Genomic DNA, 112,029 nt, shown 5'->3' with positions numbered 1-112,029 from the left:
GCCCTCACCGCGCTGGCGGCCGTCCCCGAGCGCGGGGGCCGGCTGGCGGTGGGCTTCATGACCGGCGTCCTCGACCGCGACCTGCGGGTGCCGGCCGAGGGCTACCTCGGGTCGCTCGCGGGCGTCCTCGGCGTACGGGTCGAGGAGTTCGCGCCCGTGGCGCCGGCCCCCGGCGGGCCGGCGCCCGTGCTGCGGCTGTCGGGCGCCCTGGGCGAGCTGACCGCCGGCACCTGGGCCGAGTTCACCCATGCCGTCGACGCCGAGGTGCGGGCCTCCTTCGACGACGGCGTCGTCCGCTCGTGGCCCGCCGTGACTCGGCGCGGCACCGGCTCGGGGGACGCCTGGTACGTGGCGACCCGGCTGGACGCGCCCTCCATGGACCGGCTCGTGGGCGTGCTCCTCGACGGTGTCGGGGCCCAGGCGCCCACGGCGGAGCCGAACGAGCAGGTGGAGGTCGTGCGCAGGGGCGACACCGTCTTCGTGATCAACCACTCCGCCGAGGAGCAGTCCGTCACGGTGCACGGCCACGGGCGGCGCACCCTCGCCCCCCACGGGACCGAGGTGCTGCCCGGCTGAGCGGGGGCCGGTGCAGGGGCCGCCGGTCCGGGGTAGGCCTCCAGGATGTGGCGTCCGCGCGACGCCTCATGCCCGACGCTTCACGAACGGCGGGCGCCGGCCGGCGGCGAGACCGTGCCGCCGGCCGGCGCCCGCCGGCAGGCCCCGTCACCGCCGGAGTAGACATGCCGCATGACCGCCCGTCCGCCCGCCCCCGCGTCGCCGTCGTACTCCGGCCCGATGCGCGCGAGCAGTTGTTCGGCCCGGAGCAGTGGGAGACGCTGTGCCGCACCGGCGACGTCGTCGCCGAGTGCGCGGATGCCGGGGAGCTGCTCGCCCATCCCCGCCGGGCGGAGGCGGAGGTGCTGCTCGCCTCGTGGGGCGCACCGCTCCTGACCGCCGGGGTGCTGGCGCACCTTCCCGCGCTGCGCACCGTGCTGTACGGGGCCGGTTCCATCCGCCTGCTGGTCACCGACGCCTGCTGGGAGCGCGGTCTGACGGTGGTCTCCGCGGCGGAGGCCAACAACGGGCCGGTCGCCGAGTACGTGTACGCGCAGACCGTGCTGGCCCTCAAGGACGTCCACCGGCGGTCCCGCCGGATGGCGGCCGAGCGGGTGCTCCCCGGCCTGGACGGCGTGCCCGGGATCCACGGCCAGACCGTGGGGCTGGTGTCGTTCGGCTCGATCGCGCGGATGGTCGCCGGGCACCTGCGGCGGCTCGGCACCCGGGTGCTGGCCTGGGACCCGTACGCCGACGACGCCCTCTTCCGCGAGGCCGGGGCGGAGCGGGTGGCCGGCCTGCCCGAACTGGTGGCGCGGTCACGGGTGCTGAGCATCCACACCCCGCTCGTCCCCGGCCGTACCGAGGGCCTGGTCACCGGCGAGCTGCTGCGCGGGCTGCCCCACGGGGCCACCCTCATCAACACCGCGCGCGGCGCCGTGGTCGACGAGGAGGCCCTGATCCGCGTTCTCGGCGAGCGGCCCGACCTCCAGGCCGTCCTCGACGTCACCGCCGAGGAGCCGCCGTCGCCCGGGTCCGCGCTCTACACCCTGGAGAACGTGATGCTCACCGGCCACGTCGCCGGCACGGTGGGCTCGGAGCGGCGGGCGATCGGGGCGCTGCTCGTCGAGGAGCTGGCCCGGGTGGCGGCGGGTGAGCAGCCGCTGCACGCCGTGTCGCCGGAGGCGAGCCTGCTGCGCGCCTGAGGCGCGGGGCCGGTGGCGGCGGACCGGCGGCGGGGTGCCCGCGGTGTCCGCACAGACGCCCGAAGGCCCGCAGAAGCGGGCTACGATCGATCACCGGACGGATGGCACTCCGCAGAACGCGTCCACACCGCCGATCCGTGAGAGTTGGGGAGAGACCGTGTTCTACTACGTGCTCAAGTACGTCCTCCTGGGGCCGCTGCTGAGGGTGCTGTTCCGCCCGCGGATCGAGGGACTCGAGCACGTGCCCGACGAGGGCGCGGCGATCGTCGCCGGGAATCACCTGTCGTTCTCCGACCACTTCCTGATGCCCGCCATCCTCAAGCGCCGCATCACCTTCCTCGCCAAGGCCGAGTACTTCACCGGGCCGGGCATCAAGGGGCGGCTGACGGCCGCGTTCTTCCACAGCGCGGGGCAGATCCCGGTCGACCGCTCCGGGAAGGACGCCGGGCAGGCCGCCATCCGCGAGGGCCTCGGGGTGCTGGACAAGGGCGAGTTGCTGGGTATCTACCCGGAGGGCACCCGCTCGCACGACGGCCGGCTCTACAAGGGCAAGGTCGGCGTCGCCGTCATGGCGCTCCGGGCGGGTGTGCCCGTGGTGCCGTGCGCGATGGTAGGGACCTTCGAGATCCAGCCGCCCGGGCAGAAGCTGCCGAAGATCAAGCGGGTCACCGTGCGGTTCGGCGAGCCGCTGGACTTCTCGCGCTACGCCGGGATGGAGAACGAGAAGGCGGCCATCCGCGCCGTCACGGACGAGATCATGTACGCCATCCTCGGGCTCTCCGGGCAGGAGTACGTCGACCGGTACGCGGCCGAGGTCAAGGCGGAGCAGCAGGCCGAGGCGCAGGCCCAGAACCCGAAGCGCTTCCCGCCCCGGCGCGGGCGCTAGCGGGCGCGGGCGGCGCGGACCGCTCGCGGACGCCGGGCCGGACCGCACGGGCGGGGCGGCCCGGGCTCGCGGGCGAGGGCGGGGTCGCGGGCGAGGGCGGGGTCGCGGGCGAGGGCGCAGTCGCAGTCGCAGTCGCAGTCGCAGTCGGGGACGCACGAGGGGCGGCCGGGAGATCCCGGCCGCCCCTCGCCCGTCGGGCCCCGGCCTACGGCTTCGGGGTGGCGTGCGGCGCGCACTCCACGTCGCGGCGGTCGAGCCGTCCGCTGAGCAGGTACGCGTCGACGCGGTCGTTGACGCAGCTGTTGACCAGGCCGGTCACGCCGTGCGAACCGGCGTTCTTCTCCACGATCAGGCGCGAGCCCTCCAGACGCTCGTGGAGCTCCACCGCGCCCTCGAACGGGGTGGCCGCGTCCCGCTCGGACTGCACGATCAGCACCGGGGGCAGGCCCTTGCCGGTGCGCACCTGGACGGGGGTGTGCTGCTTGGTGGACCAGGTGGCGCAGGGGAGGTTCATCCAGGCGTTGGACCAGGTGAGGAACGGGTGGTCGCGGTGCAGCCGGGTGTTGTCCCGGTCCCAGGTCCGCCAATTCCTGGGCCACTTGGCGTCCGCGCACTCGACCGCCGTGTACACGGCGTTGCCGTTCTCCGCCGCCGCGTTGCCTGCGGTGTCGGTGAGGTCGGGCGCCGCGGCGTCGACGAGCGCCTGGGTGTCACCGGCGAGGTAGGCGCTCCAGGTCCGGGCGACGGGCACCCAGGCGGAGTCGTAGTAGGGCGCGCTCTGGAAGAAGGCGAGCAGTTCGGCCGGACCGACGACCCCGCCGAGCGGGCTGCGCTTGGCGGTCGCCCGCAGCTTCACCCACTGGGCCTCGACCTTCGCGGGGGTGTCGCCGATGTGGAAGACGGCGTCGTTCTTCGCGACCCACGCCTTCCAGTCGTCCCAGCGCATCTGGAAGGCGACGTCCTGGTCCAGGTTGGCCTGGTACCAGATCTTCTCCCGCGAGGGGTTGACCACGCTGTCGACGATCATCCGGCGGACGTGCCCGGGGAAGAGGGTCGCGTAGACCGCCCCCAGGTAGGTGCCGTAGGAGACGCCGAGGTAGTTGAGCTTCTCCTCGCCGAGCGCCGCGCGGACGACGTCCAGGTCGCGCGCGGTGTTCGGGGTGGTCATGTGCGGCAGCATCCAGCCGCTGCGCTCGGCGCAGCCGTCCGCGTACTCGGCGGCGAGCTTGCGCTGGGCGCGCTTGTCGGCCTCGCTGTCGGGCACCGGGTCGGCCTTCGGCGCCTTGACGAACTCCTGCGGGTCCACACAGGAGATGGGCGTCGAGTGGCCGACGCCGCGGGGGTCGAAGCCGACGAAGTCGTACGCCTGGGCCATCTTGGCGTAGACCGGGTTCTTGTTGGTGACGCGGGTCGGGAAGCGCATGCCCGAGCCGCCGGGGCCGCCGGGGTTGTAGACGAGCGCGCCTTGGCGCTGCTCGGCGGTGCCGGTGTGGCCGATGCGGTCGACGGCGATCCTGATCTGCTTGCCGTTCGGCTTCGCGTAGTCGAGGGGCACGCTCACCCAGCCGCACTGGATGGGCTTCACCAGCCCCCAGTCCTCGGGGCAGTCGGCCCAGTCGACGCCCTGCCGGGCGGCCCGCTCGGCGGCGACGCGCACACCGCGCGCCTCGGAGCCGGTGGGGGCGCCGCTGTCGGCGGTCGCCGCCGGGGCGGCGACCGCTCCCGCGACGAGTGCGCCCGCTATCAGCGTGCCGCCGAGGCCGAGTCCTGTTGCACGTCTCACGACGTCTCTCCCCCTGCTGTGGTCCGTGGTTCCGTGGTCGGCGCCCGGTGTGCACCGGAACGCTCCGGGGATCCTTCCGTGGCCGGACCGTCCGGCGACAGACCGCACAGACGTTCTTTACCGAACCCATACCGGTGCCCCCCGTCCCGCTCAGCGGTACAGACCTGCCGGGGAGTTCAGCCGTCGCGGACGCCGGGGACCAGCTCGTCGAGGGCGGCGTCGAGGGCGGCGCGCAGCCGCCGCGCGTCGGGGGCCACCGCGGTGACCAGCGCCGCGGGGCCCGCAAGCGGCGTCACCGCCGTGTTCGGCCCGCGCACACCCCGGCCGGGCGGCTTCTCCGCGAAGTCCGGTTCGACGACGAGGAGCTGGCCGACCGCACGGTGCCCGCCCAGGACCGCGGGCCCGTCCCAGCCGCCGGGGGCGCCGGGGCCGAAGGCGAGTTCGCCGTCGAGCAGCGGCGCTCCGGCGCGGTGCACGGTGAGCCGGGTGAGGAGGGTGCCGGGATCCTCGCCGTGGCGGCCGAGGATCTGCTCCTCGCGCAGCACCAGGCGTGCGGTGGGGGCCAGTTCGACCCGGGTGCGCATCCGCAGGGTGCTGCCGCGGGCGGCGACGAGCTGTTCGGGCAGCCAGTGCAGCACCGCGTCGTCCGCGACGCGGAGGGCGACGTCGTAGTGGGCGGTCGCGCCGTCGCCGCCGGGGAGGGAGATCGTCGCGGCGGCGGAGTCGACGGTGAGCCGGGTGCCCGCGCGCACCTCGGCGTCGATCGCGAGCCGGTCGCCGCCGAGCGGCGCGCTCATCGCGCCGACGACGGTGACCCGCAGTCCGGCGCCCCGGGGCCGGGTGCGGCGCAGGGCGAGCGGGCCGTCACCGGTCAGCACGGGCAGGGCGGTGCCGTCGGCGACGAGACGGGCGGTGGCCTGGACGCTCACGCGGGGCGCTCAGGCGTTCCAGGCGGCGAGCCGGGCACGCACCCAGGAGGCCACCGGGCCGACGCCGTCGGGGCCGCGCAGCGAGGTGAACACGACGGGGAGTTCGCCGCGCTGCTCCCGGGCGTCGCGGGCCATCCGGTCGAGGTCGGAGCCCACGTACGGCGCCAGGTCGGTCTTGTTGACGACGAGCAGGTCGGCGGTGGTGACACCGGGGCCGCCCTTGCGGGGGATGTCGTCGCCGCCGGCCACGTCGATCACGAAGATCTGGGCGTCGACCAGGCCCTTGGAGAAGGTGGCGGTGAGGTTGTCGCCGCCGGACTCCACCAGGACGAGGTCCAGCGGCCCGACGCCGTCCTCCAGGTCCTCGACGGCCTCCAGGTTGGCGGAGATGTCGTCCCTGATCGCGGTGTGCGGGCAGGCCCCCGTCTCGACGGCCTGGATGCGCTCCGGCGGCAGGACGGCGTTGCGCAGCAGGAACTCCGCGTCCTCGCGGGTGTAGATGTCGTTGGTGACGACGGCGATGGAGACGCTGTCGCGCAGGGCGGCGCAGAGCGCGGCGACGGTGGCGGTTTTCCCGGAGCCGACGGGCCCGCCGAGTCCGATCCGCAGGGCGCGCCGCCGTCCGTCGGGGCGCAGGGCGTCCGCGCTGACGGCGGTCGCGGTGTCGTGGGAGTGGTCGAGATGCAAGACGTGCTCCTCGGGTGCGGGGTACGGGGTGCGGGTGGGGTGAGCGGTTCGGCGGGCGGCGGTGCGGGGTCCCGGCGGGTACGGGCGGGTGCGTCCGGCGCGCTCCTGCCGGGTGCGCGGGCGGGGGTCAGGAGGCGAAGAGGCGTACGGGCCAGGCCGCGTGGTCCTCGGCGGTGATGTCGAGCAGCGGGGCGGACGCGGCCGGCAGGGCGGCCGGCCCCCCGGCCGCGGCGTCCTGGGCCGCGGCGGCCACCTCGTCCATCTCGGCCGCGAGACGGGCGAGGACGGCGGTCGCCCGGAACGGGTCGAGGCTCAGCAGCCGGACCGCCGCCGTGGCGGGGCCGCTGACCGACTCGTAGACGGCGCAGTGGGCCGCGTCCGCCGCGCCGAGCCCGGCGGCCCGGGCGGCCGTGCCGAGCACCAGGGGCTGGTGTGCCCCCCGGGGGAACGCGGCGGCGAGCGCGTCGAGCCCGGGGTCGGGCCAGACGGTGCGGGCGGCGCGCATCAGCTGGCGGCCGAGTCTGCGGGAGGCGGTGCGCAGCGCGGCCGAGGGCGTCCGGGCGTCGGCGGCGGCGTCCAGGGCCGCCGGGTCGTGGCCGAGCGCGGCGCAGGCGGCGAGCGCGGCGGAGGTCAGGCCGGTGGTGTGGAGCCGTCCGCGGCAGAACGCGGCCAGGTCCGCCGGGCCGGTGACGCGGCCGGCCCGGACGGCCGCCTCCACGCCGCCGGAGTGCGCGTGGCCCCCGGCGGGGAAGCGGCCGTCGGCGAGGACGAGCAGGGCGGAACGGCTCACCGGACGGCCTCCCCCGGGCGCCCGGCCCGGTCGGTGTGTGAGGTGACGGGGCGCATCAGAAGAGGAAGTACCGCTGGGCCATGGGCAGTTCCGCGGCCGGGGCGGGCTCGACCGGATCACCGTCGATGGTGACGGTGAAGGTGTCGGCGTCGACCTCCACCCGCGGCATGGCGTCGTTCTCCCGCATGTCCGCCTTGGTGACCCGGCGGGTGCTGCGGATCGGCACGAACCGCTTCCCCACGCCCAGGCGCTCCGGCAGGTCGTCCTCGACGGCCGCGCCCGAGACGAAGTTGAGGGATCCGTGCGCCGCGGCCCGCCCCAGCGCGCCGAACATCGGGCGGGGCAGCACGGGCTGCGGGGTGGGGATGGACGCGTTGGCGTCGCCCATCTGCGCGTAGGCGATCTGGCCGCCCTTGACCACCAGTTGGGGCTTCACCCCGAAGAACGCCGGTTCCCACAGCACGAGATCGGCGAGCTTGCCGGTCTCGACGGAGCCGATCTCGCCGTCGAGGCCCTGCGCGACGGCCGGGTTGATGGTGTATTTGGCGACATAGCGACGGGCGCGGTGGTTGTCGGCGCGACCGTCCCCGGCGAGGGCGCCGCGGCGCCTCTTCATCACATGGGCGGTCTGCCAGGTCCGCATGACCACCTCGCCGACCCGTCCCATGGCCTGGGAGTCGGAGGAGATGATCGAGATGGCGCCGAGGTCGTGGAGGATGTCCTCGGCCGCGATGGTGGACGGCCGGATCCGGGACTCGGCGAACGCGAGGTCCTCGGGGACGGCCGGGTTGAGGTGGTGGCAGACCATCAGCATGTCGAGGTGCTCCTCGACGGTGTTCACGGTGTGCGGCCGGGTCGGGTTGGTCGAACTGGGCAGCACGTAGGGCTCGGCGACGACGGTGATGATGTCGGGAGCGTGCCCGCCGCCCGCGCCCTCGGTGTGGTAGGCGTGGATGGTCCGGCCGGCGATGGCGGCGAGGGTGTCGCCGACGAAGCCCGCCTCGTTCAGCGTGTCGGTGTGGATGGCGAGCTGCACCCCGGTCTCGTCGCAGACGCCGAGGCAGGCGTCGATGACGGCGGGGGTGGCGCCCCAGTCCTCGTGGATCTTGAACCCGAGTGCTCCGCCGCGCAGTTGGGCGTGCATGGCCTCGCGCGACATGGTGTTGCCCTTGCCGAGCAGGCCGATGTTGACGGGGTAGGTGTCCAGGGCCTCGAACATCCGGGCGAGGTGCCAGGAGCCGGGGGTCACCGTCGTCGCCTTGGTGCCCTCGGCCGGTCCGGTGCCGCCGCCGACGAGGGTGGTGACGCCGGTGGCCAGCGCCTGCTCGACGACGGTGGGCGAGATGAAGTGGATGTGGGCGTCGACGGCTCCGGCGGTGACGATCCGCCCGTTCCCGGCGATGATCTCCGTCTCCGGGCCGATGACGAGGTCGGGGTGGACGCCGTCCATGGTGTCCGGGTTGCCGGCCTTGCCGATACCGGTGATCCGTCCGTCGCGGATGCCGATGTCGGCCTTGACGATGCCCCAGTGGTCCAGGATCACCGCTCCGGTGATCACCGTGTCCGGCGCGCCGTCGGCCCGCGTCGCCCGGGACTGGCCCATGGACTCGCGGATCACCTTGCCGCCGCCGAACACGGCCTCGTCGCCCGCGCGTCCGGGGCCGCCGGAGAGGTCCTCCTCGATCTCGACGAGCAGATCGGTGTCGGCGAGACGGATCCGGTCGCCCGTGGTGGGCCCGAACAGGTCCGCGTAGACGGCACGGGAGATCTCAGTCATCGAGCGCGCCTCCGGTCTCGCCGCGCAGGCCGGGGACGATCCGCCGGCCGGCCAGGGGGACGAGCTCGACGTCGACGGGGACGCCGGGCTCGAAGCGGACGGCGGTGCCTGCGGCGACGGCGAGCCGCTTGCCGCGGGCGGCGGCCCGGTCGAAGTCGAGACCGGGGTTGGCCTCGGCGAAGTGGTAGTGGGAGCCGACCTGGACGGGCCGGTCGGCGGTGTTGACCACGGTGACGCGGGTGACCGCGCGGCCCTCGTTGAGGACGACGGGCTCGGGGGCGAGGAGGAACTCTCCGGGGATCATCGGCGCCGCCCTCAGACGATGGGGTCGTGGACGGTGACGAGCTTGGTGCCGTCCGGGAAGGTGGCCTCGACCTGGACGTCGTGGATCATCTCCGGGATGCCCTCCATCACGTCGGCCCGGGTGAGCACCGCGCGTCCCGACGCCATGAGTTCCGCGACCGTGCGCCCGTCGCGGGCGCCCTCCAGGATGTGCGAGGTGATCAGCGCGACGGACTCGGGGTGGTTCAGCCTCACCCCGCGCGCCCTGCGCTTCTCGGCCACGTCCGCGGCCACATGGATGAGCAGTCGTTCCTGCTCGTGCGGGGAGAGTTGCACGCGTCCACCTCATCGTCGTCCGGCCCCGGGCGTCCGGAGCATCTGGACCCTAGCCCCGTTCAACGTTTTGTTGACCGGGACACGGTCATCTCTCGACCAGGGGTTGAACGTTAGGACGCAAGTTTTTCCTGCGCGTTAACTGATCTTGGAATTCCGCATCGACATCAGTCCGCGCAGCCCGTCCTCCAGGATCTCCACCCGCACGTCCCCGAAGAGCGCCTGCTGCGCGATGAAGCCCTGGGCGGTGGCGATCAGCGTGCGGGCCACGTGGTCGGCGTCCACCTGGGACTCCATCAGACCGGCGTCGCGGTAGGCGTGCACGAGCGTGGCCCAGGCCACGCGCATGCTGGCGTAGCCCTCGCCGAGCGCGGCGGCCAGACGCTCGTTGCGCAGCGTCTCCGTCCACACCTGGACGACCAGCCGGGCGAACGCCTGCCGGTCGCCGCCCGGCACCTCGTCCACCAGCATGCGGCGCATGACCCGGCCGATGAGGACGTCCGGGGTGGGCGGCGGCGTGGTGCGGGCCGCGTCCTCGAAGGCGGCCCGGATCCCGGTGAACGCCTCGACGGCGATGGACTCGACCAGCTCCTCCTTGCTCGGGAAGTAGCGGTAGACGGCGCCGGCCGACAGCTCGGACTCCCGCAGGATGTCCTGCATCGACGTGGCGTGGAAGCCGTTGCGGGCGAAGCAGCGGGCGGCGGCGTCGACGATCTGCCGGCGCCGGGCGTCGAGGTGCGCCTGGGATACACGAGCCATGCCCCCAACTTAAAACGAACGTTCATTCTTGACAAGGCACGCCCCCGGGAGGACAGTGGCGACACGGTAAAACGAACGATCCTTCTCTTTACCGCCCACCCCCCGCTCCCCCGCACCACCCCTCTGAACTGGAGTTCCTCATGTCCCCTGCACCGGCACGCCGCATGATCGCGGTGATGGTCCTGATACCGGTGGTGGTGGCCCTGGCCCTGTGGGCGTTCGCCTGGCCGGCGGCGCGCACCGCGCCCCGGGACCTGCCGGTCGGCGTCGCCGGCCCGGCCGCCGCGGCGGCCGCCGTCGAGGACGGCCTGACCCGCCACGCCGGCGCCTTCGACGTGCACCGCTTCGACGACGGGGCCGCCGCGCGGGACGCGATCGAGGACCGGGTCGTATACGGAGCCGTGGTCGTCGGCGCCCAGGGCACCGAGCTGCTCGTCGCCCCGGCCGCGAGCCCCGTGGTCGCCCAGCTCCTCCGGGAGGCGGTGACCGCGGGAGCGCCCGCGGACGCCCCGGTACGGGTCACGGAGGTCGTCTCGCTGCCCGAGGGCGACCCGCGGGGCAGCGCCCTCGCGGCGAGCGTGCTGCCGATCGCCCTGGCCGGGGTCGCGGCGGGCGCCCTGGTCACGCTGAGCGGGCTGCGCGGGGCGAGGGCCGCCGTCACCCTGCTGGGCGCCGCCGCACTGGTCGGGCTCACCGCGACCGCGCTGGCCCACAGCTGGCTCGGGGTGCTGGACGGCGACTGGTGGGCGGAGGCGGGCGCGCTGGGCCTGACCGTGCTCGCCGTCGGCTCGGCGGTGGCGGGCCTCGCCGCACTGCTCGGGACCCCGGGCGTGGGCCTCGGCGCCCTGCTCATGGTGCTGATCGGCAACCCGTTCTCGGCCGCGACGAGCGCACCGGAGCTGCTCCCCGAGCCGGCGGGCGCCCTCGGCCAGCTGCTGCCGCCGGGCGCGGGGACCTCGCTGCTGCGCTCGGTCGCCTACTTCGACGGCCGGGCGTCGGGCGGCGCAGCCCTGACCCTGACGCTCTGGGTGGTGCTGGGGTTCACCGCGGTCCTGGCGGGCGCCCGCCTCCGCGCCCGCACCGGGACGACCCCGCCGCAGCCGGAACACCCGGCCCCGGCACCGGCGTCCGCACCGGCGGCATAGCCCTCCGGTACCTCTGACGGCCGCGTACCCCCCTGTAGCGGAGGGGGTACGCGGCCTTTCGCCGTACGGGGGCCCCGCGGGGGCGCGGGGGTGTCCGGGGCGGGGCACGCACGGGCCCGGGCGTGGCCGTCCCGGCCTTCGCCACGCGAGGGCCGTTCGCGCGCAGGGCGGCACGGGGGCGCGCCCGCGCGGCGGGCCGGGCGAGTGCGGGGCCCGGGCGGCGGCCGCCCGGGCGGGGTCAGGCGCGGCGGTCGTCCGGGGGGCGGTGTTCGGCGGCGAGGCCGAAGCGTCCGCGTTCGCCCCCGGCGGACGCGGCGGACCCGTAGGAGGAGACCGAGCTGATCACCTGCTCCTCGTCCGCCTGCCGCATGGCCTCGAGTCGTTCCAGGTCAGCGGCGGACACCAGCGCCACGAGGGGCTTGCCGTGGCGGGTGACGACGACACGCTCCCCGCCGTAGACGACGCGGTTGATCAGTTCGGCGAGCTCTGCGCGGGCTTGCGTCACCGGAATCTCGTAGGCCATGCTCCCCATCATAACGGCCTGTACGTCCTGTACATTTTTTACAGAAGGCTGCATCCCCCGGCCCACGGAAGAGGTATGCCATGCACCGCCCCGCCGCCCGCTACGTCCTGCCGGAGTTCACCGAGCGCACCGGCACCGGGACCCGCACCCTCGATCCGTACTCCAAGCTGCTCGACGAGCGGATCGTCATGCTGGGCACCCCCGTCGACGACACCGCCGCCAACGACGTCGTCGCGCAGCTGCTGCACCTCGAATACGCGGCCCCCGACCAGGACATCTGCCTGTACATCAACTCCCCCGGCGGCCCCATCAGCGCCATGACCGCCATCTACGACACCCTCCAGGTGATCACCTGCGACATCGCGACCACCTGCATCGGCCAGGCCGGCTCCACCGCCGCCGTCCTGCTCGCCGCCGGCGCGCCCGGCAAGCGGTCGGCCCTGCCCGGCGCGCGGATCACCGTCCGGCAGCCCGCCGCCGACGAGCCGCTGCGCGGACAGCCGTCCGACCTGGAGATCCACGCCGCGGAACTGCTGCGCCTGCGGGAGCAGATGGCCTCGATGCTCGTGCGCCACACCGGCCAGGACGCCGCCCGCGTCGCCGCCGACCTGGAGCGGGACAAGATCTTCGACGCCGCCTCGGCCGTGGAGTACGGGCTCGTCGACCATGTCGTCGCCGGCCGCCGGGCCGCCGCCACCCGGAGCCGGTGATCCGGGTGCTGCCTCCGGAGCTCCCGCCACTGCCCGCGCTGACCCGTGCCGAGGCGGAGTTCGTCGACCGCTACCTCGAAGTGGTCGACCTGCTGGGCCGGATCAACCCCACCCGGGCGACCCACACCTACGGGGCACTGCGCGCCGCCCAGGCGCTGCCCGGCCGGGCGACGGCGCTGCGGGACGCGCTGACGCTGATGCATCTGCACGGCGAGAGCGAGGTGCACGCCGGCACGCTCGCCCGCGCGCTGCGGGTCCTGGACAGCGAACGCCGCGCGAACCGGGTGACGCTGCCGCCCCCTTCGACGAGCTGACGGTCAATCGGCTGCCGAAACCCGCCGAAGGGGTAACACCGCGGCTACCCCGTTCGGTGGAGCCGGGGCGAAGTTGTCACCCCTCGCAGGACTTGCGGGACGGGACCACCGATTCGGACGAATCAGCCCGCTTCGTCGCTGGTACGACCATGATTCCCCAGCGGCCCTCCGTGGCCCGAACACCCCTGGCCACTCGAACAGATCAGTCGTGATCGGCTTCACAAAAGCCGTTTCAGCTCGGAAATCGGACACGCGTGGGCAAGGATCCGTGGCACGACAAGCCCCCGCCACCGCGGCGGGGCGGTCCGGGCGGACGCCGAGTCCTGCCGCCGTACCGGATGTCTGGTCGACAGAAGTGCATCGGCAGGAGTGGAGGGCCCAGCAGTACGGGGCGATCCGGTGATCCGGACCGTCCCTCGGGGTGAAGCCGCTTCGGCGGCCGGGCGTCTTCGCCGGTCCGAACCCGACAGGTCACTCTTCACAGGCGGTATGACGAAGGGTTGCGCATGTCCGCGCAGTTGCACACTCCGTCCCTCCTGTCCCGCACCGGCCTCGTCTCGGCGCTCACCATCGCGGCGGTCGGCGGCACACTCCTCGCTCCGGGCGCCGCCCCCGAGGCCCACGCGATGACCAGCCACGCGAGCAAGGCACTCGAGGTGGCGAAGTCGAAGAAGGGCGCGCCGTACCGCTACGGCGCCACCGGGCCCCACCGTTTCGACTGCTCAGGTCTGACCCTCTACTCGTACAAACGGGCGGGGAAGAAGCTGCCACGCACCGCGCAGCAGCAGTACAACCGCACGCGTCATGTCGCAGCCTCCCAGAGACTGCGCGGAGACCTGGTGTTCTTCCATTCCGGCGGGTCGGTCTACCACGTGGGCATCTACGCGGGCAGCGGCCGGATCTGGCACTCCCCGAAGACAGGCGACGTGGTGCGGCTGGCCAAGATCTGGTCGAAGCGGGTCTCCTACGGACGCGTGCGCTGACGCCGGCCCGGCCCGGGTGCGGCACTCGCGGCACTGACGGCGCTCACGGCACCGACGGCACCGACGGCCGCTGCCCTCCGCCCGTGTGCGGCGGCGCGGCCGGGGGCCGTCACCCTCCCGCGTGCGGCGGCGCGGCCGGCGCCGTCACAGGGGCACGCCGCTCACGGCCGACCAGGGCAGGGTGATCCACACCGTCTTGCCGCCCTCCTCGGTCGCGGTGACGCTGAACCGGCCGCCGTGCTGCGTGGTGAGGGCGCGGACGATGTCCATGCCCCGGCCGTTGTCCTGGCGGACCGCGGCCGGCAGCCGGCGCGGCCAGCGCGGGTGGCTGTCCGTGACGCCGACGCGCAGGATCTCGTCCCGCTCCAGGGCGAGGTCCAGCCGGAAGGTCGGCGACAGCCCGAAGGTGTGCTGCACCGCGTTGGTGGCCAGTTCGGAGACGATCAGCCGCACGGTGTCCGTGGTGTCGCTGTCGTCGGGCAGCCCCCAGGAGACGACGGCATCGGTCGCGAATCTGCGGGCGGACGACACGGAGGCCGCGTCGCTCGGCAGGGTGACGGATGCTTCCTGACGGTCTGCCATGACGGCGCTGCCCCTTCCCACCGGGCCGGATCGCGGCGCACGGCGGACGAACGCGGCGACGCACGAGGACGGCCCCGGACTGTGCTTCGCCGCCAGCCTGCCATCTGTCGTGGAAACGGGGAACCGATCCGGCGAGATATCTGCGGATCTGTCGCTCAAAACGGTGAACTCTGCTACGAGGGAGCGTATTTGGGGTCAGTTCGGGCCGCGCTGCGGGGGCGGCGGGCACGCGCCGGGCCCGAGCCACGGTCCGGGCGCGGTGCCGCCGGGCGCTCCTGGCCTGCTCGTTCGCGTTCGCGGGCGGGACGCTGCGGGGCGGTACGCGCCCGGTCCCGTCCCCGGGCGGTTCGCACCCGGTCCGGGTCAGGCCGAGGCGGGCGCGGTGTCCAGGAGCGTCGTGACGGCCGAGGCGATCTGGGCGTCCGTCAGGTCGGCACGGGCCGTCAGCCGGATCCGCGAGATCCCGTCCGGCACCGACGGGGGCCGGAAGCAGCCGACGACCAGCCCGGCCGCCCGGCAGTCCGCCGCCCAGCGCAGTGCCGCGTCCGGCGAGGGCGCCCGCACGGAGACCACCGCCGCGTCGGGGCGCGCGGAGACCAGGCCCGCGTCCGTCAGCCGCCGGTGCAGCTCGGCGGCGACCTCCCGGGCGCGCACCGCGAGCCCGGGCTCGCGCTCGACGACGCGCAGGGCCGCGAGTGCCGCGCCGGCCGCCGCGGGGGCGAGCCCGGTGTCGAAGATGAAGGTCCTCGCGGTGTTGACCAGGTGCTCGATCACCCGGGCGGGCCCGAGGACGGCGCCGCCCTGGCTGCCCAGGGACTTGGAGAGGGTGAGGGTGGCCACCACGCCGGGCGCGCCCGCGAGTCCGGCGGCCGCCGGGGCGCCGCGGCCCCCGTCGCCGAGGACGCCCAGCCCGTGGGCGTCGTCCACGAGCAGCGCCGCGCCCGCCTCCCGGCAGACGCCGGCCAGCGCGGCCAGCGGGGCCGCGTCGCCGTCCACGGAGAACACCGAGTCGGTGACGACCAGGGCCCGGCGGCCGGGGTGGGCGTCGAGCGTCTTGCGGACCGCGTCCGGATCGGCGTGCGGAACGACGGCGGTCTCGGCGCGCGCCAGGCGGCAGCCGTCGACGATGGAGGCGTGGTTGGCCGCGTCGGAGACCACCAGCGCGTCGCGCGTCCCGAGGGCGGTGACGGCGGCGAGGTTCGCCGCGTAGCCGGAGGAGAGGACGAGGGCCGCCTCGAAGCCGCAGAAGGCGGCCAGTTCGCGTTCCAGTTCGGTGTGGAGCCCGGTGGTCCCGGTGACCAGGCGGGAGCCGGTGGCCCCCGCGCCCCAGCGCCGCGCCGCGTCGGCGGCGGCCTCGGTGACCTCGGGGCGGCGGGTCAGGCCGAGGTAGTCGTTGCTCGCCAGGTCCAGCGCCGTCGATCCGGCGCTGCGGGGCCGCAGGGTGCGGACGAGTCCGAGGCGCTCACGGCGGCGCGCCTCCTCGTCGATCCAGTCGAAGGGATCCTGCGCGGCGTGCGGCATACGTGGTCCGGTCCTTTTGTAGGCAGCGGACAGACCCTAGCCCGGGACGGACCGGATGGGGATGTGGTCATCCACACACCTGTTTCGGGTGCCGTTGTCGAGTTCCTCCTTGGCCCCGCCCTGTGCCGTACGTCAGGATCAGCGCCATGGACCTGCTGAACACGCTGGTGGAGAAGGGGCTGCGGCGCGAGCTGCCGACCCGTGAAGAAGCGCTCGCCGTACTGGCGACCTCCGACGACGACCTGCTCGATGTGGTGGCCGCGGCCGGCAAGGTGCGCCGCCAGTGGTTCGGCCGCAGAGTCAAGCTCAACTACCTGGTCAACCTGAAGTCCGGCCTGTGCCCGGAGGACTGCTCCTACTGCTCGCAGCGCCTCGGCTCGAAGGCGGAGATCCTCAAGTACACCTGGCTGAAGCCGGACGAGGCGTCCCAGGCGGCCGCCGCCGGTGTCGCGGGCGGCGCGAAGCGGGTGTGCCTGGTGGCGAGCGGGCGCGGCCCGACGGACCGCGACGTGGACCGCGTCTCGAAGACCATCGAGGCGATCAAGGAGCAGAACGAGGACGTCGAGGTGTGCGCCTGTCTCGGGCTGCTCTCCGACGGCCAGGCGGAGCGGCTGCGCGACGCCGGCGCGGACGCGTACAACCACAACCTCAACACCTCGGAGTCCACCTACGGGGAGATCACCACCACGCACACCTACGCGGACCGCGTGGACACGGTGAACAAGGCGCACGCGGCCGGTCTGTCGGCCTGCTCGGGTCTGATCGCCGGCATGGGCGAGAGCGACGAGGACCTGGTGGACGTGGTCTTCTCGCTGCGCGAGCTCGACCCGGACTCGGTGCCGGTCAACTTCCTGATCCCGTTCGAGGGCACGCCGCTCGCCAAGGAGTGGAACCTGACCCCGCAGCGCGCGCTGCGGATCCTCGCGATGGTCCGCTTCGTCTGCCCGGACGTCGAGGTGCGGCTGGCCGGCGGCCGCGAGGTGCATCTGCGCTCCATGCAGCCCCTGGCGCTGCACCTGGCCAACTCCATCTTCCTCGGCGACTACCTGACCAGCGAGGGCCAGGCCGGCAAGGCCGACCTGGAGATGATCGCGGACGCCGGGTTCGAGGTCGAGGGCAGCGACACCACGACGCTGCCCGAGCACCGGGTGGCGGGCGGCGGCTGCGGCTCGGTGTGCGGTGACGGCGGGGGCGGCTGCTCCGACGGGGCCGACGCCGGTGCCGACACGACGGCGTCCGTCGCCGCCGCCGGGGAGAAGGCGGCGGAGCCCGCGCCCGCCGGCGCCGCCCGTACCGACCTGGTCGCGGTGCGCCGCCGCGGCGCGGGCACGGACCTCGCCCCCAATGCCTGAGTACTCCGCGGGCGAACTGCTGGCGCTGGACCGGGCGCACGTCTGGCATCCGTACGGCCCGATGCCGGGCCGTACGGACCCGCTGGTCGTGCGGTCCGCCTCCGGCGTCCGGCTGCGGCTGGCCGAGGAGACCGAGGGCAGGACCGAGCTGATCGACGGCATGTCGTCCTGGTGGTCGGCCGTACACGGCTACAACCACCCGGTGCTCAACGAGGCGGCGACCGCGCAGCTCGGCCGGATGAGCCATGTGATGTTCGGCGGGCTCACCCACGAGCCGGCGGTGCGGCTGGCCGCGCGGCTCGTCGAGATCACCCCGGAGCCGCTGCGCCATGTGTTCCTGTGCGACTCGGGCTCGGTGTCGGTCGAGGTCGCGGTCAAGATGTGCCTGCAGTACTGGCGTTCGCTCGGCCGGCCGGCCAAGCGGCGGATGCTGACCTGGCGCGGCGGGTACCACGGCGACACGTGGCAGCCGATGTCGGTGTGCGACCCGGAGGGCGGGATGCACGGGCTGTGGCAGGGCGTGCTGCCCGAGCAGATCTTCGCCCCCGCGCCGCCCGCCGCCTTCGAGGAGTCCTACGCCGAGGGGCTGCGCGAGCTGATCGGGCGGCACGCGGACGAACTGGCCGCCGTGATCGTGGAGCCGGTCGTGCAGGGCGCGGGCGGCATGCGCTTCCACTCCCCCGAGTACCTGCGGGTGCTGCGCGAGGCGTGCGACGAGCACGACGTGCTGCTGGTCCTCGACGAGATCGCCACGGGCTTCGGCCGGACGGGTGAGCTGTTCGCGGCGGAGCACGCCGGTGTCGCGCCCGACGTGATGTGCCTGGGCAAGGCGCTGACCGGCGGCTATCTGACGATGGCGGCGACCCTGTGCACGCCACGGGTGGCGGACGGCATCTCCCGGGGCGAGGTGCCGGTGCTGGCCCACGGCCCGACCTTCATGGGCAACCCGCTGGCCGCCGCCGTGGCCTGCGCCTCCGTGGACCTCCTGCTGGAACGGGACTGGCGGCAGGAGGTCAAGCGGCTGGAGACCGGCCTGCGCGAGGGGCTGGCCCCGGCCGGTGACCTGCCCGGGGTGCGGGAGGTCCGCGTCCTCGGCGGCATCGGCGTCGTCCAGCTCGACCACCGGGCCGACATGGCGGCGGCGACGCGCGCGGCCGTGCGCGAGGGGGTGTGGCTGCGGCCCTTCCGCGACCTGGTGTACGTGATGCCGCCCTACGTCACCGGCGAGGAGGACCTGGCGACGGTGTGCCACGGAGTGATCGCGGCCGCGGCCGCGGGGTGAGGCTTCGCCTCTCGGCGGGGTGCCGGGGGCGGGGGTCTCACGCCGGGGCCTCGGCCCGGGGGTCTTGCCATGGTGCGCGGGCTCGCCCCGGTGCGGGCCGTGGCTCGGCACCGCGCTGCGCGCGGTGCCCTCAATCGCCGGACGGGCTGGAACTGCCCGGAGCGGCCCGTTTCCGCAGGACGACGAACGAGGGAGTGGCGTACGGCATGGCAGTGATCGTGGTGACCGGTACGGGGACCGAGATCGGCAAGACGGTGGTGACGGCGGCCGTCGCCGCGCTGGCCGTCGCGGGCGGACGGTCCGTCGCCGTGCTGAAGCCGGCCCAGACCGGTGTCGCACCGGGTGAGCCGGGGGACGCCGCCGAGGTGGTACGGCTCGCGGGCGCGGTCACGGCCGCCGAACTGGCCCGGTTCCCGGAGCCGTTGGCACCCGCCACGGCCGCCCGGCGCGCCGGGCTCGCCCCGGTGGGGCCGGAGCGGATCGCGGCGGCGGCGCGTGACCTGGAGGCCGAGCACGACCTGGTGCTGATCGAGGGCGCGGGCGGGCTGCTGGTGCGGTTCGACGACGACGGGTCCACGCTCGCCGACGTCGCGGTGCTGCTCGGCGCGCCCGTCCTCGTCGTCGTGCCCGCCGGTCTGGGCACCCTGAACACGACCGCGCTGACGGCCGAGGCCCTGCGCGCCCGGGGGCTCGCCCCGTTGGGCGTGGTGATCGGAAGCTGGCCGGCCGCCCCGGACCTCGCCGCCCTGTGCAACCGCTCGGACCTGCCCCTCTCCGCCGGCGCCCCCCTCCTGGGCGCCGTCCCCGAGGGCACGGGCGCCCTCACCCCCGAGGCGTTCCGTGCCGCGGCGGCGGACTGGCTCGCCCCTTCGCTCGGCGGCCGGCTGGACACGGCGGCATGGGCTGCGGCGGACGCCTGAGCGGCCCTAGGCTGAACCCATGCGCGCACGGATCGACGAGATCGTCTTCGACTGCCACGACCCGGCACTGCTCGTGCGGTTCTGGGCGGCGCTGCTCGGTGGCGAGGCGGTGGACCGGGGTGGCGACTGGTCGTACGTGGATCCGCCGGACTCGGTGCGGGTCGCCTTCCAGAAGGTGCCCGAGAAGAAGGCGGCCAAGAACCGGCTGCACCTCGATCTGCACGCGGGTGACGTGGACGCGGCGGCCGACGAGGCCGTGCGGCTCGGGGCCTCGCGCATCGGGGCGCTGGTCACCGACGACCACGGCAGGTTCCAGGTGCTCGCCGACCCGGAGGGGAACGAGTTCTGCTTCGTGGCGGGTACGTCCGCCGCCTGAGCCGGTCGTACCGGAGCCGTCGAGGAGGTCCTGAGCATGGCGCGTGCGCCGAAGGCGTCCGGGGACGCCGTCCACCATCCTCTCTTCGCCCGTTTCTACGCGCGGATGAGTGTCGCCGCCGATCACCGCGCCGGTGTCGCGGCGCACCGTGAGGAGCTGCTGGCGGGGCTCTCCGGGGAGGTCGTCGAGATCGGTGCGGGCAACGGGCTGAACTTCGCCCGCTACCCGGCCGCCGTCTCCCGGGTGCTGGCCGTCGAACCGGAGCGGACGCTGCGCGAGGCCGCGCACGGGGCGGCGGCGCGGGCCGGGGTCGCGGTCGAGGTGGTGCCGGGGACGGCGGAGGCGCTGCCGGCCGGGGACGGCGAGTTCGACGCGGCGGTGGCCTCGCTGGTGCTGTGCACCGTGCGGGACCTGCCGCGGTCCCTGGCGGAGATCCGCCGGGTGCTGCGGCCCGGCGGTGAGCTGCGGTTCTTCGAGCACGGCCTGGCGCCCACGCCGGGCGCGGCACGGGTGCAGCGGATCGTGGACGCCACGGTGTGGCCCCGGCTGTTCGGCGGGTGCCACACGGCGCGGGACACGCTCGCGGCGATCGGGGCGGCCGGGTTCGAGCTCGGGGCGTACCGGCGGCTGCGGGTGCCGGAGGGCGGCGTGCCGCTGCCGAGTTCGCCGTGTGTCATCGGTGTGGCGCGGCGGCCGGCCGGCGGCTGACGCCGCTCAGCCGCACCACTGCCGCAGTTCGCCGGCGACGGCGTGCACGTCGGCCTTGCCCTCCTTGACCAGGCGGGCGAGGTCGCGGACCTGCTCCGGGGAGGTGTCGACCTTCTCGCCGGAGGCGACGAGGTAGCCGTAGGCGACGGCGGAGGCGAACATCGCGTTCGAGTGCTCCAGCGCCGGTACGTGCAGCAGCAGTTGGAGCAGGGCGGCCGCCCGGGTGTGCGGGTCCTGGTAGACGGGCGTGCCGAAGATCTCGGCGTCGTGGCGGCCGACGGCGGCGACGAGCGCGCCCCAGTCGGTCACCTGCGGGTCGCCGGGGGTGTGGTGCTCGGCGACCATCAGCAGCCAGGCGAGGTCGATGGAGAGGGTCAACGCCGCTCGCCGAACTCCTCGGCGAAGACCGCCTCGTACTCCTTCATGAAGTCGGCCGCCGCGTCGACGAAGGTGCGGCCGGCCTCCCCCGCGTCCTGCTTGACGAGCTCCTCGATGTAGCGGTTCACGCTCATGCCGCGGGCGAGCGCCCGCCGGCGGGCGGCTTCCGCGGTGGTCTCGTCGACCCGTACGTTCAGCTGTGTCTTGGCCACCCCTCCACGCTAGCGCCGGACCGCTAGCACCCGCAAGGCGCCGGGACGCGGCGGCCGTCCTGGGGAGTGGAATCCGGTGGCGGACGGCTCGGCGGCCGTGCTTGGCTCGTGATCATGACCGAGCTGCTCATACGCCCCGCCACGGCCGCCGACGCGGAGGCCGTCCTGGCCTTCTGGACCCTCGCCGCCGAGGGGACGAGCATCACGGACGACGTCGACGGCGTGACCCGGCTCATCGGACGGGATCCGGAGGCGCTGATCCTGGCCGAGCGGGACGGGCTGCTGGTCGGTTCGGTGATCGCCGGGTACGACGGGTGGCGCTGCTCGCTCTACCGGCTGGCCGTCCTCCCCTCGCACCGGCGCCGCGGCATCTCCACCGCCCTGCTGGAGGCCGCCGAGCGCCGTTTCGCCGCGGTGGGCGGGCGGCGCGCCGACGCGATGGTGCTGGAGGCGAACGAACGGGCCCACCACGCCTGGTCGGCGGCCGGCTACCACCGGCAGAACCGCTGGCGGCGCTGGGTCAAGCCGTTCGCCTGACCGTCGCGCGTCCTTGTTTTGCGGCTCCTTTACGATGGGGGGATTGTCGACCCCCCGTACGAAAGGTGTGAGCGTCCGCCCATGGGCGAGCCTCCCAGTAGCAGACATCGCGCGATCAGCCTCCCCCTGCCCGATCATGGGACGGAGGTGAACCGATGACCGAAGTGCTCCTGCTCGCCGTGGCGGTGCTGCTCTCGCTGGCCTGCGGTGTCTTCGTCGCGGCGGAGTTCTCTCTGACCACCGTCGAGCGCGGCGAGCTCGAACGCGCCGCCGAGCGGGGCGAGCGCGGCGCGGCCGGCGCCCTGAAGGCCGTCCGCAGCCTCACGTTCCAGCTCTCCGGCGCCCAGCTCGGCATCACCGTGACGAACCTCGTCGTCGGCATGCTCTCCGAGCCCTCGATCGCCGCCCTCATCCGCGGGCCGGTGGAGGACCTCGGTCTCTCCCCCTCCGTCGCCTCCTCGGTGGCGCTGGTCATCGGCACTGCCCTGTCCACCGTCGTGCTGATGGTGGTGGGCGAGCTGGTGCCCAAGAACTGGGCCATCTCCTCGCCGCTGGCCGTGGCGAAGGTGGTCGCCCCGCCGCAGCGGTTCTTCACCGCCGCCTTCCGGCCGCTGATCGGGCACCTCAACAGCACCGCCAACCGGATCGTGACCCGGCTCGGCATGGAGCCCACCGAGGAGCTGGCGTCCGCGCGCAGCCCCAAGGAGCTGGTGGCCCTCGCCCGGCACTCGGCGAAGGCCGGGGCCCTGGAGGCGGACACGGCCGAGCTGTTCGTCCGGACGCTGAACCTGGCGGAGCTGACCGCGGAGAACGTGATGACGCCCCGGGTCCAGGTGATGGCCCTCGACGTGTCGGCGACCGCCGAGGACGTCGCGAACGCGACCCGGGCGACCGGCCTGTCCCGCTTCCCCGTGTACCGGGGCAGCCTGGACACCGTCGTCGGCGTCGCGCACATCAAGGACGTGCTGACGGTCCCCGCGGACGAGCGGCCGCGCCACCGGGTGTCGGATCTGCTGCGCGAGCCGGTGCTCGTGCCGGAGACCCTGACGGTGGACCGGCTGCTCGACCGGCTCTCGGGCCGGTCGACGATGGCCGTGGTGATCGACGAGTACGGCGGCACCGCCGGGGTCGTCACCCTGGAGGACATCGTCGAGGAGGTCGTCGGCGAGGTGCGGGACGAGCACGACCCGCACGAGACGCCCGACCTGGCGCGGGCCGGCGAGGACGCCGACGGGCGCAGGCTCTGGTCCGCCGACGGCGCCGCCCGCACCGACCAGCTCGCCACCATCGGCCTGGACGTCCCCGACGGACCGTACGAGACGCTCGCCGGGGTCGTCGCCACCGAGCTGGGGCGCATCCCCGCCGAGGGCGACCGCATCGACATCGCGGGATGGCGTCTGGACGTGGTCGACGCCGCCGGGCGGCGCGCCGCCCGGGTACTCATGCACGCACCGCTCGCCGGTGACGGCGCCGAGGACGGCGGTCTGACCGAGGAGGCCGGGCGATGACCGGGATCCAGCTCTTCATCGGCCTGCTGACCCTGGTCGTCAACGCCTTCTTCGTCGGCGCGGAGTTCGCGCTGATCTCCGTGCGCCGCAGCCAGATCGAGCCGGAGGCACAGGCCGGCAACCGCCGTGCCCGCAGCGTGCTGTGGGCCCTGGAGCACGTGTCGGCGCTGCTGGCCGCCGCCCAGCTCGGCATCACGCTGTGCACCCTGGTGCTCGGCATCGTGGCCGAACCGGCCATCGCCCACCTGCTGGAGCCGGTGTTCGACGCGATCGGCGTGCCGCACGGCGCGGTGCACCCGATCTCGTTCGTGATCGCCCTGGCGCTCGCCACCTACCTCCACATGCTGCTGGGCGAGATGGTCCCGAAGAACATCGCGCTCGCGGAGCCGGTGCGCTCGGCGCTGCTGCTCGGCCCGCCGCTGGTGGCGCTGGCCCGGGCCCTGCGTCCGGTGATCTTCACCGTCAACGCGCTGGCGAACGCCCTGCTGAAGCTGTTGCGGGTGGAGCCCAAGGACGAGGTCTCGGCCACGTTCTCGGACGACGAACTCGCCTCGCTCGTCCAGGACTCCGGTGAGGCCGGGCTCCTCGACGACCGCTCGGCGGAGCGGCTGCGGGACGCGCTGGAGCTGGGCCGCCGTCCGGTGCGCGACGTGGTGATGCCGGTCGAGCAGGTCGTGTACGCGAAGGCCGGGACGACGCCGGAGCAGCTGGAGCAGCTCTCCGTCGAGTCCGGGTTCTCGCGTTTCCCGGTGATCGACACCGGGCGGCGCATCCTCGGCTACCTGCATGTGAAGGACGCCCTGGACGCCACCCCGCGTGACCTGCCGTTCCCCGTGCAGGCGATGCGCCCGATCGCCCGGGTGCGGGCGACGACCCCGCTGGACGACGTGCTGACCGCGATGCAGCGCAGCCGCACGCATCTGGCCGCCGTCCTCGACGAGGAGGGCAGGCCGGAGGGTCTGGTGACGATGGAGGACATCCTCCGGGAGCTGGTGGGGCGCCCCTCGCGCTGAGCCGCTCCCCCGGAGGCACGGCCCCGGTGCTCCGCCCGTCGCGGCGGAGCCCCGGGGCCGTGCGCGTCCCGGCGGCCGCCGGGAGTGCCGGGAGGCGCCGGAAGCCCGTCGCCTCAGAAGACCGTCGCCGCGAGCCAGCCCGACAGCACGGCCGCGTCGCCGCTCACCGTCAGCCGGCGGTCACCGGGGGCGCGGCGCCCGTACACGAGGAGCAGCAGGTCGGCGGCGGTGCCGGTGACCGCGGCCGAGGGCGACGGCGCACCGGTCCGGGTCCAGGAGAAGCCGGCCGGCCCGAAGGCGGCGGTCCAGGCGGCTCCGGTGTCCAGGGCCCGGAGGGCGACGGTGCCCGCGGGCAGGGCGGCGACCGGGTCGGCGAGCCGCGGCAGGTGCGGCAGGTTCTCCAGGAACTCCTCGATTCCGTCGGCCGCCGTACGCGGGGCGATGTCCGGTTCCCGCCCCAGGGAGAGCTCCGCGTCGGCGAGGTGGACGACCCCTTCGAACAGCAGCCGCCGCGCGTAGCCGGCGACCCGCTGGTCGGCCCCGTACGACCAGATCGGGGTGTCCGGGTCCACCTTGCGCAGGACCGCGAGGGCCTCCTCGGCCGCGTCGGCCGCCCAGCGGGGGAGGCCGGCCGGGTCCTCGGGGAGGCCGAGCGGCACGTCCCTCCCCCACACGGCCTCCGACGCCCGCACCCGCACCACATGGGCCGCCCACCGGTGGGTGGTGCCGTGGTGCCGCACCAGGTCGGCGAAGGTCCACCCGGGGCAGGTCGTCACCGGGGTGGCCGGATCCACGTCGGTGACCACCGCGGTGAACCGGCGCATCAGGTGCTCGATGTCCGTGCAGTACAGCTCGTGCTGGTCGTCGTCGAGTCCGAAGCCCTCCGGCAGCCGCTGCAGTTCGTCGCGCCAGGGCCCGGCCGGATGCCGGTCGGCGGCCCGCCGCAGCAGCCGCCCGAGGTCCTGGCGGTCGGCCGGGGAGAGCCGGTCGAGCACGGCGCCGGTGGCCTCCAGCCACTTCACGGCGGTGTCCGGGTCGAGTGTCTCGTCGTCGCAGGTGTCGATCGTGGCCACCACGTCCGCCAGCGCCTCCGCCAGCGTGTTCAGCAGGGCATCGCTCACTGATTGCTCCCCTCCCGGTACGGAACCGAGGGACCTTACCGCGCGGTACGATCGCTGCGCCATGGAGATGAATGCCAACTACACCAGTTTTGTCGCGGTCGGTGACTCGTTCACCGAGGGCATGTCGGACGTTCTCCCCGACGGGAGCTACCGCGGCTGGGCCGACCTGCTCGCCGCCCGGCTGGCCGCCCGCACCCCCGGCTTCGCCTACGCCAACCTCGCCGTGCGCGGCAAGCTCATCGGCCAGATCGTCGAGGAGCAGGTCGGCGCGGCCGCGGCCATGCGCGCCGACGTGGTCACCCTGGTCGGCGGCCTCAACGACACCCTGCGCCCGAAGTGCGACATGGGCCGGGTCCGCGGGCTGCTCGACCAGGCGGTGGAGACGCTCGCCCCCTCCTGCGGGACGCTGGTGCTGATGCGCTCCCCCGGCCGCAGCGGCCCCGTGCAGCAGCGCTTCCGGCCGCGGATGGAGGAGCTGTTCGCGCACATCGACACCCTGGCCGCCCGCCACGGCGCGCTCGTCGTCGACCTGTACGGCGCCGAGGTGCTCGCCGACCAGCGGATGTGGGACGTCGACCGGCTCCACCTCACGGCCGAGGGGCACCGCCGGGTGGCCGAGGCCGTCTGGCAGACCCTCGGCCTCGAAGCCGAGGACGACTGGCGGGCGGGACTGCCCCCGGCCGTCCTGCCCGGGTGGGGCGTGCGCCGGATCGCGGACCTGCGCTTCGCCCGTCAGCACCTCGGGCCGTGGATCGGCCGCCGGCTCACCGGCCGGTCCTCCGGCGACGGCCGCCCGGCCAAGCGTCCCGAGCTGGCTCCCTACGAGGCGGCAGCGGCGGCGGCCGAGCGGGACGGGAGCCGGCCGGGCCCCGGAGCGGCGCCCTCGGACCGTTCGTAGCAACGCACAACCGGGGCCATGGCGCTGGCCTGCAGAAACCACCAGTAGAATCCGGACACGTGACTGCTGTGTCTGCGAAGCCTCGCATCCCCAATGTCCTGGCCGGCCGCTACGCCTCCGCGGAGCTCGCCGTCCTCTGGTCCCCCGAGGAGAAGGTCCGCCTCGAGCGCCGGCTCTGGCTCGCGGTGCTGCGCGCCCAGAAGGACCTCGGGATCGACGTCCCGGACGCGGCGCTCGACGACTACGAGCGGGTGCTGGAGACGGTCGACCTGGCGTCGATCGCCGAGCGCGAGAAGGTCACCCGCCACGACGTGAAGGCCCGGATCGAGGAGTTCAACGCCCTCGCCGGACACGAGCACGTCCACAAGGGCATGACCTCCCGTGACCTGACCGAGAACGTCGAGCAGCTCCAGATCCGGCTCTCGCTGGAGCTGGTGCGCGACCGCACGGTGGCCGTGCTGGCCCGCCTGGGCAGGCTGTCGGGCGAGTACGCCGAGCTGGTCATGGCCGGCCGCTCGCACAACGTCGCCGCGCAGGCCACCACCCTCGGCAAGCGTTTCGCCACCGCCGCCGACGAGCTGCTGGTCGCCCACGCCCGCCTGGAGGACCTGCTCGGCCGGTACCCGCTGCGCGGGATCAAGGGCCCGGTCGGCACCGCGCAGGACATGCTCGACCTGCTCGGCGGCGACGCCGCGAAGCTGGCCGACCTGGAGCGGCGGATCGCGGGCCACCTCGGCTTCGCGCAGGCCTTCACCTCGGTGGGCCAGGTCTACCCGCGCTCGCTCGACTACGACGTCGTCTCCGCGCTGGTGCAGCTCGCCGCCGCGCCGTCGTCGGTCGCGAAGACGATCCGGCTGATGGCCGGCCACGAGCTGGTGACCGAGGGCTTCAAGCCGGGCCAGGTCGGCTCGTCCGCGATGCCCCACAAGATGAACACCCGCTCCTGCGAGCGGGTCAACGGCCTGATGGTCATCCTGCGCGGCTACGCCTCGATGACCGGCGAGCTGGCGGGCGACCAGTGGAACGAGGGCGACGTCTCCTGCTCGGTGGTGCGGCGCGTGGCGCTCCCCGACGCGTTCTTCGCGCTGGACGGCCTGCTGGAGACCTTCCTGACCGTGCTCGACGAGTTCGGCGCGTTCCCGGCGGTCGTCGCCCGGGAGCTCGACCGCTACCTGCCCTTCCTCGCGACCACCAAGGTGCTGATGGGCGCGGTGCGCGCCGGTGTCGGCCGCGAGGTCGCGCACGAGGCCATCAAGGAGCACGCGGTCGCGTCCGCGCTGGCGATGCGCGAGCAGGGCGCGGAGCGCAACGAGCTGCTCGGCAAGCTGGCCGCCGACGAGCGGATCCCGCTGGACCGGGCGCAGCTCGACGAGCTGATGGCCGACAAGCTGTCCTTCACCGGCGCCGCCGCCGGGCAGGTCGCCGCGGTGCTCTCCCGCGTCGAGGAGATCGTGAAGGAGCACCCCGAGGCCGCGCGGTACACGCCGGGAGCGATCCTCTGACGAGGTTCACCCCGGCCGAGCTGGAGGCCGCCCGCGACCGTCTGGTGCCGGACGTGGTCGCGGACGGCCTGCGGGTGCTGTTCTGCGGGATCAACCCCGGTCTGACGACGGCGGCGACCGGTCACCACTTCGCCCGCCCCGGCAACCGGTTCTGGCCCGTGCTGCATCGGTCCGGCTTCACCCCCCGGCTGCTGACGCCCGCGGAGCAGGGCCTGCTGCCCCCGCTCGGGCTCGGCATCACCAACGTGGTGGCCCGGGCGACGGCACGCGCCGACGAACTGACCCCCGAGGAGTACCGGGAGGGCGGCCGGCTGCTCACCGCGAAGGTGGAGCGGCTGCGGCCCCGCTGGCTGGCGGTCGTCGGCATCACCGCCTACCGCACGGCCTTCGGCGAGCGGGGCGCGGCGACCGGTCCGCAGGAACGGCGCATCGGCGGCACCCGGATCTGGGTGCTGCCCAATCCGAGCGGGCTGAACGCGCACTGGACGGTGGCGACGATGGCCGAGGCCTACGCGGAACTGCGCGTGGCCGCCGCCGAGGAGCCCGGCCGGCGGTGACGCCCGGGGGCGGGCGGCTGCGGGGGCGAGGCGCCCCGTCGAGGGCGGTCCCCCGCGAGGGCGGTCCGCCTGGTGGGCGGTCCCTCGCGGGGACGCCCGGGCCCGGTCCGCGCCCGGGCGGGCCGGCCGCCAGTACAGGCCCTCACGCTCAGGCCGGAACAGCGCTCGGGCCGGAACGGCGCACAGGCCGGACGGTGCCCGGGCCGGAACAGCGCTCAGCACATGGCGGCGCCCAGAGCGGACCGGGCCTGCGGTCCTGCGGTCAGGGCGGGTCGGTCCCGGTGACGGCCACCAGCAGTTCCCAGGCGCCCTCCCCGGCGGGGGCGGCGCCGACGGCTATCCAGTGGCCGGCCACACGCCACAGCCGGACGTCCCCGGCCCGGTGGCTCAGCTCCTCCCACGGCGGCGCCACCGGCAGGCCCGCGGCCCCGGCCGCCGACACCGACCAGAGGCCGAGGTGCTCCGGCTCGCCCCAGCGCACCGTGAGCGCCGCCACCAGCGCCTCGCACTCCGCTCTGCACTGCGCCTCGCCCCCGCCGGGCGCCGGGCACCGCGCGGTGTCCCCGTCGCCGCCGGCCGGGAGCCGGGCGAGGTGGTACCCGGGGCCCGCGGTCCCGGACCGCGACGGGCCGGGCACGTCCGGGAAGGCCCGGCCGCGCAGCAGGTCGATCTCGGCGAGGTGCCGTGCGGTGGTCATGACCCCAGTAAACCGGCCGGGTACGACAGTTGGCGCTCCGTCAGGCACCGCACGGCCACCGTGCGGGGCGGGCGGCGCGGCGCCGGGCGCGGGGGCGGCCCGGGGCGGCTGCGCGCACCCCCCGCGCACCGAGTACGATCCGGCCAAGACGCGCTCGAACTGGGAGGACACACAGTGGGGCGGCTGACCGGCGGAGATCCTTCCCTGTTGCGGCGTATCAACTCCGCGGTGGTGCTCCATTCCCTGCGGGGCGCCAACTCCCCCACCCTGACCGATCTGACCCGGATCACGGGCCTGTCGCGCCCCACGGTCGAGGGCGTGGTCGAGGGACTCGTCGAGGCCGGACTGGTCGTGGAGAGCGTCCCCGAGGAGGGCGAGGCACGCCGTCAGGGCCGCCCCGCGCGCCGCTACCGCTTCCGTGCGGAGGCCGGTCATCTGCTGGGCATCGAGATCGGCGCCCACCGTGTCGCGGTCCTGATCTCCGGGCTGGACGGCCGGATCATCGGCGCGGGCTCCCGGGAGGTGTCGGAGACGGCGAGCGCCGACGACCGGCTGGAGCGGGTGCGGTCCGTGGTCGCCGACGTGCTGCGCCGGACCGGGGTGGCCCGCAGCAGTCTGCGGGCGGTCGGCGTCGGATCGCCGGGGATCGTGGAGGCCGACGGCACCGTGCGGCTGTCGACGGCCCTGCCGGGATGGACCGGGCTGCCGCTCGGGGAGCGGCTGAGCCGCTCGTTCCGCTGCCCGGTGCTGGTCGAGAACGACGCGAACGCGGCGGCCGTCGCCGAGCACTGGAAGGGCGCCGCGCGGGAATCGGACGACATCGTGTTCGTCCTCGCCGGGCTCAGCCCCGGAGCGGGCTCGCTCATCGGCGGCCGGCTGCACCGCGGGTTCGGGGGCGCGGCCGGGGAGATCGGTGCGCTGCACCTGCTGGGCCGCGAGGTCACCCCCGAGACGCTGCTGTCGACGACGGACGAGCCGCTGCCCCCGCTCGACGAGCAGGCGGTGGCCGAGGTGTTCGCCCTGGCCAAGAGCGGCGACGAGCAGGCCCGCGAGGCGGTGGACCGGTACAACCAGCGGCTGGTCCACGATGTGGCGGCCCTGGTGCTGGCGCTCGATCCCGAGCTGGTGGTCATCGGCGGCTGGGCGGCCGGCCTCGACGGCGTACTGGAGCCGCTGCGCACCGAGTTGTCGCGCTACTGTCTGCGGCCGCCGCAGGTGACCCTGTCGATGCTGGGCGAGGCCGCGGTGGCCACGGGGGCGCTGCGGGTGGCCCTGGACCACGTGGAGGAGCAGTTGTTCGCGGTGGAGGGCACGGCCACGGCCCGCCGCTGAGCGGTGCCGCACACGCGCCGAGGGCCCGCCCCGGGCGGGGCGGGCCCTCGGAGGAAGCCCGGTGGGTCGGTCCGCGTCCGGTCAGGAGGCGCGGCGGCGGTCGTCGTCGTGGCTGATCTCCAGGTCGCCGTGGGCGCCGAAGGTCAGCCGGCAAGTGTCGGCACGGTAGGTCGCCGCCGAGACGGCGGCGGTGCGTCCGCCGGAGAAGTAGCGGGTGGTGACGACGAGGACGGGCGCCCCGGGCAGCCGGTCCAGTTCCTTGGCGTCGACGGCGCCGGCCGAGCCGAGTTCGACGGCACGGTCCTGGCCCTCCAGGTCGAGCCGTGCGAGTTCGCGCAGCACGCTGCGGGCGAGCGCGGGGCCGGAGGGCGCGTCTATCCCGGAGAGGTCGGGCACCGAGGACGCCGGCACGTAGAGCAGTTCGGCGGCGACGGACTGGCCGTGGCCCATCCGCACCCGGCGCACGACGTGGGTCTCCTCGCCGGCCTCGCTGTCGAGGAGGCGGGCGACGGCCGCGGGCGGCACGGCGCGGGTGCACTCGGTGGCCTGCCAGGCGTCGGAGGCGATGCCCGGCCAGTCGTAGGGCGAGGCGGAGACGTCCACGCCGACGCGCGGGGGCGCGACGGTGGTGCCGACACCGCGGCGGCGCTGGAGGCGGCCTTCGAGTTCGAGCTGCTCCAGTGCCTGGCGCAGCGTGGCGCGGGCCACACCGAAACGGGCGGCCAGCTCGCGTTCGTTGGGCAGGATCTCGCCGACCGTGAACTCGGAGTCGAGTGCCTCGGCCAGGACGTTCTTGAGGTGCCAGTACTTAGGCTCCGGCACCGTGTCGAGCTGCGTGGTCCCCACCCTGTCCTCCGCAATCGCCGTGTCCCCGGCGGCTTTCCGCGCCCTTGTTTATTAAAGGTTCCTGCACTAACCCTGCGACCATAGAACCGGGCTCCCACTTGGTCAAGACCAATCATGCGGTCGTCACGCTGCGAAGCCGTCCGGCGTCGCGGTGCGTTCATGAGGTTGTCGCACCGGTGCCACCGGTGCGTCGGAACGCGGCGGACCCCGCGCCGGGCGGGCGGCGCGGGGTCTCGCGGCGGGGCGGGCGGGGCGGCCGGGACCGAACCGGCGGGGCGTCAGGGCCCCGTGGGCACGGACAGGGCCCCGAGCTTGTCCGGGTTGCGGACGATGTAGACGCAGGCGATGCGCCCGTCCACGGCCGCCACCTGGAAGAGGCTGTCCGGGCGTCCGTCCACGAGGACGAGCAGCGCGGGCGCGCCGTTGGTCTCGACGAGACGCGCCTCCATCCCGTCGAGCGGCTCCCGGCTCACCGCGAGGAGGAAGCGGCCCACCTTGTCGGCGGTGTGCAGGACGCGCAGCGGCGCCTTGGACTTGCCGCCGCTGTCGCCGACCAGGGTGACGTCGGGCGCCAGGAGGGAGAGCAGCTGTGCCAGGTCGCCGCCCGCGGCCGCGGCCAGGAAGCGTTCGGTCAGGTCGCGGCACTGGGCCGGGTCGGCGTCGTAGCGGTGCCTGCGCTCGTCGACGTGCCGGCGCGCGCGGCCGGCGAGCTGGCGCACCGCCGCCTCGGACCTCTCCAGGGTGGCCGCGATCTCGGCGTACGGGAAGCCGAAGGCCTCGCGGAGCACGAAGACGGCCCGCTCCAGCGGGGAGAGCGTCTCCAGGACGACGAGCACGGCGAGGGACACCGAGTCGGCGAGCACGGCGCGTTCGGCGGTGTCGGGGACCTCGGGGCCGAAGTCGGTGACGATCGGCTCGGGGAGCCAGGGGCCGACGTAGGACTCGCGGCGCGAGCCGATGTGGCGGAGCCGGTCGACGGCGAGCCGGGTGGTGACGCGGACGAGCCAGCCGCGCGGTTCGCGGACGTCCCCGTGGTCGGCGGCGGCCCAGCGCAGCCACGCCTCCTGCACCACGTCCTCGGCGTCGGCGACCCGGCCGAGCATGCGGTAGGCGACACCCGTCAGGACGGGCCGGTGCGCTTCGAAGACGTCGGTCACGGTGTCGGTCGCCACCCGGCCATCCCAGCCGACACGGCGCCCGGTGTCCAGCGGACGGGGGTGCGGCGCGCGGCACATCCGACGGACCGTGCCGGGCTCTTGAACAGCGGGCTACCGGCGGGTAATTGTTACGGAGGACCGCCCGGCGACCAGGAAGCAGCAGGCACATGGCCGAAGAGATCTCGTTCTCCGTCAGCACGGCCCGGGGCAGCGGGCCGCTGACCCTCGGCTACGAGCGCGCCGGCGGCGGCGAGCCGCTGCTCCTGCTGCACGGCATCGGCCACCACTGGCAGGCATGGCGGCCGGTGCTGGAGATCCTCGCCGCCGAACGCGACGTGATAGCCGTCGACCTGCCCGGCTTCGGCTCCTCGCGCCCGCTGCCGGACGGGCTGCCGTACGACCTGCCCACCATCTCGGCGGCGCTCGACGCGTTCTGCCGGGAGCTCGGGGTGGAACGCCCCCATGTCGCGGGCAACTCGCTCGGCGGGCTGCTCGCGCTGGAGCTCGGGCGCCTGGGGCTCGTCCGCTCCGTCACCGCGCTGTCGCCCGCGGGCTTCTGGTCGCAGGGCGAGCGGAGGTACGCGTTCACCACGCTGCGCGCGATGCGGCTGGGGGCCCGTTCGGTGCCGCCGCCGGTGATCGAGCGGCTGTCGCGGACGACGGCGGGCCGGGCGGTGCTGGTGAGCTCCATCTACGCCCGGCCCGGGCGGCTTTCGCCCGAGGACGCGGTCGCCGGGACCCGCGCGCTGCGCGAGGCCACCGGCTTCCACCGCACCCTCGCAGCGGGCGGGAGCGTGCTGTTCACCGAGGACGTCCCGGAGGTGCCCGTCACCATCGCCTGGGGCGAGCGGGACAGGCTGCTGCTGCGGCGCCAGGGGGTGCGGGCCAAGCGGACGATCCCCGGGGCGCGTCTGGTGCGGCTGCCGGGGTGCGGTCATGTGCCGATGAACGACGATCCGGCGCTGGTGGCCCGGGTGGTGCTGGACGGGAGCCGCTGAGCGCGGGCACGATCCCGCTCTCCGTGTTCATCCGGGGTTCGCGTGCCCGCCTCCGCCGCGGACCAGGCTGACGGGGCTCCCCCGTCGGCACCCCGCATGGAGGCACCACGATGTCCCACGTCCCCGGCCCGGCCCCGGCCCGGCGCTCCGTCCTGCTCGGCACGGCGGCCGCGTCCGCCGCGCTCGCCCTGCCCGCCGCGGCGGCGGCCCCGGCGCTCGCGCTCTCCGGCCGCCCGCGGGCGGGGTGGGGCGTGCAGACGGGCGACGTGACCACGACGTCCGGGCTGGTCTGGGTCCGCTCCGACCGGCCGGCCCGGATGATCGTGGAGACCTCGGCCACCGGCTCGTTCCGCCGTCCCCGCACCTGGCGGGGACCGCTCCTCGGGCCGGACACGGACTTCACCGGCACCACAGCGCTGCGCGGGCTGCCGCCGGGCGAGCAGGTGCACTACCGGGTCACCCTCGCCGACCCGGACGACCCCCGCCGCACCGGTGAGCCGGTGACGGGCACCTTCCGCACGGCACCCGCGCGGCGGCGCCAGGGGGTGCGCTTCGTATGGTCGGGCGACATCGCCGGCCAGGGGTGGGGCATCAACCCGGACATCGGCGGCTACCGCGCGTACGAGGAGATGCGCCGTCTCGACCCGGACTTCTTCCTGTGCAGCGGCGACAGCGTGTACGCGGACGGCCCGCTCCAGCCGAGCGTGACCCTGCCCGACGGCCGGGTGTGGCGCAATCTGATGACCGAGGAGAAGTCCAAGGTCGCCGAGACGCTGGCCGAGTACCGCGGGAACTTCCGCTACAACCTGCTGGACGAGAACGTGCGCCGGTTCAACGCCCAGGTGCCGGCGATCGTGCAGTGGGACGACCACGAGGTGCGCAACAACTGGTACCCCGGCCAGATCCTGGACGACGCCCGGTACACCGAGAAGGACGTCGACGTGCTCGCCCGGCGGTCGGCGCGCGCGTTCGCCGAGTACGTCCCGATCGGGACGCTGTCCCCCGGCAGGCCCGGCGGCCGGGTCCACCGGGTGGTCCGCCACGGCCCCCTGCTGGACGTGTTCGTGCTCGACATGCGCTCCTTCCGCAACCCCAACTCGCCGGGGCGGCAGGCGGACGACACCGAGGGCATCCTCGGCGCGGAGCAGCTCGCCTGGCTCAAGCGGGAGCTGTCCCGCTCGCGGGCGGTGTGGAAGGTGATCGCCTCCGACATGCCGCTCGGCCTGGTGGTCCCGGACGGCGCCACCGACTTCGAGGCCGTGGCGCAGGGGGACCCGGGGGCCCCGCTGGGCCGCGAGCTCCAGATCGCCGACCTGCTGCGGTACATCAAGCACCGGCGGATCACCGGCACGGTGTGGCTGACGGCGGACGTCCACTACACCTCCGCGCAGCACTACGCGCCGGAGCGGGCCGCCTTCAAGGACTTCGCGCCGTTCTGGGAGTTCGTCTCGGGTCCGCTGGCGGCGGGCGGCTTCCCGGCGAACGCCCTGGACGGCACCTTCGGCCCGGACCGGGTGTTCGTCCGGGCGCCGCAGCGGGCGAACGTCTCGCCGATGGAGTCGCCGCAGTACTTCGGCGAGGTCGACATCGACGGCGGGAGCGGGGAGTTGACCGTCCGGCTGCGCGCCGAGGGCGACACGGTACTCTTCAGCCGGACGCTGCAGCCCGGCCGCGTGGGCCAGTAGGACGCCGCCCGCGGCGGGGCCCGGCACGGGGCCGTGGTCCGGGTGACCGGTCCGCGGCCCGGGAGCCGAACACTCCGCGCCAAAAACGGTCAAAACCAGCCGATATCGGCCCTGATGCGCACTTAACCCATCAGTCACAAAGCGTTCGTGATCACGCAACACCGTTCGGTCACAGTGAGGGCATGACTGATGTGACTTCTGCGAAGAGTGTCCGCCGCCCGCACCACTGGCGGCGCGACCTCGTCGAACTGGCCGCCATGTTCACGGCCGTGGTGGTCGCCGACGCCGTCGCCAAACTCGTGGTGCACGGCCCCGACGGCCCGGTGCTGCTCGTCGTCGCCGCCGCGACGCTGGTCGCCACGGCCGCGTTCCACACATGGTGGGCACGCCGCCACAGCCACGCCCCTCCCCCGGAACGGGCCGCCGGCGCGGAGGCCGGCGACGGGGCGCCGCGGGAGACGGTCCTGTGGCGGATGCGGACGACCGTCGAGGACACCCCGGGCAGCCTGGCCGCCCTCTGCTCGGCCCTGGCCGCTCTCGACGTGGACATCCTGACGCTCCAGACCCACCCGCTGGCCGACGGCACAGTCGACGAGTTCCTGCTGCGCGCCCCGGCCGGCCTCGACGCGCAGCGGCTCGCCCGCGAGGTCGCCGCCGCCGGCGGCAGCAGCACGTGGACCGAGCGCGCCGACGCCCACGACCTGGTCGACACCCCGACCCGGGTGCTCGGCCTCGCCACCCGCACCGCCCTCGACGCCGCCGAACTCCCGCTCGCCCTGCGGCAGCTCCTCGGCCGCTGCACGATCCGCTCGCGCCCCGCGCAGACCCTCGGCGGCCGCTCCAACGGCCCGGTGCCCCCGGTGGAGGGGGTACTGGAGGAGACCGTGATGCGGCTGCGCGACCCGAACGGCGGCACGATCACCGTCGAGCGGCCGTATCTCCCGTTCACCCCCACCGAGTTCGCCCGGGCGCGGGCGCTGGTGGAGCTGGACGCCCGGCTCGGGCCGCGCGTCCCCCGCAGCCGGGACGTCCTCACCCTCCCCGAGGGCCCCGCGATCACCGTCCGCCGCGCCGACCAGGACGACGTCGCCCAGGCGGTCGCCATGCACGAGCGCTGCTCCGACCGCACGCTGTCGCTGCGCTACCACGGGCCCGTCGGCGACGCGGACCGCTATCTGAACCACCTGCTGAGCCCGCGCTACGGACGCACCCTCGCCGTGCAGACCGCCTCGGGCCGCCTGGTCGCCCTCGGTCACCTGCTCTGGGACGGCGACGAGACCGAGGTCGCCCTGCTGGTCGAGGACGACTGGCAGCGCCGCGGCATCGGTTCGGAACTCCTGCGCCGCCTGGTCGCGCTCGCCGGGGAGGCGGGCTGCGACAGCGTCTACGCGGTGACCCAGTCGTCCAACACGGGCATGGTCGCGGCGATGCGCGGGCTCGGCCTGCCGCTGGACTACCAGATCGAGGAGGGGACGCTGGTGGTCACGGCCCGGCTGGACACGTCACCCGAGCGCCGCCCCGCCTCCCGCTTCGAGCAGGCCGAGCGCTGATCGAGGCCGGGGCGCGGCGCCGGGCGCGAGCCCGGGCGCCCGAGGTGTCCCCGCGCCGCCCTCCCGCTCCGGCGGGCGGGCGGCGCGCCTGCTTCTGCCTCCGCGTCTGCCTCCGCGTCTGCGTCTGCGTCCGCGTCCGCGTCAGGGTGCGAGCACCGCGGTCACCGGCGGGGCGGCGGCCCGGCGCGGGCCCCCGCCGAGGGCCTGGGTCAGGTCCCGCCAGAGGTCCTCGACGTCCTCCAGGCCCACCGACATCCGCAGCAGCCGGTCGCTCACCCCGGCCGAGCGCCGGTCCCCCTCCGCCACGATGCGGTGGCTGATGGACGCCGGGTGCTGGATGAGCGTGTCGACGCTGCCGAGGCTGACCGCGGGCGTGATCAGCCGGACCCCGGCGATCACCGCGTGCGGGTCGCCGTACGTCTCGAAGGCGACCATCGCCCCGCCGATCGACGGATAGTGCACCCGGGCGATCCGCGGATCGGCGGCCAGCCGGCACGCCAGGTCGGCCGCGGTGGTGGACGCCGCCCGCACCCGCACGGGGAGCGTGGACAGACCGCGCAGCAGGAGGTAGCCGGCCAGCGGGTGCAGCACCCCGCCGGTCGCGAAGCGCACCTGGCGCAGGGTGCGCGCGAACTCCTCGTCGCAGGCCACCACTCCGCCCATCACGTCGCCGTGGCCGCCGAGGTACTTGGTGGCGCTGTGCAGCACCAGCCGGGCGCCGTGCTCGGCGGGCCGCTGGAGCACGGGGGTGGCGAAGGTGTTGTCGACGAGCAGCGGCACGGAGCCGCAGGCGTGGCGCACGGCCCGCAGGTCCACCTCGGCGAGGGTGGGGTTGGCCGGCGTCTCCACCATGACGAGGCCCGTGTCGGGACGCAGCGCGTCGGCGATGCCGGCCGGGTCGGTCCAGGTGACCTCGGTGCCGAGCAGCCCCGCGTTCAGCAGATGGTCGCTGCAGCCGTACAACGGCCGGACGGCCACGACGTGCCGCAGGCCGGTGCTCGCCCGCGCCAGCAGGACGGCGGTCAGGGCCGCCATCCCGCTGGCGAAGGCCACCGCGGCCTCGGTGCCCTCCAGGGTGGCGAGGGCGGTCTCGAAGCGGGCGGTGGTCGGGTTGTCCAGCCGGGCGTACACCGGCGGGCCCTCCAGCCGTGCGCCGGTCCGGGCGAACTCGTCGATCCGGGCGGCCTCTTCGGCGGCGTCGTACGAGGGGTAGGTGGTGGAAAAGTCGAGCGGCGGGGCGTGCAGGCCCAGTTCCGCGAGGTCTTCGCGTCCTGCGTGCACGGCGTCGGTGGCCAGCGCCCTGGATCCGGGTACGGCCGAAGCTGCGTTCTCCATGGCCGCACTGTGAACATCTACCGGAAGGTAGCGAGGGTCCACCGTGCTACGTTCGCCGCATGGCCGAATCCGTCGCACTTGATCCGGTGGATCTGCATATCCTCCGCCTCCTGCAGAACGACGCCCGGACGACCTACCGCGAGCTCGCGGCGGAGGTCGGCGTGGCACCGTCCACCTGCCTGGACCGGGTCGCGCGCTTGCGCCGGTCCGGCGTGATCACCGGTCACCGGCTCGCCCTCGACCCCGCCCGGCTCGGCCGCGGCCTCCAGGCGCTGCTGATGGTGCAGGTGCGCCCGCACCGGCGCGAACTGATCGGCCCCTTCGTCGAACGCATCAGGGCGCTGCCCGAGTCGCTCGCGCTGTTCCATCTGACCGGACCGGACGACTACCTGGTGCACGTCGCGGTGACCGACATGGCCGATCTCCAGCGCCTGGTACTGGACGAGTTCACCTCGCAGCGAGAGGTCGCCCGGGTCGAGACCCGGCTGATCTTCCAGCAGTGGGAGTGCGGTCCGCTGCTGCCGCCGGCCACCGGCCGTCAGGTGTCCGACAGCGGATGATGATGACGCGGAGGCCCTTCGCGTACCAGGATGAGCCCATGCCAGCTTCCAGCAGCGCACTGCCGCGCCAGGTCGCCGACGCCTACGTCGACGCACTCGTCGAGCTCGACCCGATCACCGGGACCTACCTGGGGGTCGAGGAGAGCAACCGCCTGCTCCCCGACTACTCGCCCGAGGGCCAGGAGGAGTTCGCCGCCCTCGCCCGCAGGACCCTCGCCCTGCTCGGCGAGGCCGAGACGCACCCCGGCGCCGACACCGACGCCGAGCGCCGCTGCGCCCGGCTCCTGCGCGAGCGGCTCACCGCCCAGCTCGCCGTCCGCGAGGCGGACGAGTGGCTGCGGACGGTCAGCAACCTGCGCTCGCCCGCCCACTCCGTCCGCCAGGCGTTCACCCTGATGCCGACCGCGACGGACGGGGACTGGTCGGCCGTGGCCGAGCGGCTGCGGGCGGTGCCCCAGGCGCTGGAGGGGTACCGGGCCTCGCTCGCCCTCGGCCTCGAACGGAAGCTGTACGGCGGCCCCCGGGCGACGGCGACCTTCGTCGGGCAGATGACGGAGTGGATCGGCGGCCGGCAGAGCTGGTTCGAGGACTTCGTGGCCGACGGGCCCGCCGCGCTGCGGGTCGAGCTGGACGTGGCCGCCCGCACCGCGACGCAGGCGCTGGTGGCGCTGCGCGACTGGGTGCGCGACGTGTACGCGCCCGCGATCGAGGGCGCGCCGGACACGGTGGGCCGGGAACGCTACGCCCGCTGGTCGCGCTTCTTCAACGGCACGGACCTCGACCTGGACGAGGCGTACGCGTACGGCTGGTCCGAGTACCACCGGCTGCTGGCCGAGATGCGGACAGAGGCCGAGCGGATCCTGCCCGGCGCCGGCCCCTGGGAGGCACTGGCCCATCTCGACGTGCACGGGACGCACATCGAGGGCGTCGACGAGGTGCGGGCCTGGCTCCAGCGCCTGATGGACGAGGCGATGGACGCGCTGGACGGCACCCACTTCGAACTCGACGAGCGGGTGCGGAAGGTGGAGTCCTGCATCGCCCCGCCCGGCGGCGCGGCGGCCCCGTACTACACCAGCCCCTCGGAGGACTTCTCGCGTCCCGGCAGAACGTGGCTGCCGACCATGGGCGAGACCCGCTTCCCGGTGTACGACCTGGTGTCGACCTGGTACCACGAGGGCGTGCCCGGCCATCACCTCCAGCTCGCGCAGTGGGTGCACGTCGCCGACCGGCTCTCCCGCTACCAGGCCACCGTGGGCTCGGTGAGCGCCAACAGCGAGGGCTGGGCCCTGTACGCGGAGCGGCTCATGGACGAACTCGGCTTCCTCCCCGACGCGGAGCGCAGGCTCGGCTACCTGGACGCGCAGATGATGCGCGCCTGCCGCGTCATCATCGACATCGGCATGCACCTGGAGCTGGAGATCCCCGCCGACTCGCCGTTCCACCCCGGGGAGAGGTGGACTCCGGAGCTGGCGCAGGAGTTCTTCGGCAGCCACAGCGGCCGCCCCGCGGACTTCGTGGAGAGCGAGCTGACCCGCTATCTGTCGATGCCGGCACAGGCCATCGGCTACAAGCTGGGCGAGCGGGCCTGGCTGCTGGGCCGGGAGAACGCCCGCCGCGCCCACGGCGACTCCTTCGACGCCAAGGCGTGGCACATGGCGGCGCTGTCGCAGGGGCCGCTGGGTCTGGACGACCTGGTCGAGGAGCTGTCCCGGCTGTGACGGCGCGGCGCCCCGGGTGCGTCCGTCCCGTGCCGGACGGACGCGCCCGGGCCCGGGCTGCGCGCTCCCGGCACGGGAGCACCGGGGCCCGGTGCGGGTGCAGACGTGCCGGGGTCCGGTGCCCGGGAGCCGCGGCTCGGTGCGGATGCCGGGGTGCCGGGCTCCCGGTGCCGGGGTGCCGGGGCTCGGTGCGGGTGCCGGGCTCCCGGTGTGCGCAGGCCGCCGGTCAGCAGCCGCAGTCCCCGTCGACGGGTGCCGTCAGCGGGTCGGCCTCGCGGGTGCGGGTGCCCTCCCAGGTCTCGTAGGCGAAGCCCTCGCGCGCCCAGTACTCGAAGCCGCCCAGCATCTCCTTGACCTGGAAGCCGAGTTCGGCGAGGGCGAGGGCGGACCGGGTCGCCCCGTTGCAGCCCGGGCCCCAGCAGTAGGTGACCACCGGCACCGACCGGTCCAGCAGGTGCTCCGCCTGTTCGGGAACGAGCGCCGTCGGCAGGTGGACCGCCCCGGGGACGTGCCCCTGGTCCCAGGACTCGGTGGAACGGGAGTCGACCACGACGAAGCCGGGGTCGCCGCCCGAGGCGAGGGCGGCGGCCACGTCGGAGACATCGGCGTGGAAGGCGAGACTCGCCCCGAAGTACGCCGCCGCGGCGGCGGGCGAGGCGGGCGGGACGCGCAGGACGGGGTTGGGGGCGACGGTCGCGGCGGCGGTGTTCCGGGTGCTGTTCATGACCTGAAATCTATGGCCGCCCGCCCGACCGCTGAAGAGAGTTTCCCCGGGGTCCGGCTTGATCCGCCGGGGAAATCCCTGCTATCCCTGCCCCATGAGCGGATATTCACCGGACGCCACCGACTGGCGCATTCTCGGGGCACTGCAGGCCCAGGGCAGGGCGAGCTTCACCGAGCTCGCCAAGGAGGTCTCGATGTCGGCGAGCGCCGTCACCGAGCGGGTGCGCCGGCTGGAGGAGGCCGGGGTGATCAAGGGGTACACGGCCGTCGTGGATCCCGAGCGGCTCGGTCTGCCGATCATGGCCCTGGTGCGGCTGCGGTATCCGACGGGCAACTACAAGCCGTTCCACGACCTGCTGGACACCACGCCGGAGATCGTGGAGGCGCACCATGTCACGGGCGACGACTGCTTCGTGCTGAAGGTCACCGCCCGCTCGATGCGGCACCTGGAGGAGGTGTCCGGCAAGATCGGCGGCCTCGGTTCGGTGACCACCAGCGTGGTGTACTCCTCCCCGCTGCCGAGCCGCGCGATCAGCCGCTGAGCCCGCCCGCCGATCGGGGGCGGCCGCTCCCGCCCGGGAACGGACCGGGGGCCTGGGCGGGTTCCCCGGGCGGGGCCGACGGGCGGGGCCGGGCGGTCAGTCGGCGAGCACGTCCCCCGTCCGCAGCCGGACGGCCGACCCGGACCGGTCCTTGACCACTTCGAGCTGGACGGGGATCCGGCGGCGCAGGTCGCCGACATGGCTGACGATCCCCACGCTCCGGTCGCGTTCGCGCAGCGAGTCCAGGACGTCGAGCACCTCGTCGAGGGTCTGCTCGTCGAGGCTGCCGAAGCCCTCGTCGACGAAGAGGGTGTCGAGCCGGGTGCCGCCCGCCTCGTCGGTCACCACGTCCGCGAGGCCGAGGGCGAGCGCCAGTGAGGCGAAGAAGGTCTCCCCGCCGGAGAGGGTGGCGGTGTCGCGCTCCCGGCCCGTCCAGGCGTCCACCACGTGCAGCCCGAGTCCGGCCCGCCGTCCGCCGGCGCGGGCGTCGGAGTGGACCAGGGTGTACCGCCCGGACGACATCCGCTGGAGGCGCACGGTGGCGGCCGCGGCGACCTGTTCCAGCCGGGCCGCCAGGACGTAGGACTCCAGGCGCATCTTGCGTTCGTTGTCGGCCGAGGTGCCGGCCGTGAGGCCGGCCAGCCGCGCCACCCGGTCGTAGCGCTCGCGCAGCGGGCCGAGCCCGCGGACCTCCTCCGCCGCCCCCGCCGAGAGGCGGTCCAGCGCCGCGCAGCGCTCCCGGGCGGCGGCGAGCGCGGCAGCGGCCTCGCGCGACTCGCGTTCGGCGGCCGCCGCGAGGGCCGCGGCGGCCTCCGGCGCGGCCGCGGGCAGACCGGCGGCCGCGCGGGCGTCGTCCTCGGCCAGCCGCTCGGCGACGGCCGCGGCCTCGGTGCGCCACGACTCGACGCCCGCCTCGGCCTCGCGCCGCGCACGCTCGTCGAGGACGGCGTCCGCGGCGTCGTCGACGGTCGCGAAACCGGCGTCGCGGGCCGCGTCGGCGAGCCGTTCCCCGGCTTCCGCCAGCCGCTGCTCCGCCGTGCCGAGCTGCCGCAGGGCCTCGGCCGCCGCGGCGAGCAGGCCGATGCGGCGCTCCAGCCGCGCTGCGTGGTCGGCGACGCTCGCGGCCCCGCCGCGCGCCCGGGCGAGCTCGTCCTCGATGGCGGCCTGCTCCTGGTCGATCGCCTCACGGCGCGAGAGGCGCGCGGCGATCGACCGCTCGGCGGCCCTGCGGGCCTCCAGCCGCTCCCGGTGCTCCCGCTCGCCCCGCTCCAGCGCCTCCCGCGCGTCGTGCATCCCGGCGGCGGTGCGGTGCGCCTCGGCGTGCCGGCGCTCCAGCTCGGCGACCGCGGCCCGCAGATCGTCCACGGCGGGATCCACGTCCCCCTCCCGCGGCCCGGGCACCCCGGCACGCTCCCGCCCCTCCCCCGCAACCACCCGCGAACGCGCCACCCCGTCCCCGCCGCCGTCGGGTGCATCCGCCGCAGGCGCGAGGCGGGCCTCCGTGCCGTCCGGCGCCGCCTCGGCGGCCCCGGGATCCTGCCCGGCGTCCGCCTCGCCGAAGGCGTGCGGGACCGCCGACGCGCCGGACGCGGAGCGGGCCGCCGTCGCGGGCGCGCGATCGCCCTCCGCCCCGCCGGAGGCACCCCGGTCCCGCACCATGCCGTCCTGCCCGGACATCCGCCCGGCGTCCGCCTCGCCCAAGGCGTGCGGGACCGCCGACGCGCCGCACGCGGAGCGGGCCGCCGTCGCGGGCGCGCGATCGCCCTCCGCCCCGCCGGAGGCACCCCGGCCCCGCACCATGCCGTCCTGCCCGGACATCCGCCCGGCGTCCGCCTCGCCCAAGGCGTGCGGGATCCCCGACCCGCCGGACGCGGAGCGGGCCGCCGTCGCGGGCGCGAGGCGGGCCTTGGTGTCGTCGCCGTCCGGCGCCGCCGGGCCGGGTGCGGCACCCGACGGGACGGGTGCGCGGGCGCGGAGGGCGGCCGTGGTGTGGGACTCGCGGGTGACGGCCAGTTCGCGTTCGGCGGCCGCGCGGGTCTGTTCGGCCCGGACGCTCGCCTCGTAGGCCGCCTCCTCGGCGGCGCGGTCCACATGGCCGGCCTCCGCGCGGGCGGGGGCCGGGTGTTCGGCCGAGCCGCAGACGGCGCAGGGCGCGCCGGGCTCCAGGGCCGAGGCGATCTCGGCGGCGATGCCGCGCAGCCGGCGTTCCTTCAGGTCGAGCCAGTGCGCCCGCGCCTCGTTGACGCCGGTGTGCGCGGTGCGCAGCCTCGCCTCGGCGCGCTCGGCGCGGGCGGCGAGTTCGTCGCGCTCGCAGGCGGCGGCGAGGCGGTCGCGGGCGGGCGCCAGACGGCCGGCGAGGTGCTCGGCCCGGGTGGCCGCCTCCTGCGCGGCGGTGATGCGCGCGGTGTGGCGGCCGCGCCGGGCCTCCCAGCCGTCAAGCCAGGCCGACGCCTCGTGCAGGGCGTCCTCGTCGGCACGGGCCTGGCGGTCGGTCTCGGCGCGCTCGCGGGTGATCTCGGCGCTGCGCCGCTCCGCCCTGCGGGCGGACTCCAGGGCGCCCAGTTCGCCGCGCAGGGCGTGCTCCCGGGCGGTGAGCCGCTCGGCGTCCGCGCCGGCCAGGTCGTCGGGCAGCCCCGCGCGGGACCGTTCACGGCCGGTGAGGGCGGCCCGGTGGGCGCGTGCGGCCTCGTCGCGCAGGCGGAGGGCGGGCAGCACCCGGTCCGCGCGGCGGGCCCGGTCCGTCTCGGCGGCGAGGGCGTCGTGGCGGGGGCGTGCCTCCTCCAGGGCGTCGGCGCGCCGCCGGGTCTCGGCGTACCGCTGCTGGAGGCGGGCGCGTTCGCGTGCGGCGTCGAGGGCGTGGCGGGCGGCGGTGTGCCGCTCCCCGGCCGCATCGGCGCGCGCCTCGGCGACGTCCCGTTCCTCGCGGGCGCCGGCCCGGGCCACGGCGGCCCACTGGAGGACGGCACCGGCCAGTCCGGGGTCGCCCGGCTGCCGGTCGGGGGCGGGCCAGTCGCCCGCGGAGCCCGCCGCGGCCTGTTCCATCCGGTGGGCGACGGCGAGCAGCCGCTCGTCGCCGGTGCGCACCTGCTGTTCCGCGCCGCGGCGCAGTTCGGCGAGGCGCTCCTCCACGGCGGCGAAGCGGCGGGTGTCGAAGAGCCGGCCGAGGAGCCGGCCGCGGGCCTCGGCGTCGGCGCGCAGGAAGCGGGCGAAGTCGCCCTGGGGCAGCAGGACGACCTGGCAGAACTGCTCCCGGCTCATGCCGATGAGCTGGGTGATCTCCTCGCCGATCTCCTGGTGGGAGGTGCTCAGGGCCTTCCACTGCCCGGTCGCGGAGTCGTACTCGCGCAGCCTGCTGCGGGCCCGTTCGGTGACGAAGCCGGTGCCGCGTGCCTTGGGGCGGGGCTGCGCGGGGTGGCGGGTGATCTCCAGCCGGCGCTCGCCGAGGGTGAGTTCGAGGGTCACCTCGGTGGGGGTGCGCACCTCGGCGTGGTCGCTGCGCAGGGAGGTGCCGGGGCTCTGGCGGGCGCCGGGGACGGCGCCGTACAGGGCGAAGCAGACGGCGTCCAGCACGGAGGTCTTGCCCGCGCCGGTGGGGCCGTGGAGCAGGAAGAGGCCCGCCTTGGAGAGGGCGTCGAAGTCGATCTCCTGGGTGGCGCCGAACGGCCCGAAGGCCGTGACGGACATCCGGTGCAGCCTCACCCGGCCACCTCGCGCACCCCGGCGTCCACCCGGACGTCGTCGAACGCGCCGTGCAGCACGGCCCGTTCGTCGCCGTCGGGCCCGCTGCCGCCGCGGACGTGGGCCACGAAGTCCTCCGCGATCTGCTGGTCGGACCGCCCGCTGAGGCGCTGCGCGTAGGAGGCGGTGCCGTCCTCGGGGGCGCGCTCCGGGGCGAAGACGAGGCTGAGGGTGTGCGGGAAGCGTGCGGCGAGCCGGGCCATCGGGTCGGCGGGGCGCACCGCGTCGGTGAGGGTGGCCTCGACGAACGACGTCTCGTGGCGTGCGAGCCGCGGGTCGTCGAGCAGTTCGCCGAGCGTGCCGTGGAGCCGGGCGAGCGGCCGGGGCACCGGGCAGTCGATCCGCTCGGCCGTCACCTCGCCCCGCGCGTCCAGGTCGATCAGCCACATCGTCTTGCGGTGGGCCGCCTCGGAGAACGAGTAGGCGAGCGGGGAGCCGGAGTAGCGGATCCGGTCGGTGACGGTCTGGGCGCCGTGGAGGTGGCCGAGGGCGACGTAGTCGACGCCGTGGAAGACCCCGGCCGGGACGGCGGCGACCCCGCCGACGGTGATGTCCCGTTCGCTGTCGCTCTCCTCGCCGCCGGCGACGAAGGCGTGGGCGAGGACGACGGAGCGGGTGCCGGGCGCCCGGCCGGCGAGGTCCTCCCGCACCCGCTCCATCGCGGCGGCGAGCACCGCCTCGTGGGCGGTGCGCTCGGCACCGAGGCGCTCCCTGACCAGGGCCGGTTCGAGATAGGGCAGGCCGTAGCAGGCGACGGGGCCGTGTTCGTCGGAGAGCAGCACGGGGGTGGCGCAGCCGGCCGGGTCGGTGCGCAGATGGATGCCGGCCCGCTCGATCAGGCCGGAGCCGACGCCGAGGCGGCGGGCGGAGTCGTGGTTCCCGGAGATCATCACCGTCGGGACCCCGGCGGCCGCGAGCCGGTGGAGCGCGCGGTCGAACAGCTCGACGGCGGCGAGCGGCGGCACGGCGCGGTCGTACACGTCACCGGCTACGAGGACGGCGTCGGCCTCGTGCTCGTGGACGGCGGCCACCAGGTGGTCGAGGAAGGCGGCCTGGGCGTCGAGCATGCTCACCCGGTGCAGCGAGCGCCCCAGGTGCCAGTCCGACGTGTGCAGGAGTCTCATGATCGGTGAGCGTATCCGCGGGGTCGGACACCGCGGGCGGGATCGGGCGTCTCAGGCATCGCCGTACGCCTCGCCGCCGAGTTCCACCACCGCCGTGCCCGCGGTGACGTCGGCGAGGTGGGCGCGGAGGGCGTCCACCTCGGCGTCGGGCAGGCCGACCTCGATGGTGACCCGGCCGGCGTAGGTGACGCCGCGCACGTCGCGGCCGGTGGCCCGCAGGTCGTTCTCCACCTTGCCGGCGCGCTGGTGGTCGACGGTGACCCGGACGATCCGGAACCGGGTGCGGACCACGGTGCCGAGGGTGTCCAGCGCCTCGCCGACCACGCCTCCGTAGGCGCGGATCAGTCCGCCCGCGCCGAGCTTGACCCCGCCGTAGTACCGGGTGACGACCGCCGCCGTGTAGCGGACCTCGCGCCGCAGGAGCATCTGGAGCATGGGCACCCCGGCCGTGCCGCCGGGCTCGCCGTCGTCGCTCGCCCGCTGCACGGAGGCGTCCGCTCCGACCACGTAGGCGAAGCAGTTGTGGGTGGCGGCGGGGTGCTGCGCGCGGACGCGGGCGACGAACGCCTGGGCCTCCTCCTCGGTGGCCGCGGGCGCGAGCGAGCAGAGGAAGCGCGAGCGGTTGATCTCGGTCTCGTGGACGCCCTCGCGGGCGACCGTCCGGTACTGGTCCTGCATCCCGCCACCCTATGCGGCGCTCCGGCGCGCTCCGGCCACAGGGGAATGCCGGGCGCCGGAGCCCGGTTGTGCCGGGCATGTACGCAGACGACGAGACGATCCGCCGCATCCTCACCACCACGGGCGACACCTGGGCGGTGGTGGGCCTGTCGGACAACCGGTCGCGCGCCGCGTACGGCGTCGCGCAGATCCTCCAGCGCTTCGGCAAGCGGGTGGTGCCGGTGCATCCGAAGGCCGCGACGGTGCACGGCGAGCAGGGCTACGCCTCGCTCGCCGACATCCCGTTCCCCGTCGACGTGGTGGACGTGTTCGTGAACTCCGACCTCGCCGGGCAGGTCGCCGACGAGGCGGTCGCGGCCGGTGCGAAGGCCGTGTGGTTCCAGCTCGGCGTGGTCGACCCGGAGGCGTACGCCCGTACCCGGGAGGCCGGTCTCGACATGGTGATGGACCGCTGCCCGGCAATCGAGATCCCGCGGCTGGGCTGACCCGGCGGGCCCGGGCGTCAGACGCCCAGGCCCTCGACGACCACCGCGCCCGGCAGCCCTTCGAAGGTCCGGCCGGGCACGATCAGCTTGCCGCGCCTGCGGCCGCTGCCGATCAGCACCCACTCCGTGGCGGCGACCGCCGCGTCGACCAGCAGCGGCCAGCCGGCGGGGAGCCCGATGGGGGTGATCCCGCCGTACTCCATGCCCGTCCCGCCGGTGGCGGCCTCCATGGACGCGAACGAGGCCTTGCGCGCCCCGAGGTGGCGGCGGACGGCGCCGTTGACGTCGACGCGGGTGCGGGAGAGCACGAGGCAGGCGGCCGTCGTGGTCTCGCCCGCGCGCTTGCCCGCCACGATCACGCAGTTCGCCGACACGTCCAGCAGGTCGCGTCCGTAGTGCTCGGTGAAGACGGCCGTGTCGGCGATCGCCGGGTCGGTGTCGACGTGGAGCAGGTCCTCGGCGGGGACGTCGCCGTGCCAGTCGCGGACCGCCGCGGCGACCGGCTCGATCAGCAGGTCGAGGCGGTCGGGGGCGGGCGTGGCGTCGTCGAAGGCTCCGATGGGTGCGCGCATGCGGCGCACGCTAACAGCGTCGGGCCCGGGTGCTCCGGCCCGGGTGCGCGCCGCCGCTCGGGCACGGCGGCCGGGGCCTCCCTGGGCACGGCGGCCCGGGCGCGTGGTGCGTCAGACCTCGTCCAGGTCCGCGAGCGCCAGGAGCTGCTCGGGCGTCACGCCCTCGGGGATCGGCACGGGGGCCGGTGTGCGCAGCGGCGGGCGCCAGCCGTCGACCGGGTCCCAGCTGCGCACCACACGGGCGGGCGCCCCGGCGACCACCGCGTGGTCGGGGACCTCGCCGCGGACGACCGCGCCGGCGGCGACCACCACGTTGCGGCCGAGCCGCGCCCCGGGGAGGATCACCGCGCCGGTGCCGAGCCAGCAGCCGGGCCCGATCTCGACCGGCTCGGCGCGCGGCCACTGCTTGCCGACCGGCTGCCCCGGGTCGTCGTAACTGTGGTTCGTGGACGTGATGTAGACGTACGGCCCGCAGTAGGTGTCCGAGCCGATGGTCACCCGGGTGTCGGCGATGACATGGCTGCCGCGCCCGAGCACCACGCCGTCGCCCAGGGTCAGGATCGGGTCGGGCCCGAGGTCGAGCCCGGGCATCATGCCGGCCGTGAGCGTCACCTGCTCCGCGATGATGCAGTGGGAGCCGAGCTCGATCCACGGCTCGCCGAAGACGGTCCCCTGCGGGAAGGCCAGCCGGGTGCCGTGGCCGAGCCGCCGGAAGCGGAGCCGCCCGGGATGCTCGGCGGTGACGGAACCGGCCTCCTGCACCCACCGCCACCCGCGGTGGACGGCGCGCGCGAGGACGCGGCGGCGCCAGGCGCCGAAGCTGGCCGGGGTGTCGCGGTTCGTGGGCACCCGCTCACGGTAGTCGGCCGCCGCCCGGCGGACCGGCGGGCAGGCCTGTGACGTTCACCCCAGCTCACCCCGCCGGCCGGTGCCCGCGAACCCCTCCGGCCGGTGCCCGCGAACCCCTCCGGCGGGTGCCCGCGAACTCCTCCGGCGGGTGCCCGCGAACCGCTGCGGCCGGTGCCCGCGCGCGCCGCCCGCCGGGGCCGGCCCGCCCCTGCGGGCGGCGCCCGGCGGGGCGCGCACCTATCACGTCCGCGCGCCCCCGCGCGCGACTTCGGGCGCAACTCCACCGTTCTGTGGACAGTGCCCGTGCTTCGGGCGTCGCCTGTGACGCCCGTGACTAGCATGAGCACCGCATGAACACGGGTGATCACTACCGGTGATCGCGTCAACTCCCCATCGCGGTGGGGTCCGTGACATGCGGACGGCCGCTGTGCGCCGATCGGCCGCCCTCCACTTCGTGCACGTGCCGCACTCGAGCAGCGAGGGATCGCGGAATGTCAGTCTCAGCCTCATCCCAGCCCCGCAGAGGCCGTGCGCATCGGCCGCTGCCCGTCGCGGCGCCCTCCGCCGCCCTGGCCTCGGCCGCCGTCGCGGGCGTCGCCGTGAGCCTCGCCGCGCCGGACGGGGCCGGCCCCTGGGTCTCGGCCACCGCCGGTGCCGCCTGGCTGCTCCTGGCCGCCGCCGCGGTCGCCGCGACGCTGGCGGTACGCCGCGAACGGGCCGCCGCCGACGCCGCCGGCGCCGAGCTGCGCACGCTCCGCTCACGCGCGGACGGGCTGACGGCCGACGCCTCCCATCTGGTGAACGTCACGCTGCCGTCGCTGGTCAAGCGGCTGCGGGACGGTGAGGCGCCCGACGACGCGCTCGCCACCGCGACCCCGCCCAAGGACCCGCAACTGCGGCGTGTGCTGCACGCCTTCGGCGTGGAGACGGGCGCCAGCGAGCAGCGCGCGCGGGGATCGGCGGCCAACGCCGCCCGGGCGGTGCGCCAGTTGGCGCTGGCCGCCGACGGGGTGGACCGGCTCACCGCGGTCACGCTGCCCTCGGCCGTCGCGCATCTGCGCCGGGGCGCGTCGGCCGAGACGGTGCTCGGGGAACTCGAACTCCCCGCCGACCCGCGGCTGCGGGTGCTCGCCGACTCGGTGGTGCGGGACCTGGCGACCGGCGAGCGCCGTGCCGCCGCCGCGCAGGAGGCGAGCGCCAAGGCCCTCAGCCGCGTCCAGGCCAAGGCGGTCTCCATGCTCGCCGACCTGCGCGAGATGCAGGACCGTTACGGCGAGGAGGTCTTCGGGGACCTGCTGCGGCTGGACCACAACACCGCCCAGCTCGGCCTGCTGACCGACCGGCTCGCCCTGCTGATGGGCGGCCGGGCGAGCCGCGCCTGGAACAGGCCGATCCCGATGGAGAGCATCCTGCGCGGCGCGGTCGGCCGGATCGCCTCCTACCAGCGGGTGCGGCTGCACTCCTCCAGCACCGCCGCGGTCGTCGGCTTCGCCGCCGAGGGCGTGATGCACCTGCTCGCCGAACTGATGGACAACGCGACCACCTTCTCGCCCCCCGTCGACGAGGTGCACGTCTACGTGGAGGAGCGCACTGCCGGGATCGTGGTCACCATCGAGGACAGCGGCCTGAAGATGGCGGGCGCGGCACTGCGCCGGGCCGAGGAGGCCGTGTCGGGCCGGGTCACCGACCTGGCGCACCTCCAGGGCACCCGCCTCGGGCTGACGGTGGTGGGGCGGCTGGCCGCCAAGTACGGGATGAGCGTGAGCTTCCGGCCCTCCTCGCGCGGCGGGACGGGGGTGGTCGTGCTCTTCCCCTCGCAGCTCCTGGCGAAGCCGCGGGACGAGGAGGACGCCGATCTGGTGCGCCCCCTCGCGGGCACCACCGCCCCGGCGGCGCCGACCGCCACCGGTTCGGGCAGCTCCCCGTCCTCCGGCCACACCGACCTGAGCGGGTACCCGGTGCCCCCGGCCGAGGCCGTGCCCTCCGGCTGGACCCCGGTCGCGGCGGACGGGACGTACGCCGGGCAGACGCACTTCACCGCGGCACCCGCCGACACCGGGCACTTCACCGCGGCACCCGCCGACACCGGGCACTTCACCGCGGCACCCGCCGAAGCCGGGCAGACGCCCTTCGCCGCAGCCCCCGCCGACACCGGGCAGACGCACTTCACCGCGGCCCCCGCCGGCGCCGGGACCCCCGCGGCCGCCGAGGCCGGCCCGGCGCACACGGACGGCACCTGGCCCGGGGACGGCGCCTGGACGCCGTCCCCGGCGGACGCGCCCCACCCCGGGCCCGACCCGTACACCGTGACCGCCCCGGGCGGTGCCTGGCCGGCGGACGGCACCTGGACGGCCCCCGCGGACCACGCCCCCGGCCTGCCCGCCGCACCCGGGGCGCACCCCGGGCAGCCCGCGTTCACCGTGACCGCCGCGGGCGACACCTACGGGGGCTCCGACCCCCTCACCGGGCCGTTGCCCGGCCAGGCCCACGGCGCCGTGCCCCCCGCCGCACCCGAGGCGGACCCCGGGCAGCCCGCGTTCACCGTGGCGGCCGCGGACGCGCCCGGGCAGGCCGCCCACCAGGGCACCCACCCCGGGCCCGACGCCTTCGTCGTGACTGCGGCCGACGGGGCGCACCCCGGGCAGCCCGCCTACCGGGTGACCCCCGCCGACGCGGACGGCGCCGGGTTCACCGTGACCGCGGCGGGTCCGGCGGCGTCCGGTGCGGCCGCCGGGGCCGCCGCACCCGTCCCCCTCGCCGCGGCGCCGCTCCCGGCGCAGGCCCCCGTGCGCGGTGTCGCCACGGCGGGCGGCCTGCCGGTGCGGCCCCGGGGCGGACCATGGCCGCGGCCGACCGGGGCCGCCCGGATCCGCGGCCGGTCACGGGCGCGGTGCCGCCCGCCCCGGCCAGGGACGCGGGCGCCGGGTTCAGCGCGTTCGCGCGCACGGCCGCCGCCGGCGCGCCCTCGGGGCGGGCGGCGCGACCCCCGCCGAGGGGACGTACCTGCCCGACGCCGCCTACGGCGGGCAGCCCTACCCGGAGCCGGACGCCGCCCCGGACGCGCACCCGCTGCCGGAACCGCGGACCCCGCACGACCCGCCGGGCAGCGCCTGACGGCCCCGGTGCCGGCCCGGCCGGCACCCCGCACCTCCCCGTACGACACGACGTGCGGCACGACGCCACGACGACGGCACCAGGTGCGGCACGACGTACGGCAGGACACGACGACGAGACCGTGAGACAGGAGGACGGGCGGCGGCGACCCGCACCGCGTGCGGCGCCCCGCCCGGCGTACACCATGCAGACCACCGACAACAGCCTCACCTGGCTTCTGGAAAGCCTGCTCGACGGGACCCCCGGGACCCGGCACGCGCTCGTGCTGTCGCGGGACGGGCTGAAGCTGTGCTGGACCCGCCATCTGACGCTCGACCAGGCCGACCAGCTCGCCGCGATCTGCTCCGGGATCCAGGCCCTGGCGCAGGGCGCGTCCGTGGAGTTCGGCGACGGCACGGGCGGCGTGCGCCACTCGATGACCGAGTTCCACGGCGGACTGCTGTTCATCGTGGAGGCCGGCGCCGGCGCCCATCTCGCCGTGGTCGCCGAGGACGACGCCGACCCGGGCATGATCGGCCACCGGATGACCGAGCTCGTCGAGCAGATCGGGGACCACCTGCGGGCCGAGCCGCGGCTGCCCGCCCAGGAGACCTCCCTCTCATGACGCGCCGCCCCGTCGACATCGGCGTCCCCGAGCGGCTCTACACCGTCACCGGCGGCCGCAGCCGGGCCGTGGACGACTCGTTCGACCTGGTCACCCTGATCGTCGCCGAGTGCGCGCCGTCGGCCGGCATGCAGTCGGAGCACGTACGGATCCTGCGGCTGTGCCGCACCCCCACGGCGGTCGTGGAGCTCTCGGCCGACCTGGGCATGCCGGTGACGGTCGTACGGATCCTGCTCGGCGACCTGCTCGCCACCGGACGCATCACGGCGCGGCATCCGCCCCCGCCGTCCGGCGGCTCCTTCCCGCTGCCCGACTCCGCCCTCTTGAAGGAGGTGCTCGTTGGACTCCGCAATCTCTGAGGACTCCACGACCTCTGAGCCGCCCGCCCGCAAGCCGCTCGGCCGGGCGGCCGAGACCGGGCTGAAGATCGTCGTGGTGGGCGGCTTCGGCGTCGGCAAGACCACCCTCGTGCGGTCCGTGAGCGAGATCCGCCCGCTGAACACGGAGGAGGTGATGACCCAGGCGGGTGTGGGCGTCGACGAGACCGGTCCGGTGGCGACGAAGAAGACCAGCACGACCGTCGCGTTCGACTTCGGCCGGATCAGCCTCAACGACCGCATGGTCCTGTACCTGTTCGGCGCACCCGGGCAGGAGCGTTTCTGGTTCCTGTGGGACCGGCTGTTCGCCGGGACCCTGGGCGCCGTGGTGCTCGTCGACACCCGGCGCATGAGCGACTCCTGGTACGCCATCGACCGTCTGGAACACCACCGGACGCCCTTCGTGGTGGCCGTCAACCGGTTCGACGACGACCTCGCGTCCTTCTCCCTCGACGAGATCCGTCAGGCGCTGTCGCTGCCCGGGCACGTCCCGCTGGTGGAGTGCGACGCCCGGCTGCGCCACTCCGGCAAGCACGTCCTGATCACCCTCGTCGACCACCTCCACGCACTGGCCACGGCCCGGGAGAGAACACCATGAACGACACCACGGGACTGTCGTCGCCGACCGTGCCGCCCGCCGCCTGCCCGGCGCACGAGAGCGCGGTCCGGCTCCGCGGCCCGGAGTTCCAGCAGTCGCCCGCCGAGCTGTACCGCGCGCTGCGGCGGCGGCACGGCGCCGTGGCGCCGGTGCTGCTGGACTCCGACGTGCCGGCCTGGCTGGTGCTGGGCTACGCGGAGGTCACCTATGTCACCGCGCACGACGACCTCTTCGCCCGCGACTCCCGGCGGTGGAACCAGTGGGACACCGTCCCGGCGGACTGGCCGCTGCTGCCGTTCGTCGGGCATCAGCCGTCGGTGCTGTTCACCGAGGGCGCGGTGCACCAGCTCCGGGCGGGCGTGATCACCGAGGCGCTGGAGGTCGTCGACCAGTTCGAGCTCGCCCACCGGTGCCGCGGAATCGCCGGTCCGCTGATCGACGCCTTCGCGGGCAGCGGGCACGCGGAGCTGATGTCGGCGTACGTCCACGCCCTGCCGATGCGGGCGGCGGTGCAGATGTGCGGGATGCCCGCGGGCGGCGCGGACACCGAGGACCTCGTGCGGGACCTGCGCATCTCGCTGGACGCCGGCCCCGGGGACGATCCGGTCGCCGCCTACGGGCGGGTGCAGGAGCGGATCCGGCGGCTGGTGGACGAGAAGCGGGCCGCGCCGGGGCCGGACGTCACCACGCGGATGCTGACGCATCCGGCGGGACTGACGGACGAGGAGATCGTCCAGGACCTGATCTCGGTGATCGCGGCGGCGCAGCAGCCGACGGCGAACTGGATCGGCAACACCCTGCGGCTGCTGCTGACCGACGACCGGTTCGCGCTGAACGTGTCGGGCGGGCGCCTCAGCGTCGGCCAGGCGCTGGGCGAGGTGCTGTGGCTCGACACCCCGACGCAGAACTTCATCGGCCGCTGGGCGGTGCGGGACACGACGCTGGGCGGCCGGCGGATCCGGGCGGGCGACATGGTGGTGCTCGGCCTCGCGGCCGCCAACACCGATCCGCAGATCTGGCCGGAGGGCCACGCGGGCGAGGAGAACTCGGCGCATCTGTCCTTCGGAAACGGCGAGCACCGCTGTCCCTACCCGGCACCGCTGCTCGCCGACGTGATCGCCCGGACGGCGGTCGAGACGCTGCTGGAGCGGTTGCCTGACGTGGTGCTCGCCGTGGAGCCGGAGGAGCTGACCTGGCGGCCGTCGGTGTGGATGCGGGGACTGACCGCGCTTCCGGTGCGGTTCACCCCCGTCGTCCAGTGAACCCCGGTGCGGTTCACCCCCGTCGTCCAGTGAACCCCGGTGCGTTTCAGCCCCGTCGTCCGACCCCGGTGCGGTTGACCCGCCCTCCGGTGGACCCCGGTGCCGCTCAGCCCGTCGTCCAGTGAACCCCGGTGCGGGGGCCCTCAGCCGGGCACCGGGGTGAAGCGTACGGGCAGGGACTTCGGGCCCCGGGTGAACACCCCCTCCTCGGCCGGCACGAAGCCCTCCGCGAGCCGCAGGTCGGGCATGGCGTCGAGCAGTTGGTTGACGCCGGTGACGACTTCGGCACGGGCGAGCAGCGCGCCGACGCAGAAGTGCCGGCCGAGCGCGAAGGCGAGGTGGTCGGCGGCGGCGGAGAAGGCGGTGGTGGCGGTCAGGTCGTCGCGGAAGATGTCGAAGCGGTCCGGGTCGCGGTAGCGCTCCGCGTCGCGGTTGGCGGCGCCGATGAGGCAGGTGACCGTGGCGCCGGCCGGTATGGTGCCGCCGCTGACGGTGACCTCGGTGGCCGTCTGCCGCATGATCATGTGCACGGGCGGGGTGTAGCGCAGGGTCTCGGCGAACGCCCGGTCGATGAGCGAGCGGTCCTCGCGGACGGCGGCGAGCTGGCCGGGGTGGGCGAGGAGGTTGGCGAAGATGCCGGCGATGGCCTTGTCGGTGGTCTCGCCCCCGGCGGCGAGCAGCAGGCTGCAGAACGCCTTGATGTCCTCGTCGCTCATGCGCACCCCGTCGACCTCCGCGGTGCACAGCGCGGACAGCAGGTCGTCGCCCGGGTGCCGGCGCCGCTCCTGGATGATGGGGAACATGTAGTCGGCGAACTCGGTCCGGGTGCGCAGCCCGGCGGCGGTGACGTCCGGGTCGCCCGCGAGGTTGCCGAGGAACGCGACGACGCTGGTGTACCAGCCGTGGAAGCGCTCGTGGTCGGCCTTGTCGAGCCCGAGCATGTCGGCGATGACGTTGACCGGGAAGCGGGTGGCGAAGTCGTCCACGAGGTCGGCCTCGCCGGTGCGGCGGAAGGCGTCGATCAGTTCGCGCGCGTTGCGCTCGATGACCGGCAGGAACTTGTCCCGCAGCTCGTTGCCCCGGAAGGCCGGGGCGACCAGGGCGCGGCGCACCGCGTGCTCCCGGCCGCTGAGCTGGAGGAAGGTGTGGCCGTGGACGGGTTCGAGCTGCCAGTCGTAGTTCTCGGTGGTGAACACCGATTCCTTGTCCTTGAAGGCCCGCTCGACGTCCGCGTAGCGGGAGATGATCCAGCTGCTGGTCGGCTCGTGGTGGATGAGCGGCGCGGCCTCGCGCATCAGGCGGTAGGCCGCGTACGGGTCGGCCTCGAACTGGGGAGACAGTATGTCGGGGATCTGCTGTGCGGTTGCCATGGCACTCCCTCGATCGTCAACAGGCTTTGCCCACAAGCGTATTGACCGGGAGGCCGGTCAGACAGACGGCGTGCGCCACCGGTCCGGGTGCCCCGGCCCGCGGCGGCGGAGCCCGGTCGCCTACGGTGCGGTCAGGCGCGCGCCCCGCGGGCACGCCGCCTATCGGCCTATCGGCACATCGGCACACCGAGGAGAGACGTCATGACGGATGGGGCACTGATCGCGGGCGTGGGCGGCAGGGAGCCGAAGGTCGACCCGGACGCCTTCACCGCACCGACGTCCGTGGTGCTGGGGGACGTGACCCTCGCCGCCGGCGCGAGCGTCTGGTACCAGAGCGTGCTGCGGGGCGACGGCGGCCCCATCACGATCGGGCCGGACAGCAACATCCAGGACAACTGCACGGTCCATGTGGACCCCGGCTTCCCCGTCACCGTCGGCGCGCGGGTCTCGGTGGGGCACAACGCGGTGCTGCACGGCTGCACGGTCGAGGACGACGTGCTGGTCGGCATGGGCGCGACGGTGCTGAACGGCGCGCACATCGGGGCCGGTTCGCTGGTGGCGGCGCAGGCCCTGGTGCCGCAGGGGATGCGGGTGCCGCCCGGATCGCTGGTGGCTGGCGTGCCGGCGAAGGTCCGCAGGGAGCTGACGGAGGAGGAGCGCGAGGGCGTCCGGCTGAACGCGGCGGTCTACGTCGACCTGGCCCAGCAGCACCGGGCGGCCCACGGCGGCTGACCGGCGCCGCGGGGCGCCGGGTTCAGTCGGCGACGGCCGCCGCCGGCAGGGCGGCGTCCCGCTCCGCCTCGGCGGCCGCCTTCTTCGCCCGGTTCCTGAGGACCAGCATCGAGGTGACGCCGATGAGCACGGCGAGCAGCAGCCCGACCCAGGAGAACCGCTTGAGCCACGCCTCGGCGACCACGCCGACCGAGTAGACGACCGCCGTGGTGCCGCCGGCCCAGAGGATGCCGCCGAGGACGTTGGCGACGAGGAACTTCCAGTAGGGCATGCGCAGCACACCGGCGAGCGGTCCGGCGAAGATCCGGAGCAGGGCGACGAAGCGGCCGAAGAAGACGGCCCACATGCCCCACTTCTGGAAGGAGCGCTCGGCCATCGCGATCTGCGGGGGGCCGAAGTGGCGGGGGAACCTGCCGCCGAGCCAGGCGAGGAGCGGCCTGCCGCCCCGGCGTCCGATCGCGTAGCCGATGGAGTCGCCGATGATCGCGCCGGCCGTGGCGCAGGCGCCGAGGACGTACGGGTCGATCTCGCCGTGCTGCGACGCCAGCAGCGCCGAGCTGACGAGCACGATCTCCCCGGGCAGGGGGATGCCGAGGCTTTCGAGGCCGATGACCACCCCCACCAGGAGGTAGATGCTGACCGCGGGGATGGTCTCGAGCCACTCCTGGACGTGCAACGCCGTTCCTTCCGTGCAGCCCCGCGGCCCCTCGGTCGGGCGCGGGTGGCGCGGCCCGGCGTTCCGCCGGCGCACGCCGGGGCAGCCTACCCGCTCCACACGGCGGGGCCGCCCCGTGAGCACGGGGCGGCCCCCCGGGCGACGGCGGCGGGTCAGCCGTTGGGGCGCAGGGTCCAGACGATGTCCATCTCCCCGGTGACGGCGCCGTCCTCGCGGGTGATGGCGACGTGCACGGGGAACTCCGGGCGGGTGCCCGCGTCGAGTTCGGCGACGACGTCGGCGGCCGGGCGGCCGAGGGTGGCCGTGGCGGTGACCGCGCCGCGGGCGATCTTCTTGAAGGCGATGCCGGCGGTGACCGGCAGCGGGACGGCACGGGAGAGCTGGTCGCCGAAGGCGGCCAGGACGATGGCGCCGCTCGCGGACTCGGCCAGCGTGAACATCGCGCCGGCGTGCGGGCCGCCGACGTGGTTGTGGTACTCGGCCTGGTCCGGGAGGCTCAGCACCGCCCGCTCCGGGGTGGTCTCCAGGTACTGGAGGTTCAGGGTCCGCACCATGGGCACCGTGGCGGCGAGCAGTTCGCCGAGCGACGTGTCTTCTGCACTCATGAGCGCATGTTACTCACGAGTATTCGATGGTGGCCACACCCTTCCCCGGGGCCGGGCGTGGAACTGGCGACGCCCTCCCTCTATGGTTACTGGCCATGTGGCCAGGACAGCAGCCGCCCGGGGGCGAGCAGAACCCGCAGGACCAGAACCAGTACCAGCAGCCGAATCCGTATCAGCAGCCGGGCAACCAGCAGCCGAATCCGTATCAGCAGCCGGGACACCAGCAGGGCGGCTACCAGCAGCCTGGGTACCAGCAGCCCAACCCGTACCAGCAGCCGACGATGCCGCAGTACGCGGTGCCCGGCCAGATGCCCGGCGCTCCGCAGCCGTCGCCGGACGACAAGAAGAAGACCACGATCGTGGCGATCGTGGCCGCGACGGCCGTCGTCGTGGCCGCCGCGGTCACCGGCTTCGTGGTGCTGAGGGACGACGACGGCGGCACCTCCGACAAGGGCGGCGGCGCCGCGGCGTCCCAGTCGCCGTCGAAGGACGCCTCCGAGGGCGCGTCCCCCGACACCGGCTCCGGCGCTCCGGGCGAGAACCCGCGCGCGGGCACGGACGCCAAGCCCACCATCGAGGGCTGGAAGGTCGTCACCAACCCCAAGCACGGCACCCAGTTCGACGTCCCGGCCGACTGGGAGGTCGCCAGCAGCGGCATGGCCTCCGGCTTCGAGGACGAGAAGAAGGGCGACGGCTCCCCCGCCGTCATGATGAGCGCTCCCGCCCACCTCAAGAGCAAGTGGTGCGAGTTCGACTCGGACAAGGACGGCAGCAACGAGACCTACGGGCTCGCCAGCGCCGGCACCAAGGGCGGCAAGGGCGCGAAGAGCACCTCCGAGGCCGCCTACAACGAGGCGGGCAACTGGGTCTGGGCGGGCTACGCGCAGACCGAGCCGGCCGGCACGGTCAAGATCACCAAGGCCGAGGACTACACCACGGCCTCCGGTCTGAAGGGCAGCGTCTCGACCGCGACCGCCCCCGGGGTGAAGAAGGACAACAAGTGCGAGACGGACGGCAAGTCCATCGCCTTCTCCTTCAAGGACCCCAAGGGCGACTTCAAGAGCTGGGTCCTCTACGCCAACACCGGCGTCAAGGACGAGCTCGACGACGCCACCATCCAGAAGATCCTGAGCACCGTCCGCCTCGCGAACGGCTCGGCGTCCGCTTCCTGACGCCGCTCTCCGGCCGGCCCCGTCCCTCTCCGGGGGCGGGGCCGGCTGCGTGCGGGCGCTCAGCCCACGCCGAAGGCGCCGTCCGGCGGCGGGGGCGAGGCCACCGCCTCCGCGTCCCGCACGGGCCGCGCGTCGCCGATCAGCCGGGCCAGCGACCGCCCGTGCTCGACCCTCGCGGGGAAGGCGTCGGCCGCGGTGCGGCGGGCGAGCGACGCCGTGTCGACGGGCACCCGCGACGCCACGAGCACCGCGTTGCCGAACCGCCTGCCGCGCAGTACGGCCGGCTCGGCGATCAGCGCCAGCTCCCCGAAGACGGCGGCGAAGTTCGCGAGCTGTGACCGGAGGAAGCCGAACGGCGCGCCGTCGGCGAGATTGGCCGCGTAGAGGCCGCCGGGCCGCAGCACCCGCGCCGCCGCCCGCGCGAACTCCAGCGAGGTCACCTGCGCGGGCACCCGCGAGCCGCCGAAGACGTCGGCGACGATCACGTCGGCGCCGTCCTCGGGCGCGTTCTCCAGCTCGGCCCGGGCGTCGGCCGTGCGCACGGTGACGTCGGTCCCCGGTGCGAGCGGCAGCAGTCCGGCGACGAGCGCCGAGAGCGGTCCGTCCGCCTCGGCCACCGTCTGCCGGGATCCGGGACGGGTCGCCCCGATCCAGCGCGGCAGGGTGAGCGCCCCGCCGCCGAGGTGGAACACGTCCAGCGGTTCGCCCTCCCCGGCCGCGCAGTCGACGGCGTGGGCGAGCCGGCGGACGTACTCGAACTCCAGGTGCAGGGGGTCGTCGAGGTCCACGTACGACTGCGGCGAGCCGTCCACGGTCAGCAGCCAGGCCCGGGGCCGGTCGACGTCGGGCATCAGCTTCGCGACCCCGCCGTCGACCGTGCGCGTCACCGGGACGCGGTCGTCGTCCTCACCGGCAGCTTCCGGAACGTCGGCGTCGGCGTCGGCGTCGGCGGGAGCTTCGGCTTCGTCGCCGGCGGCGGAGAGCGCGTCCGTGGCGGCGTCCGGGCGCGCCGTCTCCGGGACGTGGGGGGTCGGGTCGTTCACCGTGCCATTGTGCCCGGCGCCGCGTGCGCCCCTCCCGGGCGGGAGGGGCGCACGCGGTCACCGGTCACAGGACCTCGGTCACCGTGCCCGCGCCGACGGTCCGGCCGCCCTCGCGGATCGCGAAGCCCAGCCCCGGCTCCAGCGGGACCTCGCGCCCGAGTTCGACGGTCATCGAGACCGTCTCCCCCGGCCGCGCGACCGCCGCGCCGCCGAGGTCGATCCCGCCGACGACGTCCGCCGTGCGGATGTAGAACTGCGGCCGGTAGCCGCCGGAGACCGGGCTGCTCCTGCCGCCCGCGCTCGCCGGGAGCACGTACACCCGCGCGGCGAACCGGGAGCGCGGCACCACACTGCCGGGCGCGGCCACCACGTGCCCGCGGCGGACCGCGTCCCGTGGCACTCCGCGCAGCAGCAGCGCCACGCTGTCGCCGGCCTCCGCCGACTCCATCGGCCTGCCGAACGTCTCCAGGCCGGTGACCACCGTCTCCGTCTCCGCGCCGAGGACCTCGACCCGGTCGCCGACGCGGACCGTGCCGCGCTCCACGGCCCCGGTGACGACGGTCCCCCGGCCGGTGATGGTGAGCACGTTCTCCACCGGGAGCAGGAACGGGGCGTCGGTGTACCGCACGGGCATCGGCACATAGGTGTCCACGGCGTCGAGCAGCGCCTCGACGGCCGCCGTCCACCGCGGGTCCCCCTCCAGCGCCTTCAGCCCGGAGACCCGCACGACGGGCGCCGCGTCGCCGCCGTAGCCGTGCGCGGTGAGCAGGTCGCGGACCTCCAGCTCGACGAGGTCGGTGAGCTCGTCGTCGCCCGCGTCGGCCTTGTTGAGCGCCACGACGATGTGGTCCACGCCCACCTGGCGGGCGAGCAGCACGTGCTCCGAGGTCTGCGGCATGACGCCGTCGAGCGCGGAGACGACCAGGATCGCGCCGTCGAGCTGGGCGGCGCCGGTCACCATGTTCTTCACGTAGTCGGCGTGGCCCGGCATGTCGACATGGGCGTAGTGGCGGGTGTCGGTCTCGTACTCGACGTGGGCGATGTCGATGGTGATGCCGCGCCGGGCCTCCTCGGGGGCGCGGTCGATGCGGTCGAAGGCGACGTAGGAGGTGGTGCCGCCGGAACGCTCGCTGAGCACCTTGGTGATGGCGGCGGTGAGCGTGGTCTTGCCGTGGTCGACGTGCCCCATGGTGCCGATGTTGAGGTGCGGCTTGGTGCGCACGTATGCCGTCTTGGGCATGGCGAAGCTGTCCCTTCCCGGAACATGACCGGAATGTGAGAGATGTGTGCGGGACCCCGGGAGCCTGCCGACCCTCCCCCTGCGGGGTCCGCCGGACTGTCCGGGAAGGGTCAGCTTCGGGCGCCGCCGTGCGGCGCCGCGGCCGTGGTTGCCGTAGCCGTGGTTGCGAGGGCCGCGGTTGCCGTGGCCGTGGCTGCGGTGGCCGGGAACGCGGCAGCCTTCGGCGCGTCCGCGACGGCGGACGGCACTGCGGGGAAGGCGTACCGGGACATGCCGTCGATGATCGTGCACGCCGTACCGGGCCGTCGAATGGTTTTGCGGCGCCGCCGTGCGGGCCGCCCGGGAGGGGGTCCGCACGGCTCCCGGGCGCCCCGCCGTGTGTGCCTGCTGTGCGGGTTCGGGGCCTCTCGGGGGCTGTCCTGTGGCGCACTTGATGTCGAACGGACACCTTTGTCGGTTAGTCTCCCCGGATGTTCGACCTCGCTCCCAGGCCGGCAAACGGCCTCGCCGTCCGCTGCTCCAGGGCGCTGTTCTCGCCCTGGTCGCGGTTGTCCCTGCTGCTGGTCCTGCTGGCGTCGGCCGCGGTGACGGTCCTGCTGTTCGAACCGCAGCGCCTGCTGTCGGCGGGCTGGCCGCCACAGGTGAACGGCTTCTCCGCGGTGGCCCTGTTCGCGGTGGCGTACGGCGTGTGCACCGCCGCCTTCGTGCCGCGGCCGATCCTCAATCTCGCGGCGGGGGCGCTCTTCGGCTCGCAGGCGGGGCTGGCGGCGGCCGTCGCCGGCACGGTGCTCGGGGCGGGGATCGCGTTCGGCCTCGGCCGGCTGCTGGGCCAGGACGCCCTGCGGCCGCTGCTGCGCGGGCGGCTGCTGACGGCGGCCGACGGGCAGCTCAGCCGGCACGGCTTCCGTTCGATGCTCGCCGTCCGGCTCTTCCCCGGGGTGCCCTTCGCCGCCGCCAACTACTGCGCCGCGGTGTCGCGGATGGGCTGGGCGCCGTTCCTGCTGGCGACGGCCGTCGGGTCGGTGCCCAACACGGCCGCGTACGTCGTCGCCGGGAGCAGCGCCGCGACGCCGACGTCGCCGGTGTTCCTCGCCTCGATGGGGTTCATCGTGCTCACGGGGCTGGCCGCGGCAGTCGTCGGCTGGCGCAGGCGCCACCGGCTGCGGTCCGCCTGAGCCGGGCGCCGCGCCGCGCCCCGCGGGCCCGGCCCGCCGGACGGCGCTTCATCTTTTGCCGATACCCTGCGACCCGACGGGCCCGCATGATCGCGGCCCGGACGGGCACGCCGCCACGGCCCGTACCTCGTGACCCTGACCAGCACCGGGATGGCTTCTTTTCATGTCGTGGTTCGAATCATTCGTCCTCGGGCTCGTCCAGGGGCTGACGGAGTTCCTCCCGATCTCCTCCAGTGCGCATCTGCGGCTGACCGCCGCGTTCGCCGGGTGGCACGACCCGGGCGCGGCGTTCACCGCGATCACGCAGATCGGCACCGAGACGGCCGTGCTCATCTACTTCCGCAAGGACATCGCGCGGATCACGACGGCCTGGTTCCGCTCGCTGACCGACAAGGCGATGCGCCAGGACCACGACGCCCAGATGGGCTGGCTGGTCATCATCGGCTCCATTCCGATCGGGGTGCTCGGCATCACCCTCAAGGACCAGATCGAGGGGCCGTTCCGTGATCTGCGGCTGATCGCGACCACCCTGATCGTCATGGGCATCGTGCTCGGCGTCGCCGACCGGCTCGCCGCACGGGACGAGGCCGGCGGCCGGCACCGCGCCGTCCGGGAGCGCAAGTCGCTCAAGGACCTCAGCGTCCGGGACGGCCTGATCTACGGCTTCTGCCAGGCGATGGCCCTGATCCCGGGCGTCTCCCGGTCCGGCGCGACCATCAGCGGCGGTCTGCTGATGGGCTATACCCGCGAGGCGGCGGCGCGTTACTCGTTCCTGCTGGCGATCCCCGCCGTGCTGGCGTCGGGCGCCTACGAGTTGAAGGACGCCGGCGAGGGCCACGTCTCGTGGGGCCCCACCATCTTCGCGACGATCGTGGCGTTCGCCGTGGGCTACGCGGTGATCGCCTGGTTCATGAAATTCATCACTACCAAGAGCTTCATGCCGTTCGTGATCTATCGGATCCTGCTGGGAATCGTGCTGTTCATCCTGGTCGGAACGGGTGTACTGAGCCCGCACGCGGGCGAGTCGGCGCACTGACGCCCCGGTTCGGGCGGGTCACGGGTGTCGGTGGGAGGCCTTAGCCTTGGCTTCATGTCCCCCATTCGCAACGAGCCCGTGTCCCGCCTGACCGCCTCCGAGCTGAACGCCCGGATCCGAGAGCTGTGGTCCGACGGGGCGCTCCCCGACGACCGCCGCCCGGAGTACGAGGCGCTCGTGGTGGAGTGGGCCGCTGCGGCACGCGAGGACGTGGACCGCGCGGCCTGAGCGCCGCCTCCGGAGTGCCTCGGCGCGCGGGGCGTCCCCTGCGCTCGGCTAGCCTGAAGTCACGATGAACGCTCTGACCACGGCATTCGGCGCCTTCGAACTCACCCGCTTCCCCGAGGACCCGCGCGACACGCTGCGCGCCTGGGACGCGGCCGACGAGTACCTGCTGCGGCATCTGCACGGTGCCGGCGACGGCCCGCCCGTACCGCTGACGGGCACGGTCGCCGTGCTCGGCGACCGCTGGGGAGCGCTGGCCACCGCACTCGCGGGCCGGCATCCGGTGGTCCAGATCACCGACTCGTACCTGGGCCGGCAGGCGACCCTCGCCAATCTCGCCCGGGCCGGGGCGGATCCGTCCGCCGTGCGGCTGCTGACGGTCCGGGACACGCCCCCGGAGCGGATCGACGTGCTGCTGGTGCGGGTCCCCAAGAGCCTCGCGCTGCTGGAGGACCAGCTCCACCGCCTCGCCCCGGCCGTCCACGCGGGCACGGTCGTGGTGGGCACCGGCATGGTCAGCGAGATCCACACCTCGACTCTGCGGCTCTTCGAGCGCCTCATCGGTCCGACGAGGACCTCGCTCGCGGCGAAGAAGGCCCGGCTGATCTTCTGCACCCCGGACCCCTCGGCGGCGCGGGTGCCCAGCCCCTGGCCGCTGCGGTACGCGCTCCCGGAGGGCATCGGCGCGGCGTCGGGCCGCACCGTCACCAACCACGCGGGCATCTTCTGCGCGGACCGCCTCGACATCGGCACGCGCTTCTTCCTGAGCCGTCTCCCCGTGCGGCGGGGCCCCGACGACGTGGTCGACCTCGGCTGCGGCAACGGTGTGGTGGGCACGGCGGCCGCGCTGGCCAACCCGCGGGCTCATGTCACCTTCACCGACGAGTCCTACGCGGCCGTGGCGTCCGCCGAGGCCACCTTCCGCGACAACGTGCCCGGCGGGCGGGCGGAGTTCCTGGCCGGCGACGGACTGGCCGCGCTCCCGGACTCCTCCGCCGACCTGGTCCTCACCAACCCGCCGTTCCACTCGCACCGCGCCACCACCGACACCACCGCCCGGCGGATGTTCGCCGACGCGCGGCGGGTGCTGCGGCCCGGCGGGGAGCTGTGGGTCGTCGGCAACCGCCATCTCGGCTACCACGTCCGGCTGCGGCGCCTCTTCGGCGCCTGCGAGGTGGTGGCCTCCGACCCGAAGTTCGTGATCCTGCGGGCCGTCAGGGGCGGCGACGCGGGGCCGCCGCGCGGCTGAGACCGCGCGCGATCCGTCCGGCCCGGGGTGATCGCCGGCCCGCCGTGGCGCTGCCCGCGGGCCGGCCCCTTACGCCCCTGCCCCTCCGGCACCGGGACCACGCCCGGCGCCGCGCCACACCGCCCGCGGGCCCGCCCCTCGCGCCCCTCGGGACGCTCGTGGCGCTCTGTCCCCTCCGGCCCCCGTACCCCACACTGAGGGGGAAGGAGGCGCGGAATGCGGATTCCGGTGGGACTGCGTGCGGAGGGTGCGCCGGCGGAGCGGCGACCGCCCGGCGAGCCGGCGGGCCGGGGCCCGCGGCCTGGTCGCCGCGGCGGCGCGGGGCCGCCGCGCTGGGCGCCGGGGCGCTGCCCGCGCTCGCGTTCCCCGAGCCGTCCCTGTGGTGGTTCGCCTGGGCCGCGCTCGTCCCCTGGATGCTGCTGCTGCGCAGCGCGCCGACGGGCCGGCGGGCGATGGTCGAGGGGTGGCTCGGCGGGATCGGGTTCATGGTCGCGGTGCACCACTGGCTGCTGCCGAGTCTGCATGTCTTCCTCGCGGTGATCGCCGCGCTGCTCGGGCTGCTGTGGGCGCCGTGGGGCCGTCTGGTGCGGCACATGACGGCCGGCGCCCCGTCCGGTGGGCGCGCCCTGGCGGCGCTGGTGGTCGTGCCGTCGGGCTGGCTGATGATCGAGCTGGTGCGGTCCTGGGAAGGGCTCGGCGGGCCCTGGGGTCTGCTGGGCGCCTCCCAGTGGGAGGTGACGCCCGCCCTGCGGCTCGCCTCGGTGGGCGGCGTGTGGCTGGTGAGCCTGCTCGTGGTCGCGGTGAACACCGCGCTCGCGCTGCTGGTGGCGGTGCGCGCGGCGCGCCGGGCGGCCCTGGCGGGCGTGCTGGTGTGCGCCGTGGCGGCGGCCTGCGCGTGGGCGTGGGCGCCGCAGCCGCGTGAGTCGGGGCGGCTGCGGATCGCGCTGGTGCAGCCGGGTGTGCTGGGCGGCGCCGACGGCGCGGAGCGCCGCTTCGACCGGGGCGAGGAGCTGACCCGAGAGCTGGCGGGCCGCGGGGCGCCGCCGGATCTGGTGGTCTGGGGCGAGAGCAGTGTCGGCGCCGATCTGGGCCTGCGCCCCGACCTCGCGGACCGTCTCGGGGCGCTGGCGCGCGGGACCGGGGCCCCGGTCCTGGTGAACGTGGACGCCCGCAGCGGCGGGGCGTCGGGTCCCCGGGGCATCTACAAGAGCTCGGTGCTGGTGGGACCGGACGGCCCCACGGGCGACCGCTACGACAAGATGCGCCTGGTGCCCTTCGGCGAGTACGTGCCCGCCCGCTCGCTGCTGGGCTGGGCGACGTCCGTCGGCCGGGCGGCCGGTGAGGACCGGCTGCGCGGCACGGCTCCGGTGGTCATGACCCTGCCCGGCGGGGAGCGGATCGGCCCGCTGGTGTGCTTCGAGTCGGCGTTTCCCGACATGAGCCGGCATCTGGTGCGCGAGGGGGCCGGGCTCCTGGTGGCGCAGTCGGCGACGTCCTCGTTCCAGGACAGCTGGGCGCCGGAGCAGCACGCCTCGCTGGCGGCGCTGCGGGCCGCCGAGTCGGGCCGCCCGATGGTGCACGCGACGCTGACCGGGGTGAGCGCCGTGTACGGGGCGCACGGGCAGCGGATCGGCGCCCCGCTCGGCACGGACACCAGCGCGGCGGCGGTGTACGACGTCCCGCGGGCCGAGGGCACGACGCTCTACGTGCGCCTCGGCGACTGGCCGGTGTACGGGGCGCTCGGTGTGCTGGCGGTCTTCGCCGCGGCCGGCGCCGTGCGCCTCATCCGCCGGCCTGCTCCAGGGCCCGCAGGACGATCCGCTCGCACAGCTCGTGCGTCCGCAGGGCGTCCTGGGCGCTGAGGGTCCGGCCGTCGCGGACGGCGTCGAGGAAGGCGTGCACGACCTGCTCGATGCCCCGCTGGCGCGCCACGGGCACCCAGTCGCCGCGGCGGCGCACGCTCGGCTGCCCCTTGTGGTCCACGATCTCGGCGAGGTTGCGCACCTCGCGCTTGGCGTCCTGGCCGGAGACCTCCAGGATCTCCTCGGTGGAGCCGCTCATCCGGTTCATGGTGCCGATGGCGGTGAAGCCGTCGCCGGAGAGCTGGAGGACGACGTGGTGCATCAGCCCGTCGGTGATCCTGGCCCGCACGTCGGTGTGCTCGACGGGACCGGGGGCGAGGAACCGCAGGGTGTCGACGACATGGATGAAGTCGTCGAGGACGAGGGTGCGCGGGTCCTCGGGGAGGCCGACCCGGTTCTTCTGCATCAGGATCAGGTCGCGGGGGTGCTCCAGGCACTGGGCGTAGCCGGGGGCGAAGCGGCGGTTGAAGCCGACGGCGAGGCTGGTGCCGCGGTCCTCGGCGAGGGCGACGAGGCGCTCGGAGTCGCCGAGTTCGTAGGCGAGCGGCTTGTCGACGTACGTGGCGACGCCCGCTTCGAGGAGGCGGGTGACGATCTCGGCGTGCGCCGCGGTCGAGGCGTGCACGAAGGCGGCGTCGATGCCTTCGGCGAGGAGGCCGTCGAGGTCGGTGTGGCGGCGTCCGGCGGGCACGTGATGGGTGTCGGCCACCCGCGCCAGGGTCGCGGGGGTGCGCGTCTGGAGGTGGAGTTCGACGCCGGGCAGGGCGGTGAGGACGGGGAGGTACGCCTTCTGCGCGATGTCGCCGAGCCCGATGCAGCCGACCTTCACGGGGTCTCCATTCGATGCGTGCCGGCGCCGTGGGCGCGGGCGTCGTCCTGGCCGGCGCCGGGTGCGGTGCCGGCGCCTCGGGTGCCCGGCGCCGCGTCGGCGCCGGGCGGCGGCGGGGGCGGGCCCCGCACCGTGCCGGCCTCGGCGTCAGTGCTGCGCCGGCCGTCCGTCGTGCACGCCGTGTGCCCCGGAAGCATACGTGCGCTGCGGCGGGCGCCAGTCGGCGATGCCGTCGAAGGTGCGCAGGACCAGGCCGGGCCCGAGGCGGGAGACGGTGGCCATGAGGGCGTCGCGGACGGCGACCGCGGGCGCGCCGCGCAGCGCCATCATCCGCGCGACCTGAGCGGACTTGCGCACGACGGCGGTGGTGCGCGGCAGCCGGACGGCGCTGTGGGCGGCGAGCCCGGCCCCGAGGTCCCCGCCGGGCGGCGCGTGGTGGGCGAGCACGACCGCGTCCTCGATGGCCTGGTTCCCGCCCTGGCCGAGGGTGGGGGCCATGGCGTGGGCGGCGTCGCCGACGAGGGCGGTGCGGCCGCGGTGGTGGGCGGGCAGCGGGTCGATCATGTGGTGGACGTCGTTGCGGAGCACCGTGCCGGGTGAGGCGGCGGCGATGACGGCCGGGACGGGGTCGTGCCAGTGGCCGAAGCGGCCGAGGAGTTCGGCCTGTTCGTCGGCGGCGCGCCCGCCCTCGGGCGCGACGGCGGCGGCGTAGGCGTACACCCGGCCGTCGGCCAGCGGCTGGGTGCCCCACAGGGAGCCGGGGCCCCAGGTCTCGTGCGGTGCGAAGGGGGCCTCGGGGGCGGGGACGACGACGCGCCAGGTGGTGAAGCCGGAGTAGCGGGGGCCGGGGTGGGCGGGGAAGAGCGCGCGGCGGACGCCGGAGTGGATGCCGTCGGCGCCGACGACGAGCTCCGCCTCGATGTCGCCGTCGGGGGTGGTGACGCGGGCGGGGGCGCCGCCGGCCGTGCCCGGGTCGGCGAGCCCGGCCGGGCAGCCGGTGCGGACGGCGCCGTCGGGCAGCCGGGCGGCGAGGCGCTCGACGAGGGTCGAGCGGTGCAGCAGGACGAGGGGGCCGCCGAAGCGTTCGGCCGCGGCGGTGGCGTCGGTGCGGGAGAGCCAGCGCCCGGCGGGGGTGCGCATGCCGCCGGCGCCCTGCCAGGCGGCGAGGGAGCGGATCTCCTCGCCGAGGCCGATGACGTCGAGCGCGCGCTGGGAGTTGGGGGCGAGCGCGATGCCCGCGCCGACGGGCCGCAGGGAGGGCGCCCGCTCCAGGACGGTGACCTCCCAGCCCCGCTGGTGGAGGGCGACCGCCGCGGTGAGTCCGCCGATTCCGCTGCCGACGACGACGGCGCGCGCGGCCGCGCTGGATCCGGACATGGCTGCTCCTCGATGCCGAAACTACACCTGTAGTGACACGGCCACCGTACTACAGGTGTAGTGATCGCGGTAGATTGCCCCCATGGCCGCACGCACCGCCCCCCACCCCTCCGGCGCCGCCCGCACCGAGCTGATCGCCGACACCGCGCTCGCCCTGCTCGCCGAGCGCGGGATGCGGGGGCTGACCCATCGCGCGGTGGACGAGGCGGCCGGTCTGCCCCAGGGGTCCACCTCCAACCACGCCCGCACCCGGCTCGCCCTGCTCCAGGCCGCCGTGCGCCGGCTCGCCGAGCGCGAGGCGGCGGTGCTGACCATCGACGGGATGCCCGCCCCCGCCGGCGGGCGGCCCCCGCTCGTGGAGGCCATGGCGCTCGCCCTCCACCGCTATCTGACCCGGCACCCCGACCTGCTCGTCGCCCGCTACGAGCTGGCCCTGGAGGCCGGCCGCCGGCCGGAGCTGCGCGACTTCTACGACAACACCGGGGCCCGCTTCCGGGAGCCGCTGGTCGCGCTGATGGCGGCGGGCGGCTCGGCGGAGCCCGAACGCCACGCGCTGTCGCTGGTGGCGTGGTGCGAGGGGCTGATGCTCTCCTGCGCCATCGGCTCGTACCACAGCGCCGTCCCCTCGCCGGAGGAACTGCGGACCGGGTTCGACGAGTTGCTGCGGGGGATGCTCGGCACCGGGCGGGCGGAATAACCGCTGGCCACCGGGGGGCCGGGTCGATCAGGATGACGGCCATGACGACCGACAAGCGCACCGAGCCCGAGACCACCGCCGCCGAACGCGAGATGCTGACCGGCTTCCTGGAGTACCACCGGGACACCTTGCTGATGAAGTGCGAGGGGCTCACCGACGCGCAGTTGCGCACCCCGTCGGTGACCCCGTCGACGCTGACCCTGATGGGCCTGGTGCGCCATGTCGCCGACGTGGAGCGCTGGTGGTTCCGCATGGTCATGGCCGGCGAGGAGATCGAGCCCCTCTACTACTCCGACGAGGACCCGGACGGCGACTTCCGCACCACCGGGGAGACCACCTGGGAGGCCACCCTCGCCGACTGGCGGGCGGAGGTCGCCGCCGCCCGCGAGGTGACCGCCGCGCACGGACTCGACGACCTCTCCGTCCGGAAGTCACGCCGGGGCGAGCCGTTCAACCTGCGCTGGATCCTCACCCACATGATCGAGGAGTACGCCCGCCACAACGGCCACGCCGACCTGCTGCGCGAGGCGATCGACGGTGTGACCGGCGAATGAGCCACCCCCGCCGGGTCGGCCGAAAAACGCGTCACCCGTGCGGGCCATTCACGGCCCGTACTCCCCGGCAACCCCCCGCGCGCACAGCAGAGTTGCGCGGGTGCAGCGAACGAAGACGACAGTGGCGCTCCTGATCGGGCTGGCGGCCTGGACGACCACCGGCGGTGTGCCGGTGCCCGCGGCACCGCCGCCGCCCTCCCCCGCCCCGGCACCCGCGGCCACCACGCCCGCGGAGGGGGATCCGCAGCTCCTCCCCGGCCCCGCCCGGGACGCCCTGGAGACCGCGCTGCGCACCGGCGCCCCCCGGGGCACGCACGGAGCGGAGGTACGGCGATGACGGGCACACGTACGGGCACGGGAGCGGTGGGCGCCGCGGCGCCGAAGACGCGGCCGGCGGCGGTCAGGCGGGCCCCAGGGTGTGCGACAGACGGTCGATCGCCGCACGCACCCCGTGGCCGTACCCGTCGTCCGCCAGGGCGCCGCTCGCCGCGCGCGCCCGGGCCAGGTGGTCCCGGGCGGCCGCCGGGCGGCTCAGCCTGACGTAGTCGGCGGCGAGGTTGAGGTGGAGCGCGGGGTAGAACACCCGGACCGCGACCGCCTCGTCGGCGCCGTCCGCGGCGGCCAGGGCGCGCAGGTCCCAGGCGAGTTCGTCGTCGGGGTCGTCCTGGGCGTCGGCCATGTAGTGCGCGAGCGTGCACCGGTCGAGGGCGTCACCGGCGTCGGCGATCTCCGACCAGATCAGCGCGAGGCGGTTCCTCGCCTCCTCCCGGTCCCCGCCGTGCAGCAGCATGACCGCCTGCCCGATGCGGGTCGTCACCGCGTCCTGTGGCGCCTGCTGCTGTTCCGTCACGACGGCCTCCCGCGTCCGCACGGCACCCTGCCGCGGTCCTGACGCTAACCGCCCGTCCGGGCAATCCCGGACAGGCTCGGGCGGTCGGGCCCGAACCTGTCAGCCGGCGGTGTGAACGGGGCGCCGGCTCAGCCGATGTCCGGGATGCGCCAGTCGATCGGCTCGTGGCCCTGTGCCGCGACGGCCTCGTTGATCTGGGTGAACGGACGGGATCCGAAGAACTTCTTCGCCGAGAGCGGCGAGGGGTGGGCGCCCTTGACGACCACATGGCGGCTCTCGTCGATCAGCGGCAGCTTCTTCTGCGCGTAGTTGCCCCAGAGCACGAAGACCGCCGGGTCGGGGCGCGAGGCGACGGCGCGGATCACCGCGTCGGTGACCTTCTCCCAGCCCTTGCCCTTGTGGGAGTTGGCCTCGCCGGCGCGGACCGTGAGCACCGCGTTCAGCAGCAGGACGCCCTGCTCGGCCCAGGGCATCAGATAGCCGTTGTCGGGCACCGGCAGGCCGAGCTCCTCCTGCATCTCCTTGTAGATGTTGCGCAGGGAGGGCGGCGTCTTCACACCGGGGCGGACCGAGAAGCACAGACCGTGGCCCTGGCCCTCACCGTGGTACGGGTCCTGGCCCAGGACGAGGACCTTCACCTTGTCGTACGGGGTGGCGTCGAGCGCGGCGAACACCTCGGAGCGGGGCGGGTAGACCGGCCCGTTCGCCCGCTCCTTCTCGACGAATTCGGTGAGCTCCGCGAAGTACGGCTTCTGGAGCTCCTCGCCGAGGACGCCGCGCCAGGACTCGGGCAGCATGTCGGTGTCGGTCACGTCAACAACCTCCGGTGGACGGGTGGTTCCGGGATCCCGGAACCGGCGTCCCCGAACCTACCCGCCACCACTGACACTCAGGTCACCAGCTCTTCTTGCGGTACAGCTCCCACATCTGCATGACGGTCTGCGGGTCGAGCGCGTTCTCGCCGCCGCCGATCTCCTCGCTGGCCGCCACGTACAGCTTGCCCTGCCACAGGGGCAGCAGCCGCACGTCGTCGACGAGGATCTCCTGCGCCCGCTCGAACTGGCCGGTGACCGCTCCGCGGTCGCTCTCGCGGCGGGACTGCGGCAGGAGCTGCTCGGTGATCTCGGGGCTCTCGTACGGGGTGCCCAGCACGTTCTTGGCGCCCACGAAGGGGGCGATGAAGTTGTCCGGGTCCGGGAAGTCGGGGAACCAGCCGCGGCCGAAGACCGGGTACTCGCCGCCCTGGTAGCCCGCCTGGAACTCGGTCCAGGGCTTGCCCTCCAGGGTGATCCGGAAGAGGCCGGTGTCCTCCAGCTGCCGCTTGATCTCGGCGAACTCGGGGGCGGTCGAGGAGCCGTACCGGTCGGTGGTGTACCAGAACTTCATCGAGACCGGCGCGGTGATGCCGGCGTCCTCGAGGATCTCCTCGGCCTTGGCCGCGTTGGGCTCGCCGAAGCGGTCGTAGAACTCCGTGGTGTGCCCGGCGATGCCCTTGGGGACCATGGAGTACAGCGGCTCGGCGGTGCCGTGGTAGACCTTCTGGACGAGCGCGCCCCGGTCGATGATCTGGGCGACCGCGCGGCGCACGGCGAGCTTGCCGGCCTTCGGGTCCTCGGGGTTGAAGACCAGGTAGCGGATGTCGGCGCCGACGGTCTCGACGAGCTGGAGGTGGGCGACCTCAGGCTTCTTCTCCTGGAGCTCGACGACCTCCTCGGCGGTGAGACCGCGGTTGATCGCGTCGATCGTCCGGTCCTTCAGCGCCTTCATCATCACGTCCGAGTCCTGGAAGTACCGGATCGTGACGGCTTCGTTCCTGACCTTGGCGAAGCCCTTGTACCCCTCGAAACGGGTCAGCTCGGCACTCTTGCCCTTGGTGTACGACTCCAGGGCGTACGGGCCGGAGCCGGTGAGCTTGCCGTCCTTGCGGAGCTCGTCCGCGGGGTACTGCGAGGGCGGCACGATCGACATGGCGGGGGTCGCCAGGATGAACGGGAACGTGGCGTCCGGGGTCTTGAGGCGGAAGGTGACGGTGTCGTCCCCGGAGACGGTGACCCGGTCGAGGGAGCCGAGCAGACCGGTGGGCCCGCTCTCCGCGTCGATGGTGCGGATGCGGTCGATGGAGTGCTTGACGGCGGCGGCGTCGAGGGCCTCGCCGTTGGTGAACTTGAGCCCGGACCGGAGCTTGCACTCGAAGACCTTGTTGGAGGTGTCCGTGAACCGGCACCCCTGGGCCGCGTCCGGCTGCGGGGTGGTCGAACCGGTCGGGAAGCTCACCAGCGTCTGGAAGACGTTGCGGTAGAGCTCCCAGGAGCCGTCCCAGGCCGCGGCGGGATCGAGCGTACTCGGCTCACTGGTCGTACCGACGGCTATCTCCTGCTTGCCGCCGTCGTCCCCGTCGGAGAAGACACCGCATCCCGCCAGCAGAGATATGGACGCTAGGGCTGCAGCGGCCTGCAGACAGGTCCGGTAGAACACGTGCACGCTCCTCGTTCAGCCATGGGTCGGCGAACCATACCGCAGCGCCCCGCCGGGTCCATCTGACAGTCCGGGCGGGGCACTTGGATCATTCAGGAACAGACCGCGCCGAAGCGGTCCGATGCGGTGGCGTCAGTGCACACCCGCGTTGAGGAAGATACCCCCATCGACGACGAGCGTCTGCCCTGTGATCCAGTCGGATTGTGCGGAGGTGAGGAACGCGGCCGCTCCGCCGATGTCCTCGGGCACGCCGAGCCGGCCCAGCGGGTAGGCGGCGGCCGCCTCGGCCTCCCTGCCCTCGTAGAGCGCCTCGGCGAACTTGGTCTTGATCACCGCGGGGGCGATGGCGTTGACCCGCACGATCGGCGCGAACTCGTGCGCGAGCTGGAGGGTCAGGTTGACCATGGCCGCCTTGCTCATGCCGTAGGCGCCGATGAAGGGCGACGCGGAGACGCCGGCGACGGACGCGATGTTCACGATCGCACCGCCGTTGTCCTTCTGCCACGCCTTCCAGGTCTGCTGCGCGAAGCCCAGCGCGGAGATCACATTGGTCTCGTAGACCTTGCGCGCCACGTTCAGGTCGAGCTCGGCCATGGGGCCGAAGACCGGGTTGGTGCCCGCGTTGTTGATCAGGTAGTCCACCCGGCCGAAGGCCTCCATGGTGGCGGCCACGGCGGCCGCCTGGTGGCCCTCGTCGGCCGCCTTGCCGGGCACCGCGATGGCCCGGTCGGCGCCCAGCCGCTCCACCGCCTCCTTCAGCGCGTCCTCACCGCGGCCGGTGATGCACACGCGGTCGCCGCGGGCGACCAGCGCCTCGGCGACGCCGTAGCCGATGCCCCGGCTGCCGCCGGTGATGAGGGCGACCTTGCCGCTGTCCACGATCTCTCCCGTCATGTCCGCCGTCCCCCGTTCAGTTGAGCGGGCCGCCGGCCACGTACATGACCTGGCCCGAGACGAATCCGGCGTCGTCGCCCGCGAAGAAGGCGATCGCATTCGCGACGTCCTCGGGGCGGCCCACGCGCTGGACGGGGATCTGGGTGGCGGCGGCGGCCTGGAAGTCCTCGAAGCCCATGCCGACGCGCTCGGCGGTCTGCGCGGTCATCTCGGTGACGATGAAACCGGGGGCGACGGCGTTCGCGGTGATGCCGAACTTGCCGAGTTCCTTGGCGAGCGTCTTTGTGAAGCCCTGGAGACCTGCCTTGACGGCGGCGTAGTTGGCCTGGCCGCGGTTGCCGAGGGCGGAGGACGAGGAGAGCGAGACGATACGGCCGAATCCGGCGTCGACCATGTGCTTCTGGCAGGCCTTCGCCATCAGGAAGGCGCCCTTGAGGTGCACGTTGACGACGGTGTCCCAGTCGGACTCGCTCATCTTGAAGAGCAGGTTGTCGCGGAGCACGCCGGCGTTGTTCACGAGGACGGTCGGCGCGCCGAGTTCGGCGGCGATCCGCGCCACGGCGGCCTCCACCTGGGCGCTGTCCGAGACGTCGCAGCCGACGGCGATCGCCTTGCCGCCCGCCGCGGTGATCTTCTCGACGGTGTCCTTGCAGGCCGCCTCGTCGAGGTCGAGTACCGCGACCGCGCGTCCCTCGGCCGCGAGCCTGAGTGCGGTGGCGGCGCCAATGCCCCGCGCGGCTCCGGTCACGACAGCCACACGCTGCTCGGTGGTGGACATTCTGGTTCTCCTCGCCCTTGAAGCCCGTCACATCACGACTGCCGGGGTCCGGCGGGCTCTCCGCCACCAGGGCTGAGCAACCGCTTAGTACCTCGACAGGAAGGACGCTAGAAGCCCTGGCACCCGGTGTCAACGGCGACGGGGCGCGGCGTCGCCCACACAGGCTCCGCGCGCCCCGGTCCGGCGGACGTCAGCGCACCAGCAGATCGAGCAGCCGCTCGACCTCCGCCGCCGGGTCCCCGGTGAGCCCGGTGTGCACCGGCCCCGGCTGCACCACCGTCGAACGCGGCGCGATCAGCCAGCGGAAACGCCGCCCGGCGTCGTCCCCGCCGGCCTGGCCCGCGTCGTCGCCGCCCCGGCAGACCCCCTCGACGGCGCCCAGCGCGGCGCGCACGCCGGCGAGGTCGGCGTGCGGGTCGAGCGCCCGGAGCTTGTCCGGGTCGAGGTGGGTGCGGGCGGCGACGAAGGACTTCGCCCGGCAGTACACGACCACGCCCGCGTTGAAGCACTCGCCGCGCTCGACGCGCGGCACCACGCGCAGCAGCGCGTACTCGAATACGTCCCGGTCGTTCACTGCTCGGCGCCCTTCGCGGTCGTCCGCTGCTTCGTCGGGTGGGGCCACGGCTTCCCGTGGCCGGTCAGCCAGCCGGGCGGCTGCGGGGTCCGCGGGGTGCTGGGCGCGTTCAGGGTGATGCGCTCGTGGATGGAGCCGGCCCGCGCGAGCAGTGCCTCGACATAGGCGCGGCGCACGTCGTCGGGCGTCCCGAAGCCCGGCTCGCCGACCAGCCAGTCGTCGGGCACGTCGGCCGCGACGGCGGTGAGCACGTCCTCGGTGACCAGGGGGGCGAGCTCGGCGGCGGCCGCGGCGACGTCGGGGCGGAAGCGGGCCAGCGCGTGGTCGGAGGCGTCGTACGCCTTGGCCGCGGACGCCCGGGCGCCCGGCCAGTTGTGGTGCCAGATCATCGTCGCCCCGTGGTCGATGAGCCACAGGTCCCCGTGCCAGACGAGCATGTTGGGGTTGCGCCAGGACCGGTCGACGTTGTTGATCAGGGCGTCGAACCAGACGACCCGGCCCGCCTCGGCCGGGTCCACCTCGTATGCGAGGGGGTCGAAGCCGAGGGAGCCGGGGAGGAAGTCCATGGCGAGATTGAGCCCGCCGGAGGCCTTCAGCAGCTCCTGCACCTCCTGATCGGGCTCGGACAGCCCGATCACCGGATCCAGCCGGATCGCGGCCAGTTCGGGCACCCGCAGTCCGAGCCGCTGTCCGAGCCGGCCGCAGATCACCTCGGCCACCAGTGTCTTGCGGCCCTGGCCGGCACCGGTGAACTTCATGACGTACGTGCCGAGATCGTCGGCCTCGACGATCCCGGGGAGCGAGCCGCCCTCACGCAGCGGTGTGACGTAACGGGTCGCTGTGACCTCTGTAAGCATTTCGCCAGGCTATACGGCCTCCCCGCCCCGGGATTCCACGGAACGGGGAGGACGGCCGGCGCGGCGCCGGCCCTCGGCCGCGGATGCTCAGGAGCGGGCGCGGAAGCAGACCAGGGTGGCCCCGTCGTCGGCGATCAGCGACCAGTAGCGCCGGTTGTCCCCGCTGCCGGTGCGGCAGTGGTCCGCGGTGGCCCCGGCGGGCGCCCGGTAGACGGCGTCGACGACCATCACCTGGTTGTAGGGGACGGGCACCCGGGTGTCGTCGCAGCCGGCCGCGGTGGAGGCGCCGATGGAGGTGACGGTGTCGCCCGACTGCTCGGCGAGGACGCAGTAGTTGCGCACCCAGACCCGGTTGAGGCAGAGCGTCGTGGTCTCGCCGCTGACGGCGGAGCGGTGGCTCCAGGTGTCCCGGCCGGTGCCGGAGGGACAGGAGACGGCGGCGTCGCCGGTCCGCGTGACCTGGAACAGCCCGGCCCGTTCGCTGCGGCAGGAGACGGCGCTCGGCGGCACCGGCACGTTCCACTCGGCGCCGTCCCGGTGGACCGGCAGGCAGGTGCCCTGGACCACCGCGCGGAACGCCGCTTCCGTCGCGTCGGCCGGCTCGGGGGGCGGCTGCTCCGCACCGTCCCCGCCGCCACCCGTTTCACCGCCACCCGTTTCACCGCCGCCGTCCGAACCGCCGCCGTCCGAACCGCCGACCTCGATGCCGGGCAGCGGCACGTCGCCCGGTCCGGGACCGTCGCCGGCATCGCCGGGGCCGTCGCTCGGACGGGCGGAGGACCCCCGGTCCGCGCTCCCGCCGGAACCGGGGTCCGAGGAGGGGTCGTGGCCGGCTCTTCGCCCGCAGCCCACCAGGAGGACCGGGACGAGCAGCCAGACCAGACAGACCCACACTCCCCGACGGCGGCTTCGCATCGCACTCCCCCGATTCCCCGTTGTCACCCGCAGGTTGCTGTGGTGCGAGCATGACAGCGGCGTACGGGGTGAGGCAGGGCCCCACCCCGTTCTGTCACGAGGCTGCGACATCCGGTGACGGCACCAGGACCCGGGACCGCGGCCCGGCGTCCGGTCACGGACGGGCGGGCGGGCGGGCCGCGGACAGTCACTCGGCCGCGGACGGCCGCGGTCGGTCGGGGTCGGCCGCGGACGGCCGCGGTCGGTCAGTTGCGGATGAGCAGGACGAGGCCGGCGAGCACCGCGCCGAGCGCCACGGCGGCGACACCGTGGCCGAACCGGTGGGCGGGGAGCGGCAGGAAGCGGTCCACGGCGATCCGGCCCGGACCGGTGAGGGCGAGCGCCCCGGCCCCGGCCGCGAGCACCAGCTCGTACTCGACGCCCTCGGGGGCGAAGAAGCCGCCGCCCCACTTGACGGCCATCGCGTTGATCATGGTGCCGAGGACGGCGGCGCCGGCCAGCGGCGTCAGCACACCGAAGGCCAGCCCCAGGCCGCCGAGCACCTCGCTGAGTCCGGCGATCACGGCCATCGTCTCGCCCGAGGGGTAGCCGCTCATCGCGAAGAACTGGCCGGTGCCCTCGATGCCTCCGCCGCCGAACCAGCCGAAGAGCTTCTGCGCACCGTGCGCGGCGACGGCGAGTCCGAGGACCAGCCGCAGCAGGAGCAGTCCTCCGTCATGGGCACGGGACGAGGGGACGGCTGCCCCCGAGGTGTCGGCGGGCAGGCTGGCGGTACGGGGGACGGCAGACATGGGGCACGGGCCTCTCTGTCGCGGACGGTGGCATACGGAACTGCGCTTGAAAGTTCAAGCATGTGCAACGTAACAGGTTGCGTGAAACTTCAACAACACCGCCCCGAGGGCACGGCACGGGGGCGCGCACCACACCGCCCGAGGCCACGGAGCGCACCGCTCCCGGGGACCGTTGCTGAGAATTGTGTGAAGCCTTGAACAACCGGGCGGGAGATCGCGTACACCAGGAGGAACCCGTCGGCACAGGGCCGGCCGTGAGCAGGGAGCTGACATGACCGGATCGCAGGGGACCCCGCGGACCGTGGCGCGGCGCACCGTCGTCGCCGCGGTGGGCGGCGCCGGTCTCACCGTCGCGATGACCGCCTGCGGCGGCTCGGACGACCCCGGGCAGACCGTCTCCGACAAGCCGGGCGGCGAGGGCGCCACCGGCGGGACGGGTGGCGGCACGGGAGGCGGGGCCGAGATCGCGAAGACGACCGACATCCCGGAGGGCGGCGGGAAGGTCGTCGGCGAGGTCGTGGTGACCCAGCCGCAGGCGGGCCTGTTCAAGGCGTTCTCGTCGAAGTGCACCCACCAGGGCTGCGCGGTCAAGGACGTGTCCGCCGGAGTCATCAACTGCCCGTGCCACAACAGCCAGTTCGACGCCACGGACGGCAGTGTGAAGGCCGGGCCCGCGACCACGCCGCTGCCGCCGGCCCAGATCGTCGTGGAGGGGGATTCCATCAGGCTCGCGTGACCCGCGGGCCGTCCGAGCGCACGGGGTCAGGCGCCGGACGGCGGACGTGGATCACGCGGACGGCCGGTCCGGGGCGCGCGAGCACGGTGCGCGGCCCGGACCGGCCAGGTGGCCCGTCCGGGGCGCGCTGGTCGGCGGCGCCCCGGACCGGCCGCACCGTCCCCGGCGGCCGGGCCCGGCCACGCCGCGGCCGGCCATCCCGGCCACCGTCGCGCGGCGCCGTGCGACGGCGCCCCTCGGCCCGGCCCCTCCGCCACCGCCCGCAGGACCGCGACGGCCACCCTCAGTCGGACCCCTCCGCCACCGCCCGCAGGGCCGCGACGGCCGCCCTGATGGAGGGCCTGCGGTCGGCGTCCGTGCGCCAGACCGCGTAGACGTGCCGGCTCATCCGCTGCCGCACGGGCACCAGCGCCACCCCTTCCGGCACCGGCCCGCGGCCGAGGCGGGGCGTGACGCAGACGCCCAGACCGGCCGCGATCAGCGCGAGCTGGGTGTGGTGCTCCCCCGCCATGTGCGCGATCCTCGGCTCGACGCCCTGGGAGCGCAGGGTGAACACCAGCCAATCGTGGCAGAACTCCCCCTCCGGCCAGGACACCCAGTCGTCCTCGGCGAACTCGGCCAGGTCGACCTCCTCGCGGCCGGCGAGCCGGTGCCCGGCGGGCATGGCCACGTCGGTGACGTCGTCGAGGAGCCGGGCCTGCGCGAGCCCGGCGGGCACGGGCAGCCGCTTGTTGCTCCAGTCCAGGACGATCGCCAGATCGAGATCGCCCCTGATCACCGAGCGGATCCCCGACTCGGGCTCCATCTCCCTGGTCCGCACCCGCAGTTCGGGATGGCGGGCGCGGAGCGCGCCGACCGTGCCGGGGAACAGGCCGCGCGCGGCCGTGGGGAACGCGCCCAGCCGGACCTCGCCGACGACCTGCCCGCGCTGGGCCTCGATGTCCGACTGCGCGAGCTCGACCTGGGACAGGATGCGCGCCGCGTGATCGGCCAGCAGCCGCCCGGCGTCGGTGAGCCGCACGCCGCGGCCGTTCCTGGCGAGGAGCTGCTGGCCCACCTCCCGCTCCAGCTTGGCCATCTGCTGGGAGACGGCCGACGTGGTGACGTGCAGCCCCTCGGCGGCGGCGCTCACCGATCCGTGCCGCGCGAGGGCGTCGAGGGTGCGCAGGCGCTCCAGGTTCAACATGTAAGCGATGCTACGGGAACGGGTCCATCTTTTCTCACTTGTTCTACGAGGTGTAAGGCGCGATGGTGGTCCCATGAGCGCCGCAGCCACCGCCGGACCCGCCTCCGGCCGCACCCCCGCCCACCCCGTGACCCCGCCCCCCGGGGCCCGCCGCCGCGCCCTCGACTGGCGCCTGCGCTTCGCCCTGCTCTCCCTGGTCTGGGGCTTCAGCTTCCTGCTGATCAAGGTGGGGACCGAGGCGTACGCACCGTTCCAGGTCACCTTCGGCAGGCTGCTGTTCGGCACGGCGGTGCTGGCGGTCGCGATGGCCGTGCGCCGCGACCGGCTGCCCCGGGGGCTGCGCACCTGGGGCCACCTCATGGTCGCCGCGTTCCTGCTGAACGCCCTGCCGTTCTCCCTCTTCGCCTACGCCGAGCTGACGATCCCCTCGACCCTCGCGGGCATCTGCAACGCCACCTCCCCGCTGTGGGGCATGGCGCTGTCGCTCGTCGCGCTCTCCGAGGACCGCCCCACCCGCCGGCGGGTCGCGGGGCTCGGCCTCGGCTTCCTCGGCGTGCTGACCGTCCTCGGAGCGTGGCAGGGCTTCGCCGGGCTCGACGTCCGGGGCACGGCGATGGCACTGCTGGCCTCGCTCAGCTACCCGATCGGCTGGATCTACGTCCGCCGCACCCTGGCGGGCTCCAGCCACTCGCACCTCTCGCTGACCGGGGCGCAGCTCGGGCTCGCCACCCTGCAACTGGGCCTGGTGACCCCGATGTTCACCTCGGTCCCCACCTCGTTCCCGCTCGTCCCGCTGCTCGCGGTGGTGGCCCTCGGCACGCTCGGCACGGGGCTGGCGCTGCTGATCCAGTACGGGCTCGTCGCCGAAGTGGGCCCGACGACGGCGCAGATGGTCACCTACTTCATCCCGGTGATCGCCACGGCCGCGGGAGTCGCGGTGCTCGACGAGTCGCTGTCCTGGAACACCCCGGTGGGGGCGCTGATCGTGCTGGTGGGCGCCGCCCTGACCCAGGGCCGCCCCAAGCCCGCGGCCCCCGCCGCGGCGACGGGCGCTCCGGCGGACCGGGCCGCGCCGTCGGCTCCGGCGCCGTCCGCTGCGGGGCCCGCCGCCCCGGAGCCCGCCGCCCCGGTAGCGAGCCCCGTGGTCCCCGCCACCGTGGCGGCCGGGGCCCCGGAGTCCGCGGTGGCCTGCGGCGCGACGCGGTGAGCGGGCGGTGAGCGGCGGCCGGGGGCGCCCCCGGTCACCGCTCACCCGTGCCGTTGGCAGGGGCGCCCCGCTCCGCGGGTGACGGCGCCCCTCAGCCGTAGGTGCGTGCGGGCACGGGGCGGCAGGCCTCCGCCAGGGCAGTGGCGAGCGGTTCGATGTCCTCCGGCGTCAGGGTCGAGACGGTGACACGGACGCCGGGCGGCGCCGCCAGCCGGAACCGCGCCCCGGGCGCCACCGCCCAGCCGGCGCCCAGCAGGCGGGTGACGACGCCGGTCTCGTCGGCGACGGGGATCCAGACGTTCATCCCGCTGCGCCCGTGGGAGGCGACGCCCCGGCGGGCGAGCGCGTCCACCAGCGCCTGGCGCCGGGCGCCGTAGGCACGGGCGACGGCCGCCGGATCCACCGCCGCCGACCGCCACAGCCCGGCGACGGCCTGCTGGAGGATGTGGCTGACCCACCCGGGCCCGAGGCCGAGCCGCCCGAGCACCCGGTCGACGGTGACGGTGTCGCCGGTAACCACGGCCACCCGCAGATCGGGCCCGTAGGCCTTGGCCGTGGAGCGCACGAAGGCCCAGTGCGCCGTGGTGCCGGCGAGGGCGTGCAGCTCCTGTTCCACGATGGCGTGCCCGTGGTCGTCCTCGACGAGAAGGGTGTCCGGGTACCGGGCGAGCACCTCCCGCAGGGCGGCGGCCCGCCCGGCGGTCACGGCCGCGCCGGTCGGATTCTGGGCCCGGTCGGTGATCACCGCCGCACGGGCGCCGCCGGCCAGGGCGCGTTCCAGGTCGTCCGGGAGCGGGCCCTCGTCGTCGAGCCCGAGGGGCACGGCCGTGAAGCCGAGCGCGGTGACGAGGTCGAGCAGACTGCCCCAGCCCGGGTCCTCCACGGCGACCCGGTCCCCGGCGCGCAGATGGGCGGCGAGCACCCGCTCGATGGCGTCGAGGGCGCCGGAGGTGACGGCGAGCGGCCCGGCGGGCACCCCGTCCGCGTCCAGCGCCGCCCGCGCCAGCCGGGCGAACTCCGGGTCGACGGGGCCCTGTCCGTAGAGCACCGGCGCCTCGTCGTGGCGGGCCGCGGCGGCCGCGAACGCCTCGCGCAGCGGCGGCAGCAGCGCCCTGTCGGGGTTGCCGCCGCCGAGGTCGCGCACCCCCGGCGGCGCCTCGACGCGGATCGCGTTGCGCGGGGTGCTGGCCGGGCGCGGCCGCACCCGGCTGCCCCGACGGCCCGCGGTCTCGATCACCCCGCGCTCGCGCAGGGTGCGATAGGCGGCGGCGACGGTGTTCGCGTTGACCCCGAGCGTGGCGGCCAACTCCCGCATGGGCGGCAGCAGTTGCCCGGGATCCAGCCCGCCGTCGCCGACCGCGCGCTCGATGCTCGCGGCAATCTCCGATGCACGCCGTCCGGCGATCCGATACTCTCCTAGCACAAAGCAGATTATGCACTAGTGCAATGGAGTTCGCAATGGCCGACCACACCCCGCCGGACACCGCCGCCTACGGACCGACGGAGCGCACGGTGCCGACCCGTTCCCGTGACCGCGCGTCCTACGACCGGGAGACGGTGCACGCGATACTCGACGAGAGCTACCTCTGCCATCTCGGCTTCGTCCGCGACGGCGCCCCCGTCGTCCTGCCCACGCTCTACGCGCGGGTCGGCGACGCGCTCTACGTCCACGGCTCGACCGGCTCCCGGCCGCTGCGCATGACGGGCGAGGCCGATCCCGGGCTGCCGGTGTGCCTCACGGTCACCCATGTCGACGGTCTGGTGCTCGCCCGCTCGGCCTTCCACCACTCCATCAACTACCGCTCGGTCGTGGTCCACGGCACCGCCCGCCAGGTGACCGACCCGCAGGAGAAGAACCTCGCGCTCGACGCCCTCGTCGACCAGGTGGTGGCGGGCCGCTCCGCCGACTGCCGTCCCGCCGACGCCAAGGAACTGGCCGCCACGGCGGTGATCCGGCTGGACCTCACGGAGGCCTCCGCCAAGGCCCGCACCGGCGGCCCCAACGACGACGACGCGGACATGGGGCTCCCCCACTGGGCCGGCGTGATCCCGGTCGCCCGCACCTACGGCGCGCCCGTCCCGTCCGCCGACCTCACGGACACCGTCCCCCTCCCGGCCTACCTGACGCCCCACGCCTGACCCGCCTCCCGCGCCACGCCTGACCGGTCTCCCGCGCCGCGCGGGGCCCGGGAGGCCCGGCCCCGCGGGGCCGGGCCGGTGCAGCCGCGCCCGGCCGCCCCGGGACCGGCGCTCCGCCGCCCCGGGCGCCGCCGCCGGACCTCCGGCCGAATGCGGACGCCGCGCCCGCCGCCGCAGGGCCGTGCGGCCCTTCCGGGGGCCGGGACGGGCCGGGGGTGCGCGCCACGGCGCGCACCCCCGGCTGGCGTCAGGCGGTCGCCGTCGCCTTGCGGCGTACCGCGACCCCCCGCGCCTCGGCCGCGGCCAGCCCCGCCACCGCGATCAGCAGCAGCAGCGTCCCGGCGACGGTCGCGGCGGTGAGCTGCTCACCGAGCAGCCCGACCGCGATGACGGCCGCGCTCACCGGCTCCAGCAGCATGATCACGGAGACGGTCGCGGCACGGACGACGGCGGCCCCCGCGAAGTAGAGGGCGTAGGCGAGGGCGGTGGGCACCGCGGCGACGTACACCATCAGCCACACCACCCGCGCGGGCTCCGCGGTGTACGGCAGCAGCCCTTCGGCGAGGGCCATGGGCAGCAGACCGGCGGACCCGATGGCGAAGGCCCAGGCCGTCGTCGACAGCGAGTCGCCGCCCTGGCCGTCCCTGCCGAGCCGGCGCGTGAGCAGCGTGATCGCCGCGTAGCCGGCCGCCGAGACCAGGGCCAGCACGACGCCGAGCGGCCGCACGGTGCCGCCCTCGCCGCCGAGCACCAGCACGGCGAGCCCCGCCAGCGCGCCGGTCACGGCGAGGACGCCGCCGCGGCCGAGGCGTTCGCCCATGGTGAGACGGGCGCCCACGGCGATCAGCACCGGGCCCGCGCCGAGGGTGACGACGGTGCCGACCGCGAGCCCGGTCGCCTCGACGGCGGCGAAGTAGGCGCTCTGGAAGACCGTGAGCCCGATCCCGGTGCCGAGGATGCGCACCAGGCGCCGGCGCCGGGTCTCGGGCACCACGGGCGTGACGGTCCCGGCGGCCCTGCGGCGGCGGGCCCGGACGCCCAGCACGGCGAGCAGCAGCACCAGGCCGCCCGCGCAGCGCCAGAAGGAGAGGGAGAGCGGTCCGAGGTCGCTCGCCGCGAAGACGAGGGAGGCGGCCGCTCCGGCGGTGCCCCAGGCGACACCGGCGAAGATCAGATAGACGAGGCTGCGGCCGACGGGCACACCGACGGGGGCAGCGGAGGAGTACGACACGTAGGTCTCCGGGTGAAGAACGGGTGGGTTGATCGCTCGGCTCCGTCACGCGGGCAGCGACGAACCGCTCGGGGACACCCCGAGCCCGGTCTTCGTCAGGAGACGGCCGCCCGCGCTAGGCGGCGGGAGGCGGCAGAACGGTCGAATGCATGGGCAGCACACTAAGGTGCCGGACGGCCCGCGGACAACTCGCCCCCCGCCTCACCGCACCCGCCCCGCCCGCACCACCGACCGCCGTCGACGGGCGCACCACCCGCCGCCCTCCACGCGCTCACCACCGTGCACACCCGCAGCCCCTCGTCCACAGTCCACGCGCGCACCACCGTGCACACCCCCACGCCTCCGCAGCCGCCCCGTCCGGCGCCACCGGTCAGACCCGCACGCCTCCGCCACCACCGGCCGCGGGCGCCCCGCCGCCCTCCGCCGCAGCCGCCCCGCCGCCGTCCGCGGCGGCCACCCCGCCTCCGCCCGCGACCTGCGCGCCGATCCCGCCGCCCGTCGCCTGTTCGGCGCCTGCGGCGACCGGCCCGGAGGGCGCCTTCGGCGCCTGGGACTGGGCGATGAACGCGCCGACGAGCACCACGGCGCCGCCGAGGATCTGCGGCGCGGAGAGGTGCTCGCCGAGCAGCACCCAGGCGAGGACGGTCGCCACGACCGCCTCCAGACAGGCCACCACACCGGCCACCTGCGGCGAGAGCCTGCGCACCGACACCACGCCGGTGACATACGCCGCCACCGTGGCGATCAGCACGATCCAGGCGATGAGCAGAAGGGCGGGCACCTCGGTGCCGTCCATGCCCGCTCCGCCGGCGAGCAGCGACCAGTCCATCGACCAGGGCCGTGCCACGAGGGTGAGCACGGCGGTGCCGACGAGGAGCCCGTAGGCGATCACTCCCAGCGGATCGGGCGCGTCCTCCCCGCCGCCGCCGTGGTCGGACAGGACGAAGTAGCCCACCTGGCAGCACGCCGCGCCCAGCGCGAGCACCAGCCCGAGGGCGTCGAAGCGGAGTCCGGCCCAGACCTCGACGACGCAGGCGAGTCCGGCGACGGCGAGGACGACGCCGAAGGCGGCGGCGCGGGTGACCGGCCGGCGCTGCACGAAGCGGACCCAGCCGAGGACGAGCGCGGGCGCCAGGTACTCGACGAGGAGGGCGACGCCCACCGGGATGCGGGAGATCGCGGCGAAGTAGCACGCCTGGACACCGGCGACGGCGAGCAGTCCGAAGCCCGCGAGCAGCGCGGGCCTGCGGCGTACGAGGTCCCGGTGGCGCCAGGCCACCGGGAGCATCACGAGCGCGGCGCCGGCGACCCGGAGCCACACCACGTGCAGCGGGTCCAGGCCCGCCTCGATCAGCGGCTTGGCCGCCACCCCCGACCCACCGAATGCGAGCGCGGACACCAGGGCGAGCCCCAGTCCGGCGCTTCTTCCCGAAGACGCGTGCATCGGGTCATGATGTCAGCGCGCGACAGGAGCGTCACTTCCGTGACGCATGTCGAGACGATTCCGCGATCCGGGCCAAGAGGGGGGCCGTGTCGATGCCCGCCCGGTGCAGCACCTCGACCGCCCGGCTGTCCGGATCCGCGACGACGCAGGCGAGGAGGTCGAGGCAGCGGGCACGCGGTTCGCCGCGCAGCCCGGCCCTGAGCAGCGCCCCCCGCATCGCGCCGGACGCGGACGGCGACCATCCGGTCTCGCCCCGGCCGATCACCCGCAGTGCGCCGGAGTCCTCCACCGATCCCTGCCAGCGCAGCCCGTAGCCGATGCTGCGCTGCACCAGGTAGCCGAGCACGCGGGCCACCTGCGGTCCGTCGCCGACCGCGTCCCGGACGTCGGGGTCGGCCTCCAGCAGGGAGTGCAGCAGATGGGCCGTGTCGATCTGCCGGTCCCCGTCGCGCAGCGCTCTGCGGCGGGCACCGGCGACCACCGCGCCGAGCTCGGCGGTGAGCTCGGCGTCGGTCCCGGTGTGGCCGGGAGCGGGCTGACGCGGGACGCGCGGGGCGGAGTTGTGCACGTATCCCACCCCATCAGGCGTTCGGGGCCGAAGCGTCCTCGCGAGGGAGCATCCGCGCATCCGACGCAGGGTGGGCAGGGCCGCCGGTTCCTCCTCCTTGCGGATGACGGGGCGATGGGTGCCCGTGGGTGGCCGCCCCCACACCGGGCGGCCCGAAGGCGCGGCAGGGGCCCCGCGCGGTGCGGGGCCCCTGCCGGCGACCGGGCTCAGTCCTCGTCGGCGAGGATCAGATAGAGCTTCTTGCGCGCCTCGTTGATGACGGCGACCGCCTTCTGGCGCTGCTCGGCGCTGCCGGTCTTCCAGACCTGGCCGAAGGCCTCCATCAGCCCGAATCCCGCCTGCCGGATCTCGTTGACCGTCTCCCAGTCGACGCCGCGGCCGGCCTCCTCCCAGGGGGCCTCCGGGCCGGACTCGGCCTCGGTGCGGCCCGTCTCGGTGAGGGTGAAGAGCTTCTTGCCGCCCTCGCTGGCGCTGACGATCAGCCCCTCGTCCTCGAGCAGTTGGAGGGTCGGGTAGACCGAGCCGGGGCTGGGCTTCCACGCCCCGCCGCTGCGCTCGCCGATCTCCTGGATCATTTCGTAGCCGTGCATCGGCCGGTCCTTCAGCAGCGCGAGGATCGAGGCCCGCACATCGCCGCGCCGCGCCCTCCCCCGGCCTCCGCCGCGACCGCGGCCGCCCCCGAAGGGCCCGCCGAACGGCGGTCCGAACGGGCCGAACGCGGCACGGCGGCCCTCCCATTCGCCCCGGCCGTGATGTCCGGGACCGCAGTGGCCACGGCCGTGACCGAATTCGCGGCCCTGGCCGAATTCCTGTCCCTGTCCTGGTGAACGCATCGCGCACTCCTTCCATCGTTGATCTGTCGCGATGCGTCAACGATATATCGGAACCGATCGGACGACAAGCGCCGACCGGTCCATCCGTCCCGGATTGGCCTTGGCCCGCCCGCTCGGCGGACCGCTAGCGTCCGGCTCATGCGCATCCGAATCGTCGACGCCTTCACCGACCGCCCCTTCGCCGGCAACCCGGCGGGGGTCCTGCTGCTCGACTCCGCCGGCTTCCCCGACGACACCTGGCTCCAGCAGGTGGCCGCCGAGGTGAACCTGTCGGAGACGGCGTTCGCCCACCCGCTGCCGCCCGGCGGCGAGGCCGACTTCGCGCTGCGCTGGTTCACCCCGGCCACCGAGGTCGACATGTGCGGCCATGCCACCCTGGCCACCGCCCACGTCCTGCACACCACGGGCGCGGCCGGCGGCACCGTCCGGTTCGCCGCGCGCTGCGGGATCCTGTCCGCGACCGCCCACGCCGACGGCATCACGCTGGACTTCCCCACCTCGCCGCTGGTCCCGGTCGAAGCCCCCGAAGCGCTCGCGGGCGCCCTCGGCGCCCGGATCGTGTCGGCCCTCGACACCGGCGTGCACATCGGCGACCTGCTGGTCGAGGTCGCGGACGAGCGCACGGTCCGGGCCCTCGCGCCCGACACGGCGGGTCTGGTGGCCCACTCCGAACGCGGCATCATCGCCACCGCCCGCGCCGAGGACCCGGCCTCGCCCTACGACTACGTCTCGCGCTGCTTCTTCCCCCGGGTCGGCATCGACGAGGACCCGGTCACCGGCAGCGCCCACACCGCGCTCGCGCCCTTCTGGTCCGCCCGGCTCGGGCGCGCGGAGCTGACCGGCTTCCAGGCCTCCGCGCGCGGCGGCCTGGTGCGCACGGCGGTGCGCGGGGACCGCACCCTGCTGACCGGCCGGGCCGTCACCGTGATCGACGGCGAACTGCTGACCGCCCCCTGAACGCACAGCGGGGGCGTACGGGATACCTCCCGTACGCCCCCGCTGTGCGCCGCGCCTACGGCGTGGGCAGCCAGCCCACCTTCCCGGCCAGCAGTCCGTAGCCCACGAAGGCCACGATGTCGAGGAGCGCGTGCGCCGCGACCAGCGGGCCGACCCGGCCCCAGCGCCGGTAGAGCAGCACGAAGACGACGCCCATCACCATGTTCCCGAGGAACCCGCCGATGCCCTGGTAGAGGTGGTAGGCACCGCGCAGCACCGAGCTGGCGGCGAGCGAGGCCGTCGGCGACCAGCCGAGCTGGTCCAGCCTGCGCAGCAGGTAGCCGACCACGATCACCTCCTCGACCACGGAGTTCTGCACCGCGGAGAGGATCAGCACCGGGTACTTCCACCACACGTCCGGCAGGTTCTCCGGGACGACGGTGAGGTTGAACCCCGCCGCCCGGACCACGAGGTAGAAGGCGAGCCCCGCGCTGCCGATCCCGGCGGCGACCAGCGTGCCGCGCCCGAGGTCCGACCACGGGCGGCGCAGGTCGAAGCCGATCGTGCCGAGCCCCGCGCGCTCCCTGATCAGCAGATGGGCGACGAGCGCCACGGGCACGAGCGCGCTGGCGATCCCGAAGAGCTGCCAGGCGAGATCGAGCCATGGCCGCCCCGGCGCGTGCGAGCCGTTGAGCGTGGCCGCCTGGTCCGCCAGACCACCCGGTTTCGTCACCGATCCGATGAAACTGATCAGCGCCGACAGGGCGCTCGCCCCGAGGGACAGCGCCAGGACGAGCACCGTCTCGGACCGCAGGATCCTTCGCGAGGGCCCCTCCTGGGGAAGAGATTCAGCCACTCCGCCGGCCTCTGCCTGCACACCTGCCTCCACTTCGGTATTCGGCTCTCATCCCCGTCCGCACCCCGCTAGGGTCTCGAAAACAGGTGCGAAGATCGCGTGCGACAGGCCGGGGACTCACGTCATCGCGACGGCGCGGGTCCCCTTTCTCGTTCCTGGTTTCCCTGCACATCGCACAAGGAGGTGCACCACCGCATGGGACGTCACAGCTTGCCCGACGCGGATACGGCGGACGACGGCAGGTCCCGCCCACGGGTGCGGCGGCGGACGGTGGCCATCGCCTGCTCGCTGGTGCTCGCGGTCGCGGCGGGCACCGGTGCGGCCGTGCAGACGGGCCTCTTCTCCTTCGCGGACTCCTGCGCCGACGACGCGGTGCGCATCGACCTGGCCGCCTCGCCCGACATCGCCCCGGTGGTGCGCGCGGCGGCGGACCGGGCCCGCGAGGAGGGGCTCCGCTCCGACGGGCAGTGCATGGACGTCCGCGTCGTGGCCCGGCAGAACCACGAGGTGGCGGAGCTGCTCGCCACCGGGTCCAACAGCCCGGACTACGAGGTGTGGCTGCCGGACTCCGCGGTCTGGGCCGACCGCGTGCAGGCCACCGGCGACGGCGTGCCGCTCACCGCCGCCGGCAACGTCGCCGCCTCACCCGTCACCGTCGCCTCCGTCGCCTCGGCCGGAACCGAGCTCGGCTGGCCGGCGAAGACCTGGACCTGGGCGCGGCTCACCTCCGCCGCGACCTCGTCCGAGCGGCTGCGCCTCGGCTCCGGCGATCCGGCGCGCAGCGCCACCGGGCTGCTCGCCCTGACCAGCGTGGCCCGGTCCGCGCAGGGGTCGTCCGGCGCCTCGGACACCACGGTGGCGGCCGCCGCCAAGGCGCTGTCGCAGCGGGTGTCGGACACCGACGCCGCGGCGGCCGCCACGCTGGCGCGCGCCGAGTCAGGGGAGGCGGCCGGCGACCCGGACCGCAACCAGGCCGTCTTCCTGTCGGAGCAGGCCGCCCACGCGTACAACAGGGCCACCGGCGAGGGCATACCGGACCTGCGGCTCTTCTACCCCTCCGACGGGTCCCCGGCGCTCGACTACCCGTACCAGCTCGTCGACGAGACCGCGCTCAGCACGGACGAGAGCCGGGCTGCCACCCGCTTCATGGCCCTGCTGGCGGAGCCCGCCTCCCGCCGGGCCCTGACCGCCGCCGGCTTCCGGACCCCGGGCGAGGAGGTCCCCGAGTCGCTGGTCCGGGCCGCCGGGGGCCGGGAGCCGCAGCCCTTCACCGGCGAGGACGCCGCGACGGCCGCGCTGCCGTCGGACATGCTCCAGCAGACCCTCGGCATGTGGACGATCACGGTGCAGAGCGCCCGGCTCACCACCGTCGTCGACGTCTCCGGCTCCATGCAGACCCCCGTGCCCGGCCGGGGCATGAGCTCCAGGCTCGACGTCACCCGGGCGACCCTGAAGCAGGCGCTGGCGGGCTTCACGCCGGAGGACGAGATCGGCCTGTGGGAGTTCGCCACCGGTCTCGACGGCACGCGGGACTACCGCGAACTGGTGCCGACCGACCCGCTGGGCCCGGCCGGCCGGGCGGGCACCCAGCGCGCCCGGCTCACCGAGGCGTTCGACGGGCTGTCGGCGGTGCCCAACGGGGCCACCGGGCTGTACGACACCACGCTGGCGGTGTACCGCAAGGCACAGGACACCTTCGTGAAGGACAAGTTCAACGCGCTGGTCGTGCTCACGGACGGTTCCAACCAGGACCGGTTCAGCATCACCCGCAGCGCCCTGATCGCGGAGCTGAGGAAGCTGAGCGACCCCGGCACCCCGGTGCCCCTGATCGCGATCGCCATCGGGCCCGACGCCGACCTCGACGAACTCGTGGAGATCGCCGAGGCCACGGGCGGCACGGGCTACCAGGTCAGCGACCCAGCGGAGATCGAGGCGGTCATCCTGAAGGCGATCATGACCGTGGGGCAGAAGGGCCGCGCGCCGCAGGAGTGACGGCCCGGCCCGGGCGGCCCGGCCGCGTCATCCGCCCGTGCCGGGGAAGCCCACCTCCCAGGTGTGCACCGGGCGGCCCTCCCGCATCAGTTCGCTGTAGCGCCGGGTGGTGGCCGCGAGCGCGGCGTCCCTGGGGAGCCCGGCCTCCCGTGCCCGGTGGAAGGTGTCCGCCTGCCAGGAGGCTCCGTTGATCCGGCGCCGGCAGCGCTCCTCGATGATGCCGAGGTAGCGGTCGCGGTCGGCCGGCTCGATGTTCCACGCGTCCAGACCCGCCGCGGCGAGCGGCAGCAGTTCGTCGCGGACGAGCTTGACCACGGGGACGGTGGTGACCCCGCCCCGCCCCGGGCGCGGCCACTCCAGCTCGGCGTCGATGCCGTACCGGCAGGCGGTGTCGAAGTTCCGGTGCGCCGCCTCGAAGGGCAGCCGGGACCACACCGGCCGGGCCTCCTCGGCGAGGGCGCGGACCAGGCCGTAGTAGAAGGCCGCGTTGGCGATCACGTCGGCCACGGTGGGCCCGGCGGGCAGCACCCGGTTCTCGACGCGCAGATGCGGCACCCCGTCGACGACCCCGTAGACCGGGCGGTTCCACCGGTAGACCGTCCCGTTGTGCAGGACGAGCTCCCGCAGCCCCGGGACGCCTCCGTCGTCCAGCACCCGCAGGGGGTCCTCGTCGTCGCAGATGGGCAGCAGCGGGGGGTAGTAGCGCAGGTTCTCCTCGAAGAGGTCGTACGCGGAGTCCACCCAGCGCTCCCCGAACCAGGTCCTCGGGCGCACGCCCTGTGCCCGGAGTTCGGGCGGGCGGGTGTCGGTGGCCTGCTCGAACAGGGGCGGCCGCGACTCCCGCCACAGCTCCTTGCCGAACAGGAACGGCGAGTTGGCGCCGACCGCGACCTGGACGGCCGCCACCGCCTGCGCCGCGTTCCACACGTCGGCGAAGCGGGCCGGGGTCACCTGGAGGTGCAGCTGGACGGAGGTGCAGGCGGATTCGGGGGCGATCGAGGACGAGGTGCAGCTCAGGCTCTCGACCCCCGATATGTCGAGCGTGAACTCCTCTCCGCGCGCCGCCACGATCTGATCGTTGAGAAGGGTGTAGCGATCGACGTCCGAGAGGTTCGCGGATACCAGATCATCCTCGCCGAGTGTCGGCAGGATTCCGATCATCACGATCCCCGAGCCCGCTTCCGACGCCTTGCGTTCGGCATATCCGAGGCCGGTGCGCAGCTCCTCTGCGAGCTGATCGAGAACATGTCCGTCGAGCCGGTGCGGAGCGATGTTCACTTCCAGATTGAACATTCCGAGCTCCGTCTGGAAATCACTGCTCGCGATGCGCGAGAGGACGTCCGCATTCACCATCCTCGGCATGCCGTCGGCTCCCGCGAGATTCAGCTCGATCTCCAGGCCCATGAGATTCCGGGGCCTGTCGAACCTCTTGTCCGCCAGCAGTCTCGCCAGTCCCGCCAGGCACTGCTGCAGCTTGCGCCGGTACCGCTGCCGATCGGACAGGTCGAATCCGCCCGCCGCGACCTTCTCCCCCATCGAAGCGTCCCTCCTCGACTGGGCATCCCACCAGGCGTGGGCCGCTCGTGTCCTGAACGATAATGCCCAGACTCTTTGATCCGTAACGTCCCCGGAGCAGGTCCTGTGCGGATAGGCTGGAGTCAGCCCCCGCGGGGCACATTCCGGCGGCACATTCCGGAGCGCACTGCCCGGGTCATTTACACCGTCCGTACGTGGCGTAAAACACGGACGGGATTCGGCCTACCACGCCGCGCGAAAAACCGCAGGCCATGGCGGGCACACGGTGCATACGCCCCGGAAAAGCGGGCGTTCGGCGGACCGGTATTCGCCTTGCGGGAAATGCGCGCGACGGCTAGCGGAAACACCGTGTGAACACACGTCGTATAAACTCCGCTGACGGGCCGACAGTCGGCGCCCGGCGGTCTTCCCGGCCCCGCGCGGCCCCCATGCCGACAGCGCCGTCCGCACCTCCCCGCATCACCGTGTCTCCTGAGTGAGAGGCGACCCACCATGCCGCTGCATGTCCTTTCGGCCCCCGCGCCCGCCCTGCGCAGCGTTCTCGCAGCACTCGGTTCTCCCACGGCAGTCCGTGAGGCTCCGACCCCCGCTCTGCGGTCCGTCCAGGGACCGCTGAGCCCCGAACTCCCGCTCCCGGTCCATGTGCTCGACCGGATCGTCCCGAGCGACGGCGTACCGGTCACCCGGCTCGCCGGGTGGAGATTCCTGATCCGCGGCGGCGACGGCGTCGTCGCCGCCGCGGACACCGTCCCGACCGCCGACGGATGGGCCTTCTCGCACTTCTTCGAGGGGCCCTATCTCGCGTCGACGGAACTGGCCCTGCGCCAGGCCGAGTCCACGGGCGCGCACGGCCAGCCCCGGCTGCTGTCCGTGCCGGAGCTCTACATGCTGACGCTGTGGCTGCACGCGGACACCGACGCCGACCCGGCCGCGGGCACCCTGCACGCGGCCGACGTCCTGGTGCCGCTGGCGCCCGCGCCGCCGGGGATCGCGGCCCATCTGCCGCGCCGGGCGGCCGATCTGCTGCCGCTGCTGACCCTGCGGCTCGCACCGGCGGCGCCCGCGCTGCTCGACTCGCCGGCCGCCTGAGACGGCCCGGCCCCGCCCCGCACGCCCCGCGACCGCCCGGTCGCGGGGCGTACTGGTGCCCGGAGGGTGCCCCGAAGTGACTAGCCCCTTGTGACCACTCCCAACCCCCCGAAAGGACGGCATGGTCACGCTGAACCGTCCTCGTGAGTGATGCGTCATCAATCAGTAGGAAGAGCTGCTGTGAAATCCCTGCGGAACGACCTCCGCGGGGGAACACTGGAACCGGACCGACAGATACGGGGGGCGGCCATGAACACCTCATCGAGCCGCAGCACACTCACCACGACGCAGCGAAAGAACCCATCCATGTGCCAGCACCAGCCAGCGTGTCCGACAGCCGACTCCGCCGACCGTGAGGCGGCCCGCCTGGTGGCCCACCACCCGGAACAGGGCTGGAGCCTTCTGTGCAACGGGGTGCTCCTCTTCGAGGACACGGGCGAGCTGCTGCCCGACGGCCAGGTCATCGCGCCGCGGCGCCCGCTGGAGGCGGGTCACGTGGTGACGGCGGCGTAGTCGCGGCGAGCCGCGGCACGACCGGGGGCCGGCCCGGAGAGAAGTCTCCGCACCGGCCCCGACGCATGTCCCCCGGCCCGTGCCGGGGCGCCCGTCAGCCCTCGTACTCGTCCAGCGGCGGGCAGGAGCAGACGAGGTTGCGGTCGCCGAAGGCGCCGTCGATACGGCGGACCGGCGGCCAGTACTTGTCCGCGGCGCTCACCCCGGCCGGGAAGACCGCGACGTCACGGCTGTAGGCGTGGTCCCACGCACCGCCCAGCGCGGCGGCCGTGTGGGGCGCGTTGCGCAGCGGGTTGTCCTCGGCGGGCCACTCGCCCGACGCGACCTTCTCGATCTCGGCGCGGATCGCGATCATCGTGTCGCAGAAACGGTCGAGCTCGCCCAGGTCCTCGCTCTCGGTCGGCTCGATCATGAGCGTGCCCGCCACCGGGAACGACATCGTCGGCGCGTGGAAGCCGTAGTCGATCAGACGCTTGGCGATGTCGTCGACGCTGACCCCGGTCGCCTTCGACAGCGGCCGCAGGTCGACGATGCACTCGTGCGCGACCAGCCCCGCGGGACCGGTGTAGAGCACGGGGTAGTGCGGCTCCAGGCGCTTGGCGATGTAGTTGGCCGCCAGCACGGCGACCTGGGTGGCGCGCTTGAGCCCCTCGCCGCCCATCAGGCGCACGTAGGCCCAGGAGATCGGCAGGATGCCCGCCGAGCCCCAGGGAGCCGCGGAGATCGGGCCGACGCCCGTCGCGGGCCCCGCCGTCGGCTGGAGCGGGTGGTTGGGCAGGTAGGGGGCGAGGTGCGAGCGCACCGCGACCGGGCCGACACCCGGGCCGCCGCCGCCGTGCGGGATGCAGAACGTCTTGTGCAGGTTCAGGTGCGAGACGTCGCCGCCGAACCGGCCCGGCTTCGCGAGCCCGACCAGCGCGTTGAGGTTGGCGCCGTCCACGTACACCTGGCCGCCGGCGTCGTGCACCTGCGCGCAGATGTCGGCGACGTGCTCCTCGAACACACCGTGGGTGGACGGGTAGGTGATCATCAGCACCGAGAGCTCGTCGCGGTACTGCTCGATCTTCGCCCGCAGGTCCTCGACGTCGATCTCGCCGTCGTCGGCCGTCTTCACGACGACGACCTTCATCCCGGCCATCACCGCGCTGGCGGCGTTGGTGCCGTGCGCCGACGACGGGATCAGGCAGACGGTGCGCTGGTCGTCGCCGTTCGCGCGGTGGTAGGCGCGCACCGCGAGCAGGCCGGCGAGTTCGCCCTGGGAGCCGGCGTTCGGCTGGAGGGAGACCTTGTCGTAGCCGGTGACCTCGGCGAGACGCTCCTCCAGCTCGGTGATCAGCGTCAGATAGCCCTGCGCCTGCTCCACCGGGGCGAAGGGGTGGATCTGGCCGAACTCCGGCCAGGTGACCGGCTCCATCTCGGTGGTGGCGTTCAGCTTCATCGTGCAGGAGCCGAGCGGGATCATGCCCCGGTCCAGCGCGTAGTCGCGGTCGGCGAGACGGCGCAGGTAGCGCAGCATCGCGGTCTCGGAACGGTGCTGGTGGAAGACGGGGTGGGTCAGGTAGTCGTCGGTGCGCAGCAGCCCGGCGGGCAGCGCGTCGGCGCCCGCCGCGTCCAGCTCCCCGGCGTCGGCGCTCACGCCGAAGGCGGCCCACACGGCGGCGAGCTGGGCCCGGCCGGTGGTCTCGTCGCAGGCGGCGGAGACGTGGTCGGCGTCGACGAGGCGCAGGTTGACGCCGCCCTCACGGGCCGCGGCCACCACGTCGGCGGCCCGGCCGGGCACCCGCGCGGTGACGGTGTCGAAGAAGGCGCCGTGGACGACCTCCACACCGCCGGCCCGCAGACCGTCGGCGAGGACGGCGGCGTAGCGGTGGGTACGCTCGGCGATCGCCCGCAGGCCGTCGGGGCCGTGGTAGACGGCGTACATGCCGGCCATCACGGCGAGCAGCACCTGGGCGGTGCAGATGTTGCTGGTGGCCTTCTCCCGGCGGATGTGCTGCTCGCGGGTCTGGAGCGCGAGCCGGTAGGCCTTGTTGCCGTCGGCGTCGACGGAGACGCCGACGAGGCGGCCGGGCAGGCTGCGGGCGAACTTCTCGCGCACGGCCATGTAGCCGGCGTGCGGGCCGCCGAAGCCCATCGGGACGCCGAAGCGCTGGGTGGTGCCGACGGCGATGTCCGCGCCCAGCTCGCCCGGCGAGGTGAGCAGGGTGAGCGCGAGCAGGTCGGCCGCGACGGTGACGACGGCGCCGAGCCCGTGGGCCGCCTCGATCAGGGTCCGCAGGTCGCGCACGGCGCCGGAGGCGCCCGGGTACTGGAGCAGCACGCCGAAGACGCCGCGCTCGGCGATGTCCGCGGGGATGCCGTCGGTGAGATCGGCGACGACGACCTCGACACCGGTCGGCTCGGCGCGGGTCTCGATGACGGCGATCGTCTGCGGGAGGGTGTCGGCGTCGACCAGGAAGACACCGTCCTTGACCTTGCCGACGCGGCGGGCGAGGGACATGGCCTCGGCCGCGGCGGTGCCCTCGTCCAGCAGCGAGGCGCCGGAGGTGGGCAGCCCGGCGAGGTCGGCCACGACGGTCTGGAAGTTCAGCAGCGCCTCCAGCCGGCCCTGCGAGATCTCCGGCTGGTACGGCGTGTACGCGGTGTACCAGGCCGGGTTCTCCATGACGTTGCGCAGGATGACCGGGGGCGTGAAGGTGCCGTGGTAGCCGAGGCCGATCATGGGCGCGAGCACCTGGTTGCGGTCGGCGAGCCCGCGCAGCTCGGCGAGGACGCCGGCCTCGGTGAGCGCCTCGGGCAGATCGAGGGCCTCGGTGCTCTTGATCACGTCCGGCACGGCCGCGGCGGTGAGTTCGTCGAGGGAGCCGTAGCCCACCTGGGCGAGCATCTTGGCCTGGGCGGCGGCGTCGGGGCCGATGTGACGCTGCTCGAAGGGGATGCCCCGCTCCAGCTCGGTCAGCGGAGTGCGGTTGGCGGTCATGTGGGAGGCCTCCTGGTCTTGTACGACCTGCGAGGGGCATCACGGCGCGGATGCCCGGACGGCCTCCCCCTCTGTCATCTCAACCTGAGAGTTTCACCGGGCGTCACGAAGAGCGCACCGGCTTTCACCGTCGGTGAGAGCGGATGCCGTCCGACGCCCGCTCTGCTTTCCAGAGTGACCTCGTCCGTGCGGTACAGGGGCCTGAGAGATTCCGGGGAGGATTTGCTCCTTCGGCGCCGCCGGCGGGTATCTCACCGGTGGACTCTCCCGCACGGGGTCAGCAGCCGCTTGCCAGGGTACCAGCGTGTCCGGGCCGGTCCCCCGAGTGGCCGACACCTGCGTTGTGCCCTTTCGTAGTCACAGGAGCAGTGGCGACCTGTTGGAGGGACCGTGCAGACCGACATCGATCCGCGCAGCCTGATCGGCCGCAAGGCGTTCGACCGCAGCGGCCACAAGATCGGGACCGTCGACGAGGTGTACCTCGACGACGCGACCGGCGTCCCCGAGTGGGCGGCCGTCCGTACGGGACTCTTCAGCCGGGACGCCTTCGTCCCCCTCGAACCGAGCGAGATCGTCGACAACGCGCTCCACGTGCCGTACGAGCGGGGCCTGATCAAGGACGCCCCGGACTTCGGCGTCGGCCGCCATCTCTCCCCCGAACAGGAACTCCAGCTCTACCACCACTACGGGCTGGACCTCGCCGCCCCGCCGTCGCCGGCGCAGGCGTCCGGCGACACCTCCTTCGGCCGCATAGCCGGCCAGGAGGACTGACCCCGCCTCCCCGGGCGGGCCCCTCAGTCGCGCCCCGCGGCGAGGGCCGCACCGCCCGTCCCCCGTGCCTCCTCGGCGGGGGCCGCACCGCCCGTGCCCCCTGCCTCCTCGGCGGGGGCCCCGACGAGCGGCAGCGGCTCGGCGGGCCGGAGGGCCTCATCGTCCACGCGGAAGGTGCGCACCCGGCCGGGCGCCGAACCGGGCACCTCGAAGCGCACGGTCACCCGGCCGACCCCGCTGCCCTGCACCCAGCCGGGCCCCAGCTCGGCGTGGAGCACGTCCTGCCCGGCCGACCAGTGCCGCTCGGCCGGCGGCTCCGGCCCGTCCTCCGGGGCGGCCGGCTCCGCGGCCGGAGCCTGGGTGCCGGCGGCGGGGCGGGGCTCCGGCCCCTCCCCGGCCGCTTCGGCGGCCGGTTCCGCGAGCGCGGCGGCGGCCTGGGCGAAGAGGTCCTCCTGGGTGTAGTCGGCGAGGCCCGTGACGCCGACGCCGAGCAGCCGCACTCCCCCGGTGGTGTCCACCGACTCCAGCAGCCGGCCGGCCGCCTCCCGCACCACGGCGGGGTCGTCGGTCGGCCCGCGCAGCGTCTCGGACCGGGTCAGCGTGGAGAAGTCGTACCGGCGGACCTTCAGCACGATGGTGCGCCCGGAGTGGCCGCCGGCCCGCAGACGCTGCACACACCGCTCGGCGAGCCGGTCCACCTCGGTGCGCACCCGCACCCGGTCGTGCAGGTCGACGTCGAAGGTGTCCTCGACGGACACCGACTTGGCGTCCCGCTCGGCGACCACCGGCCGGTCGTCGTGGCCGAGCGCCATCCGGAAGAGGGCCGCCCCGTGGGCCCTGCCCAGCAGGCGCACGAGTTCGTCCTCACCGGCCTCGGCGAGGTCGGACACCGTGGTCATCCCGGCCCGCCTCAGGTGCTCGCCGGTCGCCGGCCCCACACCGGGCAGGGTGCGGACGGTCAGCGGGCCGAGCAGGTCGCGTTCGGTACCGGGCTCGATCAGCACGAGCCCGTCCGGCTTGGCCTGCTCGGAGGCGATCTTCGCCAGCATCTTGGACCCCGCGAGCCCGACCGATCCGCTCAGTCCGGTCACCGCCCGGATGTCGGCCCGCAGCCGCTCACCCGTGGCCCGTGCCGTCACCGCGTCGTGCGCGGTGCCGCCGGCCTCCAGATCGACGAACGCCTCGTCCAGGCTGAGCGGCTCGACCAGCGGCGACAGCCGGCCCAGCAGCTCCATGACCTGCTCGCTGACCGAGCGGTAGAGGGAGAAGCGGGGCACCAGGTACGCGGCGTTCGGCGCGAGGCGCCGGGCCTGGGCCGTCGGCATCGCCGAGTGCACCCCGAAGCGCCGGGCCTCGTACGAGGCGGTGGCCACCACACCGCGCGGCCCGAGTCCGCCGACGACCACGGCCTTGCCGCGCAGCGACGGCTTCGCCGCCTGCTCGGCAGCGGCGTAGAAGGCATCCATGTCCAGATGCAGGATCGTCGGCGCGGATCTCACACCACCGATGCTCCCTCACACCACCGACAACGCCCCCTTCCCGCCGCCGGGACCTCGCGGCCGGCGGCGGGAAGGGGGCGTCGTCAGACCGCCCGGTTCTGCCGGCGTCTGGCCAGTTCGTCGGCGGGGTTGTTCCCGACCAGGGTCTCGCCGGTGTCCACCCGTTCGCCGTGGAGCTGGGACAGGGCCGCCTCGACGTCCCGCCACACCACGCCCACGGCGATCCCGAAGATCCCCTGGCCGCCCTGGAGCAGGTCGACCACCTCGTCGGGGGACGAGCACTCGTAGACGGTGGCGCCGTCGCTCATCAGCGTCATCCGCTCCAGGTCCCTGAATCCGCGGGCCCGCAGATGCTGGACCGCGGCGCGGATGTTCTGGAGCGCGACACCGGTGTCCAGGAAACGCTTGACGATCTTGAGCACCACGACGTCGCGGAAGCTGTACAGCCGCTGGGTGCCCGAGCCGTAGGCGGCCCGCACACTCGGCTCGACGAGCCCCGTGCGCGCCCAGTAGTCGAGCTGCCGATAGGTGATGCCCGCCGCCGCGCACGCGGTGGGACCGCGGTAGCCGATGGTGTCGGGCGAGGGGTCGGCCGCGCCGTCGTGCAGCGGATACGGCCCGCCTTCCACCGGAATTCCGGGGCCGCCCCCAGCCGTACTGTCGCCGCTGCTTCTCACGCCGACCTCCGTCCTTGACCTGCCACCTCGAAGGTAGGGAGTCACCGGGGGTGCGTCAACGATCGCCACACTCGGCACGCCGAGTGATAATCACCCTGAGAGTGGTTTCTCGTGCCCCGATTGCGGGAAAGGCTACTCGAATGTGCCCGGCGCGGCGGCCCCACGCCCACCGAGGCGGGGGTTACCGGGAGTCACGTCACGGACCGTCGACCGGAATCGGCGTCCCGGTCACCCGCAGTCGCCGGCTCACTGGTTGCTGGTGCCGAAGTCCTCGGGCGAGATCTGGTCGAGGAACTCGCGGAACTTCTCCACCTCGTCCTCCTGCTCGTCGGGGATCGCGATCCCGGCGTCGTCCAGCACACCGTCGCTGCCGTAGATCGGCGTACCGGTGCGCAGGGCGAGCGCTATGGCGTCCGAGGGCCTGGCACTGACCTCGACGCCGCTGGCGAAAACCAGCTCCGCGTAGAAGACGCCCTCACGGAGATCGGTGATCCGGACCTCGGTGAGCTCCTGGCCGACCGCCTCCAGGACGTCCTTGAACAGGTCGTGCGTCAGCGGTCTGGCGGGAGCCATCCCCTGCTGTGCGAAAGCGATCGCGGTCGCCTCCCCGGGGCCGATCCAGATGGGGAGGTACCGGTCGCCTCCCACTTCACGCAGGAGAACGATCGGCTGGTTCGAGGGCATTTCGACCCGGACACCCACAACGTCGAGCTCGTTCACACAGCAACCCTAGGACGTGCGCGCCGGGTTTGGGTAGTCGGGCTGGGCCAAGATCAGGTCAGTCTGACCCCGAGGGCGCTGCGGACCAGCGCCGTGTGGAGCCGCACGGACAGGTCGGCGAGCTCCTTGACGGTGGCCTCCGCATGCGCCCTGGTCTGCGGATTGCGGTGCAGACGCAGGGGTGCGACCACCTGCTCGACGAGCCCCGCGTCCCGCTCCGCGGAGGCTTTCATGGCCCGCAGATGCCGGGGCTCCAGTCCGAAACGGCCGAGATCCGTGACGAGCCGGGCGACCGTGACCGCCTCCGGGTCGTAACCGCCGCCGCCGTCAGCCGTGAGCAGCCCGTACGACTCCCACTCGGTGAGGTCCTCGTCGGTGATCTCGGCGGCCGCCAGCAGCTCGGCCCTGCCCAGCCGGCGGACGGTGGGGCGGTCGTACGCCGCCTGGGCCGCGCCGTCGGCCGGATCGCCCTGCGCGCCCTGGGCGGGAAGCTGGATCTGCTCCCCGCGCTCCAGGGCGTCGAGCTGCTCGCGGATGACCTTGAGCGGCAGGTAGTGGTCGCGCTGCATCCGCAGGACGAGGGCGAGCCGCTCGACGTCCTGCGGGGTGAACTTGCGATACCCCGAGGGGGACCGCATGGGCTCCACGAGCCCCTCGGCCTCCAGGAAACGGATCTTGGAGATCGTCACCTCGGGGAACTCGTCCCGCAGCCGGGTGAGCACCGTACCGATGCTCATCGGCCGTTCGCCCTGAGCGGCGGTGCCGTGACCGGCACCGCCCGGGGGTGTGCGCAGCATGTGCCTTCCCTGGGTGCTCCCCGGACGGCGTCCGGGGAGGCTCAGATGCCCCGCTGGCTCGCGTAGAAGACCAGCCGGTACTTGCCGATCTGGACCTCGTCGCCGTTCGACAGGACGACGGAGTCGATCCGCTCGCGGTTGACGTAGGTGCCGTTGAGGCTGCCGACGTCGGAGACGGTGAAGCTGCCGTCCCCGCCGCGACGGAACTCCACATGGCGGCGCGACACCGTCACGTCGTCCAGGAAGATGTCGCTCTGGGGGTGGCGGCCCGCCGTGGTCAGCTCGCCGTCGAGGAGGAAGCGGCTGCCCGAGTTGGGGCCGCGGCGCACCACGAGAAGAGCCGATCCGAGCGGGAGCGCGTCGACGGCGGCCTGGGCCTCCGGCGACAGCGAGGGCAGTGCGGTCTGCCCCGTCACCTCGGAGTCGTACGCCTCGATCCCGGAGATCGAGATGGTCGACGTCGTCTCGGAGGCACGCTCGGCGGGAACCCCGCCGCGCAGCGGCGCACCGCAGTTGGAGCAGAACCGGGCGGCATCGGGGTTCCGGTGGCCGCACCTCGTACACACCGGCGAGCCGGCCATGGACGGATCCTCCTGCCGCGGCTGTCCCGCGTGGGGATTGGTCGCGTACGGGTCCTGGGCAAACCCTCCACCCGCACTTGATGGTTCCCCGAAACCTATGCGCCCGGCACCGGCAGGGTCAACAGACGACGCGCCCGTTCCGCCCGAATTGTCACCGCGGCCGACCTCGTCGCGGAACAGCGGGCGCTCCCCGCCCTGCTCCTCGCTCTGGCCGTGACGCGGGGCGCGGTGACGGGCGTTGCCGTCCTCGCGTGCGCTCTTGCCGAACAACTTCCCAAACAACTTCACGGGCGCTTCCCCTTGACCGAAATAGACCCGCCCGTGGGGCAGGACGAACCCTGAACGAACACACCTGCCGCCCCGGACATTCTCACAACGTCCGTGACCACCTGACAGTTTCCACCACGCGCCGCCGATCCGGCGCGCCGCCCCCCTGCAAACTTCTGCCCTGGGCCGGCAGCCCCCATGTCCCCCCGATTCACTGCGATGACGACCGAGCGTAGTCAGGCCGCTCCGCCGGTCGCAAGGCGTCGACGACGATCTTCTCCGAACGCACCACGGTGGCCGTGGCCTGCTCCTTCTCCAGCGTCTGGACCACTCCGCCGGGGATGTTGAGCGCCGGCTCCAGGTCCTGGGGCTTGCCGATCACCTCGAAGGTGTACGGGGCGCTGATGCTCCTGCCGTCCACCTCCACGTTCCCCGCGGTGCCGGAGAAGTACGAATTGGCCACCACGCGCGCTCCGTTGACCTGGATCGCCTCGGCGCCCGCAGCCCGCAGCTCCTGGATCGCGTCGAGCAGCATGTCGGGCTCCACCGTCCCGGACGGGTCGGCGATGGTGAGCGTGACCCCGGGACCCTGCGCGGCGACCGTGCCGGCCAGGATCCCGAGCTGCTGCTCCTTCTGGAGCGTCTGCTTGCGGGCCTCCTCGGCCTGGTCCGAGCTGTTCTCCAGCTCGGTGCGCTGCTCCTCCAGGCGCTGCTTCTCGTCCTGGAGGCGCTGGGTGCGGTTGTCGAGCTCGTCGAGGATCCGGACGAGGTCCTCCTGCCGGGCACCGCGCAGCGCGCTGTCGTCGCTGTTGGAACGGACCTGGATGGCGAGCCCGAGACCGAGGACGAACAGCAGCACGGCGACGATGAGCTGGGCACGGGTCACCCTCGGCGGCCACAGCGCGGCCCCCAGGCGCTGCCTGCCCGACTCCCGGCCCTCACCGTCGGCCCTGGTGTCCCCGGCGGGCTGCGCGGGCGCGGGGGGCGCCATCGGCGGCAGCGGTTCGCGGCGCGGCTCGGGGGAGCCGCCGTGCGGCCTGTCCTCACTGTTCATGTGCGTCACGCCCGGAAGACATGGCGGCGGATGGCCGCGGCGTTCGAGAAGATCCTGATGCCCAAGACGACGACCACACCGGTCGAGAGCTGGGCGCCGACACCGAGCTTGTCGCCGAGGAAGACGATCAGCGCGGCGACCACCACGTTGGACAGGAACGAGACCACGAAGACCTTGTCCACGAAGATGCCGTCCAGCATGGCCCGCAGTCCGCCGAACACGGCGTCCAGCGCGGCCACCACCGCGATCGGCAGGTAGGGCTCGACCACCGCCGGCACCTCGGGCCGGACCAGCAGGCCGACCACGACTCCCACGACGAGGCCCAGTACGGCGATCACGATGTGCCCTTCTCTGTCTCGGCCGCGTCCTGCCCGCCGCCCTGCGCGGCGGCGTCGGTCTCCGGCTCTGCTGTACGTACGATCAGGCTCGGAGCCGCGGGGAGCCGGACCGACTCCTCGGCCGAGATCCGCGTGCGGATGCCGAAGCTCTCCTGGAGCGCGTGCAGGTACTGCCCGTCGGCGCTGTCCTGGAAGGCGGTGCTCAGCTTGTCGCCGTCGCCCACCGCCAGCACGGTGTACGGGGGCACCAGCGGCCGGTTGTCGACCAGTATGGCGTCGCCCGCCGCGCGGATGGCGGACAGGGCGGTGAGGCGCTGCCCGTTGATGGCCACGGCCTCGGCGCCCGACTCCCACAGGCCGTTGACGACCCGCTGCATGTCGCGGTCGCGCACCCGGCCGGTGTCGGAGAAGCCGCTGCTCTCGCGCGGCCCGTCGCCGCCCTGGGCCGTGTCCTTCGCGTCGTCCACGACGAGTTTGACGCCCGGGCCCTCCACCGGGGTTGCTCCGGCGAGCAGACCGGTGAGGTCCGCGTGGCCGCCGCCGTCCTCGCTGAGGGCCTTGCGCTGACGCTCCTGGACGTCGGCGCGCAGCGATTCGACAGTGCGCTCCAGGTCGTCCACGGATTCCGTCTGCGCCTCGACCCGGTCGATCAGCTCCACGCGCTCCTTGGCGAGCACGGGCGCGGAGACACGGGCCTCGGCGGCTCCCACCGTCACCACCGCGGCCGCGAGGACGAGCCCGGCGGCGAGACCGAGCCGTGCGCGCAGCGTCTTCGGCAGGCCGCCGCTCTCGGCACGGCGTGCCGACGCCTCGGCGTAGCCGTCGTCGAGGCTGTGCTCCATGACGTTGGTCAGCAGCGACATGGAGGCGTCGGGACGCACGGGCGGTGAACCGGTACTCCGAACGGGGGGCGGCTGCGACATGCCGCACATCGTCGCACGTCGCAGCCGCTACCGCCGAATGGCCCCACCGGTGCCCCGGGCCACCGCGTCACACGGCGGCCGGGGGCACCCGTGAGGGTGTCACTTCCCCGCGCTGTCCACGACCGCCGCCCACTCGTCGAGCAGCGCCTGCGCGGAGGTGTCGTCCGGTCCCTCGGCCCACAGATGGGTGACGGCCTCGGCCGGGTCGGGCAGCACCATCACCCAGCGGCCGTCCGCCTCCACCACCCGCACACCGTCGGTGGTGTCGACGTGCCGGTCCCCCGCCGCCTCCACCACGCGCCGCATGACCAGGCCCTTGACGGCCCACGGGGTGGCCACGTCCCGCCTGAGGACGTGGGCCCGCGGGATCCGGGCGTCGATCTGGCTCAGCGTGAGCTGCGTCCTGGCCACCAGGCCCACCAGCCGCACGAACGCGGCGGCGCCGTCGAAGACGCTGCTGAACTCCGGCACGATGAAGCCGCCGCGGCCGTCGCCGCCGAAGATCGTGGTGTCCTCGCGGCCCACCCTGGTCAGGTCGTCCGGCGAGGTGGTCGTCCACTCCACCTGCGTCCCGTGGTACGCGGCGACCTGCTCGGCGATGCGGGTGGTGGTCACGGGCAGGGCCACCTTGCCGCTGCGCCGCTCGGCCGCCACCAGGTCGAGCAGGACCAGCAGCGCCCGGTCGTCCTCCACGATGCGCCCGCGCTCGTCGACCAGCGAGAACCGCTCGCCGACCGGGTCGAACCGCACCCCGAACGCCGCGCGCGCCGAGGCGACGATCTCGCCGAGCCGGACCAGACCGGCTCTTCGCGACTCGACCGACTCCGTCGGCCGGGACTCGTCGAGACCCGGGTTGATCGTCAGGGCGTCCACGCCGAGCCGGCCGAGCAGGCTGGGCAGGATGAGCCCGGCGCTGCCGTTCGAGGCGTCGACGACGACCTTCAGCCCCGAGTCGGCGATCCCCGTGGTGTCCACGTTGCGCAGCAGCGATCCGGTGTACGAGTCGAAGACGCTCGACGGGAAGTGCAGGTCGCCGATCTCGCCGGGGAAGGCCCGCCGGTACTCCTGGCGCGCGTACACGCGGTCGAGCTTGCGCTGGCCGCCCTGGGACAGGTCGGCGCCCCGCGCGTCGAAGAACATGATGTCCACCGAGTCGGGGACACCCGGCGACGTCCGGATCATGATGCCGCCGGCACTGCCCCGGGCGGTCTGCTGCCGGGCGACGGGCAGCGGCACGTTCTCCAGGTCGCGCACGTCGATCGCGCTCGCCTGGAGCGCCGAGATCACCGCCCGTTTCAGGGCCCGCGCGCCACGGGAGTGGTCACGCGCGGTGGTGACCGTGGCGCCCTTCTTGAGCGTGGTGGCGTACGCGCCCGCGAGCCGGACGACGACCTCGGGGGTGATCTCCACGTTCAGGATGCCGGTGACGCCCCTGGCCCCGAAGAGGTGCGCCTGCCCCCGGGACTCCCAGATGACGGACGTGTTGACGAAGGCGCCGGCCTCGATCGTCTTGAACGGGTAGACCCGCACATTGCCCTGGACGATCGATTCCTCACCGATGAGGCACTCGTCGCCGATCACGGCGCCGTCCTCGATCCGGGAGGCGCGCATGATGTCGGTGTTCTTGCCGACCACGCAGCCGCGGAGGTTGCTCTGCTGGCCGACGTAGACGTTGTCGTGGATGACGGCCTTGTGCAGGAACGCTCCGGACTTCACGACGACGTTGGACCCGACGACGGTGTGTTCCCGGATCTCGACGCCGGCCTCGACCTTCGCGTAGTCGCCGATGTACAGCGGTCCGCGCAGCACGGCGTCGGGATGGACCTCCGCACCCTCGGCGACCCACACCCCGGGCGAGATCTCGAAGCCGTCGAGTTCCACGTCCACCTTGCGTTCGAGGACGTCGGCCTGCGCCTTCACATAGCTCTCGTGGGTGCCCACGTCCTCCCAGTAGCCCTCGGCGACATAGCCGAAGATGGGCTTGCCCTCCTTCATGAGCTGCGGGAAGACGTCGCCGGACCAGTCGACGGGGACATCGGCCTCGACGTAGTCGAAGACCTCGGGCTCCATCACGTAGATTCCGGTGTTCACGGTGTCGGAGAAGACCTGGCCCCAGGTCGGCTTCTCCAGGAAGCGCTCGACCTTGCCCTCTTCGTCGACGATCGTGATGCCGAATTCCAGGGGGTTCGGTACGCGGGTGAGGCAGACCGTGACGAGAGCGCCCTTCTCCTTGTGGAAGGAGATCAGGTCGGTCAGGTCGAAATCGGTGAGGGCGTCACCGGAAATGACGAGAAAGGCGTCGTCCTTCAGCGCCTCCTCGGCGTTCTTCACGCTGCCCGCGGTGCCGAGGGGCTTCTCCTCGTTGGCATACGTGAGCTCCATCCCGAGCTCTTCGCCGTCACCGAAGTAGTTCTTGACCAGTGACGCGAGGAACTGCACGGTGACCACGGTCTCGGTGAGCCCGTGCCGTTTGAGCAGGCGCAGCACATGCTCCATGATCGGCCGGTTGGCCACCGGCAGGAGCGGCTTGGGCATGCTCGAGGTCATGGGGCGAAGTCTGGTTCCTTCGCCACCAGCCATCACGACGGCCTTCATGTCGGAAGCGTCCTCCTTGAGAGATGACGGTCAGCCGACTTCGCCCGCGCGATGGAACCCTGTGGTGGCATCCGCGGCCGGCCACACTGCGCGGCTACGCGTAGACGGGGTCAATCGGCCACTGCGTCCGCCTTGACGAGGCGGCGGACCTGGACCACATAGAGGATCCCTGCCCACCAATACAGAGTTGTACCCCATCCGGCGAATGCCCATCCGAAAATCGCGGCCAGTGACGCAAGCCACCCCGTCCCGTCACTCAGGAGCAGCAAGGGGAAGGCGTACATGAGGTTGAAGGTGGCGGCCTTGCCCAGGAAGTTCACCTGGGGCGGCGGATAGCCGTGGCGCCGGAGGATTCCCACCATCACCAGCAGCATCGCTTCCCGGGCGAGAAGTGCCAGGGTCAGCCAGAGCGGCAGAATCTCGCGCCAGGTCAGTCCGACCAGGGTCGACAGGATGTACAGCCGGTCCGCGGCCGGGTCGAGGATTCGGCCGAGGCTGCTGATCTGGTTCCAGCGGCGGGCGAGCTTGCCGTCGAGATAGTCGCTGACACCGCTGAGCATCAGCACCAGCAATGCCCAGCCGTCGGCCTTGGGCCCGCCGAACTCGGGAAGGAGGATCAGCCACAGGAAGAGCGGGACGCCGACCAGGCGTGCCATGCTGAGAATGTTCGGGATGGTGAGTACCCGGTCCGTCTGAACGCGGGTCTCCTGGACCTCCACCCGGGGGCCTCCTGTGGGAACGTGCCAATGATGCCCCCCGACCTTACCCGCCTGGTGAGGTCCGACGGCCACAGGGGGTCCGGAACTGCCTGTTCCGTCGCGGCCGGCCGGCCGGAATACCCCCGAAACGACTCAACCCCCGGACAGGGTCCGGGGGTTGAATACACGATGAGTTCGGCGGCGTCCTACTCTTCCACAGGGTCCCCCCTGCAGTACCATCGGCGCTGAAAGGCTTAGCTTCCGGGTTCGGAATGTAACCGGGCGTTTCCCTAACGCTATGACCACCGAAACACTATGAAGATGTCGAACTACCAGCCGGCAAAGGCGAGTTCGTTACTTCAGAACTAACACAGTGGACGCGAGCAACTGAGGACAAGCCCTCGGCCTATTAGTACCGGTCAACTCCACCAGTTACCTGGCTTCCATATCCGGCCTATCAACCCAGTCGTCTACTGGGAGCCTTACCCTCTCAAGGAGGTGGGAGTCCTCATCTCGAAGCAGGCTTCCCGCTTAGATGCTTTCAGCGGTTATCCTTTCCGAACGTAGCCAACCAGCCATGCCCTTGGCAGGACAACTGGCACACCAGAGGTTCGTCCGTCCCGGTCCTCTCGTACTAGGGACAGCCCTTCTCAAGACTCCTACGCGCACAGCGGATAGGGACCGAACTGTCTCACGACGTTCTAAACCCAGCTCGCGTACCGCTTTAATGGGCGAACAGCCCAACCCTTGGGACCGACTCCAGCCCCAGGATGCGACGAGCCGACATCGAGGTGCCAAACCATCCCGTCGATATGGACTCTTGGGGAAGATCAGCCTGTTATCCCCGGGGTACCTTTTATCCGTTGAGCGACGGCGCTTCCACAAGCCACCGCCGGATCACTAGTCCCGACTTTCGTCCCTGCTCGACCCGTCGGTCTCACAGTCAAGCTCCCTTGTGCACTTACACTCAACACCTGATTGCCAACCAGGCTGAGGGAACCTTTGGGCGCCTCCGTTACCCTTTGGGAGGCAACCGCCCCAGTTAAACTACCCATCAGACACTGTCCCTGATCCGGATCACGGACCCAGGTTAGACATCCAGCACGACCAGAGTGGTATTTCAACGACGACTCCCCCTGAACTGGCGTCCAGAGTTCACAGTCTCCCACCTATCCTACACAAGCCGAACCGAACACCAATATCAAACTGTAGTAAAGGTCCCGGGGTCTTTCCGTCCTGCTGCGCGAAACGAGCATCTTTACTCGTAGTGCAATTTCACCGGGCCTATGGTTGAGACAGTCGAGAAGTCGTTACGCCATTCGTGCAGGTCGGAACTTACCCGACAAGGAATTTCGCTACCTTAGGATGGTTATAGTTACCACCGCCGTTTACTGGCGCTTAAGTTCTCAGCTTCGCCTGGACGAATCCAAGCTAACCGGTCCCCTTAACGTTCCAGCACCGGGCAGGCGTCAGTCCGTATACATCGCCTTACGGCTTCGCACGGACCTGTGTTTTTAGTAAACAGTCGCTTCTCGCTGGTCTCTGCGGCCACCCCCAGCTCACCGAGTAAATCGGATCACCAAGAATGGCCCCCCTTCTCCCGAAGTTACGGGGGCATTTTGCCGAGTTCCTTAACCATAGTTCACCCGAACGCCTCGGTATTCTCTACCTGACCACCTGAGTCGGTTTAGGGTACGGGCCGCCATGAAACTCGCTAGAGGCTTTTCTCGACAGCATAGGATCATCCACTTCACCACAATCGGCTCGGCATCAGGTCTCAGCCTTAATGTGTGACGGATTTGCCTATCACACGGCCTACACCCTTACCCCGGGACAACCACCGCCCGGGCTGGACTACCTTCCTGCGTCACCCCATCGCTTACCTACTACCACCTTGGGTCAGCGGCTCCACCACTCCGACCTCGTCCGAAGACTCAGCCGGCGGCTTCACGGCCTTAGCATTAATGGGCTCGATATTGGGCGTTTCAAAGCGGGTACCGGAATATCAACCGGTTGTCCATCGACTACGCCTGTCGGCCTCGCCTTAGGTCCCGACTTACCCTGGGCAGATCAGCTTGACCCAGGAACCCTTAGTCAATCGGCGCACACGTTTCTCACGTGTGTATCGCTACTCATGCCTGCATTCTCACTCGTGAACCGTCCACAACTCGCTTCCGCGGCTGCTTCACCCGGCACACGACGCTCCCCTACCCATCACAGCACCCGTTGGGGCTATACGCTGCAATGACACGACTTCGGCGGTACGCTTGAGCCCCGCTACATTGTCGGCGCGGAATCACTTGACCAGTGAGCTATTACGCACTCTTTCAAGGGTGGCTGCTTCTAAGCCAACCTCCTGGTTGTCTCTGCGACTCCACATCCTTTCCCACTTAGCGTACGCTTAGGGGCCTTAGTCGATGCTCTGGGCTGTTTCCCTCTCGACCATGGAGCTTATCCCCCACAGTCTCACTGCCGTGCTCTCACTTACCGGCATTCGGAGTTTGGCTAAGGTCAGTAACCCGGTAGGGCCCATCGCCTATCCAGTGCTCTACCTCCGGCAAGAAACACACGACGCTGCACCTAAATGCATTTCGGGGAGAACCAGCTATCACGGAGTTTGATTGGCCTTTCACCCCTAACCACAGGTCATCCCCCAGGTTTTCAACCCTGGTGGGTTCGGTCCTCCACGAAGTCTTACCTCCGCTTCAACCTGCCCATGGCTAGATCACTCCGCTTCGGGTCTTGAGCGCGCTACTGAATCGCCCTATTCGGACTCGCTTTCGCTACGGCTTCCCCACACGGGTTAACCTCGCAACACACCGCAAACTCGCAGGCTCATTCTTCAAAAGGCACGCAGTCACGACTGCATGTGCAAGCACATACAGCGACGCTCCCACGGCTTGTAGGCACACGGTTTCAGGTACTATTTCACTCCGCTCCCGCGGTACTTTTCACCATTCCCTCACGGTACTATCCGCTATCGGTCACCAGGGAATATTTAGGCTTAGCGGGTGGTCCCGCCAGATTCACACGGGATTTCTCGGGCCCCGTGCTACTTGGGAAATTCTCAAGCAAGCCGCATGAATTTCAGCTACGGGGGTCTTACCCTCTACGCCGGACCTTTCGCATGTCCTTCGCCTATCCATACGGTTTCTGACTCGCCGACCAGTCGGCAGACTGGTCAAGAGAACTCCCGCAACCCCGCATGCGCAACC

At 73.7% G+C, this 112,029-nt stretch carries 108 protein-coding genes, 2 rRNA genes and 1 riboswitch (2 of these 111 running past the window's edge); of the genes, 49 read left to right on the top strand and 61 right to left on the bottom strand.

Annotation, left to right across the window (positions count from 1 at the left end; translation table 11 throughout):
- The 3 genes from JE024_RS30120 to JE024_RS30110 form a co-directional block, all read left to right on the top strand.
- Nucleotides 1-576: the final stretch of a beta-galactosidase gene (locus JE024_RS30120; protein ID WP_205377121.1), read on the top strand. Its footprint begins 1,389 nt before the window's first position; 576 of the gene's 1,965 nt are visible here — the last part of the coding sequence; its start codon lies off the left edge, out of view; the stop codon is at nt 574-576.
- Nucleotides 577-740: 164 nt separating this feature from the next.
- Nucleotides 741-1,760: a hydroxyacid dehydrogenase gene (locus JE024_RS30115; RefSeq protein ID WP_205377120.1), complete on the top strand. Its 1,020-nt coding sequence runs from the start codon at nt 741-743 to the stop codon at nt 1,758-1,760.
- 157 nt (nt 1,761-1,917) lie between these two features.
- Nucleotides 1,918-2,646: a lysophospholipid acyltransferase family protein gene (locus tag JE024_RS30110; RefSeq protein WP_205377119.1), complete on the top strand. Its 729-nt coding sequence runs from the start codon at nt 1,918-1,920 to the stop codon at nt 2,644-2,646.
- Nucleotides 2,647-2,851: 205 nt separating this feature from the next.
- On the opposite strand, the gene JE024_RS30105 is transcribed toward JE024_RS30110, so the two are convergent.
- The 8 genes from JE024_RS30105 to JE024_RS30070 all read right to left on the bottom strand — a co-directional run bounded on the left by JE024_RS30105 (nt 2,852) and on the right by JE024_RS30070 (nt 9,986).
- On the bottom strand, nt 2,852-4,429 hold the full coding sequence (locus JE024_RS30105) for an alpha/beta hydrolase (RefSeq protein WP_205377118.1): 1,578 nt from the start codon (nt 4,427-4,429) through the stop codon (nt 2,852-2,854).
- Between the two features lie 176 nt (nt 4,430-4,605).
- Entirely contained in the window at nt 4,606-5,358 is a 753-nt protein-coding gene (locus JE024_RS30100) for an urease accessory protein UreD (RefSeq protein ID WP_205377117.1), read from the bottom strand.
- Nucleotides 5,359-5,367: 9 nt separating this feature from the next.
- Nucleotides 5,368-6,045: an urease accessory protein UreG gene (ureG, locus tag JE024_RS30095; RefSeq protein ID WP_205377116.1), complete on the bottom strand. Its 678-nt coding sequence runs from the start codon at nt 6,043-6,045 to the stop codon at nt 5,368-5,370.
- 127 nt (nt 6,046-6,172) lie between these two features.
- Nucleotides 6,173-6,835, bottom strand: coding sequence for an urease accessory protein UreF (locus JE024_RS30090; protein WP_205377115.1), 663 nt, complete (start codon nt 6,833-6,835; stop codon nt 6,173-6,175).
- Nucleotides 6,836-6,890: 55 nt separating this feature from the next.
- A complete protein-coding gene (locus JE024_RS30085) occupies nt 6,891-8,612 on the bottom strand; it encodes an urease subunit alpha (protein ID WP_205377114.1) in 1,722 nt (573 codons plus the stop codon).
- Nucleotides 8,605-8,916, bottom strand: coding sequence for an urease subunit beta (locus tag JE024_RS30080; protein ID WP_205377113.1), 312 nt, complete (start codon nt 8,914-8,916; stop codon nt 8,605-8,607). Before JE024_RS30080 ends, JE024_RS30085 begins: the two co-directional genes overlap by 8 nt.
- A gap of 11 nt (nt 8,917-8,927) precedes the next feature.
- Nucleotides 8,928-9,230, bottom strand: a complete 303-nt coding sequence (locus JE024_RS30075; protein ID WP_205377112.1) for an urease subunit gamma — start codon at nt 9,228-9,230, stop codon at nt 8,928-8,930.
- Between the two features lie 135 nt (nt 9,231-9,365).
- On the bottom strand, nt 9,366-9,986 hold the full coding sequence (locus JE024_RS30070) for a TetR/AcrR family transcriptional regulator (protein ID WP_205377111.1): 621 nt from the start codon (nt 9,984-9,986) through the stop codon (nt 9,366-9,368).
- A 140-nt stretch (nt 9,987-10,126) separates the two neighbouring features.
- On the opposite strand from JE024_RS30070, the gene JE024_RS30065 reads away from it, so the two are divergent.
- Entirely contained in the window at nt 10,127-11,131 is a 1,005-nt protein-coding gene (locus tag JE024_RS30065; RefSeq protein ID WP_205377110.1) for an ABC transporter permease, read from the top strand.
- A 238-nt stretch (nt 11,132-11,369) separates the two neighbouring features.
- Here JE024_RS30065 and JE024_RS30060 read toward each other — a convergent pair whose 3' ends face one another.
- Nucleotides 11,370-11,654, bottom strand: a complete 285-nt coding sequence (locus JE024_RS30060; protein ID WP_205377109.1) for a type II toxin-antitoxin system Phd/YefM family antitoxin — start codon at nt 11,652-11,654, stop codon at nt 11,370-11,372.
- An 80-nt stretch (nt 11,655-11,734) separates the two neighbouring features.
- On the opposite strand from JE024_RS30060, the gene JE024_RS30055 reads away from it, so the two are divergent.
- From JE024_RS30055 to JE024_RS30045, 3 genes are all read left to right on the top strand, one after another.
- Nucleotides 11,735-12,364, top strand: a complete 630-nt coding sequence (locus JE024_RS30055; protein WP_205377108.1) for an ATP-dependent Clp protease proteolytic subunit — start codon at nt 11,735-11,737, stop codon at nt 12,362-12,364.
- 5 nt (nt 12,365-12,369) lie between these two features.
- A complete protein-coding gene (locus JE024_RS30050) occupies nt 12,370-12,678 on the top strand; it encodes a hypothetical protein (RefSeq protein ID WP_205377107.1) in 309 nt (102 codons plus the stop codon).
- Between the two features lie 506 nt (nt 12,679-13,184).
- On the top strand, nt 13,185-13,661 hold the full coding sequence (locus JE024_RS30045) for a C40 family peptidase (RefSeq protein WP_205377106.1): 477 nt from the start codon (nt 13,185-13,187) through the stop codon (nt 13,659-13,661).
- 144 nt (nt 13,662-13,805) lie between these two features.
- On the opposite strand, the gene JE024_RS30040 is transcribed toward JE024_RS30045, so the two are convergent.
- Nucleotides 13,806-14,243: an ATP-binding protein gene (locus tag JE024_RS30040; RefSeq protein WP_205377105.1), complete on the bottom strand. Its 438-nt coding sequence runs from the start codon at nt 14,241-14,243 to the stop codon at nt 13,806-13,808.
- Nucleotides 14,244-14,606: 363 nt separating this feature from the next.
- A complete protein-coding gene (locus JE024_RS30035) occupies nt 14,607-15,764 on the bottom strand; it encodes an 8-amino-7-oxononanoate synthase (RefSeq protein WP_205377104.1) in 1,158 nt (385 codons plus the stop codon).
- Between the two features lie 146 nt (nt 15,765-15,910).
- Between JE024_RS30035 and bioB the strand changes: the two genes are divergently transcribed.
- The 5 genes from bioB (at nt 15,911) to JE024_RS30010 (ending at nt 20,402) form a co-directional block, all read left to right on the top strand.
- On the top strand, nt 15,911-17,116 hold the full coding sequence (gene bioB, locus JE024_RS30030; protein ID WP_205377103.1) for a biotin synthase BioB: 1,206 nt from the start codon (nt 15,911-15,913) through the stop codon (nt 17,114-17,116).
- Nucleotides 17,109-18,398: an adenosylmethionine--8-amino-7-oxononanoate transaminase gene (locus JE024_RS30025; RefSeq protein ID WP_205377102.1), complete on the top strand. Its 1,290-nt coding sequence runs from the start codon at nt 17,109-17,111 to the stop codon at nt 18,396-18,398. Before bioB ends, JE024_RS30025 begins: the two co-directional genes overlap by 8 nt.
- Before the next feature lie 206 nt (nt 18,399-18,604).
- On the top strand, nt 18,605-19,318 hold the full coding sequence (bioD, locus tag JE024_RS30020; protein ID WP_205377101.1) for a dethiobiotin synthase: 714 nt from the start codon (nt 18,605-18,607) through the stop codon (nt 19,316-19,318).
- A gap of 19 nt (nt 19,319-19,337) precedes the next feature.
- Complete coding sequence (locus JE024_RS30015; protein ID WP_205377100.1) at nt 19,338-19,694, top strand: VOC family protein; 357 nt, start codon at nt 19,338-19,340, stop codon at nt 19,692-19,694.
- A 36-nt stretch (nt 19,695-19,730) separates the two neighbouring features.
- Nucleotides 19,731-20,402 carry a class I SAM-dependent methyltransferase gene (locus JE024_RS30010; protein ID WP_205377099.1) on the top strand — a complete coding sequence of 224 codons (672 nt, stop codon included), beginning with the start codon at nt 19,731-19,733 and terminating at the stop codon, nt 20,400-20,402.
- Nucleotides 20,403-20,408: 6 nt separating this feature from the next.
- Here JE024_RS30010 and JE024_RS30005 read toward each other — a convergent pair whose 3' ends face one another.
- Nucleotides 20,409-20,780, bottom strand: a complete 372-nt coding sequence (locus JE024_RS30005) for a fic family toxin-antitoxin system, toxin component (RefSeq protein ID WP_205377098.1) — start codon at nt 20,778-20,780, stop codon at nt 20,409-20,411.
- Nucleotides 20,777-20,992 carry an antitoxin gene (locus JE024_RS30000; protein ID WP_205377097.1) on the bottom strand — a complete coding sequence of 72 codons (216 nt, stop codon included), beginning with the start codon at nt 20,990-20,992 and terminating at the stop codon, nt 20,777-20,779. The genes JE024_RS30005 and JE024_RS30000 overlap by 4 nt, the downstream gene beginning before the upstream one ends.
- Nucleotides 20,993-21,106: 114 nt before the next feature.
- Between JE024_RS30000 and JE024_RS29995 the strand changes: the two genes are divergently transcribed.
- The 3 genes from JE024_RS29995 to JE024_RS29985 all read left to right on the top strand — a co-directional run bounded on the left by JE024_RS29995 (nt 21,107) and on the right by JE024_RS29985 (nt 24,050).
- Entirely contained in the window at nt 21,107-21,529 is a 423-nt protein-coding gene (locus tag JE024_RS29995) for a GNAT family N-acetyltransferase (RefSeq protein WP_205377096.1), read from the top strand.
- A 155-nt stretch (nt 21,530-21,684) separates the two neighbouring features.
- Complete coding sequence (locus JE024_RS29990; protein ID WP_205377095.1) at nt 21,685-23,037, top strand: hemolysin family protein; 1,353 nt, start codon at nt 21,685-21,687, stop codon at nt 23,035-23,037.
- Nucleotides 23,034-24,050: a hemolysin family protein gene (locus JE024_RS29985; protein WP_205377094.1), complete on the top strand. Its 1,017-nt coding sequence runs from the start codon at nt 23,034-23,036 to the stop codon at nt 24,048-24,050. Before JE024_RS29990 ends, JE024_RS29985 begins: the two co-directional genes overlap by 4 nt.
- Nucleotides 24,051-24,163: 113 nt before the next feature.
- Here the strand turns inward: JE024_RS29985 and JE024_RS29980 are convergent, their stop codons facing one another.
- Nucleotides 24,164-25,171: a maleylpyruvate isomerase family mycothiol-dependent enzyme gene (locus JE024_RS29980; protein WP_205377093.1), complete on the bottom strand. Its 1,008-nt coding sequence runs from the start codon at nt 25,169-25,171 to the stop codon at nt 24,164-24,166.
- A gap of 61 nt (nt 25,172-25,232) precedes the next feature.
- Between JE024_RS29980 and JE024_RS29975 the strand changes: the two genes are divergently transcribed.
- Genes JE024_RS29975 through mug form a run of 3 tightly spaced genes read left to right on the top strand, consistent with a single transcriptional unit; the run spans nt 25,233 to nt 28,128 of the window.
- Nucleotides 25,233-26,069, top strand: a complete 837-nt coding sequence (locus tag JE024_RS29975) for an SGNH/GDSL hydrolase family protein (RefSeq protein ID WP_205377092.1) — start codon at nt 25,233-25,235, stop codon at nt 26,067-26,069.
- A 59-nt stretch (nt 26,070-26,128) separates the two neighbouring features.
- Entirely contained in the window at nt 26,129-27,571 is a 1,443-nt protein-coding gene (purB, locus tag JE024_RS29970) for an adenylosuccinate lyase (protein ID WP_205377091.1), read from the top strand.
- Nucleotides 27,568-28,128, top strand: coding sequence for a G/U mismatch-specific DNA glycosylase (gene mug / locus JE024_RS29965; protein ID WP_205378425.1), 561 nt, complete (start codon nt 27,568-27,570; stop codon nt 28,126-28,128). The genes purB and mug overlap by 4 nt, the downstream gene beginning before the upstream one ends.
- 262 nt (nt 28,129-28,390) lie before the next feature.
- Here mug and JE024_RS29960 read toward each other — a convergent pair whose 3' ends face one another.
- The gene (locus JE024_RS29960) at nt 28,391-28,825 is read right to left on the bottom strand and encodes a hypothetical protein (RefSeq protein ID WP_205377090.1); all 435 of its coding nucleotides are present in this window, start codon (nt 28,823-28,825) and stop codon (nt 28,391-28,393) included.
- 174 nt (nt 28,826-28,999) lie between these two features.
- Here JE024_RS29960 and JE024_RS29955 point away from each other — a divergent pair, with 174 nt between their 5' ends.
- On the top strand, nt 29,000-30,157 hold the full coding sequence (locus JE024_RS29955) for an ROK family transcriptional regulator (protein ID WP_205377089.1): 1,158 nt from the start codon (nt 29,000-29,002) through the stop codon (nt 30,155-30,157).
- 81 nt (nt 30,158-30,238) lie between these two features.
- Here the strand turns inward: JE024_RS29955 and JE024_RS29950 are convergent, their stop codons facing one another.
- Nucleotides 30,239-31,003, bottom strand: a complete 765-nt coding sequence (locus JE024_RS29950; RefSeq protein WP_205377088.1) for a GntR family transcriptional regulator — start codon at nt 31,001-31,003, stop codon at nt 30,239-30,241.
- 278 nt (nt 31,004-31,281) lie between these two features.
- A complete protein-coding gene (locus JE024_RS29945; protein ID WP_205377087.1) occupies nt 31,282-32,175 on the bottom strand; it encodes an RNA polymerase sigma-70 factor in 894 nt (297 codons plus the stop codon).
- Between the two features lie 152 nt (nt 32,176-32,327).
- Between JE024_RS29945 and JE024_RS29940 the strand changes: the two genes are divergently transcribed.
- From JE024_RS29940 to JE024_RS29930, 3 genes are all read left to right on the top strand, one after another.
- Nucleotides 32,328-33,158 (top strand): alpha/beta fold hydrolase, encoded by an 831-nt coding sequence (locus JE024_RS29940; protein ID WP_205377086.1) that lies wholly within the window; start codon nt 32,328-32,330, stop codon nt 33,156-33,158.
- A 110-nt stretch (nt 33,159-33,268) separates the two neighbouring features.
- Nucleotides 33,269-34,843, top strand: a complete 1,575-nt coding sequence (locus JE024_RS29935) for an alkaline phosphatase D family protein (RefSeq protein ID WP_205377085.1) — start codon at nt 33,269-33,271, stop codon at nt 34,841-34,843.
- A gap of 182 nt (nt 34,844-35,025) precedes the next feature.
- Nucleotides 35,026-36,393 carry a GNAT family N-acetyltransferase gene (locus tag JE024_RS29930; protein ID WP_205377084.1) on the top strand — a complete coding sequence of 456 codons (1,368 nt, stop codon included), beginning with the start codon at nt 35,026-35,028 and terminating at the stop codon, nt 36,391-36,393.
- Between the two features lie 141 nt (nt 36,394-36,534).
- On the opposite strand, the gene JE024_RS29925 is transcribed toward JE024_RS29930, so the two are convergent.
- Complete coding sequence (locus JE024_RS29925) at nt 36,535-37,728, bottom strand: trans-sulfuration enzyme family protein (protein WP_205377083.1); 1,194 nt, start codon at nt 37,726-37,728, stop codon at nt 36,535-36,537.
- A 59-nt stretch (nt 37,729-37,787) separates the two neighbouring features.
- Here JE024_RS29925 and JE024_RS29920 point away from each other — a divergent pair, with 59 nt between their 5' ends.
- The gene (locus JE024_RS29920; RefSeq protein ID WP_205377082.1) at nt 37,788-38,288 is read left to right on the top strand and encodes an Lrp/AsnC family transcriptional regulator; all 501 of its coding nucleotides are present in this window, start codon (nt 37,788-37,790) and stop codon (nt 38,286-38,288) included.
- A gap of 38 nt (nt 38,289-38,326) precedes the next feature.
- On the top strand, nt 38,327-40,006 hold the full coding sequence (locus JE024_RS29915; RefSeq protein WP_205377081.1) for a DUF885 domain-containing protein: 1,680 nt from the start codon (nt 38,327-38,329) through the stop codon (nt 40,004-40,006).
- 226 nt (nt 40,007-40,232) lie between these two features.
- On the opposite strand, the gene JE024_RS29910 is transcribed toward JE024_RS29915, so the two are convergent.
- Entirely contained in the window at nt 40,233-40,730 is a 498-nt protein-coding gene (locus JE024_RS29910; protein WP_205377080.1) for a rhodanese-like domain-containing protein, read from the bottom strand.
- Between the two features lie 94 nt (nt 40,731-40,824).
- Between JE024_RS29910 and JE024_RS29905 the strand changes: the two genes are divergently transcribed.
- Entirely contained in the window at nt 40,825-41,271 is a 447-nt protein-coding gene (locus JE024_RS29905) for an Lrp/AsnC family transcriptional regulator (RefSeq protein WP_205377079.1), read from the top strand.
- 96 nt (nt 41,272-41,367) lie between these two features.
- Here JE024_RS29905 and JE024_RS29900 read toward each other — a convergent pair whose 3' ends face one another.
- Genes JE024_RS29900 through JE024_RS29890 form a run of 3 tightly spaced genes read right to left on the bottom strand, consistent with a single transcriptional unit; the run spans nt 41,368 to nt 46,811 of the window.
- Nucleotides 41,368-44,970 (bottom strand): AAA family ATPase, encoded by a 3,603-nt coding sequence (locus JE024_RS29900; protein ID WP_205377078.1) that lies wholly within the window; start codon nt 44,968-44,970, stop codon nt 41,368-41,370.
- The gene (locus JE024_RS29895) at nt 44,967-46,133 is read right to left on the bottom strand and encodes an exonuclease SbcCD subunit D (protein ID WP_205377077.1); all 1,167 of its coding nucleotides are present in this window, start codon (nt 46,131-46,133) and stop codon (nt 44,967-44,969) included. Before JE024_RS29895 ends, JE024_RS29900 begins: the two co-directional genes overlap by 4 nt.
- Nucleotides 46,134-46,184: 51 nt before the next feature.
- Nucleotides 46,185-46,811 carry a YigZ family protein gene (locus tag JE024_RS29890; RefSeq protein WP_205377076.1) on the bottom strand — a complete coding sequence of 209 codons (627 nt, stop codon included), beginning with the start codon at nt 46,809-46,811 and terminating at the stop codon, nt 46,185-46,187.
- 77 nt (nt 46,812-46,888) lie between these two features.
- On the opposite strand from JE024_RS29890, the gene JE024_RS29885 reads away from it, so the two are divergent.
- On the top strand, nt 46,889-47,296 hold the full coding sequence (locus JE024_RS29885) for a CoA-binding protein (protein ID WP_205377075.1): 408 nt from the start codon (nt 46,889-46,891) through the stop codon (nt 47,294-47,296).
- Nucleotides 47,297-47,313: 17 nt separating this feature from the next.
- On the opposite strand, the gene JE024_RS29880 is transcribed toward JE024_RS29885, so the two are convergent.
- Together JE024_RS29880 and JE024_RS29875 are read right to left on the bottom strand one after the other, a co-directional pair.
- Nucleotides 47,314-47,868 (bottom strand): YbaK/EbsC family protein, encoded by a 555-nt coding sequence (locus JE024_RS29880; protein WP_205377074.1) that lies wholly within the window; start codon nt 47,866-47,868, stop codon nt 47,314-47,316.
- A gap of 111 nt (nt 47,869-47,979) precedes the next feature.
- A complete protein-coding gene (locus tag JE024_RS29875) occupies nt 47,980-48,717 on the bottom strand; it encodes an acyltransferase (protein ID WP_205377073.1) in 738 nt (245 codons plus the stop codon).
- A gap of 491 nt (nt 48,718-49,208) precedes the next feature.
- On the opposite strand from JE024_RS29875, the gene JE024_RS29870 reads away from it, so the two are divergent.
- The 5 genes from JE024_RS29870 to JE024_RS29850 are packed head-to-tail and all read left to right on the top strand — an operon-like array spanning nt 49,209 to nt 54,672.
- Nucleotides 49,209-51,956 (top strand): sensor histidine kinase, encoded by a 2,748-nt coding sequence (locus JE024_RS29870; protein ID WP_244883259.1) that lies wholly within the window; start codon nt 49,209-49,211, stop codon nt 51,954-51,956.
- Between the two features lie 59 nt (nt 51,957-52,015).
- Nucleotides 52,016-52,435 carry a roadblock/LC7 domain-containing protein gene (locus JE024_RS29865; protein WP_205377072.1) on the top strand — a complete coding sequence of 140 codons (420 nt, stop codon included), beginning with the start codon at nt 52,016-52,018 and terminating at the stop codon, nt 52,433-52,435.
- Complete coding sequence (locus JE024_RS29860) at nt 52,432-52,794, top strand: DUF742 domain-containing protein (RefSeq protein ID WP_205377071.1); 363 nt, start codon at nt 52,432-52,434, stop codon at nt 52,792-52,794. The genes JE024_RS29865 and JE024_RS29860 overlap by 4 nt, the downstream gene beginning before the upstream one ends.
- Entirely contained in the window at nt 52,775-53,410 is a 636-nt protein-coding gene (locus JE024_RS29855; RefSeq protein ID WP_205377070.1) for a GTP-binding protein, read from the top strand. The genes JE024_RS29860 and JE024_RS29855 overlap by 20 nt, the downstream gene beginning before the upstream one ends.
- Nucleotides 53,407-54,672: a cytochrome P450 gene (locus JE024_RS29850; RefSeq protein ID WP_205377069.1), complete on the top strand. Its 1,266-nt coding sequence runs from the start codon at nt 53,407-53,409 to the stop codon at nt 54,670-54,672. Before JE024_RS29855 ends, JE024_RS29850 begins: the two co-directional genes overlap by 4 nt.
- Before the next feature lie 143 nt (nt 54,673-54,815).
- On the opposite strand, the gene JE024_RS29845 is transcribed toward JE024_RS29850, so the two are convergent.
- Complete coding sequence (locus JE024_RS29845) at nt 54,816-56,042, bottom strand: cytochrome P450 (protein WP_205377068.1); 1,227 nt, start codon at nt 56,040-56,042, stop codon at nt 54,816-54,818.
- 201 nt (nt 56,043-56,243) lie between these two features.
- Between JE024_RS29845 and JE024_RS29840 the strand changes: the two genes are divergently transcribed.
- Nucleotides 56,244-56,774 carry a gamma carbonic anhydrase family protein gene (locus JE024_RS29840; protein ID WP_205377067.1) on the top strand — a complete coding sequence of 177 codons (531 nt, stop codon included), beginning with the start codon at nt 56,244-56,246 and terminating at the stop codon, nt 56,772-56,774.
- Between the two features lie 22 nt (nt 56,775-56,796).
- Here the strand turns inward: JE024_RS29840 and JE024_RS29835 are convergent, their stop codons facing one another.
- Both JE024_RS29835 and JE024_RS29830 read right to left on the bottom strand, forming a co-directional pair.
- Entirely contained in the window at nt 56,797-57,450 is a 654-nt protein-coding gene (locus tag JE024_RS29835) for a DedA family protein (protein WP_205377066.1), read from the bottom strand.
- A 152-nt stretch (nt 57,451-57,602) separates the two neighbouring features.
- Nucleotides 57,603-58,055: a DUF4442 domain-containing protein gene (locus JE024_RS29830; protein ID WP_205377065.1), complete on the bottom strand. Its 453-nt coding sequence runs from the start codon at nt 58,053-58,055 to the stop codon at nt 57,603-57,605.
- Between the two features lie 95 nt (nt 58,056-58,150).
- On the opposite strand from JE024_RS29830, the gene JE024_RS29825 reads away from it, so the two are divergent.
- Complete coding sequence (locus tag JE024_RS29825) at nt 58,151-59,227, top strand: DUF8017 domain-containing protein (protein ID WP_205377064.1); 1,077 nt, start codon at nt 58,151-58,153, stop codon at nt 59,225-59,227.
- Nucleotides 59,228-59,286: 59 nt separating this feature from the next.
- Here the strand turns inward: JE024_RS29825 and JE024_RS29820 are convergent, their stop codons facing one another.
- Complete coding sequence (locus JE024_RS29820) at nt 59,287-60,078, bottom strand: spermidine synthase (RefSeq protein WP_205378424.1); 792 nt, start codon at nt 60,076-60,078, stop codon at nt 59,287-59,289.
- Nucleotides 60,079-60,334: 256 nt separating this feature from the next.
- Complete coding sequence (gene tuf, locus JE024_RS29815) at nt 60,335-61,510, bottom strand: elongation factor Tu (RefSeq protein ID WP_205377063.1); 1,176 nt, start codon at nt 61,508-61,510, stop codon at nt 60,335-60,337.
- Nucleotides 61,511-61,980: 470 nt separating this feature from the next.
- On the opposite strand from tuf, the gene JE024_RS29810 reads away from it, so the two are divergent.
- From JE024_RS29810 to lnt, 5 genes are all read left to right on the top strand, one after another.
- Nucleotides 61,981-62,685 (top strand): TVP38/TMEM64 family protein, encoded by a 705-nt coding sequence (locus JE024_RS29810; RefSeq protein WP_205377062.1) that lies wholly within the window; start codon nt 61,981-61,983, stop codon nt 62,683-62,685.
- Between the two features lie 163 nt (nt 62,686-62,848).
- Nucleotides 62,849-63,721: an undecaprenyl-diphosphate phosphatase gene (locus JE024_RS29805; protein WP_205377061.1), complete on the top strand. Its 873-nt coding sequence runs from the start codon at nt 62,849-62,851 to the stop codon at nt 63,719-63,721.
- A 54-nt stretch (nt 63,722-63,775) separates the two neighbouring features.
- Nucleotides 63,776-63,949, top strand: a complete 174-nt coding sequence (locus JE024_RS29800; protein ID WP_205377060.1) for a hypothetical protein — start codon at nt 63,776-63,778, stop codon at nt 63,947-63,949.
- 64 nt (nt 63,950-64,013) lie between these two features.
- Nucleotides 64,014-65,195: a methyltransferase gene (locus tag JE024_RS29795; protein WP_205377059.1), complete on the top strand. Its 1,182-nt coding sequence runs from the start codon at nt 64,014-64,016 to the stop codon at nt 65,193-65,195.
- 194 nt (nt 65,196-65,389) lie between these two features.
- Entirely contained in the window at nt 65,390-67,057 is a 1,668-nt protein-coding gene (gene lnt / locus JE024_RS29790) for an apolipoprotein N-acyltransferase (RefSeq protein ID WP_205378423.1), read from the top strand.
- Here lnt and JE024_RS29785 read toward each other — a convergent pair.
- A complete protein-coding gene (locus tag JE024_RS29785) occupies nt 66,978-67,886 on the bottom strand; it encodes a Gfo/Idh/MocA family protein (RefSeq protein WP_205377058.1) in 909 nt (302 codons plus the stop codon). The genes lnt and JE024_RS29785 overlap by 80 nt on opposite strands.
- A gap of 147 nt (nt 67,887-68,033) precedes the next feature.
- Nucleotides 68,034-69,263 (bottom strand): FAD-dependent monooxygenase, encoded by a 1,230-nt coding sequence (locus JE024_RS29780; protein WP_205377057.1) that lies wholly within the window; start codon nt 69,261-69,263, stop codon nt 68,034-68,036.
- Nucleotides 69,264-69,345: 82 nt separating this feature from the next.
- Here JE024_RS29780 and JE024_RS29775 point away from each other — a divergent pair, with 82 nt between their 5' ends.
- From JE024_RS29775 to JE024_RS29765, 3 genes are all read left to right on the top strand, one after another.
- Nucleotides 69,346-69,960, top strand: a complete 615-nt coding sequence (locus JE024_RS29775; RefSeq protein WP_205377056.1) for a TetR/AcrR family transcriptional regulator — start codon at nt 69,346-69,348, stop codon at nt 69,958-69,960.
- Between the two features lie 32 nt (nt 69,961-69,992).
- On the top strand, nt 69,993-70,514 hold the full coding sequence (locus JE024_RS29770) for a DinB family protein (RefSeq protein WP_372449884.1): 522 nt from the start codon (nt 69,993-69,995) through the stop codon (nt 70,512-70,514).
- A 100-nt stretch (nt 70,515-70,614) separates the two neighbouring features.
- Entirely contained in the window at nt 70,615-70,851 is a 237-nt protein-coding gene (locus tag JE024_RS29765; RefSeq protein WP_205377054.1) for a hypothetical protein, read from the top strand.
- Between the two features lie 63 nt (nt 70,852-70,914).
- On the opposite strand, the gene JE024_RS29760 is transcribed toward JE024_RS29765, so the two are convergent.
- From JE024_RS29760 to JE024_RS29720, 9 genes are all read right to left on the bottom strand, one after another.
- Entirely contained in the window at nt 70,915-71,364 is a 450-nt protein-coding gene (locus JE024_RS29760) for a hypothetical protein (RefSeq protein ID WP_205377053.1), read from the bottom strand.
- A 128-nt stretch (nt 71,365-71,492) separates the two neighbouring features.
- Nucleotides 71,493-72,176, bottom strand: a complete 684-nt coding sequence (locus tag JE024_RS29755) for a uracil-DNA glycosylase (RefSeq protein ID WP_205377052.1) — start codon at nt 72,174-72,176, stop codon at nt 71,493-71,495.
- A gap of 82 nt (nt 72,177-72,258) precedes the next feature.
- Entirely contained in the window at nt 72,259-73,839 is a 1,581-nt protein-coding gene (locus JE024_RS29750; RefSeq protein WP_205377051.1) for an ABC transporter substrate-binding protein, read from the bottom strand.
- Between the two features lie 132 nt (nt 73,840-73,971).
- The gene (locus JE024_RS29745; protein WP_205377050.1) at nt 73,972-74,733 is read right to left on the bottom strand and encodes an SDR family oxidoreductase; all 762 of its coding nucleotides are present in this window, start codon (nt 74,731-74,733) and stop codon (nt 73,972-73,974) included.
- Between the two features lie 16 nt (nt 74,734-74,749).
- On the bottom strand, nt 74,750-75,511 hold the full coding sequence (gene fabG / locus JE024_RS29740) for a 3-oxoacyl-ACP reductase FabG (RefSeq protein ID WP_205377049.1): 762 nt from the start codon (nt 75,509-75,511) through the stop codon (nt 74,750-74,752).
- Nucleotides 75,512-75,701: 190 nt separating this feature from the next.
- Nucleotides 75,702-76,085, bottom strand: coding sequence for a DUF3037 domain-containing protein (locus JE024_RS29735; RefSeq protein ID WP_205377048.1), 384 nt, complete (start codon nt 76,083-76,085; stop codon nt 75,702-75,704).
- Entirely contained in the window at nt 76,082-76,942 is an 861-nt protein-coding gene (locus tag JE024_RS29730; RefSeq protein WP_205377047.1) for a HipA family kinase, read from the bottom strand. The genes JE024_RS29735 and JE024_RS29730 overlap by 4 nt, the downstream gene beginning before the upstream one ends.
- Nucleotides 76,943-77,029: 87 nt before the next feature.
- Nucleotides 77,030-77,857, bottom strand: a complete 828-nt coding sequence (locus JE024_RS29725; RefSeq protein ID WP_205377046.1) for a hypothetical protein — start codon at nt 77,855-77,857, stop codon at nt 77,030-77,032.
- A 245-nt stretch (nt 77,858-78,102) separates the two neighbouring features.
- Nucleotides 78,103-78,648 carry a DoxX family protein gene (locus JE024_RS29720; protein WP_205377045.1) on the bottom strand — a complete coding sequence of 182 codons (546 nt, stop codon included), beginning with the start codon at nt 78,646-78,648 and terminating at the stop codon, nt 78,103-78,105.
- A 271-nt stretch (nt 78,649-78,919) separates the two neighbouring features.
- On the opposite strand from JE024_RS29720, the gene JE024_RS29715 reads away from it, so the two are divergent.
- Nucleotides 78,920-79,384, top strand: coding sequence for a Rieske (2Fe-2S) protein (locus tag JE024_RS29715; RefSeq protein ID WP_205377044.1), 465 nt, complete (start codon nt 78,920-78,922; stop codon nt 79,382-79,384).
- A 283-nt stretch (nt 79,385-79,667) separates the two neighbouring features.
- Here the strand turns inward: JE024_RS29715 and JE024_RS29710 are convergent, their stop codons facing one another.
- Nucleotides 79,668-80,570 (bottom strand): LysR family transcriptional regulator, encoded by a 903-nt coding sequence (locus JE024_RS29710; RefSeq protein WP_205377043.1) that lies wholly within the window; start codon nt 80,568-80,570, stop codon nt 79,668-79,670.
- Nucleotides 80,571-80,643: 73 nt separating this feature from the next.
- Between JE024_RS29710 and JE024_RS29705 the strand changes: the two genes are divergently transcribed.
- Nucleotides 80,644-81,777: a DMT family transporter gene (locus JE024_RS29705; protein WP_244883258.1), complete on the top strand. Its 1,134-nt coding sequence runs from the start codon at nt 80,644-80,646 to the stop codon at nt 81,775-81,777.
- Nucleotides 81,778-81,868: 91 nt separating this feature from the next.
- Here JE024_RS29705 and JE024_RS29700 read toward each other — a convergent pair whose 3' ends face one another.
- On the bottom strand, nt 81,869-83,200 hold the full coding sequence (locus JE024_RS29700; RefSeq protein WP_205377042.1) for an aminotransferase class I/II-fold pyridoxal phosphate-dependent enzyme: 1,332 nt from the start codon (nt 83,198-83,200) through the stop codon (nt 81,869-81,871).
- Between the two features lie 35 nt (nt 83,201-83,235).
- Between JE024_RS29700 and JE024_RS29695 the strand changes: the two genes are divergently transcribed.
- Nucleotides 83,236-83,916: a pyridoxamine 5'-phosphate oxidase family protein gene (locus JE024_RS29695; protein WP_372449883.1), complete on the top strand. Its 681-nt coding sequence runs from the start codon at nt 83,236-83,238 to the stop codon at nt 83,914-83,916.
- Between the two features lie 247 nt (nt 83,917-84,163).
- On the opposite strand, the gene JE024_RS29690 is transcribed toward JE024_RS29695, so the two are convergent.
- The 4 genes from JE024_RS29690 to JE024_RS29675 form a co-directional block, all read right to left on the bottom strand.
- A complete protein-coding gene (locus JE024_RS29690; RefSeq protein ID WP_244883257.1) occupies nt 84,164-85,147 on the bottom strand; it encodes a DMT family transporter in 984 nt (327 codons plus the stop codon).
- 370 nt (nt 85,148-85,517) lie between these two features.
- Complete coding sequence (locus tag JE024_RS29685; RefSeq protein WP_244883256.1) at nt 85,518-86,591, bottom strand: EamA family transporter; 1,074 nt, start codon at nt 86,589-86,591, stop codon at nt 85,518-85,520.
- 31 nt (nt 86,592-86,622) lie between these two features.
- Nucleotides 86,623-87,159: a Clp protease N-terminal domain-containing protein gene (locus JE024_RS29680; RefSeq protein ID WP_244883255.1), complete on the bottom strand. Its 537-nt coding sequence runs from the start codon at nt 87,157-87,159 to the stop codon at nt 86,623-86,625.
- A gap of 206 nt (nt 87,160-87,365) precedes the next feature.
- Nucleotides 87,366-87,992 carry a PadR family transcriptional regulator gene (locus JE024_RS29675; RefSeq protein WP_205377039.1) on the bottom strand — a complete coding sequence of 209 codons (627 nt, stop codon included), beginning with the start codon at nt 87,990-87,992 and terminating at the stop codon, nt 87,366-87,368.
- Nucleotides 87,993-88,130: 138 nt separating this feature from the next.
- On the opposite strand from JE024_RS29675, the gene JE024_RS29670 reads away from it, so the two are divergent.
- Nucleotides 88,131-88,949, top strand: a complete 819-nt coding sequence (locus JE024_RS29670; RefSeq protein ID WP_205377038.1) for a PhzF family phenazine biosynthesis protein — start codon at nt 88,131-88,133, stop codon at nt 88,947-88,949.
- A 55-nt stretch (nt 88,950-89,004) separates the two neighbouring features.
- Here the strand turns inward: JE024_RS29670 and JE024_RS29665 are convergent, their stop codons facing one another.
- Nucleotides 89,005-89,805 (bottom strand): CPBP family intramembrane glutamic endopeptidase, encoded by an 801-nt coding sequence (locus tag JE024_RS29665; RefSeq protein ID WP_443742871.1) that lies wholly within the window; start codon nt 89,803-89,805, stop codon nt 89,005-89,007.
- Between the two features lie 174 nt (nt 89,806-89,979).
- Here JE024_RS29665 and JE024_RS29660 point away from each other — a divergent pair, with 174 nt between their 5' ends.
- Nucleotides 89,980-91,776, top strand: a complete 1,797-nt coding sequence (locus JE024_RS29660; RefSeq protein ID WP_205377037.1) for a substrate-binding domain-containing protein — start codon at nt 89,980-89,982, stop codon at nt 91,774-91,776.
- 27 nt (nt 91,777-91,803) lie between these two features.
- On the opposite strand, the gene JE024_RS29655 is transcribed toward JE024_RS29660, so the two are convergent.
- The gene (locus JE024_RS29655; protein ID WP_205377036.1) at nt 91,804-93,312 is read right to left on the bottom strand and encodes a glutamate-cysteine ligase family protein; all 1,509 of its coding nucleotides are present in this window, start codon (nt 93,310-93,312) and stop codon (nt 91,804-91,806) included.
- 492 nt (nt 93,313-93,804) lie between these two features.
- Between JE024_RS29655 and JE024_RS29650 the strand changes: the two genes are divergently transcribed.
- Nucleotides 93,805-94,401: a hypothetical protein gene (locus JE024_RS29650; RefSeq protein ID WP_205377035.1), complete on the top strand. Its 597-nt coding sequence runs from the start codon at nt 93,805-93,807 to the stop codon at nt 94,399-94,401.
- 306 nt (nt 94,402-94,707) lie between these two features.
- Complete coding sequence (locus JE024_RS29645; RefSeq protein ID WP_280521577.1) at nt 94,708-94,914, top strand: DUF5999 family protein; 207 nt, start codon at nt 94,708-94,710, stop codon at nt 94,912-94,914.
- A 94-nt stretch (nt 94,915-95,008) separates the two neighbouring features.
- Here the strand turns inward: JE024_RS29645 and gcvP are convergent, their stop codons facing one another.
- Nucleotides 95,009-97,894, bottom strand: a complete 2,886-nt coding sequence (gene gcvP, locus JE024_RS29640) for an aminomethyl-transferring glycine dehydrogenase (protein ID WP_205377033.1) — start codon at nt 97,892-97,894, stop codon at nt 95,009-95,011.
- 179 nt (nt 97,895-98,073) lie between these two features.
- Nucleotides 98,074-98,174: riboswitch (glycine riboswitch) on the bottom strand.
- 110 nt (nt 98,175-98,284) lie between these two features.
- Here gcvP and JE024_RS29635 point away from each other — a divergent pair.
- Nucleotides 98,285-98,665 carry a PRC-barrel domain-containing protein gene (locus JE024_RS29635; RefSeq protein WP_205377032.1) on the top strand — a complete coding sequence of 127 codons (381 nt, stop codon included), beginning with the start codon at nt 98,285-98,287 and terminating at the stop codon, nt 98,663-98,665.
- 23 nt (nt 98,666-98,688) lie between these two features.
- Here JE024_RS29635 and JE024_RS29630 read toward each other — a convergent pair whose 3' ends face one another.
- From JE024_RS29630 to JE024_RS29575, 12 genes are all read right to left on the bottom strand, one after another.
- Nucleotides 98,689-100,164, bottom strand: a complete 1,476-nt coding sequence (locus tag JE024_RS29630) for a DNA polymerase IV (RefSeq protein ID WP_205377031.1) — start codon at nt 100,162-100,164, stop codon at nt 98,689-98,691.
- Between the two features lie 83 nt (nt 100,165-100,247).
- On the bottom strand, nt 100,248-100,793 hold the full coding sequence (locus JE024_RS29625) for a MerR family transcriptional regulator (protein WP_372449882.1): 546 nt from the start codon (nt 100,791-100,793) through the stop codon (nt 100,248-100,250).
- A gap of 294 nt (nt 100,794-101,087) precedes the next feature.
- On the bottom strand, nt 101,088-101,561 hold the full coding sequence (locus JE024_RS29620; protein WP_067026588.1) for a bifunctional nuclease family protein: 474 nt from the start codon (nt 101,559-101,561) through the stop codon (nt 101,088-101,090).
- A 53-nt stretch (nt 101,562-101,614) separates the two neighbouring features.
- Nucleotides 101,615-102,358, bottom strand: coding sequence for a transcriptional regulator FtsR (ftsR, locus tag JE024_RS29615; protein ID WP_205377029.1), 744 nt, complete (start codon nt 102,356-102,358; stop codon nt 101,615-101,617).
- A gap of 41 nt (nt 102,359-102,399) precedes the next feature.
- Nucleotides 102,400-103,356, bottom strand: a complete 957-nt coding sequence (locus JE024_RS29610) for an FHA domain-containing protein (RefSeq protein ID WP_205378419.1) — start codon at nt 103,354-103,356, stop codon at nt 102,400-102,402.
- Nucleotides 103,357-103,417: 61 nt separating this feature from the next.
- Nucleotides 103,418-104,260 (bottom strand): DUF881 domain-containing protein, encoded by an 843-nt coding sequence (locus JE024_RS29605; protein WP_205377028.1) that lies wholly within the window; start codon nt 104,258-104,260, stop codon nt 103,418-103,420.
- 5 nt (nt 104,261-104,265) lie between these two features.
- A complete protein-coding gene (locus tag JE024_RS29600; protein WP_003970459.1) occupies nt 104,266-104,598 on the bottom strand; it encodes a small basic family protein in 333 nt (110 codons plus the stop codon).
- Complete coding sequence (locus JE024_RS29595) at nt 104,595-105,521, bottom strand: DUF881 domain-containing protein (RefSeq protein WP_205377027.1); 927 nt, start codon at nt 105,519-105,521, stop codon at nt 104,595-104,597. Before JE024_RS29595 ends, JE024_RS29600 begins: the two co-directional genes overlap by 4 nt.
- Nucleotides 105,522-105,620: 99 nt before the next feature.
- Complete coding sequence (locus JE024_RS29590; protein WP_205377026.1) at nt 105,621-108,116, bottom strand: mannose-1-phosphate guanyltransferase; 2,496 nt, start codon at nt 108,114-108,116, stop codon at nt 105,621-105,623.
- A 110-nt stretch (nt 108,117-108,226) separates the two neighbouring features.
- Nucleotides 108,227-108,835 carry a cardiolipin synthase ClsA gene (gene clsA, locus JE024_RS29585; protein WP_147990856.1) on the bottom strand — a complete coding sequence of 203 codons (609 nt, stop codon included), beginning with the start codon at nt 108,833-108,835 and terminating at the stop codon, nt 108,227-108,229.
- Between the two features lie 172 nt (nt 108,836-109,007).
- Nucleotides 109,008-109,124, bottom strand: a 5S ribosomal RNA gene (gene rrf / locus JE024_RS29580).
- A gap of 79 nt (nt 109,125-109,203) precedes the next feature.
- Nucleotides 109,204-112,029, bottom strand: a 23S ribosomal RNA gene (locus JE024_RS29575) (it continues 300 nt past the right edge of the window).

It is taken from the genome of Streptomyces zhihengii, from assembly GCF_016919245.1.
GTDB lineage: Bacteria > Actinomycetota > Actinomycetes > Streptomycetales > Streptomycetaceae > Streptomyces > Streptomyces zhihengii.
Note: the sequence above shows the minus strand (reverse complement) of the source record. Positions and strands in the feature narration are given on the sequence as shown.

Excerpts from the sequence above, each read along its gene's own strand:
- JE024_RS30115 (WP_205377120.1), top strand. The coding sequence starts at position 741 with ATGCCGCATGACCGCCCGTCCGCCCGCCCCCGCGTCGCCGTCGTACTC.
- JE024_RS30085 (WP_205377114.1), bottom strand. The coding sequence starts at position 8,612 with ATGACTGAGATCTCCCGTGCCGTCTACGCGGACCTGTTCGGGCCCACC.
- JE024_RS30080 (WP_205377113.1), bottom strand. The coding sequence starts at position 8,916 with ATGATCCCCGGAGAGTTCCTCCTCGCCCCCGAGCCCGTCGTCCTCAAC.
- JE024_RS30070 (WP_205377111.1), bottom strand. The coding sequence starts at position 9,986 with ATGGCTCGTGTATCCCAGGCGCACCTCGACGCCCGGCGCCGGCAGATC.
- JE024_RS30065 (WP_205377110.1), top strand. The coding sequence starts at position 10,127 with ATGTCCCCTGCACCGGCACGCCGCATGATCGCGGTGATGGTCCTGATA.
- JE024_RS30060 (WP_205377109.1), bottom strand. The coding sequence starts at position 11,654 with ATGGCCTACGAGATTCCGGTGACGCAAGCCCGCGCAGAGCTCGCCGAA.
- JE024_RS30055 (WP_205377108.1), top strand. The coding sequence starts at position 11,735 with ATGCACCGCCCCGCCGCCCGCTACGTCCTGCCGGAGTTCACCGAGCGC.
- JE024_RS30045 (WP_205377106.1), top strand. The coding sequence starts at position 13,185 with ATGTCCGCGCAGTTGCACACTCCGTCCCTCCTGTCCCGCACCGGCCTC.
- JE024_RS30040 (WP_205377105.1), bottom strand. The coding sequence starts at position 14,243 with ATGGCAGACCGTCAGGAAGCATCCGTCACCCTGCCGAGCGACGCGGCC.
- JE024_RS30035 (WP_205377104.1), bottom strand. The coding sequence starts at position 15,764 with ATGCCGCACGCCGCGCAGGATCCCTTCGACTGGATCGACGAGGAGGCG.
- bioB (WP_205377103.1), top strand. The coding sequence starts at position 15,911 with ATGGACCTGCTGAACACGCTGGTGGAGAAGGGGCTGCGGCGCGAGCTG.
- JE024_RS30025 (WP_205377102.1), top strand. The coding sequence starts at position 17,109 with ATGCCTGAGTACTCCGCGGGCGAACTGCTGGCGCTGGACCGGGCGCAC.
- bioD (WP_205377101.1), top strand. The coding sequence starts at position 18,605 with ATGGCAGTGATCGTGGTGACCGGTACGGGGACCGAGATCGGCAAGACG.
- JE024_RS30015 (WP_205377100.1), top strand. The coding sequence starts at position 19,338 with ATGCGCGCACGGATCGACGAGATCGTCTTCGACTGCCACGACCCGGCA.
- JE024_RS30010 (WP_205377099.1), top strand. The coding sequence starts at position 19,731 with ATGGCGCGTGCGCCGAAGGCGTCCGGGGACGCCGTCCACCATCCTCTC.
- JE024_RS29995 (WP_205377096.1), top strand. The coding sequence starts at position 21,107 with ATGACCGAGCTGCTCATACGCCCCGCCACGGCCGCCGACGCGGAGGCC.
- JE024_RS29990 (WP_205377095.1), top strand. The coding sequence starts at position 21,685 with ATGACCGAAGTGCTCCTGCTCGCCGTGGCGGTGCTGCTCTCGCTGGCC.
- JE024_RS29985 (WP_205377094.1), top strand. The coding sequence starts at position 23,034 with ATGACCGGGATCCAGCTCTTCATCGGCCTGCTGACCCTGGTCGTCAAC.
- JE024_RS29975 (WP_205377092.1), top strand. The coding sequence starts at position 25,233 with ATGGAGATGAATGCCAACTACACCAGTTTTGTCGCGGTCGGTGACTCG.
- JE024_RS29960 (WP_205377090.1), bottom strand. The coding sequence starts at position 28,825 with ATGACCACCGCACGGCACCTCGCCGAGATCGACCTGCTGCGCGGCCGG.
- JE024_RS29940 (WP_205377086.1), top strand. The coding sequence starts at position 32,328 with ATGGCCGAAGAGATCTCGTTCTCCGTCAGCACGGCCCGGGGCAGCGGG.
- JE024_RS29935 (WP_205377085.1), top strand. The coding sequence starts at position 33,269 with ATGTCCCACGTCCCCGGCCCGGCCCCGGCCCGGCGCTCCGTCCTGCTC.
- JE024_RS29930 (WP_205377084.1), top strand. The coding sequence starts at position 35,026 with ATGACTGATGTGACTTCTGCGAAGAGTGTCCGCCGCCCGCACCACTGG.
- JE024_RS29925 (WP_205377083.1), bottom strand. The coding sequence starts at position 37,728 with ATGGAGAACGCAGCTTCGGCCGTACCCGGATCCAGGGCGCTGGCCACC.
- JE024_RS29920 (WP_205377082.1), top strand. The coding sequence starts at position 37,788 with ATGGCCGAATCCGTCGCACTTGATCCGGTGGATCTGCATATCCTCCGC.
- JE024_RS29915 (WP_205377081.1), top strand. The coding sequence starts at position 38,327 with ATGCCAGCTTCCAGCAGCGCACTGCCGCGCCAGGTCGCCGACGCCTAC.
- JE024_RS29910 (WP_205377080.1), bottom strand. The coding sequence starts at position 40,730 with ATGAACAGCACCCGGAACACCGCCGCCGCGACCGTCGCCCCCAACCCC.
- JE024_RS29905 (WP_205377079.1), top strand. The coding sequence starts at position 40,825 with ATGAGCGGATATTCACCGGACGCCACCGACTGGCGCATTCTCGGGGCA.
- JE024_RS29895 (WP_205377077.1), bottom strand. The coding sequence starts at position 46,133 with ATGAGACTCCTGCACACGTCGGACTGGCACCTGGGGCGCTCGCTGCAC.
- JE024_RS29890 (WP_205377076.1), bottom strand. The coding sequence starts at position 46,811 with ATGCAGGACCAGTACCGGACGGTCGCCCGCGAGGGCGTCCACGAGACC.
- JE024_RS29885 (WP_205377075.1), top strand. The coding sequence starts at position 46,889 with ATGTACGCAGACGACGAGACGATCCGCCGCATCCTCACCACCACGGGC.
- JE024_RS29880 (WP_205377074.1), bottom strand. The coding sequence starts at position 47,868 with ATGCGCGCACCCATCGGAGCCTTCGACGACGCCACGCCCGCCCCCGAC.
- JE024_RS29870 (WP_244883259.1), top strand. The coding sequence starts at position 49,209 with ATGTCAGTCTCAGCCTCATCCCAGCCCCGCAGAGGCCGTGCGCATCGG.
- JE024_RS29865 (WP_205377072.1), top strand. The coding sequence starts at position 52,016 with ATGCAGACCACCGACAACAGCCTCACCTGGCTTCTGGAAAGCCTGCTC.
- JE024_RS29860 (WP_205377071.1), top strand. The coding sequence starts at position 52,432 with ATGACGCGCCGCCCCGTCGACATCGGCGTCCCCGAGCGGCTCTACACC.
- JE024_RS29850 (WP_205377069.1), top strand. The coding sequence starts at position 53,407 with ATGAACGACACCACGGGACTGTCGTCGCCGACCGTGCCGCCCGCCGCC.
- JE024_RS29845 (WP_205377068.1), bottom strand. The coding sequence starts at position 56,042 with ATGGCAACCGCACAGCAGATCCCCGACATACTGTCTCCCCAGTTCGAG.
- JE024_RS29840 (WP_205377067.1), top strand. The coding sequence starts at position 56,244 with ATGACGGATGGGGCACTGATCGCGGGCGTGGGCGGCAGGGAGCCGAAG.
- JE024_RS29830 (WP_205377065.1), bottom strand. The coding sequence starts at position 58,055 with ATGAGTGCAGAAGACACGTCGCTCGGCGAACTGCTCGCCGCCACGGTG.
- JE024_RS29825 (WP_205377064.1), top strand. The coding sequence starts at position 58,151 with ATGTGGCCAGGACAGCAGCCGCCCGGGGGCGAGCAGAACCCGCAGGAC.
- JE024_RS29820 (WP_205378424.1), bottom strand. The coding sequence starts at position 60,078 with ATGCCCGACGTCGACCGGCCCCGGGCCTGGCTGCTGACCGTGGACGGC.
- tuf (WP_205377063.1), bottom strand. The coding sequence starts at position 61,510 with ATGCCCAAGACGGCATACGTGCGCACCAAGCCGCACCTCAACATCGGC.
- JE024_RS29810 (WP_205377062.1), top strand. The coding sequence starts at position 61,981 with ATGTTCGACCTCGCTCCCAGGCCGGCAAACGGCCTCGCCGTCCGCTGC.
- JE024_RS29805 (WP_205377061.1), top strand. The coding sequence starts at position 62,849 with ATGTCGTGGTTCGAATCATTCGTCCTCGGGCTCGTCCAGGGGCTGACG.
- JE024_RS29800 (WP_205377060.1), top strand. The coding sequence starts at position 63,776 with ATGTCCCCCATTCGCAACGAGCCCGTGTCCCGCCTGACCGCCTCCGAG.
- JE024_RS29795 (WP_205377059.1), top strand. The coding sequence starts at position 64,014 with ATGAACGCTCTGACCACGGCATTCGGCGCCTTCGAACTCACCCGCTTC.
- JE024_RS29780 (WP_205377057.1), bottom strand. The coding sequence starts at position 69,263 with ATGTCCGGATCCAGCGCGGCCGCGCGCGCCGTCGTCGTCGGCAGCGGA.
- JE024_RS29775 (WP_205377056.1), top strand. The coding sequence starts at position 69,346 with ATGGCCGCACGCACCGCCCCCCACCCCTCCGGCGCCGCCCGCACCGAG.
- JE024_RS29770 (WP_372449884.1), top strand. The coding sequence starts at position 69,993 with ATGACGGCCATGACGACCGACAAGCGCACCGAGCCCGAGACCACCGCC.
- JE024_RS29745 (WP_205377050.1), bottom strand. The coding sequence starts at position 74,733 with ATGACGGGAGAGATCGTGGACAGCGGCAAGGTCGCCCTCATCACCGGC.
- fabG (WP_205377049.1), bottom strand. The coding sequence starts at position 75,511 with ATGTCCACCACCGAGCAGCGTGTGGCTGTCGTGACCGGAGCCGCGCGG.
- JE024_RS29730 (WP_205377047.1), bottom strand. The coding sequence starts at position 76,942 with ATGCTTACAGAGGTCACAGCGACCCGTTACGTCACACCGCTGCGTGAG.
- JE024_RS29725 (WP_205377046.1), bottom strand. The coding sequence starts at position 77,857 with ATGCGAAGCCGCCGTCGGGGAGTGTGGGTCTGTCTGGTCTGGCTGCTC.
- JE024_RS29720 (WP_205377045.1), bottom strand. The coding sequence starts at position 78,648 with ATGTCTGCCGTCCCCCGTACCGCCAGCCTGCCCGCCGACACCTCGGGG.
- JE024_RS29715 (WP_205377044.1), top strand. The coding sequence starts at position 78,920 with ATGACCGGATCGCAGGGGACCCCGCGGACCGTGGCGCGGCGCACCGTC.
- JE024_RS29710 (WP_205377043.1), bottom strand. The coding sequence starts at position 80,570 with ATGTTGAACCTGGAGCGCCTGCGCACCCTCGACGCCCTCGCGCGGCAC.
- JE024_RS29705 (WP_244883258.1), top strand. The coding sequence starts at position 80,644 with ATGAGCGCCGCAGCCACCGCCGGACCCGCCTCCGGCCGCACCCCCGCC.
- JE024_RS29695 (WP_372449883.1), top strand. The coding sequence starts at position 83,236 with ATGGCCGACCACACCCCGCCGGACACCGCCGCCTACGGACCGACGGAG.
- JE024_RS29685 (WP_244883256.1), bottom strand. The coding sequence starts at position 86,591 with ATGCACGCGTCTTCGGGAAGAAGCGCCGGACTGGGGCTCGCCCTGGTG.
- JE024_RS29675 (WP_205377039.1), bottom strand. The coding sequence starts at position 87,992 with ATGCGTTCACCAGGACAGGGACAGGAATTCGGCCAGGGCCGCGAATTC.
- JE024_RS29670 (WP_205377038.1), top strand. The coding sequence starts at position 88,131 with ATGCGCATCCGAATCGTCGACGCCTTCACCGACCGCCCCTTCGCCGGC.
- JE024_RS29660 (WP_205377037.1), top strand. The coding sequence starts at position 89,980 with ATGGGACGTCACAGCTTGCCCGACGCGGATACGGCGGACGACGGCAGG.
- JE024_RS29655 (WP_205377036.1), bottom strand. The coding sequence starts at position 93,312 with ATGGGGGAGAAGGTCGCGGCGGGCGGATTCGACCTGTCCGATCGGCAG.
- JE024_RS29650 (WP_205377035.1), top strand. The coding sequence starts at position 93,805 with ATGCCGCTGCATGTCCTTTCGGCCCCCGCGCCCGCCCTGCGCAGCGTT.
- JE024_RS29645 (WP_280521577.1), top strand. The coding sequence starts at position 94,708 with ATGTGCCAGCACCAGCCAGCGTGTCCGACAGCCGACTCCGCCGACCGT.
- gcvP (WP_205377033.1), bottom strand. The coding sequence starts at position 97,894 with ATGACCGCCAACCGCACTCCGCTGACCGAGCTGGAGCGGGGCATCCCC.
- ftsR (WP_205377029.1), bottom strand. The coding sequence starts at position 102,358 with ATGCTGCGCACACCCCCGGGCGGTGCCGGTCACGGCACCGCCGCTCAG.
- JE024_RS29605 (WP_205377028.1), bottom strand. The coding sequence starts at position 104,260 with ATGAACAGTGAGGACAGGCCGCACGGCGGCTCCCCCGAGCCGCGCCGC.
- JE024_RS29595 (WP_205377027.1), bottom strand. The coding sequence starts at position 105,521 with ATGTCGCAGCCGCCCCCCGTTCGGAGTACCGGTTCACCGCCCGTGCGT.
- JE024_RS29590 (WP_205377026.1), bottom strand. The coding sequence starts at position 108,116 with ATGAAGGCCGTCGTGATGGCTGGTGGCGAAGGAACCAGACTTCGCCCC.